Annotated in this window: 100 protein-coding genes, 3 tRNA genes and 1 pseudogene (2 of these 104 only partly in view); 65 read left to right on the top strand and 39 right to left on the bottom strand. The window is 73.9% G+C overall.

Going from position 1 to position 113,250, the window contains the following annotated elements; genetic code table 11:
* The 4 genes and pseudogenes from lepA to Sdia_RS09225 all read left to right on the top strand — a co-directional run.
* Positions 1-1,425, top strand: the 3' portion of a protein-coding gene (gene lepA, locus Sdia_RS09210) for a translation elongation factor 4 (protein WP_100452766.1). Its footprint begins 447 nt before the window's first position; the window shows 1,425 of its 1,872 coding nt (coding positions 448-1,872); its start codon lies off the left edge, out of view; it ends in the stop codon at positions 1,423-1,425.
* Between the two features lie 486 nt (positions 1,426-1,911).
* A complete protein-coding gene (locus Sdia_RS09215; protein ID WP_164494918.1) occupies positions 1,912-3,798 on the top strand; it encodes an AMP-dependent synthetase/ligase in 1,887 nt (628 codons plus the stop codon).
* A 113-nt stretch (positions 3,799-3,911) separates the two neighbouring features.
* Positions 3,912-5,144: a radical SAM family heme chaperone HemW gene (gene hemW, locus Sdia_RS09220; RefSeq protein ID WP_100452768.1), complete on the top strand. Its 1,233-nt coding sequence runs from the start codon at positions 3,912-3,914 to the stop codon at positions 5,142-5,144.
* A gap of 109 nt (positions 5,145-5,253) precedes the next feature.
* Positions 5,254-5,873: pseudogene (locus tag Sdia_RS09225) on the top strand (Uma2 family endonuclease).
* On the opposite strand, the gene Sdia_RS09230 reads toward Sdia_RS09225, so the two are convergent.
* Together Sdia_RS09230 and Sdia_RS09235 are read right to left on the bottom strand one after the other, a co-directional pair.
* Positions 5,848-6,681 (bottom strand): DUF3097 domain-containing protein, encoded by an 834-nt coding sequence (locus Sdia_RS09230; protein WP_100452769.1) that lies wholly within the window; start codon positions 6,679-6,681, stop codon positions 5,848-5,850. The pseudogene Sdia_RS09225 and the gene Sdia_RS09230 sit on opposite strands and share 26 nt — an antisense overlap.
* 9 nt (positions 6,682-6,690) lie before the next feature.
* Positions 6,691-7,431, bottom strand: coding sequence for an MBL fold metallo-hydrolase (locus Sdia_RS09235; protein ID WP_100452770.1), 741 nt, complete (start codon positions 7,429-7,431; stop codon positions 6,691-6,693).
* Between the two features lie 222 nt (positions 7,432-7,653).
* Between Sdia_RS09235 and hrcA the strand changes: the two genes are divergently transcribed.
* The 7 genes from hrcA (at position 7,654) to Sdia_RS09270 (ending at position 17,115) form a co-directional block, all read left to right on the top strand.
* The gene (gene hrcA / locus Sdia_RS09240) at positions 7,654-8,670 is read left to right on the top strand and encodes a heat-inducible transcriptional repressor HrcA (protein ID WP_100452771.1); all 1,017 of its coding nucleotides are present in this window, start codon (positions 7,654-7,656) and stop codon (positions 8,668-8,670) included.
* The gene (gene dnaJ, locus Sdia_RS09245; RefSeq protein ID WP_100452772.1) at positions 8,671-9,813 is read left to right on the top strand and encodes a molecular chaperone DnaJ; all 1,143 of its coding nucleotides are present in this window, start codon (positions 8,671-8,673) and stop codon (positions 9,811-9,813) included. It abuts the gene before it with no gap.
* A 154-nt stretch (positions 9,814-9,967) separates the two neighbouring features.
* On the top strand, positions 9,968-11,053 hold the full coding sequence (locus Sdia_RS09250; protein WP_100452773.1) for a nitronate monooxygenase: 1,086 nt from the start codon (positions 9,968-9,970) through the stop codon (positions 11,051-11,053).
* A complete protein-coding gene (locus Sdia_RS09255) occupies positions 11,050-11,781 on the top strand; it encodes a 16S rRNA (uracil(1498)-N(3))-methyltransferase (protein WP_189500401.1) in 732 nt (243 codons plus the stop codon). Before Sdia_RS09250 ends, Sdia_RS09255 begins: the two co-directional genes overlap by 4 nt.
* A 226-nt stretch (positions 11,782-12,007) precedes the next feature.
* Positions 12,008-15,283, top strand: coding sequence for a S41 family peptidase (locus Sdia_RS09260; protein ID WP_189500402.1), 3,276 nt, complete (start codon positions 12,008-12,010; stop codon positions 15,281-15,283).
* Positions 15,284-15,828: 545 nt separating this feature from the next.
* On the top strand, positions 15,829-16,200 hold the full coding sequence (locus tag Sdia_RS09265) for a histidine triad nucleotide-binding protein (protein ID WP_100452776.1): 372 nt from the start codon (positions 15,829-15,831) through the stop codon (positions 16,198-16,200).
* A 9-nt stretch (positions 16,201-16,209) separates the two neighbouring features.
* Positions 16,210-17,115: a ribonuclease Z gene (locus Sdia_RS09270; RefSeq protein ID WP_100452777.1), complete on the top strand. Its 906-nt coding sequence runs from the start codon at positions 16,210-16,212 to the stop codon at positions 17,113-17,115.
* Between the two features lie 19 nt (positions 17,116-17,134).
* On the opposite strand, the gene Sdia_RS09275 is transcribed toward Sdia_RS09270, so the two are convergent.
* Complete coding sequence (locus Sdia_RS09275) at positions 17,135-18,097, bottom strand: alpha/beta hydrolase family protein (protein WP_100452778.1); 963 nt, start codon at positions 18,095-18,097, stop codon at positions 17,135-17,137.
* A 171-nt stretch (positions 18,098-18,268) separates the two neighbouring features.
* On the opposite strand from Sdia_RS09275, the gene Sdia_RS09280 reads away from it, so the two are divergent.
* The 5 genes from Sdia_RS09280 (at position 18,269) to Sdia_RS09300 (ending at position 23,340) form a co-directional block, all read left to right on the top strand.
* Positions 18,269-18,865 carry a TetR/AcrR family transcriptional regulator gene (locus Sdia_RS09280; protein ID WP_115069952.1) on the top strand — a complete coding sequence of 199 codons (597 nt, stop codon included), beginning with the start codon at positions 18,269-18,271 and terminating at the stop codon, positions 18,863-18,865.
* A gap of 77 nt (positions 18,866-18,942) precedes the next feature.
* Positions 18,943-19,644 carry a GntR family transcriptional regulator gene (locus tag Sdia_RS09285; RefSeq protein ID WP_115069914.1) on the top strand — a complete coding sequence of 234 codons (702 nt, stop codon included), beginning with the start codon at positions 18,943-18,945 and terminating at the stop codon, positions 19,642-19,644.
* Positions 19,645-19,676: 32 nt separating this feature from the next.
* Positions 19,677-20,684: a 1-aminocyclopropane-1-carboxylate deaminase gene (locus Sdia_RS09290; protein WP_100452780.1), complete on the top strand. Its 1,008-nt coding sequence runs from the start codon at positions 19,677-19,679 to the stop codon at positions 20,682-20,684.
* A 214-nt stretch (positions 20,685-20,898) separates the two neighbouring features.
* Positions 20,899-21,891 carry an adenosine deaminase gene (locus Sdia_RS09295; protein WP_100452781.1) on the top strand — a complete coding sequence of 331 codons (993 nt, stop codon included), beginning with the start codon at positions 20,899-20,901 and terminating at the stop codon, positions 21,889-21,891.
* A 255-nt stretch (positions 21,892-22,146) separates the two neighbouring features.
* A complete protein-coding gene (locus Sdia_RS09300) occupies positions 22,147-23,340 on the top strand; it encodes a macrolide family glycosyltransferase (protein ID WP_100452782.1) in 1,194 nt (397 codons plus the stop codon).
* A 39-nt stretch (positions 23,341-23,379) separates the two neighbouring features.
* Here Sdia_RS09300 and Sdia_RS09305 read toward each other — a convergent pair whose 3' ends face one another.
* A complete protein-coding gene (locus Sdia_RS09305; protein WP_189500403.1) occupies positions 23,380-24,351 on the bottom strand; it encodes an NAD(P)-dependent alcohol dehydrogenase in 972 nt (323 codons plus the stop codon).
* 106 nt (positions 24,352-24,457) lie between these two features.
* On the opposite strand from Sdia_RS09305, the gene Sdia_RS09310 reads away from it, so the two are divergent.
* Entirely contained in the window at positions 24,458-25,120 is a 663-nt protein-coding gene (locus Sdia_RS09310) for a TetR/AcrR family transcriptional regulator (RefSeq protein WP_189500404.1), read from the top strand.
* 31 nt (positions 25,121-25,151) lie between these two features.
* On the opposite strand, the gene Sdia_RS09315 is transcribed toward Sdia_RS09310, so the two are convergent.
* Positions 25,152-26,471 (bottom strand): MFS transporter, encoded by a 1,320-nt coding sequence (locus Sdia_RS09315; RefSeq protein ID WP_100452785.1) that lies wholly within the window; start codon positions 26,469-26,471, stop codon positions 25,152-25,154.
* A gap of 536 nt (positions 26,472-27,007) precedes the next feature.
* The gene (locus Sdia_RS09320) at positions 27,008-28,342 is read right to left on the bottom strand and encodes a family 4 glycosyl hydrolase (protein ID WP_100452786.1); all 1,335 of its coding nucleotides are present in this window, start codon (positions 28,340-28,342) and stop codon (positions 27,008-27,010) included.
* Positions 28,343-28,418: 76 nt separating this feature from the next.
* Between Sdia_RS09320 and Sdia_RS09325 the strand changes: the two genes are divergently transcribed.
* Entirely contained in the window at positions 28,419-29,561 is a 1,143-nt protein-coding gene (locus Sdia_RS09325) for a carbohydrate kinase family protein (RefSeq protein WP_100452787.1), read from the top strand.
* A gap of 100 nt (positions 29,562-29,661) precedes the next feature.
* Positions 29,662-30,339, top strand: a complete 678-nt coding sequence (locus Sdia_RS09330; RefSeq protein ID WP_100452788.1) for a DUF2470 domain-containing protein — start codon at positions 29,662-29,664, stop codon at positions 30,337-30,339.
* Between the two features lie 263 nt (positions 30,340-30,602).
* On the opposite strand, the gene Sdia_RS09335 is transcribed toward Sdia_RS09330, so the two are convergent.
* Complete coding sequence (locus tag Sdia_RS09335) at positions 30,603-32,387, bottom strand: serine/threonine-protein kinase (protein ID WP_189500405.1); 1,785 nt, start codon at positions 32,385-32,387, stop codon at positions 30,603-30,605.
* A 361-nt stretch (positions 32,388-32,748) separates the two neighbouring features.
* Between Sdia_RS09335 and Sdia_RS09340 the strand changes: the two genes are divergently transcribed.
* The 6 genes from Sdia_RS09340 (at position 32,749) to era (ending at position 38,022) form a co-directional block, all read left to right on the top strand.
* A complete protein-coding gene (locus tag Sdia_RS09340) occupies positions 32,749-33,765 on the top strand; it encodes a PhoH family protein (protein WP_100452789.1) in 1,017 nt (338 codons plus the stop codon).
* A 55-nt stretch (positions 33,766-33,820) separates the two neighbouring features.
* Positions 33,821-34,318, top strand: coding sequence for an rRNA maturation RNase YbeY (gene ybeY, locus Sdia_RS09345; protein ID WP_100452790.1), 498 nt, complete (start codon positions 33,821-33,823; stop codon positions 34,316-34,318).
* Complete coding sequence (locus Sdia_RS09350; protein ID WP_100452791.1) at positions 34,315-35,640, top strand: hemolysin family protein; 1,326 nt, start codon at positions 34,315-34,317, stop codon at positions 35,638-35,640. The genes ybeY and Sdia_RS09350 overlap by 4 nt, the downstream gene beginning before the upstream one ends.
* A complete protein-coding gene (locus tag Sdia_RS09355) occupies positions 35,637-36,011 on the top strand; it encodes an MmcQ/YjbR family DNA-binding protein (protein WP_100452792.1) in 375 nt (124 codons plus the stop codon). Before Sdia_RS09350 ends, Sdia_RS09355 begins: the two co-directional genes overlap by 4 nt.
* A 44-nt stretch (positions 36,012-36,055) precedes the next feature.
* Complete coding sequence (locus Sdia_RS09360) at positions 36,056-36,409, top strand: cytidine deaminase-like protein (RefSeq protein WP_100453338.1); 354 nt, start codon at positions 36,056-36,058, stop codon at positions 36,407-36,409.
* A gap of 671 nt (positions 36,410-37,080) precedes the next feature.
* Positions 37,081-38,022 (top strand): GTPase Era, encoded by a 942-nt coding sequence (gene era / locus Sdia_RS09365; RefSeq protein ID WP_100452793.1) that lies wholly within the window; start codon positions 37,081-37,083, stop codon positions 38,020-38,022.
* Between the two features lie 51 nt (positions 38,023-38,073).
* Here era and Sdia_RS09370 read toward each other — a convergent pair whose 3' ends face one another.
* Positions 38,074-38,340, bottom strand: coding sequence for a protealysin inhibitor emfourin (locus Sdia_RS09370; RefSeq protein WP_100452794.1), 267 nt, complete (start codon positions 38,338-38,340; stop codon positions 38,074-38,076).
* A 56-nt stretch (positions 38,341-38,396) separates the two neighbouring features.
* Positions 38,397-39,536: a M4 family metallopeptidase gene (locus Sdia_RS09375; RefSeq protein ID WP_100452795.1), complete on the bottom strand. Its 1,140-nt coding sequence runs from the start codon at positions 39,534-39,536 to the stop codon at positions 38,397-38,399.
* 299 nt (positions 39,537-39,835) lie between these two features.
* Here Sdia_RS09375 and leuA point away from each other — a divergent pair, with 299 nt between their 5' ends.
* The 4 genes from leuA to Sdia_RS09395 all read left to right on the top strand — a co-directional run bounded on the left by leuA (position 39,836) and on the right by Sdia_RS09395 (position 44,352).
* The gene (gene leuA, locus Sdia_RS09380; protein ID WP_100452796.1) at positions 39,836-41,629 is read left to right on the top strand and encodes a 2-isopropylmalate synthase; all 1,794 of its coding nucleotides are present in this window, start codon (positions 39,836-39,838) and stop codon (positions 41,627-41,629) included.
* Positions 41,630-41,842: 213 nt separating this feature from the next.
* Entirely contained in the window at positions 41,843-42,544 is a 702-nt protein-coding gene (locus Sdia_RS09385) for a TerB family tellurite resistance protein (protein ID WP_100452797.1), read from the top strand.
* A gap of 142 nt (positions 42,545-42,686) precedes the next feature.
* On the top strand, positions 42,687-43,433 hold the full coding sequence (gene recO / locus Sdia_RS09390; RefSeq protein WP_003947960.1) for a DNA repair protein RecO: 747 nt from the start codon (positions 42,687-42,689) through the stop codon (positions 43,431-43,433).
* Positions 43,434-43,515: 82 nt separating this feature from the next.
* Entirely contained in the window at positions 43,516-44,352 is an 837-nt protein-coding gene (locus tag Sdia_RS09395; protein ID WP_100452798.1) for an isoprenyl transferase, read from the top strand.
* Positions 44,353-44,460: 108 nt separating this feature from the next.
* Here the strand turns inward: Sdia_RS09395 and Sdia_RS09400 are convergent, their stop codons facing one another.
* The 4 genes from Sdia_RS09400 to Sdia_RS09415 form a co-directional block, all read right to left on the bottom strand.
* On the bottom strand, positions 44,461-44,886 hold the full coding sequence (locus Sdia_RS09400; RefSeq protein WP_100452799.1) for a Fur family transcriptional regulator: 426 nt from the start codon (positions 44,884-44,886) through the stop codon (positions 44,461-44,463).
* A gap of 160 nt (positions 44,887-45,046) precedes the next feature.
* Positions 45,047-45,952, bottom strand: a complete 906-nt coding sequence (locus Sdia_RS09405) for a metal ABC transporter permease (protein ID WP_100452800.1) — start codon at positions 45,950-45,952, stop codon at positions 45,047-45,049.
* A complete protein-coding gene (locus Sdia_RS09410) occupies positions 45,952-46,758 on the bottom strand; it encodes a metal ABC transporter ATP-binding protein (RefSeq protein WP_100453339.1) in 807 nt (268 codons plus the stop codon). Before Sdia_RS09410 ends, Sdia_RS09405 begins: the two co-directional genes overlap by 1 nt.
* Before the next feature lie 44 nt (positions 46,759-46,802).
* Complete coding sequence (locus tag Sdia_RS09415; protein ID WP_100452801.1) at positions 46,803-47,819, bottom strand: metal ABC transporter substrate-binding protein; 1,017 nt, start codon at positions 47,817-47,819, stop codon at positions 46,803-46,805.
* 324 nt (positions 47,820-48,143) lie between these two features.
* On the opposite strand from Sdia_RS09415, the gene Sdia_RS09420 reads away from it, so the two are divergent.
* The 14 genes from Sdia_RS09420 (at position 48,144) to Sdia_RS09485 (ending at position 57,759) form a co-directional block, all read left to right on the top strand.
* A complete protein-coding gene (locus tag Sdia_RS09420) occupies positions 48,144-49,526 on the top strand; it encodes a glycine--tRNA ligase (RefSeq protein ID WP_100452802.1) in 1,383 nt (460 codons plus the stop codon).
* Between the two features lie 356 nt (positions 49,527-49,882).
* Complete coding sequence (locus tag Sdia_RS09425) at positions 49,883-50,131, top strand: DUF6243 family protein (RefSeq protein ID WP_100452803.1); 249 nt, start codon at positions 49,883-49,885, stop codon at positions 50,129-50,131.
* A 238-nt stretch (positions 50,132-50,369) separates the two neighbouring features.
* A complete protein-coding gene (gene dusB, locus Sdia_RS09430; RefSeq protein WP_203606049.1) occupies positions 50,370-51,554 on the top strand; it encodes a tRNA dihydrouridine synthase DusB in 1,185 nt (394 codons plus the stop codon).
* Between the two features lie 166 nt (positions 51,555-51,720).
* Complete coding sequence (locus Sdia_RS09435) at positions 51,721-52,047, top strand: gas vesicle protein GvpO (protein ID WP_100452804.1); 327 nt, start codon at positions 51,721-51,723, stop codon at positions 52,045-52,047.
* 15 nt (positions 52,048-52,062) lie between these two features.
* Complete coding sequence (gene gvpJ, locus Sdia_RS09440; protein WP_100452805.1) at positions 52,063-52,539, top strand: gas vesicle protein GvpJ; 477 nt, start codon at positions 52,063-52,065, stop codon at positions 52,537-52,539.
* A 3-nt stretch (positions 52,540-52,542) separates the two neighbouring features.
* On the top strand, positions 52,543-53,298 hold the full coding sequence (locus Sdia_RS09445) for a GvpL/GvpF family gas vesicle protein (RefSeq protein ID WP_124287144.1): 756 nt from the start codon (positions 52,543-52,545) through the stop codon (positions 53,296-53,298).
* A 1-nt stretch (position 53,299) separates the two neighbouring features.
* Positions 53,300-53,575, top strand: coding sequence for a gas vesicle protein GvpG (locus Sdia_RS09450; RefSeq protein ID WP_100452807.1), 276 nt, complete (start codon positions 53,300-53,302; stop codon positions 53,573-53,575).
* Positions 53,575-54,345: a hypothetical protein gene (locus tag Sdia_RS09455; protein ID WP_100452808.1), complete on the top strand. Its 771-nt coding sequence runs from the start codon at positions 53,575-53,577 to the stop codon at positions 54,343-54,345. Before Sdia_RS09450 ends, Sdia_RS09455 begins: the two co-directional genes overlap by 1 nt.
* Positions 54,346-54,351: 6 nt before the next feature.
* Positions 54,352-55,383: an SRPBCC family protein gene (locus Sdia_RS09460; protein ID WP_124287143.1), complete on the top strand. Its 1,032-nt coding sequence runs from the start codon at positions 54,352-54,354 to the stop codon at positions 55,381-55,383.
* 17 nt (positions 55,384-55,400) lie between these two features.
* The gene (locus tag Sdia_RS09465) at positions 55,401-55,808 is read left to right on the top strand and encodes a gas vesicle protein (protein ID WP_229831538.1); all 408 of its coding nucleotides are present in this window, start codon (positions 55,401-55,403) and stop codon (positions 55,806-55,808) included.
* Positions 55,805-56,626: a GvpL/GvpF family gas vesicle protein gene (locus tag Sdia_RS09470; RefSeq protein ID WP_124287142.1), complete on the top strand. Its 822-nt coding sequence runs from the start codon at positions 55,805-55,807 to the stop codon at positions 56,624-56,626. The genes Sdia_RS09465 and Sdia_RS09470 overlap by 4 nt, the downstream gene beginning before the upstream one ends.
* Positions 56,607-56,834: a gas vesicle protein gene (locus tag Sdia_RS09475; RefSeq protein WP_100452811.1), complete on the top strand. Its 228-nt coding sequence runs from the start codon at positions 56,607-56,609 to the stop codon at positions 56,832-56,834. The genes Sdia_RS09470 and Sdia_RS09475 overlap by 20 nt, the downstream gene beginning before the upstream one ends.
* A complete protein-coding gene (locus tag Sdia_RS09480; RefSeq protein ID WP_100452812.1) occupies positions 56,831-57,112 on the top strand; it encodes a gas vesicle protein K in 282 nt (93 codons plus the stop codon). The genes Sdia_RS09475 and Sdia_RS09480 overlap by 4 nt, the downstream gene beginning before the upstream one ends.
* A gap of 203 nt (positions 57,113-57,315) precedes the next feature.
* The gene (locus Sdia_RS09485) at positions 57,316-57,759 is read left to right on the top strand and encodes a PPOX class F420-dependent oxidoreductase (RefSeq protein ID WP_100452813.1); all 444 of its coding nucleotides are present in this window, start codon (positions 57,316-57,318) and stop codon (positions 57,757-57,759) included.
* A gap of 12 nt (positions 57,760-57,771) precedes the next feature.
* On the opposite strand, the gene Sdia_RS09490 is transcribed toward Sdia_RS09485, so the two are convergent.
* Positions 57,772-59,715: an amylo-alpha-1,6-glucosidase gene (locus Sdia_RS09490; RefSeq protein WP_185392966.1), complete on the bottom strand. Its 1,944-nt coding sequence runs from the start codon at positions 59,713-59,715 to the stop codon at positions 57,772-57,774.
* A gap of 36 nt (positions 59,716-59,751) precedes the next feature.
* Positions 59,752-61,311 (bottom strand): MGH1-like glycoside hydrolase domain-containing protein, encoded by a 1,560-nt coding sequence (locus Sdia_RS09495; protein ID WP_189399651.1) that lies wholly within the window; start codon positions 61,309-61,311, stop codon positions 59,752-59,754.
* A gap of 134 nt (positions 61,312-61,445) precedes the next feature.
* On the opposite strand from Sdia_RS09495, the gene Sdia_RS09500 reads away from it, so the two are divergent.
* From Sdia_RS09500 to Sdia_RS09510, 3 genes are all read left to right on the top strand, one after another.
* Positions 61,446-62,663, top strand: coding sequence for an ROK family transcriptional regulator (locus Sdia_RS09500; protein WP_124287140.1), 1,218 nt, complete (start codon positions 61,446-61,448; stop codon positions 62,661-62,663).
* A 579-nt stretch (positions 62,664-63,242) separates the two neighbouring features.
* Positions 63,243-65,999 carry a pyruvate, phosphate dikinase gene (gene ppdK, locus Sdia_RS09505; RefSeq protein WP_124287139.1) on the top strand — a complete coding sequence of 919 codons (2,757 nt, stop codon included), beginning with the start codon at positions 63,243-63,245 and terminating at the stop codon, positions 65,997-65,999.
* A gap of 282 nt (positions 66,000-66,281) precedes the next feature.
* Positions 66,282-67,067, top strand: a complete 786-nt coding sequence (locus Sdia_RS09510; RefSeq protein WP_100452818.1) for a sulfite exporter TauE/SafE family protein — start codon at positions 66,282-66,284, stop codon at positions 67,065-67,067.
* 158 nt (positions 67,068-67,225) lie between these two features.
* Here Sdia_RS09510 and Sdia_RS09515 read toward each other — a convergent pair whose 3' ends face one another.
* The gene (locus tag Sdia_RS09515) at positions 67,226-67,879 is read right to left on the bottom strand and encodes a hypothetical protein (protein ID WP_115069922.1); all 654 of its coding nucleotides are present in this window, start codon (positions 67,877-67,879) and stop codon (positions 67,226-67,228) included.
* 309 nt (positions 67,880-68,188) lie between these two features.
* Between Sdia_RS09515 and cutA the strand changes: the two genes are divergently transcribed.
* Positions 68,189-68,539 carry a divalent-cation tolerance protein CutA gene (cutA, locus tag Sdia_RS09520; protein WP_100452820.1) on the top strand — a complete coding sequence of 117 codons (351 nt, stop codon included), beginning with the start codon at positions 68,189-68,191 and terminating at the stop codon, positions 68,537-68,539.
* 193 nt (positions 68,540-68,732) lie between these two features.
* On the opposite strand, the gene Sdia_RS09525 is transcribed toward cutA, so the two are convergent.
* The 3 genes from Sdia_RS09525 to Sdia_RS09535 form a co-directional block, all read right to left on the bottom strand.
* On the bottom strand, positions 68,733-69,953 hold the full coding sequence (locus tag Sdia_RS09525; RefSeq protein WP_115069923.1) for an MFS transporter: 1,221 nt from the start codon (positions 69,951-69,953) through the stop codon (positions 68,733-68,735).
* 256 nt (positions 69,954-70,209) lie between these two features.
* On the bottom strand, positions 70,210-70,752 hold the full coding sequence (locus Sdia_RS09530) for a class I SAM-dependent DNA methyltransferase (RefSeq protein WP_115069924.1): 543 nt from the start codon (positions 70,750-70,752) through the stop codon (positions 70,210-70,212).
* 47 nt (positions 70,753-70,799) lie between these two features.
* Complete coding sequence (locus Sdia_RS09535; RefSeq protein WP_189399653.1) at positions 70,800-71,396, bottom strand: TetR/AcrR family transcriptional regulator; 597 nt, start codon at positions 71,394-71,396, stop codon at positions 70,800-70,802.
* Positions 71,397-71,457: 61 nt separating this feature from the next.
* Here Sdia_RS09535 and Sdia_RS09540 point away from each other — a divergent pair, with 61 nt between their 5' ends.
* Together Sdia_RS09540 and mgtE are read left to right on the top strand one after the other, a co-directional pair.
* A complete protein-coding gene (locus Sdia_RS09540) occupies positions 71,458-72,357 on the top strand; it encodes an NAD(P)H-binding protein (protein WP_189399655.1) in 900 nt (299 codons plus the stop codon).
* Positions 72,358-72,607: 250 nt separating this feature from the next.
* Positions 72,608-73,975: a magnesium transporter gene (gene mgtE / locus Sdia_RS09545; RefSeq protein ID WP_115069925.1), complete on the top strand. Its 1,368-nt coding sequence runs from the start codon at positions 72,608-72,610 to the stop codon at positions 73,973-73,975.
* A gap of 131 nt (positions 73,976-74,106) precedes the next feature.
* Here the strand turns inward: mgtE and Sdia_RS09550 are convergent.
* From Sdia_RS09550 to Sdia_RS09560, 3 genes are all read right to left on the bottom strand, one after another.
* A tRNA-Ile gene (locus Sdia_RS09550) sits at positions 74,107-74,180 on the bottom strand.
* 210 nt (positions 74,181-74,390) lie between these two features.
* A tRNA-Asn gene (locus Sdia_RS09555) sits at positions 74,391-74,463 on the bottom strand.
* Positions 74,464-74,468: 5 nt separating this feature from the next.
* Positions 74,469-74,541: transfer RNA gene (locus Sdia_RS09560), tRNA-Asn, on the bottom strand.
* A gap of 175 nt (positions 74,542-74,716) precedes the next feature.
* On the opposite strand from Sdia_RS09560, the gene Sdia_RS09565 reads away from it, so the two are divergent.
* From Sdia_RS09565 to Sdia_RS09585, 5 genes are all read left to right on the top strand, one after another.
* Positions 74,717-75,016 carry a hypothetical protein gene (locus Sdia_RS09565; protein ID WP_100452826.1) on the top strand — a complete coding sequence of 100 codons (300 nt, stop codon included), beginning with the start codon at positions 74,717-74,719 and terminating at the stop codon, positions 75,014-75,016.
* A gap of 84 nt (positions 75,017-75,100) precedes the next feature.
* On the top strand, positions 75,101-76,555 hold the full coding sequence (locus Sdia_RS09570; RefSeq protein ID WP_100452827.1) for a xylulokinase: 1,455 nt from the start codon (positions 75,101-75,103) through the stop codon (positions 76,553-76,555).
* Positions 76,556-76,687: 132 nt separating this feature from the next.
* Positions 76,688-78,421: an ABC transporter ATP-binding protein gene (locus tag Sdia_RS09575; RefSeq protein ID WP_189500406.1), complete on the top strand. Its 1,734-nt coding sequence runs from the start codon at positions 76,688-76,690 to the stop codon at positions 78,419-78,421.
* On the top strand, positions 78,421-80,340 hold the full coding sequence (locus Sdia_RS09580; RefSeq protein ID WP_115069927.1) for an ABC transporter ATP-binding protein: 1,920 nt from the start codon (positions 78,421-78,423) through the stop codon (positions 80,338-80,340). The genes Sdia_RS09575 and Sdia_RS09580 overlap by 1 nt, the downstream gene beginning before the upstream one ends.
* Positions 80,341-80,457: 117 nt before the next feature.
* On the top strand, positions 80,458-80,685 hold the full coding sequence (locus tag Sdia_RS09585) for a glycine zipper domain-containing protein (protein ID WP_100453341.1): 228 nt from the start codon (positions 80,458-80,460) through the stop codon (positions 80,683-80,685).
* Positions 80,686-80,706: 21 nt separating this feature from the next.
* Here Sdia_RS09585 and Sdia_RS09590 read toward each other — a convergent pair whose 3' ends face one another.
* Positions 80,707-81,756, bottom strand: coding sequence for an RNA polymerase sigma factor (locus tag Sdia_RS09590; protein ID WP_115069928.1), 1,050 nt, complete (start codon positions 81,754-81,756; stop codon positions 80,707-80,709).
* Between the two features lie 308 nt (positions 81,757-82,064).
* Here Sdia_RS09590 and Sdia_RS09595 point away from each other — a divergent pair, with 308 nt between their 5' ends.
* Both Sdia_RS09595 and Sdia_RS09600 read left to right on the top strand, forming a co-directional pair.
* Positions 82,065-82,487: a hypothetical protein gene (locus tag Sdia_RS09595; RefSeq protein WP_115069929.1), complete on the top strand. Its 423-nt coding sequence runs from the start codon at positions 82,065-82,067 to the stop codon at positions 82,485-82,487.
* Positions 82,488-82,598: 111 nt separating this feature from the next.
* Positions 82,599-83,597: an arsenic resistance protein gene (locus Sdia_RS09600; RefSeq protein ID WP_115069930.1), complete on the top strand. Its 999-nt coding sequence runs from the start codon at positions 82,599-82,601 to the stop codon at positions 83,595-83,597.
* A 23-nt stretch (positions 83,598-83,620) separates the two neighbouring features.
* Here Sdia_RS09600 and dnaG read toward each other — a convergent pair whose 3' ends face one another.
* Positions 83,621-85,525, bottom strand: a complete 1,905-nt coding sequence (dnaG, locus tag Sdia_RS09605) for a DNA primase (protein WP_100452833.1) — start codon at positions 85,523-85,525, stop codon at positions 83,621-83,623.
* A 120-nt stretch (positions 85,526-85,645) separates the two neighbouring features.
* Positions 85,646-86,908 carry an NAD(P)/FAD-dependent oxidoreductase gene (locus tag Sdia_RS09610; protein WP_189500407.1) on the bottom strand — a complete coding sequence of 421 codons (1,263 nt, stop codon included), beginning with the start codon at positions 86,906-86,908 and terminating at the stop codon, positions 85,646-85,648.
* 711 nt (positions 86,909-87,619) lie between these two features.
* Between Sdia_RS09610 and Sdia_RS09615 the strand changes: the two genes are divergently transcribed.
* Both Sdia_RS09615 and Sdia_RS09620 read left to right on the top strand, forming a co-directional pair.
* A complete protein-coding gene (locus tag Sdia_RS09615) occupies positions 87,620-89,290 on the top strand; it encodes an ATP-binding protein (protein WP_229831540.1) in 1,671 nt (556 codons plus the stop codon).
* Positions 89,287-89,976 carry a response regulator gene (locus tag Sdia_RS09620; protein WP_100452835.1) on the top strand — a complete coding sequence of 230 codons (690 nt, stop codon included), beginning with the start codon at positions 89,287-89,289 and terminating at the stop codon, positions 89,974-89,976. The genes Sdia_RS09615 and Sdia_RS09620 overlap by 4 nt, the downstream gene beginning before the upstream one ends.
* Positions 89,977-90,019: 43 nt before the next feature.
* Here the strand turns inward: Sdia_RS09620 and Sdia_RS09625 are convergent, their stop codons facing one another.
* The 3 genes from Sdia_RS09625 to Sdia_RS09635 all read right to left on the bottom strand — a co-directional run bounded on the left by Sdia_RS09625 (position 90,020) and on the right by Sdia_RS09635 (position 94,361).
* On the bottom strand, positions 90,020-91,510 hold the full coding sequence (locus Sdia_RS09625) for a CitMHS family transporter (protein ID WP_189500408.1): 1,491 nt from the start codon (positions 91,508-91,510) through the stop codon (positions 90,020-90,022).
* A gap of 508 nt (positions 91,511-92,018) precedes the next feature.
* On the bottom strand, positions 92,019-92,888 hold the full coding sequence (locus Sdia_RS09630) for a hypothetical protein (RefSeq protein WP_100452837.1): 870 nt from the start codon (positions 92,886-92,888) through the stop codon (positions 92,019-92,021).
* 138 nt (positions 92,889-93,026) lie between these two features.
* A complete protein-coding gene (locus tag Sdia_RS09635) occupies positions 93,027-94,361 on the bottom strand; it encodes a deoxyguanosinetriphosphate triphosphohydrolase (protein WP_100452838.1) in 1,335 nt (444 codons plus the stop codon).
* A gap of 475 nt (positions 94,362-94,836) precedes the next feature.
* Between Sdia_RS09635 and Sdia_RS09640 the strand changes: the two genes are divergently transcribed.
* Positions 94,837-95,625 carry a SanA/YdcF family protein gene (locus Sdia_RS09640; protein ID WP_100453343.1) on the top strand — a complete coding sequence of 263 codons (789 nt, stop codon included), beginning with the start codon at positions 94,837-94,839 and terminating at the stop codon, positions 95,623-95,625.
* Between the two features lie 47 nt (positions 95,626-95,672).
* Here Sdia_RS09640 and nrfD read toward each other — a convergent pair whose 3' ends face one another.
* From nrfD to Sdia_RS09660, 4 genes are read right to left on the bottom strand one after another with little or no spacing between them, the layout of a single operon-like run.
* Positions 95,673-96,656: an NrfD/PsrC family molybdoenzyme membrane anchor subunit gene (nrfD, locus tag Sdia_RS09645; RefSeq protein ID WP_229831526.1), complete on the bottom strand. Its 984-nt coding sequence runs from the start codon at positions 96,654-96,656 to the stop codon at positions 95,673-95,675.
* An 8-nt stretch (positions 96,657-96,664) separates the two neighbouring features.
* Positions 96,665-97,624, bottom strand: coding sequence for a 4Fe-4S dicluster domain-containing protein (locus Sdia_RS09650; protein ID WP_371874240.1), 960 nt, complete (start codon positions 97,622-97,624; stop codon positions 96,665-96,667).
* Positions 97,621-100,911: a formate dehydrogenase gene (gene fdh / locus Sdia_RS09655; protein WP_100452839.1), complete on the bottom strand. Its 3,291-nt coding sequence runs from the start codon at positions 100,909-100,911 to the stop codon at positions 97,621-97,623. The genes Sdia_RS09650 and fdh overlap by 4 nt, the downstream gene beginning before the upstream one ends.
* Positions 100,912-100,970: 59 nt before the next feature.
* A complete protein-coding gene (locus Sdia_RS09660; RefSeq protein WP_100453346.1) occupies positions 100,971-101,651 on the bottom strand; it encodes an HAD family hydrolase in 681 nt (226 codons plus the stop codon).
* 265 nt (positions 101,652-101,916) lie between these two features.
* Here Sdia_RS09660 and Sdia_RS09665 point away from each other — a divergent pair, with 265 nt between their 5' ends.
* The 5 genes from Sdia_RS09665 (at position 101,917) to Sdia_RS09685 (ending at position 106,767) form a co-directional block, all read left to right on the top strand.
* Positions 101,917-102,885 (top strand): LLM class F420-dependent oxidoreductase, encoded by a 969-nt coding sequence (locus tag Sdia_RS09665; RefSeq protein WP_100452840.1) that lies wholly within the window; start codon positions 101,917-101,919, stop codon positions 102,883-102,885.
* Complete coding sequence (ligD, locus tag Sdia_RS09670; protein ID WP_100452841.1) at positions 102,882-103,829, top strand: non-homologous end-joining DNA ligase; 948 nt, start codon at positions 102,882-102,884, stop codon at positions 103,827-103,829. Before Sdia_RS09665 ends, ligD begins: the two co-directional genes overlap by 4 nt.
* A 127-nt stretch (positions 103,830-103,956) precedes the next feature.
* Complete coding sequence (locus Sdia_RS09675; protein WP_124287131.1) at positions 103,957-106,053, top strand: catalase; 2,097 nt, start codon at positions 103,957-103,959, stop codon at positions 106,051-106,053.
* 44 nt (positions 106,054-106,097) lie between these two features.
* Positions 106,098-106,478 carry a hypothetical protein gene (locus tag Sdia_RS09680; protein WP_100452843.1) on the top strand — a complete coding sequence of 127 codons (381 nt, stop codon included), beginning with the start codon at positions 106,098-106,100 and terminating at the stop codon, positions 106,476-106,478.
* 37 nt (positions 106,479-106,515) lie between these two features.
* Entirely contained in the window at positions 106,516-106,767 is a 252-nt protein-coding gene (locus tag Sdia_RS09685) for a DUF7218 family protein (RefSeq protein ID WP_100452844.1), read from the top strand.
* A gap of 64 nt (positions 106,768-106,831) precedes the next feature.
* On the opposite strand, the gene Sdia_RS09690 is transcribed toward Sdia_RS09685, so the two are convergent.
* The 5 genes from Sdia_RS09690 to Sdia_RS09710 all read right to left on the bottom strand — a co-directional run bounded on the left by Sdia_RS09690 (position 106,832) and on the right by Sdia_RS09710 (position 111,189).
* On the bottom strand, positions 106,832-107,881 hold the full coding sequence (locus Sdia_RS09690) for an NAD-dependent epimerase/dehydratase family protein (RefSeq protein ID WP_115069934.1): 1,050 nt from the start codon (positions 107,879-107,881) through the stop codon (positions 106,832-106,834).
* A 423-nt stretch (positions 107,882-108,304) separates the two neighbouring features.
* Positions 108,305-109,189: an SDR family oxidoreductase gene (locus Sdia_RS09695; RefSeq protein WP_100452846.1), complete on the bottom strand. Its 885-nt coding sequence runs from the start codon at positions 109,187-109,189 to the stop codon at positions 108,305-108,307.
* 62 nt (positions 109,190-109,251) lie between these two features.
* Positions 109,252-110,292 carry an iron-containing redox enzyme family protein gene (locus Sdia_RS09700; protein ID WP_189500409.1) on the bottom strand — a complete coding sequence of 347 codons (1,041 nt, stop codon included), beginning with the start codon at positions 110,290-110,292 and terminating at the stop codon, positions 109,252-109,254.
* Positions 110,289-110,501 carry a CDGSH iron-sulfur domain-containing protein gene (locus tag Sdia_RS09705; protein WP_100453347.1) on the bottom strand — a complete coding sequence of 71 codons (213 nt, stop codon included), beginning with the start codon at positions 110,499-110,501 and terminating at the stop codon, positions 110,289-110,291. Before Sdia_RS09705 ends, Sdia_RS09700 begins: the two co-directional genes overlap by 4 nt.
* Positions 110,502-110,514: 13 nt before the next feature.
* Complete coding sequence (locus Sdia_RS09710; RefSeq protein WP_100452848.1) at positions 110,515-111,189, bottom strand: HemK2/MTQ2 family protein methyltransferase; 675 nt, start codon at positions 111,187-111,189, stop codon at positions 110,515-110,517.
* Between the two features lie 350 nt (positions 111,190-111,539).
* Here Sdia_RS09710 and Sdia_RS09715 point away from each other — a divergent pair, with 350 nt between their 5' ends.
* Positions 111,540-111,923, top strand: coding sequence for a DUF6479 family protein (locus Sdia_RS09715; protein WP_100452849.1), 384 nt, complete (start codon positions 111,540-111,542; stop codon positions 111,921-111,923).
* An 87-nt stretch (positions 111,924-112,010) separates the two neighbouring features.
* Here Sdia_RS09715 and Sdia_RS09720 read toward each other — a convergent pair whose 3' ends face one another.
* Positions 112,011-112,799, bottom strand: a complete 789-nt coding sequence (locus Sdia_RS09720; protein ID WP_115069937.1) for a VOC family protein — start codon at positions 112,797-112,799, stop codon at positions 112,011-112,013.
* 206 nt (positions 112,800-113,005) lie between these two features.
* A protein-coding gene (locus Sdia_RS09725) for a rod shape-determining protein (RefSeq protein ID WP_100452851.1) crosses the window boundary here: on the bottom strand, positions 113,006-113,250 show its end. The gene runs 799 nt beyond the window's last position; the window shows 245 of its 1,044 coding nt (coding positions 800-1,044); its start codon lies off the right edge, out of view; its stop codon occupies positions 113,006-113,008.

A 113,250-nucleotide genomic window follows, 5' to 3' on the forward strand; every position in this document is an offset into this window, starting at 1 on the left:
AACAAGATCGACCTGCCGGCCGCCCAGCCGGAGAAGTTCTCCGAGGAACTGGCCAACCTCATCGGCTGCGACCCCTCCGACGTGCTCAGGGTCTCCGCCAAGACCGGCATGGGCGTCGAGGCGCTGCTGGACAAGGTGGTCGCCGAGGTCCCGGCCCCGGTCGGCGTCAAGGACGCCCCGGCCCGCGCGATGATCTTCGACTCGGTCTACGACTCGTACCGCGGCGTCGTCACCTACGTCCGGGTCGTCGACGGACAGCTCGGCAAGCGTGAGCGCATCCGGATGATGTCCACCGGCGCCACCCACGAGCTGCTGGAGATCGGCACCAACTCGCCGGAGATGCTGTCCGCCGACGGGCTGGGCGTGGGCGAGGTGGGTTACCTCATCACCGGCGTGAAGGACGTCCGCCAGTCCAAGGTCGGCGACACGATCACCTCGCTGGCCAAGGGCGCCGAGGAGCCGCTCGGCGGCTACAAGGACCCGAAGCCGATGGTCTTCTCGGGGCTGTACCCGCTGGACGGCTCGGACTACCCGCTGCTGCGCGACGCCCTCGACAAGCTCCAGCTCAACGACGCCGCCCTGGTCTACGAGCCGGAGACGTCCGCCGCGCTCGGCTTCGGCTTCCGCGTCGGCTTCCTCGGCCTGCTCCACCTCGACGTGATCCGCGAGCGGCTGGAACGCGAGTTCAACCTCGAACTCATCGCCACCGCGCCCAACGTGGTCTACCGGGTCGGCATGGAGGACGGCACCGAGCACCAGGTGACCAACCCCAGCGAGTTCCCCGAGGGCAAGATCGCCGAGGTGCACGAGCCGGTGGTGCGGGCCACGATCCTCGCGCCCAGCGAGTTCATCGGCGCGATCATGGAGCTCTGCCAGTCGCGGCGCGGCGTGCTGCTCGGCATGGACTACCTCTCCGAGGACCGGGTCGAGATCCGCTACACCCTGCCGCTGGCCGAGATCGTCTTCGACTTCTTCGACCAGCTGAAGTCCAAGACCCGCGGATACGCCTCGCTGGACTACGAGCCCACCGGCGAGCAGACCGCCCACCTGGTCAAGGTCGACATCCTGCTGCACGGTGACAAGGTCGACGCCTTCTCCGCGATCACCCACCGCGACCAGGCGTACGCCTACGGGGTGCGGCTGGTCGCGAAGCTCAAGGAGCTGATCCCGCGGCAGGCCTTCGAGGTGCCCGTACAGGCGGCGATCGGCTCCCGGGTGATCGCCCGCGAGACCATCCGCGCCATCCGCAAGGACGTCCTCGCCAAGTGCTACGGCGGTGACATCTCGCGGAAGCGGAAGCTGCTGGAGAAGCAGAAGGAGGGCAAGAAGCGGATGAAGATGGTCGGCTCGGTCGAGGTCCCCCAGGAGGCCTTCATCGCCGTGTTGTCCAGCGACGACAGCGGCGGCGGCAAGGGCAAGAAGTAACCCTCGCGGAGGGAGGCGGAGCGCGCTCGGGGCGCCCGTCCGGCGGCCTGCCGGGCGGGCGCTTCCGCGTGTCCGGCCACCGCCCCGGTCCGGGCGCCACGCCACGCGGCCGCGGACCTCCGGCAGCCCCGGTGGCCGGAAGTCGTCCTCCTGGCGGCCGGTCCCCGGGTCCGGAGCACGGTCCGTGGGCGTCGCTCACACGGATCGTGCGGGAGGCGCACGAGGCGGGACGGCGGGGTGCGGCCGTGTGGCGGGGCGGCGGAGCCGGGGCGCGTGTGACCGGGCGCACGGGCGGTCCCCGGTTCCCCGACGGTCGCCCGGGGGATAGTGGCAGGACCACCGTTTGGTGGAAAGTGACAGGTCGCAGCCTCTTACGTGACAGGCGGTGGCGCTCTACCCTGATCACTGCTCGATGGTTACTCGCAAGTTAAACAACAGCCGCACCACCAGACAGCAGCACGCACTGTCGCGGGCCCGGAGGATGTCGTGAGCGACGCACAGACCATGATCGAGAACCGGCCGCCCTCTGTGGCCACGCTTTTCCTTGAGCGCGTGGAGGCCACCCCCGACGCCGAGGCGTACCGCTACCCGGTGCCGCCCGCCCAGGAGGGCCCGGACGACTGGAAGTCGCTGAGCTGGCAGCAGGCCGCCACCAGGGTCTTCGCCATCGCGGCCGGCCTGATCGAGCTGGGCGTCGAGGCCGAGCAGCGCGTCGCCCTCGCCTCCTCGACCCGCGTCGAGTGGATCCTCGCCGACCTCGGCATCCTCTGCGCCGGAGCCGCGACGACCACCGTCTACCCCTCCACCAACGCCGACGAGGCCGCCTTCATCCTGGCCGACTCCGAGAGCCGGATCCTCATCGCGGAGGACGCCGAGCAGCTGGCCAAGGCCCGCGAGAAGCGCGCCGAGCTGCCCCACCTCGCCCACGTCGTGGTCCTCGACGCCGAGGGTGCCGAGGCGGCCGAGGGCGACCCCGAGGGGTGGGTGCTGAGCCTCGCCGACCTGGAGAAGCGCGGCGCGGCCAGGCTGGAGCGCGAGCCCGAGCTGATCAGGGAGCGGGTCGCGGCGATCACCGCCGACCAGCTCGCCACCGTCATCTACACCTCCGGCACCACCGGCCGCCCCAAGGGCGTCCGGCTGCCGCACGACAACTGGTCGTACATGGCGAAGGCCATCGCCGCCACCGGCCTGGTCGGCCCCGACGACGTGCAGTACCTGTGGCTGCCGCTGGCCCACGTCTTCGGCAAGGTGCTGACCTCCGGCCAGATCGAGGTCGGCCACGTCACCGCCGTCGACGGCCGCGTCGACAAGATCATCGAGAACCTGCCGGTCGTCCAGCCCACCTACATGGCGGCCGTTCCGCGCATCTTCGAGAAGGTCTACAACGGCGTCGCCGCCAAGGCGCGCGCCGGCGGCGGGGCCAAGTACAAGATCTTCCAGTGGGCCGCCGGGGTCTCCCGCGAGTGGGCGAAGACCACCCAGGACAACTTCCGCCGCACCGGCAAGGCCACCGCCCCCGCCGGGCTCAGCGCCAAGCACGCCGTCGCCGACAAGCTCGTCTACGCCAAGATCCGCGAGGCGTTCGGCGGCCGGCTGCGGGCCTGCATCTCCGGCTCCGCCGCACTCGCCCCCGACATCGGTTACTTCTTCGCCGGCGCCGGCGTGCACATCCTGGAGGGGTACGGCCTCACCGAGACCAGCGCCGCCTCCTTCGTCAACCCGGGAGAGGCGTACCGCACCGGCACCGTCGGCAAGCCGCTGCCCGGCACCGAGGTCCGGATCGCCGACGACGGCGAGATCCTGCTGCGCGGCCCCGGTGTCATGGAGGGCTACCACCGGCTCCCCGAGAAGACCGCCGAGGTGCTGGAGGACGACGGCTGGTTCCACACCGGCGACATCGGCGAGCTGTCCGCCGACGGCTACCTCAAGATCACCGACCGCAAGAAGGACCTGATCAAGACGTCCGGCGGCAAGTACATCGCCCCCGCCGAGGTCGAGGGACAGTTCAAGGCGATCTGCCCGTTCGTCTCCAACATCCTGGTCCACGGCGCCGACCGGAACTTCTGCACCGCTCTGATCGCCCTGGACGAGCCGACCCTGCTCGGCTGGGCCAAGGAGCAGAACCTCCCCGCCACCACCTACGCCGAGATCGTCGCCCGCCCCGAGACCCAGGCGCTCATCGAGGGGTACGTCAACCGCCTCAACGAGGGTCTCCAGCGGTGGCAGACGATCAAGAGGTTCAAGCTCCTGCCGCGCGACCTCGACATCGAGCACGGCGAGCTGACCCCCAGCCTCAAGCTGAAGCGCCCCGTCGTGGAGCGTGAGTTCGGGCACCTCATCGACGAGATGTACGCGGGCACCCGCGAAGCCTGACCCCGTGGGCGCGCCCGCCCCCCGCCCGTACGCACGCCCCGCCGGGCCCCGGCCGGAAGGTCCCCGCGACCGTCCGGCCGGGGCCCGGCCGCGCGTGCGGGACAATGGACCCCATGCCTTCCGCACTCCCCGACGGTGAGCCCGTGCCCGCAGACGGCACGCTGCCCGCCTCCGCCCTCGACGGTGCGGCCGACCGCCCGCTCGGCTTCTACCTGCACGTGCCGTACTGCGCCACCCGCTGCGGCTACTGCGACTTCAACACCTACACCGCGACCGAGCTGCGCTCCTCCGGCGGTGTCCTCGCCTCCCGCGACAACTACGCCGACACCCTCGCGGACGAGGTCCGCCTCGCCCGCAAGGTCCTCGGCGACGACCCGCGCGAGGTCCGCACCGTCTTCGTCGGCGGCGGCACCCCCACCCTGCTGGCCGCCCGCGACCTGGTCCGGATGCTGGAGGCGGTCCGCTCCGAGTTCGGGCTCGCCCCCGACGCGGAGATCACCACCGAGGCCAACCCGGAGTCCGTCGACCCCGCCTACCTCGCCGAGCTGCGCGAAGGCGGCTTCAACCGGATCTCCTTCGGTATGCAGAGCGCCCGCCGGCACGTCCTGAAGGTGCTCGACCGGCAGCACACCCCCGGCCGCCCGGAGGCCTGCGTCGCCGAGGCCCGCGCCGCCGGCTTCGACCACGTCAACCTCGACCTGATCTACGGCACCCCGGGCGAGAGCGACGACGACTGGCGCGCCTCGCTGGACGCGGCCATCGGCGCCGGTCCCGACCACGTCTCCGCGTACGCGCTGATCGTGGAGGAGGGCACCGGCCTCGCCCGCCGCATCCGGCGCGGCGAGGTGGCCCCCACCGACGACGACGAGCACGCCGACCGCTACCTGATCGCCGACTCGATGCTCGCCGGGGCCGGCTACGGCTGGTACGAGGTCTCCAACTGGGCCGCCACCGAGGCGGGCCGCTGCCTCCACAACGAGCTGTACTGGCGCGGTGCCGACTGGTGGGGCGCGGGCCCCGGTGCCCACAGCCACGTCGGCGGCGTCCGCTGGTGGAACGTGAAGCACCCCGGCGCCTACGCCGCCGCCCTCGCCGGCTCGCGCTCACCGGGCGCCGGACGCGAACTCCTCAGCGCCGAGGACCGCCGTGTGGAACGCGTCCTCCTGGAGCTCCGCCTCGCCGAGGGCTGCCCCCTGGACCTCCTGCACCCCACGGGCCTGGCGGCCGCCCGCCGCGCCCTGACCGACGGACTCCTCGCCGAGGCGCCCTTCGCCGAGGGCCGCGCCGTCCTGACCCTGCGCGGCCGCCTGCTGGCGGACGCGGTGGTGCGGGATCTGGTGGACTGAGGGCGTTGTCACTCGCGTGGGCGACCTCCGGCGAAACAGGTCCCGTGATGCCCGCGCTGTTCGTACCGCGCCGTCGTACCCGGCGATGGCGAAGCGGAGGGCCACGGAGATGACCGCTGTGGATGACCGGCCGATCACTGGCGTCGTGGATTCCTTCGAGGGCCTTGAGGTCCCCGAGGGACACAAGGCGGAACTCCTGCGGGGAGACATTGCGCTGATGGCCGGACCGGATCTGGTCCACAACCGGATCGTGACGGCGTTGCGGGATCAGATCCCGTACCGCCGCCGGGAGCGCCTGCGGACTCAGGACATCGGCCTGCTCAAGGAGAACAGCGAGCCCCAGCCGGGTCTCGTCGTCCTGAACGCGGCAAGGGACCGGACCATGGCCGCCTGCTCCCGGTCGAGCTGGTCACCCCGCTGGTCGAGGTCGTCTCCCACTCCAGCGTCGACCGGGACTACGGCGACAAGCGGTCGATCCACGCGGCCGGGGGCGTACCCGGTCACCTGATCGTCGACCCCATGGCCGCCCAGCGCGTGCTGCTCACCGAGCCGCACGGCGAGGGTGAGCAGGCCGACTACGGGGTCGAACAGACCTTCTCCTTCGGGCTGGACGTGCCCGTGCCACTGCTCGGTGTCGTGCTGGAGACGGCGGAGTTCCCGAGGCTGCCGCCGGTCGAGCGGCACCGGCGGCCTGAGGCGGGGCCTATCCGGCCTCGGCCGGGGCCGTGACGAAGTCGATCAGTTCCTCGACGCGGCCCAGCAGAGCGGGTTCCAGGTCCTTGTAGCTGCGGACGGCCGGGAGGACGCGGCGGTGCCAGGCAGCGCCGGTGTCGGTGGGCCAGCCGAGGGCGCGGCAGGTGCCGGTCTTCCAGTCCTGGCCGCGCGGCACGTCGGGCCAGGACCCGATGCCGACCGAGGCGGGTTTCACCGCCTGCCAGATGTCGATGTAGGGGTGGCCGACGACCAGCGCGTGCGGGCTGCCGACGGCGGCCGCGATGCGGGACTCCTTGGAGCCGGGGACCAGGTGGTCGACGAGGACGCCGAGGCGTGCGTCGGGGCCGGGCGCGAAGGCGTCCACGAGCGCGGGCAGGTCGTCCACCCCCTCCAGGTACTCCACGACGACGCCCTCGACGCGCAGGTCGTCACCCCAGACCCGCTCGACCAGTTCCGCGTCGTGGCGGCCCTCCACGTAGATGCGTCCGGCCCGTGCCACCCGGGCCCGGGCGCCCGGCACCGCGACCGAGCCCGAGGCCGTCCGGGACGGCACGGCCGGGGCCTGTCCCGCCTTCGGGCGGACCAGGGTGACCGGACGGCCCTCCAGCAGGAAACCGCGCTCCACCATGGGGAAGACCCGGTGCTTGCCGAAGCGGTCCTCCAGGGTGACCACCGGTCCCTCGGCCGACTTCTCGCAGCGGATCACCGCGCCGCAGAAGCCGCTGGCGGGCTCCTCGACGACGAGGTCGGGCAGCGCCTCGACCTCGGGGGCGGGGCTCCGCTTCTTCCACGGCGGGGTCAGGTCCGGCTGGTAGCTGCGCATGGGCAGACGTTATGACAGGGCGAACCGACGGGCCAGCTCATCGCGTTGGTCCCGCACGAACGCGGCGTCGACCACCGCCCCGTGCCCCGGCACGTAGACGGCGTCGGGCCCGCCGAGCGCCAGCAGCCGCTCCAGCGCCTCGGGCCAGCGGGCGGGCACCGCGTCCGGGCCGGCCTGCGGCTCGCCGGACTCCTCGACCAGGTCGCCGCAGAACACCACGTCGGGCGTGCCGGGCACCAGTACCGCCAGGTCGTGCGCGGTGTGGCCGGGTCCCAGGTCGGCGAGGAGCACCCGGCGCCCGCCGCCCAGTTCCACCACGGCCTCGCCGGAGACCGCGTGCCGGGGCACCACCAGGGTGTCCACCGCCTCGCCCGCCTCGCGGGGGTCCAGGCCGTGGTGCACCGCGTCGGCCTCCAGGGCGTCGGTGCGGGCGAGGGCGGCGTCGAGGCCGACGGCGCCGTACACCTGCGCGCCCGCGAAGACGGCGGCGCCGAGGACATGGTCGAAGTGGGCGTGGGTCAGTGCCAGATGCGTCACACGCCCGGGACCGCCGCGCTCGCCGAGGGCGCGCTCGACGGCGCCGCGCAGCAGGGCGCCCTCGCGCAGGGACGCCCCGGCGTCGACCAGCAGGGCGCCGGCGGGACCCACGACCAGGCCGGCCGTCGCGTCCCAGCGGGGCAGCCGCAGCCGTCCGACGCCGGGGGCGAGCCGTTCCCAGTCGGGCTCCGGCCGGTGCTCGTACGCGTTCATCGCCTCATCACCCGTCCACCCTCTCAGGCGCCCGCACGGCATACCCGGCGGTACCGGGTGACTTCGCCGCGTCCTCCCCGACCTGCTGTGCCCCGGCCTTGCCGCAGGTGTACCGGTCAGCCGTACACTGGTGCGCGACGTGGTTGGCACTCGCGCGAGGTGAGTGCCAGCAGAGGCCCGCGGGGGACGCGGGGGGTGCGGCAGGCGACTGGGAGGTGCGCGATGCTCAGCGAACGAAGGCTGGAGGTCCTGCGCGCGATCGTCCAGGACTACGTGGGCACCGAGGAGCCGGTCGGCTCGAAGGCGCTGACCGAGCGCCACCAGCTCGGTGTCTCCCCGGCCACGGTCCGCAACGACATGGCCGCGCTGGAGGACGAAGGGTACATCGCCCAGCCGCACACCAGCGCGGGGCGGATCCCGACCGACAAGGGGTACCGCCTCTTCGTCGACCGGCTCGCCGACGTGAAGCCGATGACGGCGCCCGAGCGGCGTGCCATTCATCACTTTCTCGACCAGGCCGTCGACCTCGACGACGTGGTGGCCCGCACGGTGCGGCTGCTCGCGCAGCTCACCCGGCAGGTCGCCGTCGTGCAGTACCCCTCGCTGACCCGGTCCACGGTCCGGCACGTGGAGCTGCTGGCGCTGGCCCCGGCCCGGCTGATGCTGGTGCTGATCACCGACACCGGGCGGGTCGAGCAGCGCATGATCGACTGCCCGGCGCCGTTCGGCGAGGCGTCCGTGGCCGACCTGCGGGCCCGGCTGAACAGCCAGATCGCGGGGCGCCGGTTCACCGACGTGCCGCAGCTGGTGCAGGACCTGCCGGAGTCCTTCGAGAGCGAGGACCGGCCCACCGTCTCGACGGTGCTGTCCACGCTCCTGGAGTCCCTGGTCGAAAGGACCGAGGAACGGCTGATGATCGGCGGCACCGCCAATCTCACCCGCTTCGGGCACGACTTCCCTCTCACCATCCGCCCCGTCCTGGAGGCGCTGGAGGAGCAGGTCGTCCTGCTCAAACTCCTCGGTGAGGCGAAGGATTCGGCCATGACCGTACGGATCGGTCATGAGAACGCCCATGAGGGCCTCAGCTCCACGTCGGTCGTCTCGGTCGGTTACGGTTCGGGACGCGAGGCAGTCGCCAAACTCGGCGTGGTCGGACCGACCCGCATGGATTACCCCGGAACGATGGGAGCGGTACGCGCAGTGGCACGTTACGTCGGACAGATCCTGGCGGAGTCGTAAGTGGCCACGGACTACTACGCCGTACTCGGCGTGCGCCGCGACGCTTCCCAGGACGAGATCAAGAAGGCGTTCCGCAGACTCGCCCGCGAGCTGCACCCGGACGTCAATCCGGACCCGAAGACGCAGGAGCGCTTCAAGGAGATCAACGCCGCCTACGAGGTCCTCTCCGACCCGCAGAAGAAGCAGGTCTACGACCTCGGCGGCGACCCCCTGTCGCAGAACGGCGGCGGTGGCGGAGCGGGCGGCTTCGGCCAGGGCGGCTTCGGCAACTTCTCCGACATCATGGACGCCTTCTTCGGCACGGCGTCCCAGCGCGGCCCCCGCTCGCGCACCCGGCGCGGTCAGGACGCCATGATCCGGCTCGACATCGAGCTGGACGAGGCGGCCTTCGGCACCACCAAGGACATCCAGGTCGACACGGCCGTCGTCTGCAACAGCTGCAACGGCGAGGGCGCCGCCCCCGGCACCTCCGCGCAGACCTGCGACATGTGCCGCGGCCGCGGCGAGGTCTCCCAGGTCACCCGGTCCTTCCTCGGCCAGGTCATGACCTCCCGCCCCTGCCCCCAGTGCCAGGGCTTCGGCACCGTGGTGCCCACGCCCTGCCCGGAGTGCGCCGGGGACGGCCGGGTCCGCTCGCGCCGCACCCTGACGGTGAAGATCCCGGCCGGTGTCGACAACGGCACCCGCATCCAGCTCTCCGGTGAGGGCGAGGTCGGCCCCGGCGGCGGCCCCGCCGGCGACCTGTACGTGGAGATCCACGAACTGCCGCACCCGGTCTTCCAGCGGCGTGGCGACGACCTGCACTGCACGGTCACCATCCCGATGACGGCCGCGGCCCTCGGCACCAAGGTGCCGCTGGAGACGCTGGACGGCATGGAGGAGATCGACATCCGGCCCGGCACCCAGTCCGGCCAGTCGGTGCCCCTGCACGGCCGGGGCGTCACGCACCTGCGCGGCGGCGGCCGGGGTGACCTGATCGTGCACGTCGAGGTGACGACACCGGGCAAGCTCGACGCCGAGCAGGAGCGCCTGCTGCGCGAACTGGCCGCGCTGCGCGGCGAGGAGCGGCCCACCGGCCAGTTCCAGCCCGGTCAGCAGGGCCTGTTCTCCCGCCTGAAGGACGCCTTCAACGGCCGCTCCTGAGCCGCTTCGGCCCGTACGCACCGGGGCCCGGCACCGCCTGACGGCGGGGCCGGGCCCCGGTGCGTGTCCGGGTTCGGCGCCACCGGCCGGGAGCCAGGCGGAAGGGAGGAAGTCGAGATTCGGCGGGATGCGGGGGACATGGCACGATGCGGTCATGTCCCGTGCGCTGACCGACCTCTGCGATGTCCCGATCGTGCAGGCCCCGATGGCCGGCGGTGGCTCCTGCCCCGCCCTCGCGGCGGCCGTCAGCGACGCCGGGGGCCTCGGGTTCCTCGCCGCCGGCTACAAGACCGCCGACGGCATGTACCAGGAGATCACCCAGCTCCGCGCGCTCACCTCGCGTCCCTTCGGCGTCAACCTCTTCCTCCCGCAGCCCGAGACGGCCGACCCCGCCACCATCGAGGTCTACCGCCACCAACTCGCCGGTGAGGCCGCCTGGTACGAGACACCGCTCGGCGACACCGACTGCGGCCAGGACGACAACTGGGACGCCAAGCTCGCCATCCTCCTGGACGACCCCGTACCGCTGGTCTCCTTCACCTTCGGCTGTCCCGCCGCCGAGGTGATCGACTCCTTCCGCCGGGTCGGCACCCGCACCGCCGTCACCGTCACCACCCCCGAGGAGGCCCGCGCCGCCGAGAAGGCCGGCGCCGACGCGCTGTGCGTGCAGGGTGTCGAGGCCGGCGGCCACCAGGGCACCCACCGCGACGACCCCGAACGCGACGGCGCGGGCATCGGCCTGCTCACCCTCCTCACCCTGGTCCGCGAGGTGGTGCACCTGCCGATGATCGCGGCCGGCGGGATCATGCGCGGTGAGCAGGTGGCGGCCGCCGTCGCCGCCGGGGCGCAGGCGGCCCAGCTCGGCACCGCCTTCCTGGTCTGCCCCGAGTCCGGCGCCCCGCTCCTGCACAAGCAGGCCCTCACCAACCCCCTGTACACCCGCACCGAGCTGACCCGGGCCTTCTCCGGACGCCCGGCCCGCGGCCTGGTCAACCGCTTCCTGCGCGAACACGGCCCCTACGCCCCGGCGGCCTACCCGCAGATCCACCACGTCACCGCCCCGCTGCGCAAGGCGGCCGCCCGCACCGGCGACGCGCAGGGCATGGCGCTCTGGGCCGGGCAGGGCCACCGGCTCGCCCGCGAGATGCCGGCCGCCCAGCTGGTGGAGGTCCTCGCCGCCGAGACGGCCGCCGCCGTGCTCGCCCTCGGCGGCCCGTCGTCCCCTGGAGGAACCCGATGACCGCACCCGTCTTCCTCGTCGACGAGGTCGCCCCCGGCACCGTCGTCCTCGACGGGCCCGAGGGCCGGCACGCCGTCTCCGTACGCCGGCTGAACCCGGGCGAGCCCGTCGTCCTCACCGACGGGGCGGGGAACGGGGCCTTCGGCACCGTCACCTCGGTGGAGGGCAAGGACACCCTGTACGTCGCGGTGGACGAGGTACGCGAGGAGCCCGCTCCCCGGCCGCGGATCACCGTCGTGCAGGCGCTGCCCAAGGGCGACCGGGGCGAACTCGCCGTCGAGACGATGACCGAGACCGGCGTCGACGCGATCGTGCCGTGGGCGGCCTCGCGGTGCGTCACCCGGTGGAAGGGCGAGCGGGGGCTCAAGTCGCTCGGCAAGTGGCGGGCCACCGCGCGAGAGGCCGGCAAGCAGTCCCGGCGGTTGCGGTTCCCCGAGGTCGCGGAGGTGCACAGCACGCGGCAGGTGGCCGCTCTGCTCGCCGGGGCCGGCCTCGCCGCCGTCCTCCACGAGGAGGGGAGCGCGCCGCTGGCGCGGGCCGAGCTGCCCGCCGAGGGGCCGATCGTCCTCGTCGTCGGGCCCGAGGGCGGGGTCTCTCCGGAGGAACTGGCCGCCTTCGGGGAGGCGGGCGCCGGAGCCTACCGGCTGGGGCCCAGTGTGCTGCGGACCTCGACCGCGGGGACCGCGGGGGCGGCGCTGTTGCTGGGGCGGTCGGGGCGCTGGGGCTGAGCCCCCGGACGGGTCTTCGGGGGCCCGGCCGGCTCGGGCCCCCCCGCGGGCGGCCGGGCGCCGGGGAGGGCCCCCGCGGGCCGCGTGGCCGGGGCCGAGGGAGGGGCAGGGCGGCTCTGGGAGAGGCGCGGCCGGTGTGGTGGGTGGGGCGGGGGCGGGGGATGAGATCCGGGCAAGTGATCCAAGGGCCTCCCCCAGGGGCGGCTCGGCTGCATAGGCTGATCGGGTGACACAGCCTGCGTACCTCCGGTTTCCGCATGTCCACGGCGAGTCGGTCGCCTTCGTCGCAGAGGACGACGTCTGGGTGGCGCCGCTCGACGGCGGGCGCGCCTGGCGGGTGAGCGCCGACAACATGCCGGTCGACCACCCCCGCTTCTCGCCCGACGGCACCACGGTCGCCTGGACCTCCACCCGCGACGGCGCCCCCGAGGTGCACGTCGCACCCACCGACGGCGGCCTCTCCCGGCGCCTGACCCACTGGGGCAGCAACCGCACCTCCGTGCGCGGCTGGACCCCCGAGGGCGACGTGCTCGCCCTCACCACCCACGGCCAGGCGTCCCTGCGACGCAGTTGGGCGCGGGCCGTGCCGCTCGACGGCGGCCCCGCCCCCGCCCTGCCCTTCGGCCCCGTCGGCGACGTCGCGTACGGGCCCGAAGGCCAGGTGCTGCTGCTGTCGGTGCCGATGGGCCGCGAGGCCGCCTGGTGGAAGCGGTACCGGGGCGGCACGGCGGGGAAGCTCTGGACCGGCACCGAGGGCGGCGAGTTCACCCGTCTCCACGCCGACCTCGACGGCAACATCGAGTACCCGCTGTGGGTCGGCGACCGCATCGCCTTCCTCAGCGACCACGAGGGGGTCGGCGCGCTGTACTCCTCGCTGCCCGACGGCGGCGATCTGCGCCGCCACACCCCGCTCACCGACCCGGACACCGGCCTGCCCGCCTTCTACGCCCGGCACGCCGCCACCGACGGCACCCGCGTCGTCTACAGCTCGGCCGGACGCCTCTGGCTGCTCGACGGTCTCCAGGCCGAGGACGGGCAGGGGGCGTCCGTTCCGGCACCGCGCCCGCTCGACGTCCGGCTGGGCGGTCAGCGCGCCGACCTCCAGCCGCGTCCCGTCGAGCCCGGCCGCGACCTCGGCGGCGCCTCGCCCGACCACACCGGCCGGGGCAGCGCCGTCACCGTGCGCGGCGCCGTGCACTGGGTCACCCACCGCTCGGGCCCCGCCCGTCTGCTCGCCGGCGAACCCGGCGTCCGGCACCGTCTTCCGCGCACCTTCCGGGTCGACGGCGAGGAGTACGTCGCCTGGGTCACCGATGCCGAGGGCGACGACGCCCTGGAGTTCGCCCCCGCCACCGGCACCGCCCCCGGCTCGACCCCGCGCCGGGTCGCCGCCGGGCAGCTCGGCCGGGTCCTCCAGCTACGGATGGCGCCCGACGGCAGCCGGGCCGCCGTCGCCTCGCACGACGGGCGGGTGCTGCTCGTCGACCGGGAGACCGGCGAGGTCCGCGAGGTCGACCGCAGCGAGGACGGCGACGCCACCGGCCTCGTCTTCTCCCCCGACTCCGCCTGGCTCGCCTGGTCGCACCCCGGCCCGGAACCGCTGCGCCAGCTGAAACTGGCCAACACCACCGACCTCACCGTCTCCGAGGCGACCCCGCTGCGGTTCAACGACCACAGCCCCGCCTTCACCCTCGACGGCAAGCACCTCGCCTTCCTCTCCGAGCGCTCCTTCGACCCGGTCTACGACGACCACGTCTTCGACCTGGCCTTCCTCGACAGCGGCCGGCCGCACCTGATCACCCTCGCCGCCACCACCCCCTCGCCGTTCGGCCCGCAGCGGCACGGGCGGGCCTTCGAGGCGCCGGACAAGGAGGAGACGCCCGACAGCGAGGGCGCCCCCGCCACCCGGATCGACCTGGACGGCCTGGCCGACCGGATCGTGCCGTTCCCCGTCGACGCCGGCCGCTACTCGGGGCTGCGCGCGGCCAAGGACGGCGTGCTGTGGCTCAGCCACCCGCTGCGCGGCGTCCTCGGCGCGGCCCAGGCCGGTTCGGACACCCCGCGCCCGCGCTCGGTACTGGAGCGGTACGACTTCGTCCAGCGCCGTGTGGAGGAACTCGCCTCCCCGGCCGACGGGTTCACCGTCACCGGGGACGGCAAGCGGGTCCTGCTCCGGGTCGACGGGGAGCTGCGGCTGGTCCCCAGCGACCGCCGCGCCCCGCACGAGGACGACGGCGAGCACCGCGTCACCGTCGACCTGTCCCGCGTCCGGCAGACCGTCGACCCGGCCGCCGAGTGGCGCCAGATGTTCGACGAGGCGGGCCGTCTGACCCGGGACCACTTCTGGCGCGCCGACCTCGGCGGCCTCGACTGGGACGGCGTACTCGACCGCTACCGCCCGGTGCTGGAGCGTGTCGCCACCCACAGCGACCTGGTGGACCTGCTCTGGGAGGTGCAGGGCGAACTCGGCACCTCGCACGCCTACGTCACCCCGCACGGCAACTGGGTCGGCTCCCGGCTGCGGCAGGGTCTGCTCGGCGCCGACCTGGTCCGCGACGAGGAGGGCGTCTGGCGGGTCGAGCGGGTGCTGCCCTCGGAGACCTCCGACCCGCGCGCCCACTCGCCGCTCGCCGCGCCCGGCGTCGCGATCCGGCCGGGTGACGCGATCCTCGCCGTCGACGGGCAGCCGGTCGACACCGTGACCGGCCCCGGCCCGCTGCTGGTCGGCACCGCGGACAAGCCCGTGGAACTGACCGTCTCCCCGTCCGGCGGCGGCGATCCGCGGCACACCGTGGTCGTCCCGGTCGCCGACGAGGAGCCGCTGCGCTACCACGACTGGGTCGCCGGCCGCCGCGCCCACGTCCACGCCCTCTCCGGCGGGCGCCTCGGCTACCTGCACGTCCCCGACATGCAGGCGCCGGGCTGGGCGCAGATCCACCGCGACCTGCGGGTCGAGGCGGCCCGGGAGGGACTGGTCGTCGACGTGCGGGAGAACCGGGGCGGCCACACCTCGCAGCTCGTCGTGGAGAAGCTGGCCCGCAAGATCGTCGGCTGGGACGTGCCGCGCGGTATGCGGCCCTCCAGCTACCCGCTGGACGCGCCGCGCGGCCCCGTGGTCGCCGTGGCCGACCAGTTCTCCGGCTCGGACGGCGACATCGTCAACGCCGCCATCAAGGCGCGCGGCATCGGCCCGGTCGTCGGCGTCCGCACCTGGGGCGGCGTCATCGGCATCGACAGCCGCTACAGCCTGGTCGACGGCACCAGCGTCACCCAGCCCAAGTACGCCTTCTGGCTGGAGGGCCAGGGCTGGGACGTGGAGAACCACGGCGTCGACCCCGACATCGAGGTGGTACACGCCCCGCACGACCACGCGGCCGGCCGCGACCCCCAGCTCGACGAGGCGGTGCGGGTGGCCCTGGCCGCCCTGGAGGAGACCCCGGCGCTGACCCCGCCGGAACTCCCGGAGCCGAAGCGCCCGGCGGGGGGCCAGTACCGGGACTGACCCTCGCCCCGGCCGCCGGTGGCACCTCGTCACCGGCGGCCGGGGGAGCCGCCGCCGGTACCCGCCCCTTCCGCGGGCGCACGACCACCGCCGCGCTGCGCCGGGGCCTCGCCCCTTTCCGTGAAGCTGTTCCCGCCCGAGGGATGTGCTGGTCCCTTCCGCCGTGCACCAGGCGGCGCGGGGCCGCTGGGGCGGCGGGCGCCCGATGCCCGAGCGCGGCGAGGAGTGGACTCTGCTCGCGAGCCGGAGCCCCCGGCCTCAGCCGGTCGGGGCCGGGACCAGCGTCCACCGGGCGATCCCGCACGCGGATCCCGCGGCCGGGCGCCTCGGCGGACCTTCGCCGACGTGCGGGGGAACCCTGAGCCGCACCAGGCGCCTCCGGCCGCCTCGCGGCACCGGCAGGGCCTGCCCGCCGTCCCCTTCGCAGGGGCCGGCGCGTGCGCGCGGGGCGGCCGCCGTGGTGTTCCGGGCCCGTCCGGCCGCCCGAGACCGTCACCAGGGAGGGGAGTTACGATGCCGGTCACCGATCAAGAGGGAGCGCCCCAGTGACGGACCAGCCCAGCCCGCCTCACCAGCCCGACTGCCTGTTCTGCAAGATCGCCACGGGCGACGTCCCGGCGACCGTCGTACGGGAGACGGACACCACGGTCGCCTTCCGCGACATCAACCCCCAGGCGCCCACGCACATCCTGGTCATCCCCCGCGCCCACTACCCGGACGCCGCCGCGCTCAGCGCGGCCGACCCCGCCATCGCCGCCGACGTGCTGCGCGAGGCCGGGGAGACCGCGGCCCAGGAGGGCATCGCGGAGACCGGCTACCGGATCGTCTTCAACACCGGGTCCGGCGCCGGGCAGACCGTCTTCCACGCCCACGCCCACGTGCTCGGAGGCCGCGGCCTCCAGTGGCCGCCCGGCTGAGCGGCCCCCGTGTCCGTGCGTGAGCTGGTGGTGCTGGGCACCGCCAGCCAGGTCCCGACCCGCCACCGCAACCACAACGGCTACCTGCTGCGGTGGGACAGCGAGGGCATCCTGTTCGACCCCGGCGAGGGCACCCAGCGCCAGATGGTGCGCGCCGGGGTCTCCGCGCACGACCTGAACCGGATCTGCGTCACCCACTTCCACGGCGACCACAGCCTCGGCCTGGCCGGGGTGATCCAGCGGATCAACCTCGACCGGGTCCCGCATCCGGTCACCGCGCACTACCCGGCGAGCGGTCAGCGCTTCTTCGAGCGGCTGCGCTACTCCACCGCCTACTACGAGAGCGTCGGCGTCACCGAGGCGCCGGTCGCCGCCGACGGGCCGCTCGCCGCCGGGTCCTCGTACACGCTGGAGGCGTACAAGCTGTCGCACCCGGTGGAGGCGTACGGCTACCGGCTGGTGGAGCCGGACGGGGTGCGGATGGTGCCCGAGCGGCTCGCCGCGCACGGGATCAGCGGGCCCGACGTGGGCCTGCTCCAGCGGCGGGGTGAGCTGCGGGGGGTGACGCTGGCCGAGGTCGGCGAGGTGCGACGCGGGCAGCGGTTCGGCTTCGTGATGGACACCCGGCTCTGCGAGGGGGTGCACGCGCTGGCCGACGGCTGCGACCTGCTGGTCATCGAGTCGACCTTCCTCGACGAGGACGAACACCTGGCCACCGAGCACGGGCACCTCACCGCCGGCCAGGCCGCCCGTGCCGCCGCCGACGCTGGGGTGCGCCATCTCGTGCTGACGCACTTCTCCCAGCGGTACACCGACCCGGGCCTCTTCGAGCGGCAGGCCCGTGCCGCCGGGTTCGAGGGGGAGCTGACCATCGCCCGCGACCTGGACCGGGTTCCGGTGCCGAAGCGGCTCTGAGGCGTGGGCCCGAAGGCGCCTACTTGGAGGCGATCCGCCCGACCGGACGGGCGTCGGCGGCCAGTTGGCCGCTCGCGGTCCGCCAGGCGGGGTCGCCGGGGTCGAGCGCGCTGCGCAGGTAGGCCCAGGTGAGCCGGGCGACCGCGGCGACCCGGGCCGGGTCCTCGTCGGTGGTCTCGGCCACGTCGTACCCGGAGACGCCGCCGAGCCCGTGTTCCGCGGCGGACAAGGTGAGCAGGGACTTGGGGCCGGGGGCGAGGGTGTACGGGTCGGTGTGCCAGTCCGGTCCCCGGACGGTCAGGAAGGCGGAGTCGTCCCTGTCCCCGGCGACGACGAGGGCCGGCGTGGTCATCCGGGAGAAGTCGGTGGTGAGGAAGAACGGGTAGTGCTCCACCGTGAAGGCGGTGAGGGCGTCGCCGCCGCGACCGGGCGCCGCGAGCATCACCCCCGCCTTGATCCGGGGATCGGCCAGATCGACCTCGGCTCCGTCGTCCGGGTCGGTGAGCCGGGCGCCGAGCAGCAGGCCGGCGGTGTGGCCGCCCATCGAGTGCCCGGCCACGGCCACCTTGTCGCGGTCCAGCCGCCCGGCGAGCCGGGGCACGGCGGCCTCGACCTCGTCGAGCCGGTCGAGGACGCGCCTCATGTCCTCGGCCCGTGAGCGCCAGTGCGGGACGCCCCCGGCCTCGTTGCCGCGGTCGGGGCCCAGGGTCCGGGAGTCCAGATGGGTGGGCTGGATCACCGCGAACCCGTGGGCCGCCCAGAAGTCGGCGAGGGGCGCGTAGCCGTGCAGGGAGGAGAGGTGGTGGGAGAAGCCGAGCCCGTGCGAGAGCAGGACGACCGGCAGTCCGCTCCCGGTCACCGGGACGGAGACGCGCAGCTGGAGGTCGACGGCCCGGTCAGGGGCCGCAAGCACGACGGGGCTGACGGAGAGGACGGGGCGGGGCGAGCCGGGGAGGCCGGCCGACGTGGTGGGTTCGGACATGGGAGAGGAGTCCCTTCGAGGGCCCCACTGCCGGAGTCGTGCGGCAGGACAGGGGCGAGACGGGGGTGGGGCAGCGCGGGATGTCGGCTACGCTGAAAGCGGAGCGCCGTTCGGTTTCGAATATACGGAGCAGTGTTCCGTTTCGTCAACGGCGACTGGAAGGGGAGTGCCTTGCCCGGCGCGAGCGAGTCCAAGGGGGCGTCGGCCCGCAGTACGCGGGCCGACGCGGTGCGCAATCGGCAGGTGCTGCTCGACGCCGCCGCCGAGGTGTTCGTCGCCTCCGGCGTCGACGCGCCGATCCGGGAGATCGCGGCGAAGGCGGGCGTCGGGATGGGCACCGTCTACCGCCACTTCCCGACCCGGGCGGACCTCGTCGTCGCGGTCTACCGCCACCAGGTCGAAGCGTGTGCCGAGGCCGGCCCGGCCCTGCTGGCCGCCGCCGGCTCCCCGTTCACCGCGCTTCACCGATGGGTCGGCCTCTTCGTCGACTTCCTGGTCACCAAGCACGGCCTCGCCCACGCGATGCGGTCGGACAGCGGCGGCTTCGAAGCGCTCCACGCCTACTTCCTCGACCGCCTGGTGCCCGTCTGCGAGGAACTCCTCGACCGGGCCGCCGACGCGGGGCAGATCGAGCCCGGCACGCAGGCGTACGAACTCATGCGCGGTATCGGCAACCTCTGTGCCGGGCAGGGCGACGACCCCCGTTACGACCCGCGCCGCCTGGTCGGCCTGCTCCTCCAGGGGCTGCGGCAGCCCAAGTCGGCCTGAGCCCCGCACTCCTGGCGCGGCCGGACCTCTCGCGCGCCTCTTGACGGGAGGGTGCTCGGCGGCGTGCAATATATTGCATGCCAGTTCCCGAGAGTCGCGGACTCGTCAGCAGATCCCTCCTGCGGGAGGAGGCGTACCGGGCCATCCGGGACGCCATCGTCGACGGCACCCTCGCCCCCGGCGAGCGGTTGCAGGACGCGGCTCTCGTCGCCTGGCTCGGCGTCAGCCGCACCCCCGTCCGTGAGGCGCTGGCCCGGCTGGAGCAGGCCGGCCTGGTGCGGACCACGCCGGGGCGCCACACCCTGGTCAGCCCCCTGGACGTCCGCGCCGCCCGGGACGCCCAGTCGGTCACCGCGGCCCTGCACGAACTGGTCGTCCGCCAGGCCGTTCCCCACCTCTCCACCGCCGAACTCGACGCCATGCGCGAGGCCAACGACCGCTTCGCCCGCGCTCTGCGTGCACACGACGTGCCCGCCGCCATCGCCGCCGACGACGCCTTCCACGGGGTGGCCGTCACCGCCGCGGCCAACACCGCCGCGCGCACCGTCCTGGAGCAGTTCACCCCGGTGCTGCGCCGGGTGGAGCGGCTCCGGTTCTCCTCGCTGAGCGGCCGCGCCTCCGTCGCCCAGCACGCCCGCATCGTCGAACGGTGCGCGGCGGGCGACGCGGAGGGAGCGGCCGCCGCCACCCGGGAGAACTGGCAGACCCTCGTCCCGCTCCTCGACCGGCTCCACGACGAGAGCACGGCCGGCCACGAGGACGCGCCCGGTACGCCCTGACCCGACTCACCCCGCCCACCCCGGAGGTACCCGTGTCCCTGGACGACTTCGACCGCCACCCGCTGCTCTTCGGGCCCAGCCCGATCCATCCGCTCGACCGGCTCACCGCCCACCTCGGCGGCGCCCGTGTCTGGGCCAAGCGCGAGGACGTCAACAGCCCGCTGGCCTTCGGCGGCAACAAGACCCGCAAGCTGGAGTACCTGATACCGGACGCGCTGAGGCAGGGCGCCGACACCCTCGTCACCATCGGCGGCATCCAGTCCAACCACACCCGCCAGGTCGCCGCCGTCGCCGCCCGGCTCGGCCTCAAGGCGGTGCTCGTCCAGGAGAGCTGGGTCGACTGGCCCGACCCGGTCAACGACAAGGTCGGCAACATCCTGCTCTCCCGCCTGATGGGCGCCGACGTCCGCCTGGTGGACGCAGGTTTCGGCATCGGCTTCAAGGAGAGCTGGAACCAGGCCCTGGAGGACGTCCGCCGGGCCGGCGGCACCCCGTACGCCATCCCCGCCGGGGCCTCCGACCACCCCCTCGGCGGGCTCGGCTTCGCCCGCTGGGCCGAGGAGGTGCGCGAGCAGGAGCGGCACCTGGGCGTCTTCTTCGACACCGTGGTGGTCTGCGGCGTCACCGGCTCCACGCACGCCGGGATGATCGCCGGGTTCGCCGGGCAGGACAGGCCGCGTCGCGTACTGGGCGTCGACGCCTCCGCCAAGCCCGCCGAGACCCGCGCCCAGATCGAGAAGATCGCCCGGGACACCGCCGCCCGCGTCGGCCTCGGCCGCGAACTGCGCGACGAGGAGATCACCCTCCTGGAAGGCTGGGCGGGGGAGCGGTACGGCATCCCCGACCGTTCCACCCTGGACGCCATCCGGCTCACCGGCAGCCTGGAGGGCGTCATCCTCGACCCGGTCTACGAGGGCAAGTCGATGGCGGCCCTCATCGACCTGGTCCGCGACGGGGAGATCCCCCGCGACTCCAACGTCCTCTACGCCCACCTCGGCGGCCAGCCCGCGCTCAACGCCTACAGCGGCGCCTTCGCCTGACCGCCCGGCAGGACCCGGCCGCCGCCCCTCCTCTCCCAGGGCGGCGGCCGCTCACCCGTCCGGGGAGAGGAACCGGCCCAGGACATACGGACACCGAAACGGTCCAAGGCCCCCTTTCGCCCCCGGTGACCGGCGGGACCGTACGCTTCCCTCCATGGCGCGGCCCGTGGTCCGGGCCCGCCCGTACCACCCGCACCAGCCGAGAGAGCCCGCCATGCCCCTGCCCAAGGCCGAACTCCATCTCCACATCGAAGGCACCCTCGAACCGGAACTCGCCTTCGAACTGGCCGCGCGCAACGGCGTGACGCTGCCCTACGCCTCCACCGAGGAGCTGCGCCGGGCCTACCTCTTCACCGACCTCCAGTCCTTCCTCGACCTCTACTACGGCCTGATGGCGGTGCTCCGCACCGAGCAGGACTTCGCGGACCTCGCCGACGCCTACCTCGCCCGCGCCGCCCAGCAGGGCGTGCGGCACGCGGAGATCTTCTTCGACCCGCAGGCGCACATGGCCCGGGGCGTCTCGATGGAGACGGTGGTCGGCGGCCTCAGCCGGGCACTCGCCACCAGCGAGGAGCGGTTCGGCGTCTCCACGCTGCTCATCATGTGCTTCCTGCGTGACCAGAGCGCCGAGTCGGCCATGGAGACGCTGAAGGCCGCCGAGCCGTACCTGAACCGCATCACCGGTGTGGGTCTGGACTCCGCCGAGGTCGGCCACCCGCCGGCCAAGTTCCGCGAGGTGTACGAGGAGGCGGGACGGCTCGGCCTGCGCCGGGTCGCGCACGCGGGGGAGGAGGGACCGCCCGCGTACATCACCGAGGCGCTGGACGTGCTGAAGGTCGAGCGGATCGACCACGGGCTGACCGCCATGCAGGACCCGGCCGTCGTCGAACGGCTGGTGCGCGAGCAGATCCCGCTGACGCTCTGCCCGCTCTCCAACGTCCGGCTGCGTGCCGTCGACATCCTGGAGGAGCACCCGCTGCCGCAGATGATGGCCGCCGGGCTGCTCTGCACCGTCAACTCCGACGACCCCTCCTACTTCGGCGGCTACGTCGGCGACACCTTCCACGCCGTGCAGGAGGCACTCGGCCTCGACCACGAGGCGCTGCGCACCCTGGCCCGCAACTCCTTCCAGGCGTCCTTCCTGGAGGACGACGAGGAGCGCCGCGCCCGCTACCTCGCCGAGGTGGAGGCCTACACCTTCGACTGAGGGGCCGGTGCGAAAGGCGGTTGCCGCTGCCCGGGCGTCCGGGCTAGGTTGCCGCCATGAGTTCCTTCCTCCAGATCTACGGCTGACTGCACCCCCGGTCCGGGGCGCGGCGCGAGCCCCCCGGACCCACGCCGCGACCGCGCCCGCCCCCGACCGGGGCCGGCGCGCGGTCCGGCGGTCCCGTCATCCGTGATCACCGCCGCCGCGAACCGCCCCCTCGGGGAGGCCCGGCGGCCCGCGCAGGAAGAGTCCCCCATGCAGCGCACCACGCGTCCGCGTGCCCACATCGCCATGGTCGGCATGCCGATGGTCAGCCACATCCTCCCCAGCCTGGAGATCATCCGGGAACTGGTCGACCGCGGCCACCGGGTCACCTACGCCGCCGACCCGGCCGTCGCCGACCTGATCGCCCCGACCGGCGCCGAACTGGTTCCCGTCCCCTCCACCCTCCCGTTCGCCGACAACGTCTGGCCCGAGGACGGCGTGGCGGCGATGCGCCTCTTCGTCGCCGACGCCGCGCAGGCCCTGCCTCGCCTGGCCGCCTTCTACGGCGCCGACCCGGCCGACCTCTACCTCTACGACATCGGCGGCTACGCGGCCCGCGCCCTCGCCGAGTCGCAGGACCGCCCGCACGTCCAGCTCTCCCCGACGTACGTGGCGTGGCAGGGGTACGAGGAGACCGTCGGCGCCGCCGTCCGCGCCCTGCCCGGTTACGAGGTCTACGCCCGCGAGGGCGACGCCTGGCTCGCCACGACCGGGGCGACCACGCGCGACTTCGAACAGTTCGCGGGCCTGCCCGCCCGCGCGGTGGCGACCATCCCGCGCGCCATGCAGCCCTTCGCCGACCAGGTGGACCCGGCCGTCGTCTCCTTCGTCGGGCCCTGCTTCGGCGACCGCTCCGGCCAGGGCACCTGGCAGCGCCCGGCCGGGGCCGAGAAGGTCGTCCTGGTCTCGCTCGGCTCCTCCTACACCCAGCAGCCCGACTTCTACCGGGCGTGCGTGGCGGCCTTCGGCGGGGACGTTCTGCCGGGCTGGCACACCGTGCTCCAGATCGGCAAGCACACCGACCCGGCGGTGCTCGGCCCGCTCCCCGACGACGTCGAGGTGCACCCCTGGGTGCCACAGCTCTCCGTCCTCTCCCAGGCCGACGCCTTCGTCACCCACGCGGGGATGGGCGGCTCGAGTGAGGGGCTGTACTTCGGACTGCCGATGATCGCCGTCCCGCAGGCGGCCGAGCAGTTCGCCAACGCCGACCAACTGGCCGCCCTCGGAGTGGCCCGGCGGATCGACACGGCCGACGCCACCGCCGAGGCGCTGCGCTCGGCCCTGACCGACCTCACCGGTGACCCGCGGGTCGCCGCCCGCTCGGCGGAGTTGCGGGCGGAGCTGCTGGCCGAGGGCGGCACGGTTCGCGCCGCCGACCTGCTGGAGGCCGAACTGCCCGGCTGACGAGCCTGGGCCGGGCCGCCGCCCGGGCCCGCGCGGCGGTCAGGCCGTCTCGTCCGCCGCGACGCGGATCACGTGCTTGCCGCGCACCCCGCCCGCCTCCAGGGCGCGGTGCGCGGCGGCGATCTCGGCCAGGGGACGGACGGAGTCGACGACCGGGCGCAGGGCGCCACCGTCCACCAACCCGGCGAGTTCGGTGAGCAGGCAGTGGCGGGGGTCGCCGCTGAAGAACCGGACGTGGGCCCGGCCGTGGACGGTGGAGGCGAGCAGATGGCCGAGGCTCGCCGCCTTGCGGTCCAGATCGAAGCTGATCGCCACCATGCGCCCGCCGGGTGCCAGCCGCCGCCGCCAGGCCCGGTGCTCCGTCCCGGCGGTGTCCATGATCACGTCGAACGGACCGAGGTCCGCGGGCCCGCACTCGGTGTAGCTGTACGCCTCGTCGGCGCCCAGTTCCCGCACGAAGTCGAGCCGGCCCGGCCCCGCCAGCGCCGTGACCCGGGCGCCCAGTGCCTTGCCGAGCTGGACGGCGACACTGCCGGCGCCGCCCGCGGCGCCGCGTACCAGCAGCCGTTCGCCGGGGCGCGGTCCGGCGTGCGCCCTCAGCGCGGTGAGGCCCGTGGTGCCGCCCGCGGGCAGTGAGGCGGCCTCGGTCAGGCTCACCGTCCGCGGGGCCCGCGCGATCCGGCCGGGCCGGACGGCGAGGTACTCGGCGGCGCTGCCCAGGGTGCGGCCCAGGACGCCCCACACCCGGTCGCCGACGGCTGGGCCGCGCACGCCGGGGGTCACCTCGGCGACCTCGCCGGTGAAGTCGATGCCGGTGCGCTGCGGGAAGCGGCCGCCGGTGACCAGGCGGACCCGCCCCGCCCGCCCGGCCAGCTCGCCGCCGTTGACGCTGGTGGCGTGGACCTTGACCAGCACCTCGCCGGGCGCCGGCACCGGAACGGGGACGCGCCCCTCGTAGAGGACCTCGGGCGGTCCGTAGCGGTCGAGGAGGGCGGCGCGCATCGTGGGCATGGCGGGTCCTGTCGGGGGAGGGGTCGGGCGGGAGGCCAACGAGGGCCGTGCTCCACGCCAACCGGCTAACCGGAGGAACCCTTCCACTTGACTTAAAGTGAGAGACATGCCTGCTCAGCCCTCTCGGAACCGCCCCGGCGACGGCCTGCGCGCCGACGCCCGCCACAACCGCGCCCGTATCCTCCAGGCCGCCCGCACCGCCTACGCCGCCCACGGCATCGACGTCCCCGTCACCACCATCGCCCGGCACGCCGGGGTCGGCGTCGCCACCCTCTACCGCCGCTTCCCGACCCGGGACGCCCTGGTCTCCGAGGCGTTCGCCGAGCAGTTCCGGGCGTGTGCGGCCGTCCTCGACGAGGCGCTGGCCGACCCCGACCCGTGGCACGGCTTCCGCTCACTGGTGGAGCGGGTGTGCGCCATGCAGGCCCGCGACCGGGGCTTCACCGCCGCCTTCCTCGCCCGCTTCCCCGGTCTGCTCGACCACGAGGGCGAGCGTGAGCGCGCCGAGGCCAAGCTCGCCCAGCTGGTGCGGCGCGCCCAGCGGGCCGGCTCCCTGAGGGCCGACTTCGACCCCAGCGACGTCGTCCTGGTGCTGCTGGCCAACAACGGCCTGTCCAAGGGCGGCGAGCACAGCGCGCCCGCCGCCTCCCGCCGCCTCACCGCCTACCTCCTGGAGTCCTTCCGCGCCGTCCCGCCCGCTCCCGGCACCAGCCGTGCCCTGCCGCCCCCGGCCCCGCTGGAGCTGCGCCAACTCCACGACGGGCCGTGACCCCGGGCGGGAGCGGGCACCTCACGGGCGGTCAGCCGCCGTCCCCCGTGCTCCCGGCCGTGCCCGGACCCGTGCCGGGGCCGGCGGTGCTCAGGGCGCGCCGGGTCAGGTGGCGGCCGGTGACGGAGAGCGGGGCGACGGGCTGCTCGCAGGTGCCGAGCGGGGGCACCGGCACCGAGGCGGCCCGGGTGGCGGCGAGGCCCCCGCGGCGCACCCTGCCGAAAGGCAGCGGGCGTGCGGTGGTGTGCACGGCGACCAGCGTGAGCGGGACCGCGAGCAGCAGCAGCGTCGTACCGAGGACCAGACCCATCACCGGGAACCCGGCGTGCTCCGAGAGGAGCGATCCGGCGAGCGGGCCGAAGGCGACGCCCAGCGCGGAGGCCGATCCGACCATCACGGCCCACCGGCCGCGCGGATCGAGGAAGGCGCCCAGGCCGATCAGGTAGGAGAGGACGGCCGGGTAGAGGGTGTTCCACGCGATCTCCCCGCCGGCGAAGCCGGCGAGCCCGTCGGCGCGGGCGCTGGCCGCGATGCACCCGGCGATCAGCACGGTGCCGGCCCCGATCGGCGCGGCCCGGCCGAGCCGGGTGCCGAGTGCGCTCGCGCCGAGGATGCCGAGCAGTCCGGCGCCGAGGGCCGCCGCGAAGACCGCGCCGACCGCGGCCTCGCTCAGGCCGGCCTGGTCGGTGCCGATGCGGCCGCTCACGCCCCACAGCGCGTTCTGGCAGAGCGCCCACAGGACGATCGCCCCGACCAGCACGGCGCCCGAACGCCGGTGCGGCAAGGGCGAGCCGGTCGTGGCCGTCGCCGCGTCCCGGCTCCGCGGGAGGCGGCCGGTGGCGGGCCAGACCAGCAGGGCGACGACCGCCACGGCCCCCAGTGGCAGGCCGTGGCCGCCGCCCAGCGCGGGCATCGTGAGGTACAGCGCGCCCGCGGTGGCGGAGACGGTGAGCAGGCCGAGGGTGGAGGCCCGGTGCGGGTCGCGCCGGGCGGCGATCCCGCCCGAGGCCACCGCCATGGTGGTGCCCGATCCGAGTCCGCCGACGGCGGCCCCGGCCACCACCAGCGGCAGCGTGGTGGTCGCGGCGGCGGCGCCGTATCCGGCGGCCATCAGCAGGAGGCCCGCGCGGGAGATCCGCCGCGCGCCGAGCCGCTCCACGCGTGAGGCGAGCAGGAAGCCGGCCGACGCGGAGCAGAGCAGCAGGACGCTGCCGAGGACTCCGGCCTCCGGCGTGGTGAGGGGCAGGTGGTCGTCGAGCCGCCCGACAAGGGTCGGCAGCAGGTACGAGGCGAGGTAGCCGGCGGTGAACAGGGCGACGAGGGGCCAGGCGGCACGGGGGCGCGAGGGCACAGGCGTTCCTTGAAGAAGGCATGCCGGACAGGCACGCAGGAAGCGAGAGAAGAGGGAGTCGCTTCCGGTCCGAACCACGAGCGGGGGGAAGCGCGGGCCAATTTGTATCAAGCGCGCGGAGGCGTCGGACAGTCGACCCGCAGTGTTGCCGGTCACATAATGTTTGCATTCCGCTTACCCGGGTATCCCGGCTCGAACTCCCAGTTCAGGGGGGCGCGTTGAGGTTCCGCTTAGCATCCGGAGCGGGGAGGGCACACGAAACGGGCCGAGGCGCGTACACGCGCCCCGGCCCGTTGGCTGACGCTCCGCCAGGCGCGAGCGCCCCGGCGCGCGCCACTCCCGGCAGCTCACGCCCCCTCGGTCGCCGGACGTTCCCCGGAAGGGGTGTGCGTCGCGTGCCGTCCGGGCGTGCCTCGCGGGCCCGCCGCCCGGACTGCGCCACTTGGTCGAGCGCACCGCCCGCCGGCGGGTCCGGTCGCCGGGCCGCCCGTCGTCGGCTCGCCCCGCGCTCCCGGCCTACCGTCCGTACGTCCCTCTCACGCCCCCGCGCGGGCCAGGACCCGTTCGGCCACCGCCACCGAGTCGACCAGGGGGTGCAGTGCCACCGCCCGCAGGGCCGCCTCCCGGTCCTTGAAGAGCGCCGCCTCGATCGTGGCCCGCTCCACCGCCTTGAGCTGGAGCACCAGCCCCAGCTCCGCCTCGCCCAGCGGTGTCGGCGACGCCACCGGGCGCGCCCCCGAGCCGTCCACCTCGCACACCGTCTCCACCACCGCGTCCGGCGGCAGCGCCGCGAGTACCGGCGGGGCGTCCGGCCCGCCCGAGGAGTTCCGCACGTTCAGGATCAGCCGGGCCGGCCGGTCGCGGGCCAGCGCCCGCATCAGCGCCAGCGCCACCTGGTCGTAGCCGCCGCCGTCCAGGTCGCAGGTGTCCCGCTCCCAGCCCCCGGAGGCGGCCCGGCTCTCCGCCATGTAGGTCTCCTCGCGCTCCAGGCGGGTCCGCTCCCACAGCGCGAACGCCTGCTCGGGCCGCCGGTGCGCCTCGGCGAAGAAGGCGGACTGCTGCGCGTCGAGGAAGGCGCCGCGGGTCTCCCCGGCCGCCCGTACCGCCGCCAGCGTCTCGCGGCGGAAGTAGTAGTAGTGCAGGTACTCGTTGGGCAGCGCGCCCAGCGCCCGCAGCCAGGCGGGCCCGAAGAGGCGGCCCTCCTCGAAGGAGGCCAGCGCCGCCTCGTCGGCGAGCAGCCCGGGCAGCAGGTCGCGGCCGTCGGCCCCGGTGAGGGAGCGCAGCCAGCCGAGGTGGTTGAGGCCCACGTAGTCGTAGCCGACGGTGTCCGGGTCGGCGCCCGCGGCCCGGGCCGCGCGCCGCACCAGGCCCACCGGGGAGTCGCAGATCCCGATCACCCGGGACCCGAGGACCGAGGCCATCGCCTCGGTCACCGTACCGGCAGGGTTGGTGAAGTTGATGACCCAGGCGTCCGGGGCGAGTTCGGCGATCCGCTCGGCGATCCCGAGCGCCACGGGGACGGTACGCAGCCCGTACAGCACGCCGCCCGCGCCCACCGTCTCCTGGCCGAGCAGCCCCTCGGCGAGCGGAACGTGCTCGTCGGCGACGCGGCCCGCGGTGCCGCCGACGCGGATCGCGGAGAAGACGAAGTCGGCGCCGCGCACCGCCTCGTCGAGGCTGGCGGCGACCACCACGCGGGGCAGTCCGCCGCCGTCCGCCGGGCGCGGCAGTCCGTCCAGGACCGCGCGCATCACGCCCAGCCGCAGCGGGTCGGTGTCGTACAGCGTCAGGGTGCCGACCTCGCTGCCCGCCAGCGCCCGGTACACCAGCGGGACGCGGAAGCCGCCGCCCCCGAGAATCGTCAGCCTCATGGGCCGGAACGTACCGCATGGAAGGGGTACGCGGTCGGGCAGACTGTCCGGATCCGCACCACTCAGGGAGTCCGCCGTGAGTTTCGACGAAGGAGACCGCACGCCGCACCGCGCCGCCGGTGTGGACCCACTGGTGGGGCTGCGCCGCCCCGGCGACCCGCCGGTGGACGTCTACCTGACGGGCACGGTCTTCCTCGACATCATCTTCACCGGCCTCGACTCGGCGCCCGTGCGCGGCACCGAGTCCTGGGCGCGGGGCATGGGCTCCAGCCCCGGCGGCGTCGCCAACATGGCCACCGCCCTCGCCCGGCTCGGCCTGCGCACCTCGCTGGCTGCCGCCTTCGGCGACGACCACTACGGCGAGTACTGCTGGGACGCGCTGGAGAGCGGCGAGGGCATCGACCTGACCGGCTCCCGCCGGGTCGACGGCTGGCACTCCCCGGTCACGGTCTCGATGGCCTACGAGGACGAGCGCACGATGGTCTCGCACGGCCACGAGGCCCCCGTCGACCTCGCCCCGGTCCCCGCCCACCCACCGCGCGCCCGCGCCGCCGTCGCCGCCCTCGCGCCCGGCGTGCGAGCCCCCTGGATCGCCGAGGCGGCGCGCGCCGGTACGCGCGTCTTCGGCGACGTCGGCTGGGACGACACCGGCACCTGGGACCTGGACGCCCTGCCCGACCTGGAGCACTGCGAGGCCTTCCTGCCCAACGCCGCCGAGGCGATGCGCTACACCCGCACCGACTGCCCCCGGGCGGCGGCCCGCGCGTTGGCCGACCGGGTGCCGCTGGCCGTGGTCACGCTCGGCTCGCAGGGGGCGTACGCCGTCGACGGACGGACCGGGGAGACCGCCGACGTGCCCGCCATCGCCGTCGACGCCCTCGACCCGACCGGCGCCGGGGACGTCTTCGTCGCCGGGTTCGTCACCGGGACGCTGGCCGGCTGGCCGCTGGCCGACCGCCTCGCCTTCGCCGGGCTGACGGCGGCGCTGTCGGTGCAGGAGTTCGGCGGCTCGCTCTCGGCGCCGGGGTGGACGGAGGTGGCCGCCTGGTGGCGGCGGGTGCGCGCGTACACCCACACCTCGGCGCGTTCCGCCCATGGCCACGACCCGCAGGCGCTGCGCCGGTACGCCTTTCTGGAGGGCCTGGTCCCCGAGGTCTCGGCCACGGCCTGGCCGCTGCGCCGGGCGGTGCCGACCATCGGCTTCGGGAGGTCCGCCTGACGGCGTGTCGCCCGACCGGGTGAACCCGAGCGGGGGGTCGGGTTCCCCCCACCCCCCGATGTAGCTAAGGTAAGCCTTACCTTACTGAAGGGGTCACCTGATGTACGCGCACACCCGAGACGGGGAGCCGACCCCCGCCCAGCGAGTCCGCTCCGTGGTCGAGGCCGCGGATTCACTGACCGTCACCACGGACGGCCACAGCATCGGCCTGGTCGGCCTGCACACCGTGGACGCCGCCGGTGGACTCACCCTCCACGACCCGCCGGGCGAGCACCTCGGAGCCGAACTCGACGCCGCCCTCGACGGGACCCTGCCCGCCGTCGTGGAGTTCACCGACGTCGCCCCCGTCCACCTGCGCGACCGGGTGCGGGCGCGGCTCAGCCTGCACGGCTGGCTGGGCACCGCCGCCGACCGCGGCCTGCACCTGCACACCGAGTACGCCGTCCTCGCCGAGCACGGGCGCAGCCGGCGCATCGGGGTCGACGAACTGGTCCGGGCCCAGCCGGACCCGCTGGCCCGCGCCGAGGCCGAACTCCTCTCCCACCTCGACTGCGCCCACGACGCCATGGTGCGGGCGCTCGCCCGGCTGGCGCCGGCGGATGTCCGGGCGGCGGCGGTGCGGGTGCGGCCGGCGCGGCTCGACCAGTACGGGATCACCCTCCGGTTCGAGCACGCGGGGCGGAGCCATCAGGAGGTGCGGCTGGGGTTCGGCAGGGCCGTGCGGTACCCCGAGGAGGTGGGGGAGGAGATTCGGGGGCTGGTGGTCGGCAGGGTCTGACCTCATGGGCCGGGCGGGCTGTCTGCTGGGCGGGCGCGTCCCTTGACCGTCCCGGTCACGGAAGCGGCATCAAGCGCCGGCCGGGCTGTCGGTGGGGGTGCTGTGCGGCTTTCCGCGCCGGGTCGAGGTGGCCCAAAGCGCCGGCCGGGCAGGGTTTTCGCCGGGCTGGAACGTGCCGGGCGGGGATGTCGCCGGGCTGGGGTGCGCCGATGGGGCGTGGGTGTCTTGGCGGCCGGTCTCGGACGTCCCCGTTCCGGCCGCTCTCACAGGGCCGTCCAGCGTTGGGAGGGGGTGCCGGCGCAGTGGGTGGTGGTGACGCGGGAGCCGTTCACCGTGCCGAGGCAGCCGCCGGTGCCCACGCTGACGAGGGTGCCCCCTGAGCCAGTGCGCCAGCGGCGGCTCTCATCCTGGTTGCAGGAGAGGAGCAGGATGCCTCCGGCGCCGGAGGAGAGGCAGGAACGACCCGACTCGTGGACGATCTCGAAGGAGCCGTCGGAGAGAGGGCGGAAGGCCCAGACCGTGCCGGAGCCGTTGCAGCCGGCGGTGGTGGGAGGGCTGTTGAACGGGGCGGCGAGGCATTTGCTGTTCTCGCCGTTGCGGTAGCGGTGGGCGCCGGAGGGCGGCTCGGCACCCTCGTCGGAGTCTTCGGTCGGGCCGGGACCACCCCCGCCGTCACCGCCGCCGGAGGAGCTGGAGCCGCCGGAGCCGTCGCCCTTGTCCCCGGTGCCCGGGGCGGGGGCGTCGGCTCCGTTCCCCGAGTCGTCCCCCTTGCCCGTGCCCTGGTCGGCGCCCTCGTCCTTCTCTCCCTTCTCCCCGCCCTCGTCCTTCTCCCCGTCCTTCTCCTCCTCTTGGCCCTTCGCCGACTTCGCGGGTGACGCCGAGGCGGACGGGCCGGCGCCCGGTGTGGCGGGGGACGAGGCACTGGAGGAAGGGGCGGCGCCGGCGGGGTCGTCGGCGCCGAAGGTGTGGGGGAGCAACTGGACGGCGAGGGTCGCTCCGCCCGCCACGACGACGGGGACGACGGCGAGGAACACGCGGTTGCGGCGCCGCCGCTCGCCGGGGGGCTTCGGGCGGGCCTTCTCGCCCAGGTCGAGTGTCTCCACGGAGACGGGCGGTGGGGGGTCCAGCTCCTGGACGTTCGCCGCGAAGGCCGCCTTCTCCGCCAGGTCGGCGCTGAAGGAGTCCGGCCACAGGGGCGCGGTGGACGGTCCGCGCCCCGTGGCGCGCCGGACCAGCTCGGCCGCGGTGGGGCGGGCCTCGGGGTCCTTGGCGAGGCAGGCGGTGACGAGGTCGGCGAGGGCGGTGTCCAGCTCCTGAACCGCCTCCAGCCCGGGTTCCTCGTGCACGATGCGGTACAGGACGGCGGGGCCGGACTCCTCGCCGAAGGGCGGCTTGCCGCCGGCCGCGTACGCGAGGACCGACCCCAGCGCGAACACGTCGACGGCGCCGGTCAGGTCGCGCCGCGTGACGGCCTGTTCCGGGGCCATGTAGGCAGGGGTGCCGACCACCATGCCGCTGCGGGTCAGCTGGCTCTGCTCGGTGGCCCGGGCCACGCCGAAGTCGATGACCGTCGCGCCCTCGACCGTCAGCATCACGTTGGACGGCTTCAGGTCCCGGTGGACCATGCCGAGGCCGTGCACCGGGACGAGCCCCTTGGCGGCCTCGCGCAGCAGCAGCCACACCGCCTCGGCGGGCAGCGGGCCCTGGTGCCTCCGGACGGCGTCGCTGAGGGTGAGCCCGGGCACGTAGGCGGTGGCGAGCCACGGGGGACGGGCGTCGCGGTCGCTGGCGATCAGCGGGGCGGTGGCCTCCCCGGGCAGCCGGGAGAGGTTGTCCAGCTCGTGCCCGAAGCGGCGGACGAAGTCCTGGTCCTCGCCCGCGACCGACGGCAGCACCTGTTTGACCGCGACGTACCGCCCCTCGTGGACGCCGAGGAAGACGCGCCCCATCCCGCCGGTGCCCAGCCGTCCGGCGAGGGGAATCCCGCCGATCCACGCCGGGTCGTCCGGTAGCAGCGGCTTGGCCCCGCTGCCGGTCAGGTCGAACACGCCCACTTCTTCTCCCCCGTGGCACAGCATCTCGATTCCACGCGAAGTCTGGTCAGCGGGCCGCAGGAGGGGAAGTGGCTTCTGGAAAATCGCTCCAGAAATTCACGCGAACGTGCCCGGCTCACCCATCACGGGACGCCACCTTGGCCGGGCCCTCGCAGATCCGCGCCGCCGGTCAGGGGAACGGCGTCAGCCTCCGTGGCCCGGCGGCCCGCGCCACCCCACCGGGACCTCCGGGCCCCCGCCGTGTCGAAAAGCTCTTCGGGTGGCGGTGGGCGGGGACGTAGGCTTGGGGGTGAGGCGGGCCGTCGGAGGGCGGCTTCCCTGAGCGAGGAGGACGAGCAGGCTGAAAAGCCGGCCCATGACGCAGACACCTACAGGACCGAGCCCCGCGCGAGGGCAGGCGCGAGCCCAGTTCACCGTTCCGGCGAGGCACCCGATGGTGACCGTGCTGGGCTCCGGAGACGCGCTGCTGCGCGTGATCGAGAAGGCCTTCCCGGCGGCAGACATCCATGTCCGGGGCAACGAGATCAGCGCGACCGGCGACCCGGTGGAGGTCGCCCTGGTCCAGCGGCTGTTCGACGAGATGATGCTGGTGCTCCGCACCGGTCAGCCGATGACGGAGGACGCAGTGGAACGCTCGATCGCCATGCTGAGGGCGAGCGAGGAGGGCACGGGCTCCGAGGAGACCCCGGCCGAGGTGCTGACCCAGAACATCCTCTCCTCGCGCGGCCGCACCATCCGCCCGAAGACGCTCAACCAGAAGCGGTACGTCGACGCCATCGACAAGCACACCGTGATCTTCGGCATCGGCCCCGCCGGTACCGGCAAGACCTACCTGGCGATGGCCAAGGCGGTGCAGGCGCTCCAGTCCAAGCAGGTCAACCGCATCATCCTGACCCGGCCGGCCGTCGAGGCGGGGGAGCGGCTGGGCTTCCTGCCCGGCACGCTCTACGAGAAGATCGACCCGTACCTGCGCCCGCTCTACGACGCGCTGCACGACATGCTCGACCCCGACTCCATCCCCCGTCTCATGGCGGCCGGGACCATCGAGGTCGCCCCCCTGGCGTACATGCGCGGCCGGACGCTGAACGACGCGTTCATCATTCTCGACGAGGCGCAGAACACCAACCCGGAACAGATGAAGATGTTCCTCACCCGGCTGGGCTTCGAGTCGAAGATCGTCATCACCGGTGACGTCACCCAGGTCGACCTGCCGACCGGCACCAGGAGCGGTCTGCGCCAGGTGCAGGACATTTTGGAGGGCGTGGACGACGTCCACTTCTCCCGCCTCACCTCGGAGGACGTGGTCCGGCACAAGCTGGTCGGCCGTATCGTCGAGGCGTACGAGAAGTACGACAGCCGGGACGGCCGCTGAGGCGGCCTCCTCCGTCCGCGCCTTCGGGCACGCTCAGCGGGAGTACAGCACCACCATGTCGATCGACGTCAACAACGAGTCAGGAACCGAGGTCGACGAGCGCGCGATCCTCGACATCGCCCGGTACGCGCTGGCGAGGATGCGCATCCACCCGCTCTCGGAACTCTCGGTGATCGTCGTCGACCCCGAGGCGATGGAGCAGCTGCACGTCCAGTGGATGGACCTGCCGGGGCCCACCGACGTGATGTCCTTCCCGATGGACGAACTGCGTCCGCCGGCCAAGGACGAGGAGGAGCCCCCGCAGGGCCTGCTCGGCGACATCGTGCTCTGCCCGGACGTCGCCCGGCAGCAGGGGCAGGACGCGCCGACCCAGCACTCCATGGACGAGGAACTGCAGCTCCTCACCGTCCACGGCGTGCTGCACCTGCTCGGCTACGACCACGAGGAGCCCGGTGAGAAGGCCGAGATGTTCGGTCTCCAGCAGGCCATCGTGGACGGCTGGCGTGAGGAGAACGGGCTGACCGGCCCCTCTCCGGCCCCGACCGTCTCATGATCGGCGGCCTGCTCACCGGCGCCGTCCTGCTGGTCGTCGTCGCCTGGCTGGCCGCCTGCGCCGAGGCCGGGCTCGCCCGCGTCTCCAGCTTCCGTGCGGAGGGCGCCGTCCGGGCCGGGCGGCGCGGCAGCGCCGGACTCGCCCAGGTCGCCGAGGACCCCACGCGCTACCTCAACGTCGCCCTGCTCGTCCGGGTCGCCTGCGAGATGGCCGCCGCCGCCCTCGTGACCTACGTCTGCGTCGAGCGGATCAGCGCCACCTGGCAGGCGCTGCTCGTCGCCATCGCGGTCATGGTCCTGGTCAGCTACGTGGCGGTCGGTGTCTCCCCCCGCACGATCGGCCGCCAGCACCCGCTCAACACGGCCACGGCCGCCGCGTACGTCCTGCTGCCGCTCGCCCGTGTCATGGGGCCGGTCCCCAAGCTGCTGATCCTGCTCGGCAACGCCCTCACCCCCGGCAAGGGCTTCCGGCAGGGCCCCTTCGCCAGTGAGGCGGAGCTGCGGGCGCTGGTCGACCTCGCCGAGAAGGAGCAGCTCATCGAGGACGAGGAGCGCCGCATGGTGCACTCCGTCTTCGAACTCGGCGACACCCTCGTCCGCGAGGTGATGGTGCCCCGGACCGACCTGGTCTCCATCGAGCGGTACAAGACGATCCGCCAGGCCCTCACCCTCGCCCTGCGCTCCGGCTTCTCACGGATACCGGTGACCGGGGAGAGCGAGGACGACGTCGTGGGCGTCGTCTACCTCAAGGACCTCGCCCGCAAGACCCACATCAGCCGCGACGCCGAGTCGGAGCTGGTCTCCGGCGCGATGCGGCCCGCCGTCTTCGTCCCCGACACCAAGAACGCCGGTGACCTGCTGCGCGAGATGCAGCAGCAGCGCAACCACGTCGCCGTGGTGATCGACGAGTACGGCGGCACCGCCGGGATCGTCACCATCGAGGACATCCTGGAGGAGATCGTCGGCGAGATCACCGACGAGTACGACCGGGAGCTGCCGCCCGTCGAGGAGCTGGGGGAGGGCCGCTGCCGGGTCACCGCCCGGCTCGACATCGGCGACCTCGGACAGCTCTACGGCCTGGAGTCCTTCGACGACGAGGACGTGGAGACGGTCGGCGGCCTGCTCGCCAAGGCGCTCGGCCGGGTGCCGATCGCCGGGGCGGGTGCCGTGGTGCCGCTGCCCGACGGGCGCGGCCTGCGGCTCACCGCCGAGGACTCGGCCGGCCGCCGGAACAAGGTCGCGACGGTCCTCGTGGAACCGCTCGACCAGCACGAGGCGGCGGAGGCCGTCGCCGCCGAGGAGGAACGGGAGGACACCTGGTGAGCGCGGCTGACGGGCGGCTCGACGCGGAGGGGCTGCGGGCCTTCTGTCTCTCCTTCGGCGCGGCCGTGGAGGAGTTCCCCTTCCATCCGGAGACCTCCGTCTTCAAGGTCGAGGGCAAGGTCTTCGCCCTCAGTGACCTCGGCGCCGATCCGCTGAAGATCTCCCTCAAGTGCGACCCGGACGAGGCGGTACGCCTGCGCGCGGCCCACCCGGAGATCGTCCCCGGCCGGCACCTGAACAAGCGCCACTGGAACACGGTCACCGTGCCGCCCCTCCCGGCCCGCCAGCTCCGCGAAATGATCGAGGACTCCTACGACCTGGTGGTGGCGGGGTTGCCCCGGGCGGTCCGCCTCCGCCTCGACCGGCCCTGACACCCCTCTCCTCCGGGACACGGGCACCTCTTATGCTCGGGGCCATGACCGAGAGCACCGAGCTGCCCCCCGAGGACCGCAAGATCGTGACCCTGGCCCGCTCGGCCCGGGCCCGTAACGGGGTGCCGGAGGGAGCCGCCGTCCGTGACGAGACCGGCCGCACCTATGTCGCCGGCACCGTCTCCCTCGACTCCCTCCAGCTCAGCGCCCTGCGCACCGCGGTCGCCATGGCCGTCGCCTCCGGCGCCCGCTCCCTGGAGGCCGCCGCCGTCGTCACCACCGCCGACACCCTCCCCGCTGAGGACCACACCGCCGTGACCGACCTCGGCGGCCCCGAGACCCCGATCCTGCGCGCCACCCCCGACGGCACAGTCCAGCAGACCCACACCACAGCCTGACCCGCACCACCGCACCACCGGGCGACCGCGCGACCCGTACCACCGCCTCCGCCACCGCTCCACCCCTCCCCGGCCCGCAGAACCTCAGCCCCCGACTCCGCTCGCGGCTCGGCCCCGCGACTCGCCGCCCGAATCGGCCCCTCGCCGCAGCCCTCTCCGCCCAGGGGACGTCTTCAGAGTCCCGCACGGTGCCCACGGCGCCCGGCACCCGCTCTCGTCCCACTGGGCGAAAGCCCGAGTACGTCCAGTACGAGAGCTTCCGCCAGGCGTGCCGAGAGCACGCACCGGAGACCGCGGACACCGCGGACACCGCGGACCGCGCAGGACTTCGAAGACGCCCCCTACGTAGGGCCACCGCCCCCAGTCCGCCCCCCTGGCCGGAACACCTCTCACCCGGGCCTGGCCACTCCCCGGTCCCGCCACGCCCCAGCCCATGCGGCGTTCGAGGCCGTCTTGTGCCGGTGGCGGCCCACCGGGCCTGAGCCGTCTTCGAGCCCGGCCGGCGCTCGGTGCTCCGGGGAGGGCGGCGGGCCCGCCGGGCCCGAGCCAATTTCCCGGCCCGGCCGGCGCTTGGAGCCACCCCCAGTGCCGGCAAGCACCGCGAGCCGAACTGAACGGCCCCCCGGGAGCCCGCGGTCCGGGGACCCCCACGCATCGGGGACAATGGGCGCATGAGCGCCCCCTCCTCCTCCGTCACCCCCGCGCACCGCGCGGGCTTCGCGTGCTTCGTCGGCCGTCCGAACGCGGGCAAGTCCACCCTGACGAACGCACTCGTCGGGCAGAAGGTCGCGATCACCTCCAACCGGCCGCAGACGACCCGCCACACCGTGCGCGGCATCGTCCACCGGCCTGATGCGCAGCTGATCCTGGTCGACACCCCCGGCCTCCACAAGCCGCGCACCCTCCTCGGCGAGCGGCTCAACGACGTGGTCCGCACCACCTGGGCCGAGGTCGACGTCATCGGCTTCTGCCTGCCCGCCGACCAGAAGCTCGGCCCCGGCGACCGCTTCATCGCCAAGGAGATCGCCGGGATCAAGAAGACCCCGAAGGTCGCCGTGGTCACCAAGACCGACCTGGTGGACGGAAAGCAGCTGGCCGAGCAGCTCATCGCCGTCGACCAGCTCGCCGCCGAGCTGGGCTTCGAGTGGGCGGAGATCATCCCGGTCTCCGCCGTCAAGGGCGACCAGGTCCAGCTGCTGACCGACCTCCTGGCCCCACTGATGCCGGAGGGCCCCGCGCTCTACCCCGAAGGCGACCTCACCGACGAACCCGAGCAGGTCATGGTCGCCGAACTGATCCGCGAGGCCGCCCTGGAGGGTGTCCGCGACGAGCTGCCGCACTCCATCGCCGTGGTGGTCGAGGAGATGCTGCCGCGCGAGGACCGCCCCGCCGACAGGCCGCTGCTCGACATCCACGCCAACGTCTTCATCGAGCGCCCCAGCCAGAAGGGGATCATCATCGGCCCCAAGGGCAAGCGGCTGAAGGAGGTCGGCGTGAAGTCCCGCAAGCACATCGAGGCACTGCTCGGCACCCCCGTCTTCCTCGACCTGCACGTCAAGGTCGCCAAGGACTGGCAGCGCGACCCCAAGCAGCTCCGCCGCCTGGGCTTCTGAGGCCGGGCGGGCAGGCCGGACGGCGGACCTGCCAGCCCGGGGGAGGGGTGCCTACGCTCCCTCCTTCAGCACCCGGGAGACCAGCTCCCGCTGCGCGGGGGTCAGGTGCGGGTCGGTGAAGTGGGCCGAGCGGCCGTCGACGGTCAGCTGGTAGGCGAAGCCGTCGGGTACGCCGGTGGCCGGGGCGGGGGTGGCGGTTTCCAGGGCGCGGGCTGCCAGCTCCTCCCATGCCTCGGCGTCGGGGAGCGAGGTGGTGTCCACCCCGGCCCGCCGCTCGATGCCGGAGAAGCCGCCGGTGCGTCGTACGTCGATGCGCATACCCAAGTCCCTACCCCCGAGGCCCGCCCGGCACCGGTGCGCCGGCGGCCCGGCGCTCAGGAGCCCGCCCCCACCCCGACCTCGGACCAGGCCTTGAGGACCGCCTCGCGCTCCTCGCCGCGGCCGAACCGCTCTTCGGCCGCCTTGGCGGTGAGGGCCGCGAAAGCGGCGAAGTCGGCCTGGGCACTCAGCTCGCCGCCGGTCAGCACGTCGTACCAGATCTGGCCCGCGCGCTCCCAGGCCGGGCCGCGCAGGGCGGTGGCGACCAGGTAGAAGGCGCGGTTGGGGATGCCGGAGTTGATGTGGACGCCGCCGTTGTCCTGGTCGGTCTCGACGTAGTCGGCCATGGAGCCCGGCTGGGGGTCCTTGCCGAGGACGTCGTCGTCGTAGGCCGTGCCGGGTTCCTTCATGGAGCGCAGGGCCTTGCCCTCCACGCGGGGCCCCAGTACGTCGGCGCCGATCAGCCAGTCGGCGTCCTCGGCGTTCTGCCCCAGCGTGTACTGCTTGAGGAGGGAGCCGAAGACGTCGGAGACCGATTCGTTGAGCGCGCCGGGCTGGTCGCGGTAGGCGAGGTTGGCGGTGTACTGCGTGACGCCGTGGGTCAGCTCGTGGCCGATGACGTCGACGGGGAGGGTGAAGTCGAGGAAGACCTCGCCGTCACCGTCGCCGAAGACCATCTGCTCGCCGTCCCAGAAGGCGTTGGCGTACTCCTTGCCGTAGTGGACCGTGGCGTTGAGCGGCAGGCCGCGGCCGTCGATGGAGTCGCGGCCGAAGCTCTTGAGGAAGAGTTCGAAGGTGGCGCCGAGCCCGGCGTAGGCGCGGTTGACCGTGGCGTCGCCGCCGGGGTCCGAACCCTCGGCACGGACCTTGGTGCCGGGCAGCTCTTCGCGGTTCTCCGCGTCGTAGATGGTGCGCTGCGGGGTCGCCTCCGCCCCCTCGGCGCCGCGGGTGGCGGCCGGGACCGCCGCACGGGTCGCGGCGACGGCGGAGAGGCGGCGGGTGCGCTCACGGGCGTCCCGCTCCAGGGTGCGGCGGGCGGGGACGGCGAGGACCGGGTCGTCCAGACCGCTGAGGTGGTCCAGCACGTGCGGCGGCACGATCGTGCAGAACACGGGGTGCGGGGCGGGGCGGATCAGGGGGGAGTCGGCGGCGGTGCGGGCGGTCGGTGTGCGCGTGGGGCGCTGATTGTCGGTCATGAGACTGGCTTGCTCTCTGTGACCGGACTGAAACACTCCGTGGAGGAGATTAGCGAAATAGAGGGACTCGTCACCTCTGGGGCGTTACCGCACTCCGGTCCCGCATACTGATACACGTCAGCGCAACAGGGGTGGCTCGGTTAGGCTGCGGAGCATCATGCGTTTCGGGCTGCTTCTCCTTAGCCGCCGCGGTGAGGGCCTGTAGTCGAGGTCGACCCCCTCCCCGCGGAGTTCGGTGTTGCGGTGAATCCGCCGCCCGTCGGCCGTCTCCAGTGGACCACTGAGGAGCCCCGCGCATCATGTCGAACCCCGTCGACACCCCCCGTACCGCCGCCGCCGACCAGCCGGTGAGCCGTCGGACCCCCCTGACCCGGGACAGCGTCACCCAGCGCCCCTCCGGAATGCCGACCGGCCGGTACCGCGGCTACGACGCCGTGGACCTGGCCGACCGGACCTGGCCCGAGAACCGCGTCACCAAGGCCCCCCGCTGGCTCTCCACCGACCTGCGCGACGGCAACCAGGCGCTGATCGATCCCATGTCGCCCGCCCGCAAGCGTGAGATGTTCGACCTGCTGGTGCGGATGGGCTACAAGGAGATCGAGGTCGGCTTCCCCTCCTCCGGTGAGACGGACCACGCCTTCGTCCGCTCCATCATCGAAGAGGGCGCCATCCCCGAGGACGTGACCATCTCCGTCCTGACCCAGGCCCGCGAGGACCTGATCGAGCGCACCGTGGAATCCCTGAAGGGCGCCCACCGCGCCACCGTCCACCTGTACAACGCCACCGCGCCCACCTTCCGCCGGGTCGTCTTCCGCGGCTCGCGCGAGGACGTCAAGCAGATCGCCGTCGACGGCACCCGGCTGGTCATGGAGTACGCCGAGAAGCTGCTGGACGCCCGGACCGCCTTCGGCTACCAGTACAGCCCGGAGATCTTCACCGACACCGAGCTGGACTTCGCGCTGGAGGTCTGCGAGGCGGTGATGGACGTCTGGCAGCCCGAGGAGGGCCGCGAGATCATCCTCAACCTGCCCGCCACCGTGGAGCGCTCCACCCCCTCCACCCACGCCGACCGCTTCGAGTGGATGTCGCGGAACCTGTCCCGCCGCGAGTTCGTCTGCCTCTCCACCCACCCGCACAACGACCGGGGCACCGCCGTCGCCGCCGCCGAACTGGCCGTGATGGCCGGCGCCGACCGCGTCGAGGGCTGCCTCTTCGGCCAGGGCGAGCGCACCGGCAACGTCGACCTGGTCACCCTGGGCATGAACCTCTTCTCCCAGGGCGTCGACCCGATGATCGACTTCTCGCAGATCGACGAGGTCCGCAGGACCGCCGAGTACTGCAACCAGATGGAGGTCCACCCGCGCCACCCCTACGTGGGAGACCTCGTCTACACCGCCTTCTCCGGCTCCCACCAGGACGCCATCAAGAAGGGCTTCGACGCCATGGAGGCCGACGCGGCGGCCCAGGGCAGGACCGTCGACGACATCGAGTGGGCCGTCCCCTACCTGCCCATCGACCCCAAGGACGTCGGCCGCTCCTACGAGGCCGTCATCCGGGTCAACTCGCAGTCCGGCAAGGGCGGCGTCGCCTACGTCCTGAAGAACGACCACCACCTCGACCTGCCGCGCCGTATGCAGATCGAGTTCTCGCGGCTGATCCAGGCCAAGACCGACGCCGACGGCGGCGAGGTCACCCCGGCCGCGATCTGGGCCGCCTTCCAGGACGAGTACCTGCCCAACCCCGACAACCCCTGGGGCCGCATCCAGATCCGTGCCGGACAGACCACCACCGACGTCGAGGGCGTCGACCGGCTGACCGCCGAGGCCGTCGTGGACGGCGAGGAGACCGTGCTCAGCGGCTCCGGCAACGGTCCGATCTCGGCCTTCTTCGACGCCCTGCACACCATCGGCATCGACGTACGGCTGCTCGACTACCAGGAGCACACCATGAGTGAGGGCGCCAACGCCGTCGCCGCCTCCTACATCGAGTGCGCCATCGACGACAAGGTGCTCTGGGGCATCGGTATCGACGCCAACACCACCCGTGCCTCCATGAAGGCCGTGGTCTCCGCGGTCAACCGCGCCGCCCGCTGACCCCCGGCCCGTGCCCACGCCCCGCCCGTCCCGTACGCGGCGGGGCGTCGGGTTACGGCCAGGTCACACGCGCGGGGCTGACGCCACCCGGGGGATGTGGCTAACATCACGTCCACACGGCAGCCCCGCACGGGCCGGCCGCCGCCCCCGGGACGAGGCGACGGCCGCGCGGGGCACGGCGCGACGACGCGCCAGATGCGACGGAGGTGCGACGTGCTGCCCAGGAGCCGATCAGGACGGGCCACCGAGGACCGGCGCCCGCGCGTCTGCGGGGTCCGCACCCACTGGACCACCGTCGGGGACGGCGAGTTCCACTGCCCCGACTGCGGGGGCGACCGCAACTACCAGCGGCGCACCGGCCGCCGCAGGCTCACCCTGCTCGGCCTGCCCGTGCTGCCGCGCGGCGAGGCCGGACCCGTCGTCGAGTGCGCCTCCTGCGAGGGCCACTTCCCGACCGACGTGCTCGCCCGCCCCACCACCACCCGCTTCTCGGCCCTGCTCCGCGACGCCGTGCACACCGTCGCGCTCGCCGTCCTCGCAGCCGGCGGCACCGGCTCGCGCACCGCGCTCGCCGCCGCCGTGGAGGCCGTCCGCGACGCCGGGTACGAGGACTGCACCGCCGAGCGGCTCACCGCCGTCGCCGAGGCCCTCGCCGCCGACACCGGACAGCGGTCCGGCGGCGGCGACGCCGAGGCGCTGCTCGCCGTGGAACTGCACGAGGCGCTCGACCCGCTCGCCCCGCACCTCGCCGGCCTCGGCCGCGCCTCGCTGCTGCTGCGCGCGGCCGGCATCGCCCTGGCCGACGGCCCCTACACCCCGGCCGAACGCGACGTCCTCACCGCCGTCGGCGCCGCCCTCACCCTTCCCCGCGAAGAGGTCACCGACCTCCTCACCGCCGCCCGCACGCCGTCCTGAGCGGTGCGCGGCGCCCAGGGCGCCGTGCGGGTCGTGGACAGCCTCCGGCGGAACCGGCCGGCGCCACCCCCTCCGCCGGCCGCACAGCCGCACCGGCACCCCGCGCGCCCGCGCCGCCCCTGTCGTACGGGACAATGGCGCCATGAGTCTGTTCCGCGACGACGGCATCGTGCTGCGCACCCAGAAGCTGGGCGAGGCGGACCGGATCATCACCTTCCTCACCCGCCGCTACGGCCGGGTCCGCGCCGTCGCCCGGGGGGTGCGGCGCACCAAGTCGAAGTTCGGCGCCCGCCTGGAGCCGTTCTCCCACGTCGACGTGCAGTACTTCGCCCGGGGCAGCGAGCTGATCGGCCGCGGCCTGCCGCTCTGCACCCAGACCGAGACCATCGCCGCGTACGGCTCCGGCATCGTCACCGACTACGACCGTTACACCGCGGGCACCGCCATGCTGGAGACCGCCGAGCGGTTCACCGACCACGAGGGACAGCCGGCCGTCCAGCAGTACCTGCTGCTCGTCGGCGGGCTGCGCACCCTCGCCCGTGGCGAGCACGCCCCCCGGCTGGTCCTCGACGCCTTCCTGCTCCGCTCGCTCGCCGTCAACGGCTACGCGCCGAGCCTCGGTGACTGCGCGCGCTGCGGAATGCCCGGCCCGAACCGCTTCTTCTCGGTCGCCGCCGGTGGCAGTGTCTGCGGGGAGTGCCGCGTCCCCGGCAGCGTCGTACCCTCTGCGGAGGCCGTCGGCCTGCTCAGCGCGCTGCTCAGCGGCGACTGGGTGTCGGCGGACGCCTGCGAGGGGCGGCACGTGCGGGAGGGCAGCTCCCTCGTCTCCGCCTACCTGCACTGGCACCTGGAACGCGGACTGCGCTCACTGCGGTACGTGGACAAGTAGCGGGCACGGCCCGGGCGGGGCAGGCGGCACACCCGCCACCGGGAGCCCTTGAGATTCAGAGAAACTGGGAGACGAACACCTCATGGCACGACGCGGAATCCTCGGCCGCAACCGGCGCGACCACCAGCCCCCCGAGCCGCACCCCTCGGGCGCCCGCCCGCCGAAGATCCCCGGCGAGCTGGTCCCCGGCCACGTGGCCGTCGTCATGGACGGCAACGGCCGCTGGGCCAAGGAGCGCGGCCTGCCCCGCACCGAGGGCCACAAGGTCGGCGAGGGCGTCGTGATGGACGTCCTCAAGGGCTGCCTGGAGATGGGCGTCAAGAACCTCTCCCTGTACGCCTTCTCCACCGAGAACTGGAAGCGCTCCCCGGACGAGGTGCGCTTCCTGATGAACTTCAACCGCGACGTCATCGCCCGCCGCCGCGACGAGATGGACGCCCTCGGTATCCGCATCCGCTGGGTCGGCCGGATGCCCAAGCTGTGGAAGTCGGTCGTCCAGGAGCTCCAGATCGCGCAGGAGCAGACCAAGGACAACGACGCCATGACGCTGTACTTCTGCGTCAACTACGGCGGGCGCGCCGAGATCGCCGACGCCGCCCAGCGCATCGCCGAGGAGGTCGCGGCCGGCCGCCTCGACCCGTCCAAGGTCGGCGAGAAGACGCTCCGGAAGTACCTGTACTACCCCGACATGCCCGACGTGGACCTCTTCGTGCGGCCCAGCGGCGAGCAGCGCACCTCGAACTACCTGATCTGGCAGAGCGCCTACGCCGAGATGGTCTTCCAGGACGTGTTGTGGCCCGACTTCGACCGCCGTGACCTGTGGCGTGCCTGCCTGGAGTACGCCCAGCGCGACCGCCGCTTCGGCGGCGCCGTCGAGACCGCCACCGCCGAGCCCGCCCTGCCGCCCCAGCAGGGCTGAGGACACACGGGAGGGACGGGGAGGCCCCCGGGGCGCGTACGGGATCCGTACGCGCCCCGGGGGCCTCGGCGGCGTTCTCCGGCCGGTGGCCGGAGGCCGCCCCCTCTCCTACTTCTCGGACTTGGCGGCGCTCGCGCACTCGGCGCAGGTGCCGAAGATCTCCACCGTGTGGTCGACGTCCACGAAGTCGTGCGAGGCCGCGACCGAGTCCGCCCACTTCTCCACGGCGGGCCCCTCGACCTCGACCGCCTTTCCGCACACCCGGCAGACCAGGTGGTGATGGTGGTCGCCGGTCGAGCAGCGGCGGTAGACCGCCTCGCCGTCGTGGGTGCGCAGAACGTCCACCTCCCCGGCTTCCGCCAGCGACTGGAGCGTCCGGTAGACCGTGGTCAGCCCGACCGAGTCGCCTTGGTGCTTGAGGATGTCATGCAGGTCCTGGGCGCTGCGGAACTCGTCCACCTGGGCGAGGGCTGCGGCCACCGCCGCACGCTGCCGGGTGGACCGGCCCTTCACGGGGGGTCCTGCGGTCGTCACTTCACGGTCCTTCCCAATTGTTCGAGCTCCGCTCGCCGCCGGGGCGCCACCGTCGCTGCCGAGACGCCCGGCGTGCTCCACCGGCTCGCGGCCGCGAGCGACGGGGGTCTCGACAACGACGCGCCCCTTCGGCTCCCGAAGCTCTTGGCCTGGACTGGGCCTAGTGGCGGGTCGTCGGGGAAGCCGTGGTGCCGGATTCCCCCTCGTCCACAGTGCAGGATGCCACGTCCTCGGGGGAAGCCGCTGTTCCGCGTGCGCGGCGGCGGGCGAGCGGAGTGGCGGCCACGCTCAGGAGCAGGAAGACGACGATGGCCAGCAGGACGATGGCAGCGCCCGAGGGGGCGTCCACGTAGTACGTGGTGACGGTGCCCGCGAGGGAGACCACGACGCCGATGACCATGGCCCCCGCCAGCGTGGCGCCGAACCCCTTGGTCAGCCGCTGGGCGGCGGCGACCGGGATCACCATCATGGCGCTGACCAGCAGCAGGCCGACGATGCGCATGGCGACGGTGACGGTGACGGCGGCGGTCACCGCGATCACCAGGTTGAGCAGGCGGACCGGCAGGCCGGTGACGCGGGCGAACTCCTCGTCCTGGCAGACCGCGAAGAGCTGGCGGCGCAGGCCCAGGGTGACCGCGAGGACCAGCACGGCGAGGACGACCACCGCCGTCAGGTCCTCCGGCGAGACGGTGGTGATGGAGCCGAAGAGGTAGGTGTTGAGGTTGGCGGTGGAGCCGCCCGGCGCCAGGTTGATGATCATGACGCCGCCGGCCATGCCGCCGTAGAACAGCAGGGCCAGCGCCACGTCACCGCTGGTACGGCCCCGGGAGCGGATCAGCTCCATGCCGACCGAGCCGAGCACGGCGACGGCGGTGGCCATCCAGACCGGACTGGTGTTGAGCAGGAAACCGAGCGCCACGCCGGTCATCGCCACGTGCCCGATGCCGTCGCCCATGATCGCCTGGCGGCGCTGGACCAGGTAGGTGCCGATGGCCGGGGCGGTCAGCCCGACCAGCACCGCGGCGACCAGGGCGCGCTGCATGAAGGCGTAGTCGAAGAGGTCCATCAGTCGAACAGTCCCGTCCGGATCGGATCGGCGTTCTCGGGCGCCGCGTGCGGGTGTACGTGGTCGTGGCCGGGCAGCGCGTGCTGGCCGACGGCCTTCGGCGGCGGACCGTCGTGGGCCACGCAGCCGTCGCGCAGGACGACGGCGCGGTCGATGAGCGGCTCCAGCGGGCCCAGCTCGTGCAGGACGAGCAGGACCGTGGCACCGTCGGCGACCTGCGCGCGCAGGGTCTCGGCCAGCACCTCCTGGCTGGCCAGGTCCACCCCGGCCATCGGCTCGTCCATGATCAGCAGCTCGGGGCCGCCGGCCAGCGCGCGGGCGATCAGCACCCGCTGGTGCTGGCCGCCGGAGAGCGCGTTGACGGAGTCCTTGGCGCGGTCGGCCAGCCCCACCGCCTCCAGCGCCCGGCCGACCGCCTCCCGGTCGGCCTTGCGCAGCGGGCCCAGCCGGGTCCGCGAGAGCCGGCCGGAGGAGACGACCTCCCGCACGGTGGCGGGCACGCCCCCGGCGGCCGTGGTGCGCTGCGGGACGTAGCCGAGGCGGGACCAGGCGCGGAAGCGGCGCAGCGGGGTACCGAAGAGGCGGACCTCGCCACGGCTCAGCGGGACCTGGCCGATGGCGGCGCGGACGGCGGTCGACTTGCCCGAGCCGTTGGCGCCGAGCAGGGCGACGACCTCGCCGCGGCCGACGGCCAGGTCGATACCGCGCAGCACCGGGCGGGCACCGAGGGCGGCGACCGCGTCGGTCAGGGAGACGACCGGGTCGGCGGCCTGGGGGCGGGGTGTCGGGGAGGCTCCTGCGTTCACCGGGTCCACCGTGCTTCCTCGGGGCCCGCGGGGGGCGGGGACGGTCACTTGGCGCCGAGCGCCTTCTTCAGGGCGGCCAGGTTGGCCTCCATGACCTCGAGGTAGTCGTCGCCCTGCGACTTCTCGGTGAGGCCCTCCAGCGGGTCCAGCACGCCGGTGCGCAGCCCGGTGTCCTCGGCGAGGACCTTGGCCGTGCGGTCGCTGGCCAGGGTCTCGAAGAAGACGGTGGTCACGTGTTCCTCGGCGGCGACCTTCTGGAGTTCCTTCATCCGGGCCGGGCTGGGCTCGGACTCGGGGTCGACACCGGCAATGCTCTCCTGATCCAGCCCGTACCGCTCGGCGAGGTAGCCGAAGGCGGCGTGGGTGGTGATGAAGGTCCTGGAGTCGGTGTTCTTCAGGCCCTCGCGGAAGTCCTTGTCGAGGCCCTTCAGCTTGCCGGTGAGCGCCTCGGTGTTCTTCCGGTAGTCGGCGGCGTGGTCGGGGTCGGCCTTCTGGAGTGCCGCGCCGACGCCGTCGGCGATCTCGGCGTACTTGACCGGGTCGAGCCAGACGTGCGGGTCGAGGCCGGAGTCGCCGTGGTCGTGGCCGTCGCCCTCCTCCTCGGCGTGGTCGTGGCCCTCCTCGCCGTGGTCGTGTCCGTCGCCCTCGGCGTGGTCGTGGCCGCCGGAGGAGCCGTGCGCCTCCAGCGTGGTCAGCTCGGCCGCGTCCACGGTGTTCTCGACGCCGGCCTGGTCGACGGCCTTGTCGACGGCGGGCTGGAGGTCGCGCAGGTAGAGCAGGACGTCGGCCTCGCTCATCGCGCCGGTCTGGCGGGGGGTGATGTCCAGGTCGTGGGGTTCCACACCGGGGCCGGTCAGAGTGGTGACGTCGACGTGGTCACCGCCGATCTGCTCGGCGAGGAACTCCAGCGGGTAGAACGAGGTGGTCACGGCGAGCTTGCCGTCCGCGCCCCCGCCGGCGTCGGAGCTGCCGCACGCCGCCAGCACGCCCAGCGAGAGAGCGGCGGCGGAGGCGGTGAGAGCTGTGCGGACTGATCGATTCCGGCCACGACGTATGTTCATGACACTCATTTTCAACAAAGGTGGAAACGATTGTCAAAAAATCCTTTCACCGCCACTCGGGATGCGCCACCCGGGGGAGGCCGCCAAGGCGGTCCCGCGACCTCCGGAGGTGGGCCCGGGTGCGTCCGTCCCGGCCCGGAGTCCCACTAGTCCGGTTAGTTCCCCGGACCGCCGCCCGCATTGCCCCGATCCGGCCATCCGCGCTCCGGCGGATTTGATCCCGGGGGTGAGGGCGCCGGTAATCTGGGGTATTCGCCGTCCGTCGCGGCCGCACGTGAGCCTCGGCGGACTCACCAACCGCTTCGTCGTAATGAAGAGAGCACCGTGGCCGCCGACAAGATCGACAGCATCGTCAGCCTGAGCAAGCGCCGTGGCTTCGTCTACCCGAGCAGTGAGATCTACGGCGGCCAGCGTGCCGCCTGGGACTACGGGCCGCTGGGCGTGGAGCTCAAGGAGAACATCAAGCGGCAGTGGTGGCGCTACATGGTCACCTCCCGTGACGAGGTCGTCGGTCTCGACTCCTCGGTGATCCTCGCCTCCGAGGTGTGGGTCGCCTCCGGTCACGTCGCCACCTTCAGCGACCCGCTGACGGAGTGCACCTCCTGCCACAAGCGCTTCCGCGCGGACCACCTGGAGGAGGCGTACGAGGCGAAGCACGGCCGCCTCCCCGAGAACGGCCTGGCCGACGTCAACTGCCCGCACTGCGGCAACAAGGGCCAGTTCACCGAGCCCAAGGAGTTCTCGGGCCTGCTCTCCACCCACCTCGGCCCCACGCAGGACTCCGGCTCCATCGCCTACCTGCGCCCCGAGACCGCCCAGGGCATCTTCACCAACTTCGCCCAGGTGCAGCAGACCTCGCGGCGCAAGCCCCCGTTCGGCATCGCCCAGGTGGGCAAGTCCTTCCGCAACGAGATCACGCCCGGCAACTTCATCTTCCGCACCCGCGAGTTCGAGCAGATGGAGATGGAGTTCTTCGTCAAGCCGGGCGAGGACGAGCAGTGGCAGGAGTACTGGATGGAGCAGCGCTGGAACTGGTACACCGGCCTCGGCATGCGCGAGGAGAACATGCGGTGGTTCGAGCACCCGAAGGAGAAGCTCTCCCACTACTCCAAGCGCACCGCCGACATCGAGTACCGCTTCCAGTTCGGCGGCTCCGAGTGGGGTGAGCTGGAGGGCGTCGCCAACCGCACGGACTACGACCTCTCCGCGCACGCCAAGGCGTCCGGCCAGGACCTGTCCTTCTTCGACCAGGAGGCCGGCGAGCGCTGGACCCCCTACGTCATCGAGCCCGCCGCGGGTCTCGGCCGCGCCATGCTGGCCTTCATGCTCGACGCGTACCTCGAGGACGAGGCGCCCAACGCCAAGGGCAAGCTGGAGAAGCGCACCGTCATGCGGTTCGACCCGCGCCTGGCCCCGGTCAAGGCCGCCGTGCTGCCGCTCTCGCGCAACCCCGAGCTGTCCCCGAAGGCCAAGGGCCTGGCGGCGGCGCTGCGTCAGCACTGGAACATCGAGTTCGACGACGCCGGCGCCATCGGCCGCCGCTACCGCCGGCAGGACGAGATCGGCACGCCGTTCTGCGTCACCGTCGACTTCGACACCCTGGACGACAACGCGGTGACCGTCCGCGAGCGCGACACCATGCAGCAGGAGCGGGTCTCCCTCGACCAGATCGAGGGCTACCTGGCCGCCCGCCTCGTCGGCTGCTGACCCACCCGGACGCGTCGCCCTCCCGGCGGCCCGGCCGGCCCGGACGCCCCCGTTCCCCTCGCGGACCGGGGGCGTCCGGCTGTCCGGTGCCGCTCGGGAAAAAATGGCTCGCGCCGGCCGCCGGCCCCCCGGTAGCCTCTCCGCATGTTCTCGATGACGCCGATCTACGAGTGAGAGCGGGCGGGCCGCGCAGCCCGTCCCCACATCGTTCCCTTCCCCTTCACCGCGCCGCGTCCGTCACGCGCCCGGGCCGCTTCCGGCCCGCCCGTGCCACGGCGTGGAGGGTTCGCGTACGCGTGTCGCCTGCCGTCATGACGCATCGCGGTGTCATCCAGAGCCCAGAAACGGAGATCCCCGTGGCCAAGAGTCGCAACAACCTGCTCGGTGTCGGCGGCCAGCGCAACAAGCTGCCCCGCAACGGACGCCCGGCCGACGCCCCCGGCGGCCCCGCCGACAACCGCCCGGCCGCGCTCGACAAGAAGCAGGAACTCCTCCGCAAGATGCGTGAACGCACCGCGGCGGCGGCCGACGGCACCGCGGCCGACGCCACCGCACCCGAGGGCGACCGGGACGGGGCCGCCCAGGAGGCGGGCGGCAACGCCTGACCCGCCGGTACAGAGATCCGCGGGCCCGCGCCCTTCCCTCTCGGGGGAGGGGGCGGGCCCGCTTCTCACGTCCCGCACCGGACGAGCCGTCCTCGGGAGCCGAAGGGGCGCGTCGTCGCCGGGACACCCGCCCCACGCGCGAGCCTTTCGCGGGCCGCCCGCCACGAGGGCCCCGACGACGACGTGGGGCGCCCCGGCGGCGAGCCGGGCTCCGAGAAGGGGGTGCGACAATGGGGAGATGCCCGCGTCATCTCCCGCCCCCACCGGCACCTCCCCGCAGACCGCGGCGCCCGTCGCCGCCTCTCTCGCCATCGGCCCGCACATCGTGTCGCCGCCCGTGGTGCTGGCGCCGATGGCGGGGATCACCAACGCTCCGTTCCGCACCCTGTGCCGGGAGTTCTCGGGGGGCAAGGGGCTGTTCGTCAGCGAGATGATCACCACGCGGGCACTGGTGGAGCGCAACGAGAAGACGATGCAGCTCATCCAGTTCGGGGAGACGGAACGGCCCCGGTCGATCCAGCTCTACGGCGTGGACCCGGCCACGGTCGGCAAGGCCGTCCGCATGATCGTGGACGAGGACCTCGCCGACCACATCGACCTGAACTTCGGCTGCCCGGTGCCGAAGGTCACCCGCAAGGGCGGCGGCTCGGCGCTGCCGTACAAGCGGAACCTGCTGCGGGCCATCCTGCGCGAGGCGGTGTCGGGGGCCGGGGAGCTGCCGGTGACGATCAAGATGCGCAAGGGCATCGACGACGACCACACCACCTACCTCGACGCCGGCCGGATCGCCGTCGAGGAGGGGGTGACGGCGGTCGCCCTGCACGGCCGTACCGCAGCCCAGCACTACAGCGGCACCGCCGACTGGGAGGCCATCGCCCGGCTCAGGGAGCACGTCACCGAGATCCCGGTACTGGGCAACGGCGACATCTGGTCGGCCGCGGACGCCGTCCGCATGATGGCCGAGACGGGGTGTGACGGGGTCGTCGTCGGCCGGGGCTGCCTCGGCCGGCCCTGGCTCTTCGGGGACCTGGTCGCCGCCTTCGAGGGGACGGGCGCGCCCGCCGCGCCGGCCCTGCGGGAGGTCGCCGACGTCATGGTGCGCCACGCCCAGTTGCTGGGGGAGTGGATCGGGGACGAGGCGCGCGGGGTGATCGACTTCCGCAAGCACGTCGCCTGGTACCTCAAGGGCTTCTCGGTCGGATCGGACCTGCGGCGCAGCCTCGCCGTCACCTCCTCCCTCGCCGAGCTGCGTGCACAGCTCGACACCCTCCACCTCGACCAGCCCTGGCCGGCCGGCGCCGACGGACCGCGCGGACGGACCTCCGGCCGCGACCGCGTCGTCCTGCCCGACGGCTGGCTGAACGACCCGTGGGACCGTGCCGGTGTGGACCCCGAGGCCGAACTGGACACCTCCGGCGGCTGATTCCCGGCCGCCGGGTCTCCGGCACCGTACGACGGACCCCGCGTGACCCCTCCGGTGGCGCGGGGTCCTCGCTCGTCATGGGCGAGTGCCTCGGCGCCGGCCGGGTCGGCCCCCATTCGGCGCATCACCGAAGGCGGCGTGTCGGCACGCTGCCGAGACTGGGTCCATGGCAGAGCAACACACCAAGCCCGCCAGGAGATCCACCGCCTCCAAAGGCTCCCGCAAGGAGTCGGTACGCGGTGCCCGGGCTGCGGCGGAACACGCCTGCGAGAGCCTCACCGACCTGATCGGCCACTGCACCGAGGGGGTGTCGGCCGTCCGCAGGGCCGAGGAGCACTCCGGCTGGCGCGTCGACGTCGACGTGCTCGAGGTGCCCCGCATCCCCGACACCACCAGCCTGCTGGCGACCTACGAGGTCGAACTGGACGGTGACGGCGAGCTCCTGGAGTACCGCCGCGTACGCCGCTACCGGCGGGGCGCCGCCGACACCTGAGAAAGCTGGTCAGCCATGACGACCCCTGCGATATACCGCGACGACCTGGTCTGCGCCCCGCGCGCCGGCACGCTCTACGACACCCTGGAACTCATCCTCGACCGCGGCATGGTCATCGACGTGTTCATCCGTGTCTCCCTCGTCGGTATCGAGATCCTGAAGATCGACGCGCGCATCTGCGTCGCCAGCGTCGACACCTACCTCCGCTTCGCCGAGGCGTGCAACCGCATCGACCTGGAGAACGACTCCCGCAGCCGGACCGTGCCCGAGCTGTTCGGAGGCGGCGTGGCCGGGGCGGTCGGCAAGGCCGGGGCCCGGCGGGCCGCCAGTTCGGTCGGAGACAAGGTCAAGGGCGTGCTCGGCATGGACGACGACGTCGAGGAGGCGGAGGACGAGGCGGAGAAGGAGGAGCAGGCCGAGCGGGTCAGGCCCCGCAAGAAGCGCCCCTCGTCCTCCTCCGACCGGCCCCGACGCCGCCCGGCCAGGAGCTGACCCATGAGTCTGTACGTCTACGGAGTGGTCGGCCCCGGCCACCCGGTCCCGGCCGAACGCATCGGCGTGGGCGGTGCCCCCGTCCGGCTGGTCGCCGCCGAACCGGACGGTCCGGCCGCGGTGACCGGGGACGCCCCGGAGGGGCTGCGCGCCCGGCGCCGCGACCTCACCGCCCATCAGGAGCTGCTGACGGCGCTCGCCGCCGACGGGCCGGTGCTGCCGATGCGGTTCGGGGTGGTGCTGCCCGACGCCGCGACGCTGACCGGCCGGCTCACCACGCGTCGCGGCGCCTACGAGCAGGCGCTGGAGAGGGTCGCGGGCCACGTCGAGATGAACGTCAAGGCGATGCCCGCACAGGGCGAGGCGGCTCTCACCCAACTCCTCGCGGAGGACCAGGGATTGCGGGCCCTACGGGCGCGTGGCCTGCGCCGCCCCGGTTACGAGGCGAGTGTGCGGCTGGGCCAGGCGGTGGCGGACGCGCTGGAGCGGCGGGCCCGGCTCGCCGCCGAACGGGTCCGCCGGACGCTGGCCCCGCTCGCCGCCGAGTGGTGCGACGGGCCCGAGGTCGAGGGATGCGTACTCAACGTGTCGCTGCTGCTGCCCCGGGACACCGAAGCGGCCTTCCGCGCCGCGGCGGACCGACTCGCCGCCGAACTGGCCGGCCGGGCCGAGCTGCTGCTCACCGGCCCGCTGCCCTGCTACAGCTTCGTCCCCGCCGAGGCGGCCGGCTCTCCGGCGCCCCGCAGGGCGGCGGTCTGAGATGGGACTGCTCACCGGACTGCTCACCCTGCCGCTCGCCCCCGCCCGCGGGGTCGCCTGGATCGCCGACCGGCTGGAGGAGACCGCCGAGCGCGAGACCGGCGACCCGGCCGTGCTGCGTGCCCGGCTGGCCGCCCTCAACCGCGCACTGGACGAGGGAGAGATCGACCAGGAGCGCTTCGAGGACGAGGAGGAGCGCCTCCTGGACCTGCTGGAAGGCCGCCCGCCGGGCAAGGCCCCCGCCCACCCCGCACCCCGACCCCCGGGAAGTCACTGATGAACGACACGAACAAGGTGGCCCTCGCCACCGCGATCGCCGCCGGGTACGCCCTCGGCCGGACCCGCAAGGCGAAGCTGGCCCTGACGGTCGGCACCTATCTGGCCGGACGCCGGTTCAAGCTCAGCCCTCAGGAACTGGTGAGTGAGGGAGTCAGCAAGCTCCGCGAGACCCCGCAGTTCAGCGCCCTCAGCGACCAGGTCCGCGGCGATCTGCTGACGGCGGGCCGCAGCGCCCTCACCGCCGCGGCCGACCGGCAGTTCGACTCGCTGGCCGACTCCCTCCGTGAGCGCACCTCCCTGCTCAGCTCGCCCCGCCCCGAGGAGGACGAGGAGTCCGAGGGGGAGGACCAGTACGCCGAGGAGGACGACGACTTCGAGGACGAGGACGAGGCCCGGGACGAGGACGACGAGGGCTATGACGAGGAGGACGACGAGGACGAGGAGCCCGAGCCGGCCCCCCGCCCCCGTGACCGTGCCAAGAAGTCGCCCTCCGCCAAGAAGTCGGCGCCCTCCAAGAAGTCCGCCCCGGCCAAGAAGTCCTCCGCCCGCGAGGCGGAGGGGAGGCCGCCCGCCAAGAAGGCGGCCAAGAAGGCGGCTCCGGGCAAGAAGGCAGCGGGCAAGAAGGCTCCGGGCAAGAAGGCGGCGGGCGAGCGGCCGGCGCAGAAGACGGTCAAGAAGGCTCCGGCCGGCAAGTCCCTCCCCCAGAAGCCGGCGGGGAAGACAGAACGGACGCGTCGCTCCGCGCCGCGCCCCGGGCGAGAGGGGTGACGGCGGATGGCCGCGCAGAAGAAGGACGACGAGCAGGGTTCGGCGTTCGACCGCCTCAAGGAGGAGGCCAAGTCGCACCTGGGCGCCCGTGCCCAGAGCATCGCCGACAAGGCGGGCGACAAGGTCACCGAGCTGACCGGAAAACTCACCGAGTCCGTCGACGGGCCGGCCGGCAAGGCCGGAAAGCGTGTCATGGAGGGCGAGTCGCCGGTCAAGGCGATGGCCTCGGAGAAGGCCAAGGACGTGAAGGACAAGGCCGTCGGCAAGGTCAAGGACGCCTTCGGCGGCGGCACCGGCTCCACCGGCGACACCAAGGTCACCAACATCGTCGAGTCCATCGACATCCCGGTGCCCCTGCGCACGGTCTACGACCACTGGACGCAGTTCGAGGACTTCAGCTCGTTCATGAAGGGCGTCAAGTCGGTCACCCAGAACGAGGACGAGGAGAACGACTGGAAGGTCAAGGTCTTCCTCTCGGAGCGGAGCTGGACAGCCACCATCCAGGAGCAGGTCCCCGACGACCGGATCGTCTGGACCTCGGAGGGCTCCAAGGGCAGCACCGCGGGGGCCGTCACCTTCCACGAACTGGCGCCCCACCTGACGCGGGTCGTCGCCATCATCGAGTACTACCCGTCGGGCTTCTTCGAGAAGACCGGCAACCTGTGGCGCGCCCAGGGCCGTCGGCTGCGCCTCGACCTCAAGCACTTCGCCCGCCACGTCACCCTCGGCCCGGACCCGGAGATCGAGGGCTGGCGCGGTGAGATCCGTGAGGGAGAGGTGGTCCGCAGCCACGAGGACGCGATGAAGGACGAGGAGTCCGACGACGCCCAGGACCAGGGCGAGGACGACGACGGCTACGACGAGGAGGACGGGGACGAGGAGTACGAGGAGGACGGAGACGGCGAGGACGACGACGGGGACGACGACGGGGACGAGGAGGACTACGACTACGACGACGAGGACGAGGAGGAGGACGACGAGGACGACGAGGACGACGACTACGAGGACGAGGACGAGGACGAGGGGGAGCGGCGGTGAGCGGCGCCGCGGCCGGGGTGTGGGCCTGGGAGGAGGACGAGGTCCTGCCGCACAACGGCCCCTCCTCCGGCAACCTCGCCGACATCCTCGAACGCGTCCTCGACAAGGGCATCGTCATCGCCGGGGACATCAAGATCGACCTGCTCGACATCGAACTCCTCACCATCCGCCTCCGGTTGTTCGTCTCCTCGGTCGACACCGCCAGGAAGGCCGGGATCGACTGGTGGGAGACCGACCCGGCGCTCTCCTCCCGCGCCAAGCGCGACGCCCTCATGGAGGAGAACGCCTTCCTCCGCGGTCGCCTGCGGGAGCTGGAGCCGGGGGACGACGAGGAGGAGGACGGGGCGGAACGGACGACCGAGTCCCGCGGCCGGTCGCGCAGCGGCCGCAACGGCCCCCCGATCGAGAGGACGGCCCCCGCATGACTTTCGCGACGTACGTCTACGCCGTCCGCCGGACCGGCGGCCCGGAGATCCACAGCCCCGGCCACGACGGCGGCGGGCCCGTACGGCTGCTGCCGCTCGGCTCGCTGACCGCCGTCGTGCAGGACGTGCCCGCCGCCGACTTCACCGAGGAGGCGCTGCGCCGGCGGTTCACCGACCGCGCCGACCTGGAGCGGTGCGCCCGTACCCACCACCGGGTGGTCAGCGCCGCCGCCGCGGGCGCGGCCACCGTGCCGCTGCCGCTCGCCACCCTCTACGCCAACGACGTGCGCACCAGAGTCGTCCTGGAGGAGCACGCCGAGCGGCTCAGCGAGGCCCTGCACCGGGTCGCCGGGCACGTCGAGTGGGCGGTGAAGGTGCACCGCGACACCGCTCAGCCGCCCCCGGAGCCCGCAGCGGACGGCGGCGCCCCGGCGGCCCCCGAGCGTGACGAGCCCGCCACCGGCCGGGAGTACCTGGCGCGGGTCCGCGGGCGGCGGGCCACCCGTGAACGGCAGCAGGAGAGCGCCCTGGACGCCGTGGACCTGGTCGACCGCGTGGTCCGCACCGTCGCCGTCGCCGCCGTACGCAGGCCCCTGCACGGGGTCGAGCTGACCGGACGGGAACGGCCCCAGGTCATGAACGGGGCCTATCTCGTGCCCCGGGACGGCGACCGGCTGTTCGAGGCCGCCCTGGACACCCTGCGGCAGGACCCCCGGCTGGCCGGGTTCGCCGTCGAGGCGTCGGGGCCCTGGGTGCCCTACTCCTTCGCCTCGGTCGCCCTCACGGAAGGAGCGGGCCGTGACGGCGCCCCCGCGTGAGGTGGTCTCCTGGGAGCACGTGGAGGCGCCGGTCGGGGTGCCGCTGGTCGACCTGCTCGACCGCGTGCTGGCCACCGGGGTGGTGATCAGCGGGGACCTGGTGATCGCCATCGCCGACGTGCCGCTGATCCGGCTCTCCCTGCACGCCCTGCTCTCCTCCGTCAACGAACGCGTCCCCGCGCCCTGGGCCGACGGAGGGCCGCTGTGAACGACACCCGGCTCGACATCGACCCGCAGCAGGCCGGGCGGGACCTGGCCGCGCTGGTCCTGACCGTCGTCGAACTCCTCCGCCAGCTGATGGAGCGCCAGGCGCTGCGCAGGGTGGACCTCGGCGACCTCAGCGACGGCCAGGAGGAGGCCATCGGCACCACTCTGATGCTGCTCGACCAGCGGATGGACGAGCTGTGCGCCCAGCACGGTCTGCGCCGCGAGGACCTCAACCTCGACCTCGGCCCGCTCGGCACCCTGCTGCCGGACGGCCCGTGACCCGGCGCGGGCCGCGGCGCGACGGGAACGGGAGGCCACCGCCCGTATGGCAGTCGGCACATCAACGCCCTCCGACCGGCGGCGAGTTGCCGAGGAGGTGCCGGAATCTTTCCCGGCGTCCGGGGTGTTGTCCAGGCACCTGATCCCGCACCATCGACGGGTCAGCCGCCTGCCAGGCGCCACCGAACGACCGAAGGACGCACGTGGCCCAGAACGACGACGCCCGCAAGGCCCACCTCTCCCTTCTCGACGACCACAGCCGGGGGGTGCTGGTCACCCTGAAGAAGGACGGCCGCCCCCAGTCCTCCAACGTCGACTTCACCTACGACCCCGCGACGGGTGTCATCCGCTTCTCCACCACCGACGGCCGCGCCAAGGTCCGCAACCTGCGCCGCGACCCGCGCGTCAGCCTGCACGTCACCACCCGCGACGGCGGTGCCTACGCGGTCTACGAGGGCACCGCCACGCTCTCCGCCACCGCGGCCGCCAAGGACGACGAGGCCGTGGAGGAACTGGTCGACGTCTACCGCGCCGTCCAGGGCGAACACCCTGACTGGGACGAGTACCGCGAGGTCATGGTCGAGGACGGCCGCCTGGTGGTCCGCTTCGCCGTCGACCACAGCTACGGCTGGGTCCCGGGCGCCTGACCGGCCGGTACCTCAGCCCCCGCCGATCGCCGTCAGCAGGGCCAGGGGCGTCGCGGCCACCCGGGACTCCCGGGCGCTGGCGTAGGGGTGCGGCACCGGGGTGGGGGAGTCCACCCGGTCGTACCCGGCCAGTACGGACGGCAGGGTGCCCCCGGTCAGCGCGGCGGCCTCGGCGAAGGCCCTCGCCACCCGGCGGGCCTCGTCGTGCAGCCCGTAGCGGGCCAGCCCCAGCGCGGCCAGCGCGTTGTCGTGCGGCCAGACCGCGCCCCGGTGGTGGCCGAGCGGGTGGTAGGCCGGCTGGCCCGCGGCGAGCGTGCGGACACCCCAGCCGGAGAAGAAGTCCGGCTCCAGCAGGCGGCGCCCGGCCACTGCGCCGTACTCCTTGTCGAGCAGCCCGGACCAGAGCAGGTGACCGGCGTCCGAGGCGAGGGCGTCGAGCGGGCGGCCGTCCGCGTCGAGGCCGAGCGCGGGGAAGCCCTGCGGCTCCAGCCAGAAGTCCCGCTGGAAGCGGTCCCGCAGGCCGGTCGCGGCCCGGTCGCAGCGCTCGGCGTACGGCGGGTCCGCCCAGACGGTACGGGCCAGCCGGGCGGTGCGGCGCAAGGCGTCGTACGCGTACCCCTGCGCGCCCGCCGAGGCGACCACGCCCGCCGGGCGGGAGCCGTCGGCGTGGCAGAGGGCGTCGGGCGAGTCCTTCCAGTGGTGGTGCGCACGGCCGCCCTCGTCGGCCCGCGGCAGCAGGTAGCCGTCGGTGGCGAGCCCGCCGTGGTCCAGCATCCACCCGACCGCCGCCCGGGCGTGCGGCTCCAGCCGCCGGGCGAGCGCCTCGTCCCCGGTCCGCTCGGTGTACGCGCCGAGCAGCACCAGGAAGAGCGGGGTGGCGTCGACCGAGCCGTAGTACCGCCCGTACGGCACCTGGCCGAAGTGGGCCAGTTCGCCGTGGCGCACCTCGTGCACGATCCGGCCGGGCCGCGCCGCCGGGTCCGTCGCGGCGGCGTCGTCCGGGGCCTGGGCGGCGGCCAGCGCCAGCAGGGTGGCCGCGGCCGGGGCCGCACGGTAGGGCAGCACGAAGAGCGAGGTCAGCACGGCGTCGCGGCCGAAGAGCGCCGCGTACCAGGGGACGCCCGCGCCCGGCACCAGCAGTGCCTCGCCGTCCGGCCCCGCCGCCTCCACCTGGAGGAGGGCCAGGTCGGTCAGGCCCCGGCCGGCGGCGGCCGCGAGGGCGGGTTCCGAGGCGGGCAGCCGCACCCCGGCGCGGTACTCCTCGACGGTCCGCGCCCGCCGGGCCACCGCGTCGCCCACGGTGCCCGGGGGATTCCCGGGCTCGGGGGCGCCGCCGGGCAGGGCCTGGGCGCGGACCGTCAGCACCGCTTCCCCGGCGCCGTCGGGGGCGAGCGTCCACACCAGGCGGCGGGCGCCGGTCCCGGTCTCCTCCACCGCCTCGGGCGCGGGGTCGGCGGTGACCCGGGTCCGGGCCTGCCAGCCGCCCCGCCGGTAGGCGAACTCCACACCCTCGGGCAGCACGTCGCGGGTCCGCCGGAGCGCGGCCTTGACGTACGTGCGGTGATCGGCGCGGAGCTCGAAGAGGTCGGCGAAGTCCGCGTCGACGGTCAGCGCGATCCGCAGCGGGGCCGCCGCCGGGGTGTGCCGCACCACTCGCAGCCGGTCGACGAGGCACCCGTCGCTCAGCGCCTGCTCCCGGAAGACGGTGTACGCCGGCGGCTCGCCGAGGCCGGACCGGGGCGCCAGCACCCACCGCGGCGACCCCTCGTCCGACGCCGGGACCAGTACCTCCGGCGCCGCCCCGTCGAGCGCCAGTTGCCAGCGGCTGAGGTGCCGCGCGTCCCGTACGAACAGCCCCTGCGGGACGGCCCCCCGGCCGCCCACCGCCTCCCCCTCCTCCCCGAGCGCGGCGAACGCTCCCTGGTGCACCAGTAGATGATGGTCCCGTTCGGTCATGGACTGGCCCTCCCTCGGCCCCGTGCCGACAAGTCTTCAGACGCGGACCCCGGCCGCCCGCCGCTCCGCCCACCGGCCCGCGTGCCCCGCCGCCGTCCGCACCACGGCGGCCGGCTCGCGGACCGGTGCCTCGCTCAGCAGGTCCAGACAGAGCGCCGCCGTCCAGCTGAAGTCCCGGGTCCCGCAGCTCTCCTTGGTGTACGGGTCGACGTACTCGGCGAAGCCGGAGGCGGCCGCGGTCTCCACCAGCGCCGCCCGCAGCCCGGCCGCCAGCCCCTGCTCCCCGTACAGCCTCAGCCCCCGCTCCAGCAGCCAGTTGGTGTTGAACCAGGCCGGGCCCCGCCAGTAGCGGCGCGGGTCGAAGACGGTGCCGAGCAGGTCGTAGCTGGGGACCAGTTCCACCGGGCCGCCGAGGCCGAAGTGCGGGCCGCGCGCCGTGTGGACCAGGGCCTCGGCCACCTCGGGCGGCAGGTCCGGCAGCAGCAGCGGGAGCAGACCGCCGACCGCCCGCTCGGGGACGGGTGCCCCCTCGGTGCCGGTGCCGCCGCGCAGGTCGCGGCAGAGGAAGAGGCCCGCCTCCCGGTCCCAGAGCCGCTCCACCAGCACCGCCGTCAGCCGCTCGGCGCGGGCCGGCCGCTCGGGCTCCGGCTCGCCCAGCTCGGCGGAGATCTCGGCGAGGGCCCGTTCGGAGGCGATGAGCAGCGCGTTGAAGGCGGGGTCCTCCACCGCGAACTCCGGCCCGCCCGCGGTGCCCGGCGCCCGGTCCGTGTAGCCGCCGTCGCGGTAGCGGAGCGCCAGCCGCACGTACCGGCCGTAGTCCAGGTCGGTCGGGCGGTCGCTCACCGTGCCGTGGTCGAGGTCCGCCCGGCGGAAGGAGCGGGCCGGGGCGGGCGCGACCCGGGCGAGCGGGACGTCCCAGCACGGGCTGTTGTCCATGCCCTGCTCCCAGGGGTGGACCACGGAGGCGAGTCCGGCGCCGCCGAGGTCGCGGCACTCCAGCAGGTACCGGTGCCAGGCGGCGAGCCTCGGCCGCAGCCGGGCGAGGAAGCCGCGGGCCCGGGAGAGCCCCGGGTCGGCCTGGTGGACCAGGAGTGCGGCGAGTGCGTGCACCGGTGGCTGGACGATCCCGGAGGTCTCCACCGCCTCGGGCGCGCCCGCGCGGCGGCCGTCGGCGGACGAGCGCCAGAACTCCGGACCCGGGAAGTAGGCACCGGCCGGGACGTCGGGGTTGAAGACGATGTGCGGCACCCGGCCGTCGTCCCACTGGGCCGCCAGCAGCGTCTCCAGCTCGATCTGGGCGCGCAGCGGCGACAGGTGGCGCAGCCCGATGGCGATGAAGGCCGAGTCCCAGGACCACTGGTGGGGGTAGAGGCCGCGGGAGGGGACGGTGGAGGTGCCGGTCCAGTTGGCGTGCAGCACCCGGGCGGCGGCCGAGCGGAGTCCCGGCGCCGCCTCGGGGGCGAGGGACGGCGGGACGAGGGGGAAGGGGCCGGGCGGCGCGGCGGCTCTCGCCCCGGGCGTCGACGCCGTCGTGGACAGCTGCTCCGCTCCGGGCGCGGCGGTCTCGGCGGCCGGGTCGGCGGCGGTGCGGTGCACGCGGTCTCTCCCCTGGAGGGTCGTACGGACGCACCGCTGCCCGTCGTGCGGCCGTGGGTACCGTAAGGTTACGTCTATTTAACACGCAGAACTCACTGTGTAATGCGCGATTGTTGAGCGCAAGGGGGTAGGGCATGTCGAATCCGGCCGGAAAGACCGGCCCGCGGGCCGGTGCGGGGGACCTGCTCGCCCTCGTCCGGAGCGGCCGCGCGACCACCCGCGGCGCCCTCCAGCAGGCCACCGGGCTCTCCCGGGCGACCGTCGGCCACCGCCTCGACCGGCTCTTCCGCGCCGGGTGGCTGCGGGAGGGCCCGGGCGCCTCCGGCGGCTCGCCGCTCGGCGGACGCCCGTCCGTGCGGCTGGAGTTCGACGGCAGCCACGGTCTGGTCCTCGCCGCCGACCTGGAGACCCGGCACGCCCGTGCCGCCGTGCTCAGCCTCGGCGGCGAACTCCTCGCCGAGCACACCGGGCCCCTCGACATCACCGCCGGACCCGGGCCGGTCCTCGACATCCTCGGCCGCTGGTTCGCCGTCCTGCTCGACCAGGCCGACGCCACCGCCGACGCGGTCTGTGGGATGGGTCTCGCCGTGCCCGGCCCCGTGGACCACGCCACGGGGCGGGTGGTCCAGCCGCCGATCATGCCGGGGTGGGACGGAGCGCCCCTGCCCGGCCTCCTCGGCGACGCCTTCCGCCGCCACTGCGGCGCCCCGCCCCCGCCCGTCCTCATCGACAACGACGCCAACCTCATGGCCTACGGCGAACAGCGCCACGCCCACCGCGACTGCGCCGCCTTCGTCCTGGTCAAGGCCTCCACCGGGATCGGCGCCGGCATCGTCGTGGACGGCGGTGTCCTCCGCGGCGTCGACGGCGGCGCGGGCGACATCGGCCACATCCGGGTGCCCGCCGGGGAGGACGCGCGGTGCGCCTGCGGAGCGCACGGCTGCCTCGCCGCCCTCGCCGGCGGGCGGGCGCTCGCCGCACGGCTGGCCGCGGCGGGCGTACCCGCCGCCTCCGGCTCGGACGTCCGCGACCTCCTCGCCGCAGGGCACCCCGAGGCCTCCCGGCTGGCCCGTCAGGCGGGACGGCACGTCGGTGAGGTGCTCGCCACCGTCGTCAGCCTGCTCAACCCGGGCGTTCTCATGATCGCGGGGGACCTGGCCGGCACGGCGTTCCTCACCGGCGTCCGCGAACTCCTCTACGAGCGGGCACTGCCCCGCTCCACCGCCCACCTGGAGGTGGTGACCTCCCGGCTGGGGGAGCGGGCCGCCGTGTTCGGGGCCGGAGCCCTCGTGGTGGAACACGTCTTCGCCCCGGAGCGGGTGGAGGAGCGCCTCGCGGCCCTCGCCCTCTGAGCGGGGCCGTGCCGGCCGCCCCGCCGACGGGGCGGCCGGCACCCGGTGCTCCTCCGGCGGCGGGGCGCCGCCGCGGGGGCGCGCTCATCCGAGCCTCGCGCCAGGAATGGCGCAAATCCGTACTCCGGCACGCCCGTGGGGACGGCACCGCGTGCCGGGAGTGCCGTTATGCGGCGTCGGATGTTCGCCAGGCGCACGGAACTGGTCCACATCGTGGCCTCCATCCCGGGCCGAGGGCGTGATTCTCGCCACCCCTGATCGCCCCCATGCTCAGATGAGCACGAATGTGCGGCCTGCACTTGTCAAAGGGTGGCACTGGGTGCCAGTGCTCGATCATTTTTAAGCCGAACGCTGATGTGGCTGTGTGTGACCGTAGAGGCTTCTGGGCCCCACATCCCGCTCCCTCGTGTTCGACTCTTGAAAGCGGAACGCTCCTTCGCGTCCCTCTGCGGTCACTTTGGATCTGCTGGCAGACGGGTGGCGGCAGCCCCTGGGCGCGCAAGTGGACGTACCCAGGTGCCTTCGATCTGGGTATGTTCCTCGCCGTCAGGGCAGCCAGTCCGCGAGGAGTCGAATCCCGTGTCGGAACCGCAGAACACAGAACCCGCCGTAGCGAACGCCGGTGCCGAGCAGGCGCAGACGCAGAAGTTCGTCTACGACTTCACCGAGGGCAACCGCGACCTCAAGGATCTTCTCGGTGGCAAGGGGGCCAACCTCGCCGAGATGACCAACCTGGGTCTGCCCGTCCCCCCGGGCTTCACCATCACCACCGAGGCGTGCAAGACGTACCTCGACAGCGGTGACGAGCCCAAGGAGCTCCGCGACGAGGTGAGTGCGCACCTCGACGCCCTGGAGCGGACCATGGGCAAGAAGCTCGGCCAGGCCGACGACCCGCTGCTGGTCTCGGTGCGCTCGGGCGCCAAGTTCTCGATGCCGGGGATGATGGACACCGTCCTCAACATCGGCCTCTCCGACAAGTCCGTGAAGGGCCTCGCCGCGCAGTCCGGCGACGAGCGCTTCGCCTGGGACTCCTACCGCCGGCTCATCCAGATGTTCGGCAAGACCGTCCTCGACGTCGACGGCGAGCTTTTCGAGGACGCCCTGGAGGACGCGAAGAAGGCCAAGAAGGTCACGGTCGACACCGACCTGGAGGCGGCCGAGCTGAAGAAGCTCGTCACCAGGTTCAAGAAGATCGTCAAGACCGAGGCCGGGCGCGACTTCCCGCAGGACCCGCGCGAGCAGATGGACCTCGCCATAAAGGCCGTCTTCGACTCGTGGAACGGCGAGCGGGCCAAGCTCTACCGCCGCCAGGAGCGCATCCCGCACGACCTGGGCACCGCCGTCAACATCTGCTCCATGGTCTTCGGCAACCTCGGCCCCGACTCCGGCACCGGCGTCGCCTTCACCCGCGACCCCGCCAGTGGCCACCAGGGCGTCTACGGCGACTACCTCCAGAACGCCCAGGGCGAGGACGTCGTCGCCGGCATCCGCAACACCGTGCCGCTCGCCGAGCTGGAGTCGATCGACAAGAAGTCGTACGACCAGCTCATGGAGATCATGGAGACGCTGGAGACCCATTACAAGGATCTCTGCGACATCGAGTTCACCATCGAGCGCGGCCAGCTCTGGATGCTCCAGACCCGCGTGGGCAAGCGCACCGCCGGTGCCGCCTTCCGTATCGCCACCCAGCTCGTCGACCAGGGCCTCATCGACGAGGCCGAGGCGCTCCAGCGGGTCAACGGCGCGCAGCTCGCCCAGCTGATGTTCCCGCGCTTCGACGAGACCACCTCCGTGGACACCATCGGCCGGGGCATCGCCGCCTCGCCCGGCGCCGCCGTCGGCAAGGCCGTCTTCGACTCGTACACCGCCATCAAGTGGTCGCGCTCCGGTGAGAAGGTCATCCTGATCCGCCGTGAGACCAACCCGGACGACCTGGACGGCATGATCGCCGCCGAGGGCATCCTCACCTCGCGCGGCGGCAAGACCTCGCACGCCGCCGTCGTCGCCCGGGGCATGGGCAAGACCTGCGTCTGCGGCGCCGAGGACCTGGAGGTCGACACCAAGCAGCGCCGGATGACCGCGCCCGGCGGCCTGGTCGTCGAGGAGGGCGACCTCGTCTCCATCGACGGCTCCAGCGGCAAGGTGTACCTCGGTGAGGTGCCCGTCGTGCCGTCGCCGGTCGTGGAGTACTTCGAGGGCCGCATGCACGCCGGTGCCGACGACGCCGACGAACTGGTCGCCGCCGTCCACCGCGTCATGGCCTACGCCGACCGCGTCCGCCGCCTGCGGGTGCGCGCCAACGCCGACAGCGCCGAGGACGCGCTGCGCGCCCGCCGCTTCGGCGCCCAGGGCATCGGCCTGTGCCGCACCGAGCACATGTTCCTCGGCGAGCGCCGCGAGATGGTCGAGAAGCTCATCCTCGCCGACACCGACGCCGAACGGGAGACCGCGCTGGAGCAGCTCCTGCCGTTCCAGCGCAAGGACTTCGTGGAGCTGTTCGAGGCGATGGACGGCCTGCCCGTCACCGTCCGGCTCCTCGACCCGCCGCTCCACGAGTTCCTGCCCGACATCACCGAGCTGTCGGTCCGCGTCGCCCTCGCCGAGTCCCGCCAGGACGCCAACGAGAACGACCTGCGCCTGCTCCAGGCCGTGCACCGCCTGCACGAGCAGAACCCGATGCTCGGCCTGCGCGGCGTCCGCCTCGGCCTGGTCATCCCCGGCCTGTTCACCATGCAGGTCCGCGCCATCGCCGAGGCCGCCGCCGAGCGGAAGAAGGCCAACGGCGACCCGCGCGCCGAGATCATGATTCCGCTGGTCGGCACCGTCCAGGAGCTGGAACTGGTCCGCGACGACGCGGAGCAGGTCCTCGCCGACGTGCAACGGGAGACCGGCACCGACCTGAAGCTGGCGCTCGGCACCATGATCGAGCTGCCGCGTGCCGCGCTGACCGCCGGCCAGATCGCCGAGGCCGCCGAGTTCTTCTCCTTCGGCACCAACGACCTCACCCAGACCGTGTGGGGCTTCTCCCGGGACGACGTGGAGGCCAGCTTCTTCACCGCCTACCTGGAGAAGGGCATCTTCGGGGTCTCCCCGTTCGAGACGATCGACAAGGACGGCGTCGGCAAGCTCGTCCGTGACGCCGTCGAGGCCGGCCGGGCCACCCGCCCCGACCTGAAGCTCGGCGTCTGCGGTGAGCACGGCGGTGACCCGGAGTCGGTCCACTTCTTCCACGAGGTCGGACTCGACTACGTCTCCTGCTCGCCGTTCCGCATCCCGGTCGCCCGCCTGGAGGCCGGCCGCGCCGCGGCCGCCTCGAAGGGCAGCGACAGCCGCTGACCGGCCTCCGGAGCCGTCCGCGCCCCCGGCCCCTCACCGGCGTGCACCGTGGACGGCTCCGGTCCCACCCTGGACCGGTCCGGCGCCACCCGTGTGCGGGGGGCGCGCCGGCCCGGTCCGGCGACAGCGCCCCTGGGGCCCGCTTCACGAGCGCGGGCCCCAGGGGCACTGTGGTGTCCGGGGGCGGCCCAGGCGCCCGCCGCCACCCGGACCGGCGGCCGGGCCGTCTCGCACGCCGGGCGCCCGAGAGCCGCCGGCCGGCCCCCCGATAGGGTCATGCCCATGCCTGACATAGCCGTGACCAGCATCGTCCTGCTCTGTGTGGCCGCTCTGGCCGCCGGCTGGATCGACGCCGTGGTCGGCGGCGGTGGGCTGCTCCTGCTGCCCGCGCTGCTGCTGGGGCTGCCCGCCAACACCCCAGCCGCCTTCGCCCTCGGCACCAACAAGGCCGTCGCCATCGTCGGCACCACCGGCGCCGCCGTCACCTACGTCCGCCGCGCTCCCGTCGACGTGCGCACCGCCGTGCGGATCGGTCTGGCCGCGCTCGCCGGTTCCACGGGTGGTGCCTTCTTCGCCGCGGGGATGAGCACCGAGGTGCTCAAGCCGGTGATCATGGTGGTGCTGCTCGCCGTCGCCGCCTTCGTCATCCTCAAGCCCGCCTTCGGCACCACCGCGCCCCCGTCCGGCCCGGTCTCCCGCCGCCGCACCCTCGCCGCGATCGGCCTCGCCGGACTCGGCATCGGCTTCTACGACGGGCTGATCGGCCCCGGCACCGGCACCTTCCTCGTCCTGGCGCTGACCGCCGTCCTCCACCTGGACCTCGTCACCGCCTCCGCCACGGCCAAGATCGTCAACTGCTGCACCAACGCCGGGGCGCTCGCCATGTTCGCCTGGCAGGGGACCGTGCTGTGGCAGCTCGCCGCCCTGATGGCGGTCTTCAACCTCGTCGGCGGCACCCTCGGCGCCCGCACCGCCCTCAAGCGCGGCAGCGGCTTCGTCCGGATCGTCCTGCTGGTCGTCGTCCTCGCCCTGGTCGCCGACCTGGCGTACGAGCAGTGGCTCGCCTGACCCGGACGCCCGCCGGACGCCCCGTCACCCGATCCCGCGCGCCAGCAGCCACAGCCCCACGCAGAAGAAGAACCAGGTCCCGGCCGCGACGGCCAGACTGACCACCCGGCGCCGCGACAGCCCACCCGCCACCGGGCCCGGACGCCGGGCCGGCCCGGTCAGAGCCCGCCTCCGCGTGTGTGGCGGTGCAGCAGCCAGGTGCCGCCCGCCGCCGCCAGCCCCAGCGCCGCCACCCCGGCCGTGACCTGCGCCGGGTCGGTGCCGAGCGCCGAGCCGACGCCCGCCACGGACCCCTGTGTCACCTGCTCCGGGGCGGCGGCCGCCCGCTCGCCGCCAGGGCCGGAGCGGCCCTCGGCGCCGGGCGCGGCCGGCCGCTCACCCGGCAGCGGCTCCTGCCGGTCCTCGGTCTCGTCGGGGCCGAGCGAGGTGAGCGTCACCACCAGGTCCGCCGCCACCACCTCCCCCTGCGGGCAGCGCGCCACGATCTCGTACGTCCCCGGGACCGCCGAGCGCGGTACCCGGAAGGTGCCCCGCGCGTCCTCGTCCTCGGCGCCCGGCACCAGGCTGAACCGCCCCGCGCCGACCGCGCGCGCGTCGCCCGTGACCGTTCCGCCGCCCTGGCCGTCCTCCGGCCGGCACGCCCCGGTCACCAGGGTGACGGCGGAGCCGGGCGCCACCTGACGGGGCTCCACGGCCGCCCGCCCGCCGCTCCCCGCGTCGGCGTACGCGGCCGGGGCGGCGGACAGGGCGAGACCGGCACCGAGGGCGGCGGCCGCTCGGACCGTACCGGTCAGCAGACGGGCAGTACGCATGGTGCTCCTTAGCCAAAGACGACAGCGGCACACGGGTGCCGCCGGGGCGCGTCCCCGCTACCGAGGTAAAGCCGCCCCGCCGCCCGCCGCCTGTCGGACGCGTCGTCACAGCCGCCGGCACCACACCCGCCTGACCCCACGACGACTCCGTCGACGCAGGTCACAGCGGGTGTACCCGCGACCGCCCGCCCCGTACTGCGAACCGCTGGTGAACGGGTGACCCACACCTCCGACCGGCCCAAGCCCCCGTGGGCGCCCGGCGCTCCACGTACGGTGTGCCCGACACGCAGCCTCAGGAAGGGAACCGAGATGACCGCCCCGCAGGAGTCCGCGCCCCCGGCCGTCGTCGTCGTGACGACCGTCGACACCCCCGACCGGGCCGAGAGCCTGGCCGCCGCGGCCGTCGAGGCCCGCCTCGCCGCCTGCGTGCAGATCGTCGGCCCCGTGACCTCGGTCTACCGCTGGCAGGGCGCCGTCGAGGACGCCCGCGAATGGCAGCTCCACCTCAAGACCGCCGAGGAGCGCTACCCCGCTCTGGAGCAGTGGCTGCTGCGCCACCACGACTACGACACCCCGGAGATCCTCGCCACGCCGGTCACCGGTGGCAGCTCCGCCTATCTCCGCTGGATCGCCGAGGAGACGGCACCTGACGCCGGGTGAGACCTGCTCGGGCTCGTCCGTCAGGCGGTTCCGCCGCTCCGCCACGCCTTCGCGGGCCCGTCTGCCTCGACCGGCACGGCTGCCGTGCCGGAGCCCTGGCCTGCGGAAGGTGGCCGCCCGCGCGGTGATGCGCCTTACGGATGCCGTTCGCGTGCGGCGGGACCGGCGCGCGAGGCGGACGCGGAGGACGGGTTCAGTGCTGCGGGCGGCTCCGTCGCCCCTGGAGCACGCCTGCCAGCAGCAGGACCAGCACCCCCGCGAAGGGGACCACCAGCAGGCCGGCGCGGAGGCTGAACGCGTCCGCGACCAGGCCGACCAGTGGCGGGGAGAGCAGGAAGCCGAGGCGCATCAGCCAGGAGACCAGGGCGAGCCCCGTCCCGGGCTTGAGGCCGGGCAGTTCGTCGGCCTCGTGCATCGCCGCCGGGACGAGCGTGGCCACGCCGAATCCGGCCGCCGCGAAGCCGAGGACGGTCCCGGGCACGGTCGGGAAGGCCAGGGCCAGCCCCATGCCCGCCGCGGTGACGAGCCCTCCGGCACGGGCCACCGCGCGCTGGCCGAACCGGTCGACGAGCCGGTCGCCGAGGACGCGCCCGACGAACTGGGCCCCGACCAGAGCGATGAAGCCGGAGGCGGCCAGCGCCACCGAGGCGTGCAGCGGGCCGGAGAGGTAGAGAGCCGCCCAGGAGCTGCCGGCGTCCTCCACCAGCGTGCCCGCGGTGGCGATGAGGACCAGTGCGGCCAGTACCCACGCCGTACGGCGCCCCGGGAGGGCGCCCTTCCCGGGGCGCCCGGCGGGCGCGTCGGCCACCGGCTCGACGGCGGGTCCGGTGTCCGGCCCCGGCAGGCAGAACCGCAGGGCGGCCGAGGCGACGACGGTGAACACCGCTCCGGAGACGGCCAGATGCCGCCCCGGCGGCACGCCGAGCGCGATCGCCCCGGCGGCCATGGCCCCGCCGGTGACGGCGCCGATCGACCAGATGGCGTGGAAGGAGTTGATGACCGAGCGCCCGTACCGTCGTTGCACCCGCAGCCCGTGGGCGTTCTGCGCCACGTCGGTGATCGCGTCCATCGCTCCGGCGAGGAAGAGCGCGGCGGCGAACAGCGCCACCGTGCCGGAGAATCCGGCGGCGACGATCCCCGCCGCCGTCAGCAGGGTGCCGGCCACCGCCGCCCGCGCCGAGCCCAGCCGCCGGATGACCACCCCGGCCGCCAGTCCGGCCGCCACCGCCCCCGCCGGGAAGGCGGCCACGGCCAGGCCGTACCCGGCGTTCGTGATGCCGAGGGCCTCCTTGATCTGCGGATACCTCGGCAGCAGGTTGGCGAAGAGGGCGCCGTTGGTGAAGAAGAGCACGGCGACGGCCACCCGCGCCCGCCGGTCGGCCACGGTGGGCGGGGTGGCGACGACGACAGTCATGCGCGGGAGCCTACAGCGAGTGATGTACGAACGTACACTCCTCGGGGGGTGAACGGCCGGCGCGGCCGGCCGGCCGTCGGGGAGGCCGGACGACGCCGCCGCGGCGCGTGCCGGCGCCGGCCGCCCGCTGATCCGGTGCCGGGGTCCTCCCGCTCCGCGCCCGCCGTGCGGAGGCGACTTCGCATCGCCGGAGCTTGTCCGCCGGACGCGGCCCCCACCCGGGGCGCGGCACCGAAGAGTGCCGGCCCCGGCGCCTTCACGCCCGGCGGTGGACCGAGACCGCGTACGCGCCACCGGCGTACGGCTCCCGGGACCAGGTCGCGTACCGCGCCTGCGGTGTCAGTCCCGCGGCCGAGCAGTGGGCGTCGTACGCCTCCAGGGTGTAGCCCCGGTCCAGGGAGAACCCCGCCACGAGCCGGCCCCCCGGCCGCACGTGGGCGGCCACCCCGGCGACCAGGGCGGCCTCCGTCCCGGGCGGGGTGAACAGGGGGACGTTGCCCGCCATCAGGACCACGTCGAAGCTCCTGCCGAGGTCGAGGGCGGTCAGGTCGCTCCGGTGCCAGGTCAGCTCCGGCGCCAGGCGGCGGGCGGTGGCGAGCATCGAGGCGTCGAGGTCCACGCCCACCACGTCGATCCCGTGCCGGGCCAGCTCGACCGCCACCCGCCCCGTCCCGCACCCGGCGTCGAGCACACTGCCCGGCGTCAGGGACCGCACCAGGTCCGCCTCGCCGTGCACGTTCCCCCCCTCGGCCGCGATGCTGTCGAACCGGGCCTGATACGCGTCGCCGTTCCACTCCATGCCAGGACTCTGGCACACCCCCCGGCCGGGCCCGGCATCCCGTCCCCTCACCGCAGCCGGCCGAACGCCTCGTCGGCGTCGGCCACCGCCTCGGGGTGGACGTCGCGGGCGCTTCGGCCGTCGGCGATCCGCTGCCAGTTGGCACGGGCGAGCACCCGATGGACCGCGAGTGCCTGAGCGGCCCGCACCCGGGCCTGGACGTCTTCGCCGAGGGCGTCCGCCAGCGCCTGCTCGTCCTCCAGCTGGTACCGCACGAGCCGTCCCGCCAGGCTCGGCGTGGCGAACACCAGCCGGTGGAACGCCACCACGCCGGGCTGGTCGTTGAGGCCGGTGACCGGGTCCCGCCGGTCGAGCCCGTCCCGGAAGTGCCGGTGCAGCGCCGTCATCGGCCCGGTGCCGGCGGGACGGTCGCGTACGACGCGCGCGGCCTCGCCCTGGTGGTCCGCGAACCGGTGCAGGACCAGGTCCTCCTTGGTGGGGAAGTACCGGAAGAGGGTCGGCTTGGAGACCTCGGCCGCCGCCGCCACGTCGTTGACCGAGACGCGGTCGAACCCGTGCTCCAGGAAGAGGGAGGCGGCCGCCTCCCCGATCGCCTCGCGCGTCCGCTCCTTCTTGCGGGCCCGCAGTCCCGTCGGCTCGCTCATGCGGCCACCGTACATTCATTACCGGGTTGCTTTTATTACCGGGTAACGTTTGTATGGCCGCATGAACCGGACACCTCGGACAGACATCCCGCCCGTGCTCGTCACCGGGGCGACCGGACGGCTCGGCCGCCTGGTCGTCGGCCGGCTCCTCGACGCGGGCGTGCCGGTCCGCGCCCTCGTCCGCCGCCGGGAGGCGGCGGCCACACTGCCGCCCGAGGCCGAGGTCTTCACCGGCGACCTCACCGTGCCCGCCTCGATCGCCCCGGCACTGACGGGCGCCGCAGCGGTCCTCCTCGTCTGGACCGCACCGCCCGGGACCGCCGAGGCGGTGGTGGCACGGCTCGCCGGCCAGGTGCGGCGGGTCGTCCTCCTCTCCTCCCCGCACCGGACGCCGCACCCCTTCTTCCAGCAGCCCAATCCCGTGGCGGCGCTCCACGCCCGCCTCGAAGGCCTCCTCGCGGCGGCCGTACCGGAGACGGCGATCATCCGCCCGGGGATGCTCGCGTCGAACGCGCTGCTCTGGTGGGCGCCCGCGATCCGCTCCGGCGAAACCGTGCGGTGGCCCTACGGTGCCGCTCGGAGCGCGCCGGTCGACGACCGCGACGTGGCAGCCGTCGCGGCGCGCGTCCTCGGCCAGGAAGGCCACGCCGGAGGCGACCACGTCCTCACCGGCCCCGAGCCGCTGACCCAGGCCGCACAGGTGGCCGCCCTCGGGGAGGTGCTGGGCCGCCCGATCGCGTACGAGGAGATGCCCCCGGACGAGTTCCGCGAGCTCTCGCGGGGCACGGCGCCCGCCCCGGTCGCCGACATGCTCCTCGCCGCCTGGCGCGCGAGCCTCGGGCACCCCGCGCACGTCACCACGGCCGTGGCCGACCTCCTCGGCACCCCGCCGCGGACGTTCCGGCAGTGGGCCGCCGACCACGCCGCCGCGTTCGGTCCGGAACCGCCACCGGGCGGCTGAGGAGGGGAGGCGGGACGCGGCCCGGCCCGGGTGACCGGCGCGCGATAGCCTGAGAGAAGCGTCCGCTCCGCGGCGCAGTGCACCGGTGACGGGTCCGAGAAGGGGGTGGTCCTGCGATGAGCAGCGAGCCTCCTAGTCCGGACGCCGCGTAGCGCTGCCGGTCCTCTCCCGGTACGAGTGGGACATCGGTGGTGCTCGCGTGCGTCCTGTGCCGATTCCCCGATCCCACCGTTGTGCCTAAGGACCTGCCATGTCGCAGCCGAACCGTCCCCACGAGCCGAGCGCGGAGCCGGCCGAGTCGTTGCGGGCCGCCGTGAAGGACCAGCGGCTGGACGCCGCCCAGGAGTGGCTGGAACGGCACCCACCGCACGTGGTCGCCGACGAGCTCGCCCGGATGGACGCGGTCGACGCCGGGGTGGCGTTCCGCCTGCTGGGCAAGGACCGGGCACTGGAGGTGTTCGAGGAGCTGGAGCCGGTCGACCAGCAGCCGATCCTGGAGGGGCTGCGGGACCGCTCCTTCCAGGAACTCATCGAGGCCATGGAGCCGGACGACCGGGCCCGGATGCTGTGGGAGGCGCCGGCCAAGGTCGTCAGACGGGTCCTGGCCGGGCTGAGCCCCAACGAGCGCAGGATGACCGCCGCGCTGCTCGGGTACCCCGAGGGCTCCGTCGGCCGCCACATGACCCCCGAGGTCGTCGCGCTGCCGCAGGCCCTGACGGTCGAACAGGCGCTGCGCACCGTACGGGCGAAGGGCGCGGACGCGGAGACGGTGTACACCTTGCCCGTGGTGGACTCCGGGCGGCGGCTGACCGGCATCGTGGAACTGCGCGAGCTGGTGCTGAACGCGCCGGACGCGATGGTCTCCGACCTGGTCGTGACCGAGCCGGCCGCCGCGTACGCCACCGACTCCGCCGAGTCCGCGGCCCGTCTGATGCGGGAGACCAACGACCTGAGCCTGCCCGTCGTCGACAGCGAGGAGCGGCTCGTCGGGCTGTTCACCATCGACGACGCCGTGGAGGTCATCGAGGCCGCCGACACCGAGGACGTCGCCCGCCAGGCCGGTGCCGCCCCGTGGGCCGGCCACTACATGGCCGCCTCCGTGTGGCAGCTCGCCCGCTACCGCGCGCTGTGGCTGGCCCTGCTGCTGGTCGCGGCGACCCTCACGGTCGGGGTCACCCAGGCCTTCGAGGCCACGCTGGAACAGGTGGCCCAGCTCGCCCTGTTCATCCCCATGCTCATCGGCGCCGGAGGCAACGCCGGCGCCCAGGCCGCCACCGCCTGCGTCCGCGCTCTCGCGGTCGGCGAGGTGCGCGGCTCGGACCTCATGAAGGTGATCTGGCGCGAATGCCGGGTGGGCCTGGTCCTGGGCTCGATGCTGGCCCTGCTCGGCCTGGTGGTGGGCACCCTCTTCGTCAGTGCGAGCATCGCCCTGGTGGTCGGCATCACCCTGGTCGTCATCTGCGGCTGGGCGGCGACCATCGGCGGCACCATGCCCCTGCTGGCCAAACGCCTCCACATCGACCCGGCGGTCGTCTCCGCCCCCATGGTCACGACCCTGGTGGACGCCACGGGGCTCATCATCTACTTCCTGACGGCCAAGGCGGTGCTGGGCGTCTGACGCTCCAGAACCCCGCGGCAGCGCCCTCCGGCCGAGAGGCCGCACGGACGAGAAGGGCCGCCGCACACCCCGCGGCGGCCCTTCTCGTCGCCACGGAACAACCTGAGCGCGTCCGGCCGCGTGGCGGTGGGTGGGGCGGAAGGGACTCGAACCCTTGACCGACGGATTATGAGTCCGCTGCTCTAACCGGCTGAGCTACCGCCCCTTAGCGGCGTGTCGCGTACATGTGTACGTGCCGTCTGCCGCAGCATAGCCGCTCATACGATCTGCTGCCCCGGCTGGTCGGCCTCGCCTGATCTTGAGGACTCCGCCGGGGCGTGTGTGGTTCCCTCGGCGGGGCAGAAGCTCCGCACATGGACCCCGACGAGACGGTGAGCGCACGAAAAAGGACCCCCGAGGGGGCCCTCATCGTTTGCTCTCCCGACTGGACTCGAACCAGTAACCTGCCGGTTAACAGCCGGCTGCTCTGCCAATTGAGCTACAGGAGATCGAGCTCCCCCGACTGGACTCGAACCAGTAACCTGCCGGTTAACAGCCGGCTGCTCTGCCAATTGAGCTACAGGGGAATGCTGCGTCGCGTCGAACGGGGCTCCCGCGCGGAGTGCTCCACGGGGCGCTCGCTCGCCGCGACACATACATTAGCGCAAGCAGGGGGGTGCTTCGCCAATCGGTACCCGGCGAAGGGCCGCACCCCTGTCACGGCGCACGGCAGAACCGACCACTACGGAAGGGTGGCAGTTGATGCGCTACCGGCTCACCTTCGTCGCCGGAGCGGCCCTGGGCTACGTGCTCGGCAGCCGCGCGGGACGCGAGCGGTACGAACAGTTGAGGAAGTGCGCGGAGCGCGTGGCGCGGAACCCGGCGGTCCGCAACGCCGCCGAGAGCGCGGCCCAGCAGGGGCGCGGGTTCGCCGACAAGGCGTACCACTCGGTGAGCGAGCGGGTCGGTGACCGCGTCCCGGCGCCGGTGGCCGACCGGGTGCGGTCGCTGCGTGAGCGCGGCCAGGGCTCTCGGGACGACTGGGGGACCGGCCCCGTCTGAGACCCGCGTCACATCGGCGTCGTCGCGCCGTCCGGGAGCGCCCCGTCCCCGCGGGGCGCTCCCGGCGTGCGGCAGAATCGTCGTATGGGGATAGTCGCCGGGCTGGACAGTTCGTCCGCATTCACGCGCATGGTCGTCTGCGACACCGATACAGGTGCCGTACTGCGGCAGGGGTACGCGCCGCATCCGAAGGAGGGTGAGGGGGCGGCCCCGGACGTCGATCCGCAGAGCTGGCTGCTCTCACTCGGCGAGGCCGCGGCCGGCGGGCTGCTGGAGGGCGTCGAGGCGATCGGGGTCTCCGCCCAGCAGAACGGCCTGGTGCCGCTGGACGCGCAGGGCTCGGCCGCGCGCCCCGCGATGGTCGGCGGTGACCGGCGGGCGCAGGTCGCCGCGGCCGACCTGACGGCGGAACTCGGCGGTCGCGAGGCGTGGGTGCGGTCGGTCGGCTGCGTCCCGCAGCCCGCCCAGCCGGTGGCCAAGCTCCGCTGGCTGGCGAAGAACGAACCGGAGAACGCCGCCCGCGTCGCGGGGCTGCTCCAGGCCCACGACTGGCTGGTCTGGCAACTGCTGGGCAGGCCCGCACGCCGTACCACCGACCGGGGCGGGGCCTCGGGCACCGGGTACTGGTCGGCGGCGGCGGGGGAGTACCGGCCGGAACTGGTGGAACTGGCGCTCGGCCACCGGGCGGTGCTGCCGGAGGTGATCGGCCCGGCCGAGGCGGCGGGGACCACTCCGGAGGGGCTGCTGATCTCGGCGGGGACCGGCGAGACGATGGCGGCCGCGTTCGGACTCGGTGTCGGTCACGGCGACGCGGTGGTGTCACTGGGCGCCTCCGGCTCGGTGATGGCCGTCCACCACGAGGCCGCCTGGGACCCGGACGGCCTGATCACCTCCTACGCCGACGCCACCGGTATGCACCTCCCGGTGGTCCACACGCTGAACGCGGTACGGGCCCTGCGGGGCACCGCCGACCTCCTCGGCGTCGACCTGCCGGAGCTGTCGCGGCTGGCCCTGGAGTCGACGCCCGGCTCGCACGGCCTGGTCCTGCTGCCGTACCTGGAGGGAGAGCGCACGCCCCGGCTGCCGCACACCGCGGGAACGCTGAGCGGGCTGCGCCGCGAGTCGATGAAGCGCGAGCACCTGGCACGGGCCGCCTTCGAGGGGATGCTCTGCTCGCTCGCCGACGCCCTCGACGTGCTGCGCGGGCGGGGCGTGGCGATCCGCCGGGTCTTCCTGCTGGGAGCGGCCGCCGAGCTGCCGGCGGTGCGGGCCGCCGCCCCGATGATTTTCGCCGCCCCGGTGATCGTCCCCGAGGCCGCGGACTACGCCGCGCTCGGCGCGGCCCGCCAGGCGGCCTGGGCCCTCGGCGTCGAGCGGGGCACCCTGGACCGCTCCGCCCCGCCGATGTGGGGCGGAGCGCCCGGCCAGCACCTCGAACCGGGGGAGGAGATCGCCGTCGGCCAGGCCGTGCGCCAGCAGTACACGGCGGTCCGGGACCAGACGCACCCGGAGGCGTTCGGCGGCGTACCGCTCGCCTGACCTGGAAAGGGGCTTCCCGAGCGGTGGGCGCCCGGGGAGCCTTGACCCGGGCTTGGACAAAACCGGTGGGATCCGGCGGCCGGGTGACGCAGGATGGGGGCGCATCCCGTACGGCCGATCCGGAAGAGACCTGTGCTCATACGACTCCTGCGGACCTACCTGCGTCCGTACCAGAAGCCCATCGCGTCGGTGGTGGTGCTGCAACTCCTCCAGACGTGCGCGGCCCTGTACCTGCCCTCGCTCAACGCGGACATCATCGACCGGGGAGTCGTACGCGGCGACACGGGGACGATCCTCGGGCTCGGCGCCGTCATGCTCGCGGTGACCCTGGTGCAGATGGCGGGCAACATCGGTGCGGTCTACTTCGGTGCCCGTACCGCCGCCGCCCTCGGCCGGGACCTGCGCGCGGCCGTCTTCGACCGGGTGCAGTCCTTCTCGGCACGGGAACTGAACGGTTTCGGGGCGCCGTCGCTGATCACCAGGACGACCAACGACGTCCAGCAGGTCCAGATGCTGGCCCTGATGACCTTCACGCTGATGGTGACGGCGCCCATCATGTGCGTCGGCGGCGTGATCATGGCCCTGGGCCAGGACGTGCCGCTCTCCGGAGTGCTGCTGGCCGTGCTGCCCGTGATGGGCCTGTCCGTGGGTCTGGTGGTGTGGCGGCTGCGGCCCCTCTTCCGCTCCATGCAGAAGCGGCTGGACACCGTCAACCGCGTGCTGCGCGAGCAGATCACCGGCAACCGCGTCATCCGTGCCTTCGTCCGCGACCGGTACGAGACCGAGCGGTTCGGACGGGCCAACACCGGGCTGACCGACGTCTCCCTGGGCACCGGCCGGCTGCTGGCGCTGATGTTCCCGCTGGTGATGCTGGTGGTGAACCTGTCCTCGCTGGCCGTGGTGTGGTTCGGCGCCCACCGGATCGACAGCGGTGCCATGGAGATCGGCTCGCTCACCGCCTTCCTCGCCTACCTGATGCAGATCGTCATGTCCGTGATGATGGCCACCTTCATGTTCATGATGGTGCCCCGCGCCGAGGTGTGCGCCGAGCGCATCCAGGAGGTGCTGGGGACCAGCAGCAGCGTCGTCCCGCCCACCGAGCCGGTCCGTGACCTGCCGGGCCGCGGCACCCTGGAGATGCGGGCCGCCGGATTCCGCTACCCGGGCGCCGAGGAGTGGGTGCTGCGCGACGTGGAACTGTTCGCCGGGCCCGGCGAGACCACCGCGGTCATCGGCTCCACGGGCTCCGGCAAGACCACCCTGCTGGGCCTCGCCGCCCGGCTGATCGACCCCGTCGAGGGCGAGGTGCTGGTCGACGGCGTCGACATCCGCCGCATCGACCCGGCCCTGCTGGCCCGCACCGTCGGTCTCGTCCCGCAGAAGCCGTACCTCTTCTCCGGCACCGTGGCGAGCAACCTGCGCTACGGCAACCCGGCCGCGAGCGACGAGGAGTTGTGGCACGCGCTGGAGGTGGCGCAGGCCAAGGAGTTCGTGGAGCGGCTGGAGGGCGGGCTGGAGGCGCCCGTCTCGCAGGGCGGCACCAACGTCTCCGGCGGCCAGCGGCAGCGGCTCGCCATCGCCCGGACCCTGGTGCAGCGCCCGGAGATCTACCTCTTCGACGACTCGTTCTCCGCGCTGGACTACGCGACCGACGCGGCGCTGCGCGGCGCGCTGCGCACCGAGACCGCCGAGGCGGCGGTGGTGATCGTCGCCCAGCGGGTGTCGACCATCCGCGACGCCGACCGCATCGTCGTCCTCGACGAGGGCCGGGTGGTGGCGGTCGGCCGGCACCGCGAGCTGATGGAACGGGACGAGACCTACCGGGAGATCGTGCTCTCCCAGCTGACGGAAGCGGAGGCCGCGTGATGGCAGGCCCGATGGGCGCCGGCGGCGCGCCAGGACAGCGGTCGATGGACTTCAAGGGCTCGGGCAAGCGGCTGCTGGCCCAGTTCCGGCCCGAGAAGCCCACCATGTGGGCGATGTTCGGCACCGGCCTGCTCAGCGTCGCTCTCTCCGTGACCGGCCCGAAGATCCTCGGCTGGGCCACCGACCTGGTCTTCGCGGGCATCGTCGGCCGCGACATGCCGGCCGGGGCCACCCGTGAGCAAGTCCTCGCGGGGATGCGGGAGGGCGGCGACGAGGGGGTGGCCGACATGCTCTCCGGAATGGACTTCACCCCCGGCGAAGGCATCGACTTCGGTGCCGTCGGCCAGGTGCTGCTGGCCGCGCTCGGCGTCTTCCTCCTGGCCGCCGCCCTGATGACGGTCTCCGCCAGGCTGTCGAACCGGGCGATCAACCGCACCGTCTTCCGGATGCGCCGCGACGTGCAGGCGAAGCTGGCACGCCTGCCGCTCTCCTACTTCGACCAGCGCCAGCGCGGTGAGGTGCTGAGCCGCGCCACCAACGACATCGACAACATCGGCCAGACGCTCCAGCAGACGATGGGCCAGGTGGTCAACTCGCTGCTGACCGTCATCGGCGTGCTGGTGATGATGTTCTGGATCTCCCCGCTGCTCGCCCTGGTGGCGCTGGTGACGGTACCGCTGTCGTTCGTGGTCGCGACCCGGGTCGGGAAGCGCTCCCAGCCCCACTTCGTCAGCCAGTGGTCCTCGACGGGCTCGCTCAACGCCCACATCGAGGAGATGTACACCGGGCACAGCCTGGTCAAGGTCTTCGGCCGCCAGGAGGAGTCGGCGAAGCAGTTCGCCGAGGAGAACGAGGCGCTGTACCAGGCCGGGTTCAAGGCCCAGTTCACCAGCGGCATCATGCAGCCGCTGATGATGTTCGTCTCCAACTTCAACTACGTCCTGGTCGCCGTCGTCGGCGGTCTCCGGGTCGCCTCGGGCGCGCTGTCCATCGGCGACGTGCAGGCGTTCATCCAGTACTCCCGGCAGTTCTCGATGCCGCTGACCCAGGTCGCCTCGATGGCCAACCTGGTGCAGTCCGGCGTCGCCTCCGCCGAGCGGGTCTTCGAGCTCCTCGACGCCGAGGAGCAGGGACCCGACCCGGTCCCCGGCGCCCGCCTGGAGAAGCCGCTCGGCCGCGTCGTCCTGGAGAAGGTCTCCTTCCGCTACGAGCAGGACCGGCCGCTGATCGAGGACCTCTCCCTGACCGTCGAGCCGGGTCGCACCGTCGCCGTCGTCGGCCCGACCGGAGCCGGCAAGACCACCCTGGTCAACCTGCTGATGCGGTTCTACGAGGTCACCGGCGGCAGGATCACCCTGGACGGGGTCGACGTGGCGGCCATGGCCCGCGAGGAACTGCGTTCCCGGATCGGCATGGTCCTCCAGGACACCTGGCTGTTCGGCGGCACCATCGCGGAGAACATCGCCTACGGCGCCTCCCGCGAGGCGACCCGTGCGGAGATCGAGGAGGCGGCCCGCGCCGCCCACGCCGACCGGTTCATCCGGACCCTGCCCGACGGCTACGACACCGTCCTCGACGACGAGGGCAGCGGGGTCAGCGCCGGTGAGAAGCAACTCATCACCATCGCGCGGGCCTTCCTCTCCGACCCGGTGATCCTCGTCCTGGACGAGGCCACCAGCTCGGTGGACACCCGCACCGAGGTGCTGATCCAGCAGGCCATGGCCCGGCTGGCGCATGGCCGCACCTCCTTCGTGATCGCCCACCGCCTCTCCACGATCCGGGACGCCGACACGATCCTCGTGATGGAGAACGGGGCCATCGTCGAGCAGGGCTCGCACGCCGAACTGCTCGCCGCCGAGGGGGCGTACGCCCGCCTGTACGCGGCCCAGTTCGCCGAGGCGGCCGTCGAGGTCGACTGAGCGCGGAGCGGACACGGGTCAGGCCGCCCCCGAGGGCCGCCGGGAGTGATGCCCCGGCGGCCCTCTGGCATGCTGGGCACACGGATCGTCGCAGGACATGACAACCTGAACGGGTGGGTGGGGGAGTTGGCACAGCAGCCGCGGGAGCCGGGGCCGCCGGAGCGCCCGGGCGGGGAGGACCCCGCGTCGGCCTCGGCCATCGCCCTGTACCTGCCGATCGGGCTCGCCGTCGGCCTGGCCGTGGGCCTGCTGGCCGACCGGCTGGCGGTCGGGCTCGCGGTCGGCCTGGCGGTGGGCGTGGCCCTCGGCGCGGGCGTCGACGCGAAGCGGCGCGGCCGGCAGTGAGCCGGGTGCCGCCCCGGGCGGTCAGTCCAGATAGCCGCGCAACTGCCCGGCCGCGGTGTGCTCACGGAGCCTGCGCAGCGTCTTCGACTCGATCTGGCGGACCCGTTCACGGGTGACGCCGAAGAGGCGGCCGATCTCCTCCAGGGTGCGCGGCCGCCCGTCGTCGAACCCGTACCGCAGCCGCACCACCTGGCGCTCGCGGTCGCTGAGGGTGGCGAGGACCGCTTCGAGGTGCTGGCGGAGCAGCAGCAGGGCGGCGCTCTCCGCCGGGGAGGCCGCGTCGGCGTCCTCGATGAGGTCGCCGAGGAAGACGTCGTCCTCGCCGCCGACCGGGGCGTGCAGGGAGACCGGCTCGCGGGCCAGCCGCAGCACCTCCTCGACCTTCTCGGCGCTCAGGCCGAGCCGCTCCCCGACCTCCTCGGCGGCCGGTTCGCGGCCCGCCTCCTGGAGCAGGGTGCGCTGGGTGCGCACCACGCGGTTGATCAGCTCCACGACGTGCACCGGGACCCGGATGGTGCGGGCCTGGTCGGCGAGGGCGCGCGTCATCGCCTGGCGTATCCACCAGGTCGCGTACGTGGAGAACTTGAAGCCGCGCGTGTAGTCGAACTTCTCGACCGCGCGGATCAGCCCGAGGTTGCCCTCCTGCACCAGGTCGAGCATGGTCAGGCCGCGACCCGTGTACCGCCGGGCGACGGAGACGACGAGCCGCAGGTTGGCCTCGATGAGCCGCCCCTTGGCCCGCTCCCCGAGCACCACGAGCCGCCGCAGGTCGCGGGCGAGCCCCTGGTCCGCGTGGCCCCCGGCCAGCTTCGCCGCCGCGAACACCCCTGCCTCGATCCGCCGCGCCAGCTCCACCTCGTCGGCCGCCGACAGCAGCGGGATGCGCCCGATCTCCCGCAGGTACTGCCGGAAGAGGTCGGGGACGGTCACCCCGGCCGGCTCGGACGCGGCCGGCCCCCGGGCCGTACCCTGCGGCCGGCCGCCGACGGCACCGGCCGGCGCCGGCCGGTGCCCGCGCGGAGCGGGAACACGCGGGACGAGGGGAGCGGGGCGAGGTGGCCTGGTCTGCACGGGGTGACCTCCCAGGTGATCGCTGGGCGTATCGGGGGACGGTGCGTGCGGTGTACGGGGCGCGGCAGCCCCGCGGTACGGAAGAACGCGCCCGGGACCGAGGACGCGCCGCCCCAGTGTGAGGCACACCACGCCTCCACCACGAGAGGGCGTCAGGACCTTTTCCGGCCTTGGGCAGGCGAGCGCCGGTACGGCCGGGGGCGCCCGCGCGGTTTCCCGCCGGGCGCGACCCCGCCCGGGCAGGGCCGGGCGGTCCGCGCCGGGCATACGCCTGACCGTCGCGTCGGGTGACGGTCTACGGTCGGAGGATGAGTGCCACGCGGATCCCCCGGCGCGCCGGACGCGGCGGCGTCCCGGAACCCCTGCGGTTCTGCGGGACGCCGGGGGTGCCGCCCGCCGGGCGGGCCGCGGCCGGCTGCCGCCGGTACGGGGAGGACGCGGAGGACCGGCCGGCGCTCACCGGCGTGGACGGCCGCCCGGGCCCGCCGCCGGAGGGGGGCGCCGGAGTGCTCGGGGCGCGGCGGCGGGCGCGGGCCCGCCAGATGGCGGGGGCCGGCCCGCGCGAGCGGGTCGTCGCCCGTACCGAGCGGGCCGAGCGGCGCGCGGCGGAGCCGGCCGGGTGCACCCTCTTCCCGCGCCGCGCCGTGGAGCACCCGGACGCACCGCCCCACCGCGAGAACCGCTGCGGCCCGCGCCGCGCCTTCCCCGGCCGCGTCCGGCCGCCGGCCTGATTACTGCCCTTCCGCCTGCCCCGGCCCGTCCCCCGTGGTCCGGGCCCCGCCCCGTCCGTCCCCGAGCAAGGAGCACCCACGGTGTCGCAGTCATCCGGTCCGGCCGGAGCCATGGAACGCCACCAGGTCGCCGTCTACGTCGGCGCCCTGGTGGCCGGCGGACTCGTCGGCCGGGCCGCCCCGGGGGCCGGGCCGGGCCTGGAACACGCTCTCGACCCGGTGCTCGCCCTGCTGCTCTACGTCACCTTCTTGCAGGTGCCCGCGGCCGACCTGCTCCGCTCGCTGCGCGCGGGCCGGTTCCTGACCGCGACGCTGGTGGCCAACTTCGTGGTGGTGCCGCTGGTCGTCGCGGTCATGTTCCCCTTCCTCCCCGCCGACCAGGCCGTCCGCCTCGGCGTGCTGCTGGTGCTGTTGGCGCCGTGCGTCGACTACGTCATCGTCTTCAGCGGTCTCGCCGGCGGCAGCAGCCGGCGCCTGCTGGCCGCGACGCCGTTGCTCCTGCTGGCCCAGATGATCCTGCTGCCCCTCTTCCTCCACCTGTTCATGGGGTCGGGCCTGGCCGACGTGGTGGAGGCCGGACCGTTCATCGAGGCGTTCCTGGTCCTGATCGTCATTCCGCTCGCCCTGGCCTGGCTCACCCAGGCGTGGGCCGCTCGCCGCGCGGCCGGGCGGAAGGCCGCCGACGCGATGGGGACCACCATGGTCCCGCTGATGGCCGCCACCCTGCTGACCGTCGTCGCCTCCCAGGTTCCCCAGCTCGGCGACAGCCTCGCGGACGTGGGGCGCGTGGTGCCCTTCTACCTCCTGTTCCTGCTCGTGATGGCCTTCGCCGGACTCGCCCTCGCCCGCCTCTTCCGGCTCGGCGCTCACGACGGGCGGGCCCTGGTGTTCACCGGTGCGACGCGCAACTCCCTCGTCGTCCTCCCGCTGGCGCTGGCGCTGCCCGACGCCCTGGCCGTCGCCGCGGTCGTCGTGGTCACCCAGACCCTGGTCGAGGTGATCGGCATGGTCGTGTACGTCCGGACGATCCCGCTGCTGCTCCCGGCTGCCGGGGCCGGCGCACCGGCGGACGGACGGCGGGACGGGCCGGCTCGTCCGCCCCGGCGGTGAGCGCGACCGCGGGGAAGGCGGCGCTACAGCGCTTCGGCGCCGTTGTTCCGCAGGCTCCGGTCGTACTGCTGGAGGACCCACAACTCGTTCTGGACGGAGGAGAGCTGCTGCTGGTCGCCCTGGGCGGCCACGCGGGTGAAGGTGCCCTGGAGGTCGCGGATGCGGCGTTCGACGGCGCGCAGGCGGACCTTGACCAGTTGCTCCCCGGCGTAGACCTCGTCGACGGTGCGGCGGCGGATCGCCTCGACGGCCAGTTCGGTGACCATCGCGCGGACCGTGTCGTCGGGGGCGGCGTCGCGGACCCGGGTGAGGTAGTCCATGCCGAGGTCGGCGCCGAGTTCCGCGCCGCCCGCCTCCTCGATGGCCTCGCGGACGGCGGCGTAGGGGGCGGCGGTGAACTCGTCGGAGCCGTAGGCGTCGAAGGCCGGGGAGACGAGTTCGGGGCGCTGGAGGGCGAGCTTCAGCAGTTCGCGTTCGGTGGTGAAGGCGGGGCTGCGGAGGTTGAGGGCGGGGCCGCTGAAACGGGGCGCGCTGGTCTCGACGGCGGGGCCGGGTCCGTCCGTGCGGCGGGGGGCGGGGCCGGGCTCGCCACCGCGCTCGCGGGCCCAGCGGGCGAGCTGGGCGACGCGGCGCACGACGAACTGGGTGTCGAGGATGCCGAGCATCCCGGCGAGCTGGACGGCCACCTCGTGCTGGGAGGAGGCGGACTTGATGCGGGCGACGACCGGCCCGGCCTCGTCGAGGGCGGCCGCGCGGCCCGCCGGGGTCTCCAGGTCGTACCGGGAGACGATCTGGCGCAGGGCGAACTCGAAGAGCGGGGTGCGGGGCTCGACCAGGTCGGCGACGGCGTCGTCGCCCTTGGCCAGCCGGAGGTCGCAGGGGTCCATGCCGTCGGGGGCGATGGCGATGTAGGTCTCGGCGGCGAACTTCTGGTCGTCCTCGAAGGCGCGCAGGGCGGCCTTCTGCCCGGCGGCGTCGCCGTCGAAGGTGAAGATCACCCGGGCGCTGCCGTTGTCCATCAGCAGTCTGCGCAGGATCTTGATGTGGTCCTGGCCGAAGGCGGTGCCACAGGTGGCGACGGCGGTGGTGATCCCCGCGAGGTGGCAGGCCATGACGTCGGTGTATCCCTCGACGACCACGGCCCGGCTCGCCTTGGCGATGTCCTTCTTGGCGAGGTCGATGCCGTAGAGGACCTGCGACTTGCGGTAGACCGGGGTCTCGGGCGTGTTGAGGTACTTGGGCCCGTTGTCGTCCTCGCGCAGGCGGCGGGCGCCGAAGCCGACGACCTCGCCGCCGATGTCGCGGATGGGCCACATCAGGCGGCCCCGGAAGCGGTCGACGGGTCCGCGGCGGCCGTCCTGGGCGAGGCCGGAGGTGAGCAGTTCCTTGTCGGTGAAGCCCTGGCCGCGCAGGTAGCGGGTGAGGTGGTCCCAGCCGGCCGGGCTGTAGCCGATACCGAAGTGGCCGGCGGCGGCCTGGTCGAAGCCGCGCTCGGCGAGGAAGCGGCGGCCGATCTCCGCCTCGGGGCCTTCGAGCTGCCCGGCGTAGAACTCGGCGGCGGCCTTGTGCGCCTCGATCAGCCGGATGCGTTCGCCCCGCTGGTGGGAGGGGTTGTAGCCGCCCTCCTCGTACCGCAGGGTGATGCCGGCCTTGGCGGCGAGGCGTTCGACGGCCTCGGAGAACGTGAGGTGATCGACCTTCCTGACGAAGGTGATCGTGTCGCCGCCCTCCTGGCAGCCGAAGCAGTGGAAGAGGCCCTTGGCCGGGCTGACCTGGAACGACGGGGACTTCTCGTCGTGGAACGGGCAGAGGCCCTTGAGGTTTCCGCCGCCCGCGTTGCGCAGCGACAGGTACTCGGACACCACGGCGTCGATCGGGACCGCGTCCCGGACCGCCTTCACGTCCTCGTCATTGATCCTGCCAGCCACGTGGGAAGTCTACGGCCGCCGCGGAGCTGGTCCGGCGGCCGGTCTCCTCCACGGCTCCCCCGGCACCGGGGATCACCGGGCCGGGGGAGCGGAAGGAGAGGGCGGCGGACCCGTGCGGGGTCAGGCCAGGAGGCTCTCCAGCGCTGCGGACGGGTCGGCGAGCGCGTCGGCGTCGACCTGCCGGGCGCTGCGGACGAGCCGCTGGATCTGATCGGTGACGTCCCACACATTGACGTTCATCCCGGCCAGCACCCGGCCCTCGGCCAGCCAGAAGGCGATGAACTGGCGGCGGCCGACATCGCCCCGGATGACCACCTGGTCGTAGGCGCCGGGCGGGGCGTATCCGGAGTACTCCAGCCCGACGTCGTACTGGTCGGAGAAGAAGTAGGGGACGCGGTCGTAGCGGACCATGCGGCCGAGCATGGCGCGGGCGGCGGCGGGCCCGCCGTTGAGGGCGTTGGCCCAGTGCTCGACGCGCAGCCGGGTGTCGAAGAGCGGGTGGTGGGCGGCGGCCACGTCACCGGCCGCGTAGATGTCCGGGTCGGAGGTGCGCAGCGAGGCGTCGACCGCGATGCCGCCGCCGTGCTCGCGGTCGACCAGGGCGAGTCCGGCCGCCTCGGCGAGCGCGGTGCGCGGTGCGGCGCCGACGGCGGCGAGCACGTCGTGCGCCGGGTGCTCCTCACCGTCGTCGGTGTGCGCGGCGAGGACCACTCCGTCCTGGCCGCTGATGCCGGTGAGGCGGGCGCCGAAGTGGAAGCGGACCCCGTGGTCGCCGTGGAGCGCGGCGAAGACCTGGCCCAGCTCCGGGCCGAGCACGCTGTGCAGCGGTGTCGGCTCCGCCTCCACCACGGTGACCTCGGCGCCGTAACCGCGGGCGGCGGCCGCCACCTCCAGGCCGATCCAGCCGCCCCCGGCGATCACCAGGTGGCCGTTGTCCCGGCCCAGCGCCGTCAGGACCTGGCGGAGCCGGTCGGCGTGGGCGAGGCGGCGCAGGTGGTGGACGCCGACCAGGTCGGTGCCGGGGACGTCGAGGCGGCGCGGTTCGGCACCGGTGGCCAGCAGCAGCTTGTCGTACTTGAGCACCGTGCCGTCGCCGAGCCGGACGGTGTGCGCCTCGCGGTCCAGGGCGACGGCGGGCTGGCCGAGGTGCAGCTCGATGTGGTGGCGGGCGTACCAGGAGGGTTCGTGGACGAAGACGCTGTCCCGCTCGTCCTTGCCGGTCAGGTAGCCCTTGGAGAGCGCGGGCCGCTCGTAGGGCCGGTCGCGTTCGTCGCAGACGAGGATCACCCGGCCTCTGAAGCCTTCCTCGCGGAGGGTTTCGGCGGCCTTGGCCCCGGCCAGTCCTCCTCCGACGATGACGAATGTCTGATCCGCGTCGACCACGTCGAGCCTCCCTGTTCTTCCTGCCCTGCGGCGCAGGTGCGGCGCTGCCCGCCTCAGCGAGCGTCCCGTACGGAGCGTAATGCGGGAAGAGGGGGTGGCCCGATCGGGCCAACGAGTCGTCACACCGCGTGGTCGGCCCGGGGCTTGGCGCCCTGGGCCGGGCGGACACCGGAGGGGGCCGGCCGGCCCCTTGCGCGGCTGCCGCGCTGACCCGCGGCGGGGTTGCGCCGCCGGGTCACAATGGTGCGGAGCCCGTGCGTCCGCGCTGGTGGAGGCGTAAGGGCAGGGTGTACCGGCGGTGGCCGAGGGTGACGGCGAGCCCTCGCGGCCGCACCGGCGTACCGGGGCCGGGGCGGGGACCCCGGCCGGCGCGGCCCGGCCGGGACGGGCGGTGGCCGGACGGGTGGGGGTACGACACAGCACGGCCGGGACCGAGACGAGGAGGACACCATGGCGGGACGACGGGGCGGCCGCGACGCCTGCCCGGGGGAGCCGGACGCGGGCGGGCGGCCGCGCTCCTCCGGCCCGGCACCCGGTGCCGGCGTGTCGGCGGGCTCCGGTGTCACGCCCGCCGACGCGGTCCCGAGCCCGCGCAGGCCCGCCCTCGCGCCGGGCGGCCCGGTCCCGGAGCCGGTGGCCCCCGCCGCCGCCCCCGGACCGGCGCGCCCCCGGCGCGGACCCCGCCTGCGCCCGCTGCGGGCCCCGCGCCGGATGGCCTCGCAGGTGCTGCTGGTCCAGTTGGTCATCGCCGTCGGCGTGACCGCCCTGGCCACCGCGCTCTTCCTCGCCCCGCTCAGCGACCAGCTCGACGACCAGGCCACCCACCGCGCGCTGGCCGTCGCGCAGGCCATGGCGAGCGACGAGGACCTCGCCGGCGACCTGCTGCGCTCCGAGCCCGTGCGGGACAACCCGGTGCAGAAGTCGGCGGAGCGGGTCAGGCGGGCCACCGGCGCCGAGTACGTCGTGGTGATGGACACCCGCGGCATCCGCTACTCGCACACCGAGCCGGCGCTGATCGGCCGCCGCGTCTCCACCGACCCCTCGCAGGCGCTCGCCGGACACCACGTGCGGCAGATCGACGTCGGAACCCTCGGCCGCTCGGCGCGCGGCAAGACACCGCTGCGCGACGCCGACGGCGAGGTGATCGGCGCCGTCTCGGCCGGCATCCGCTACGAGAGCGTCCGGGACCGTCTGACCGGGGCCGTCCCGCAGGTCGCCGGGTACGCCACGGGCGCGCTCGGCGCCGGTGTCCTCGGCGCGCTCGCCTTCTCGCGCATGGTCTACCGGCGCACCCGAGGTCTCGCCTTCTCCGACATCGCCGCCCTGCTGGACGAGCGGGAGGCGATGCTGCACTCGATCCGCGAGGGCGTGCTGGCCCTGGACGGGCACGGCAGGGTCCGGCTCGTCAACGACGAGGCGCAGCGGCTGCTGGGCCTCGGCCGGCCGTGGCCCGGCGAGAGCGGCGGGATCGGCCGGCCCGTCGCCGACCTGCTCGGGACCGGGCGGCTCACCGCCGTCCTGACCGGCGAGGTCTCCGGCACCGACCTGCTGGCGGTGCGCGGCGGCCGGGTCCTGGTGGTCAACCGCATGCCGACCGAGGACGGCGGTGCCGTCGCCACCCTGCGCGACCGCACCGAACTGGAGACCCTCGGCCGCGAGCTGGACGCCACCCGCGCCCTGCTGGACGCCCTGCGCGCCAAGGACCACGAGCACGCAAACCGCCTGCACACCCTGCTCGGCCTGCTGGAACTCGGGCTGTACGAGGAGGCCGTCGACTTCGTCACCGAGACGGTCGGCTCCCACCGGGCCACCGCCGAACAGATCGCCGAGTCGGTGGGCGACCCGCTGCTGGCCGCCCTGCTGGTCGGCAAGGCCACGGTGGCCGCCGAACGCGGGGCCGCGCTGCGGCTGGCCCCCGGCTCCCGGCTGCTCGAACCGCTGGTCGCCCCGCACGATCTGGTCACCGTCCTCGGCAACCTCGTCGACAACGCCCTGGAGGCGGTCGGCGCGCCGGAGCCGGGCGCGCCGACCGGCGGGGAGGACCGGCTGGTGGAGGTCGCGCTGCGGGCCCGGGGCCGTACCGCGGAGCTGCGGGTCCGCGACACCGGCGCGGGCGTGCCGCCCACCCAGCGGGAGCTGGTCTTCGCCGACGGCTTCTCCACCAAGGAGGCCGCGCCCGGCCGGGGCGGCCGGGGTCTCGGCCTCGCCCTGGTCCGGCGCCACGCCCAGCGGTACGGGGGTACCGTCTCGGTGGCCGGGGCCGAGGGCGGCGGCGCCGAGTTCACCGTGGTCCTGCCCGAGGCGCTCGCCGCGCCCGACGGGGCCGTACCGGACGGGCGCCGGGCGGCATCGCCGGACCCGCGTGAGGAGGAGGGCCGATGATCGAGGTGCTGGTCGTCGACGACGATCCGCGGGTGGCGCGGATCAACGCCGCCTACACCGACCGCGTGCCCGGCTTCCGGACGGCGGGCACCGCCCACACCACCGGCGAGGCGCTGGCCTGGCTCGACGGCCACCACGCCGACCTGGTCCTCCTCGACCACTACCTGCCCGACGAGAACGGCCTCGGCCTCGTCCGGCGGCTGCGCGCGGGCGACTCCCGCACCGACGTGATCATGGTGACGGCCGCCCGCGACGTGGCCACGGTGGAGAGCGCCATGCGGTACGGCGCCCTGCACTATCTGGTCAAACCGTTCAGCTACAGCGGCCTGCGCGCCAAGCTGGAGGGGTACGCGGTCCTGCGCCGCACCCTCTCCGACGGCCCCGAAGCCGGGCAGGAGCGGGTCGACCGGATCTTCGGGGTGCTGGGCAGCGCCGCGGCGGGCCCGATGGCCCTGCCCAAGGGGCACTCCGCGCAGACGGTGCGGCTGGTGCGGCAGGCGCTGAGGGAGGCGGGGCGGCTCTCGGCGGCCGGCACGGCCGACCGGACCGGCCTCAGCCGGCAGACCGCCCAGCGCTACCTGAAGCTGCTGGAGCGGTCCGGGCAGGTCGGCCTCAGCCTGCGCTACACCGGCTCGGGCCGGCCGGAGCACGTCTACACGTGGACGGGGACCGGCGAGGAGGCGTGACGACGGGGGCGCGCCCCCGTCGGGCGGTACGGGCGGCGAGGTCTCAGGCGATGCCGAGGAGCAGGGCCGCCGTGAGGATCACCAGGGAGACCAGCACCGCCCACTTGACCGTGGCGCGGGTGTGGTCGCCGAATTCCACCTTGGCCATGCCGACCAGGACGTAGACGGCCGGGACCAGCGGGCTGGACATGTGGAGCGGCTGGGCGATGAGCGAGGCGCGGGCGATCTCCAGCGGCGAGACGCCGTGCTGGGCGCCGGCCTCGGCGAGGATCGGCACGATGCCGAAGTAGAACCCGTCGTTGGACATGAAGTACGTGAACGGGATGCTCAGCAGGCCGGTGATGAGGGCCATGTGCGGGCCGAGGCCGTCCGGGACGGCGCCCACCAGCGTCCTCGCCATCTCGTCGACCATGCCGGTGCCGGTCAGCACACCGGTGAAGACGGCGGCGGCGAAGACCATGCCCGCGACGTTCAGGACGTTGTCGGCGTGGGCGGCGATCCGCTCCCGCTGCTGCTTCATGTGCGGGAAGTTGACGGTCAGCGCCAGGGCCGCGCCGAACATGAAGATGACCGGGATCGGCAGCGACTGGGCGACCAGGGTGACCAGGACGGCCAGCGTCAGCAGGGCGTTGAACCAGAAGAGCCTCGGGCGCAGCGTGGGGCGGTCCGGGGCGAGGGCGCCCCACTCGCCGGACTCGGCGGTGGCCCCGGCGGCGCCGCCGTCGGGGGCGAGGCCGCCGCCGGAGCCCGCCGGGTCCGGGGAGGCGGGGCCGCCGTGGGCGGCACGGCCGGCGGTCGTCCCGGCCGAGGCGCCGCGGCTGCCCGCGCCGACGCCGACCGGGGTGCGGTCGCGGGTGGTCCCGGACTCGGTCTCCTCGGCCGGCGCGGAGCCGGCGGCCGGCCCGGTCTCGGTGAGCAGCCCCAGGCGGCGGCGCTCCCGCAGGCCCAGAATCCAGGCGAGGGCGAAGACGCTGAGCAGGCCGATGGCGAGCGCGGGCACCATCGGGACGAAGATGTCGCCCGCGTCCAGCTTCAGCGCGGTGGCGGCACGGGCGGTGGGGCCGCCCCAGGGGACGGTGTTCATCACGCCGTTGGCGGTGGCGGTGACCATCGTCATCGTCAGCACGCTCATCTTCAGCCGCAGGTAGAGCGGGAGCATCGCGGAGACGGTGATCATGAACGTGGTCGAGCCGTCGCCGTCCAGCGAGACGACCGCGGCGAGCACCGCCGTGCCGAGCACGACGCGTGCCGGGTCGGCCTTGCAGAAGCGCAGGATGCCCCGGACGACCGGGTCGAACAGGCCGACGTCGATCATCACCCCGAAGAAGAGGATGGCGAACATCAGCATGGCGGCGGTGGGCGCCAGCTCGCCGATCCCGTCCAGCACGTACCCACCCAGCTGGGCCCCCTGTCCCGCGATCACGCAGAAGAGGGCGGGGATGAGGATGAGCGAGGTCAGCGGGGACATCTTCTTCGTCATGATCAGCGTCAGGAATGTCGCGATCATGACGAATCCGAGGACCGTCAGCAGCATGGAACTTCACCTTCGTCCGGCTCGTGACCACAGCTCCGTGGCCGGTCGAAAGTACGAGCGGCGCCCGGGCGGAAACAAGGAGTCCACCCGTGAGCAATACGCGCGAAACCCTCCCGTCGCCCGCAGGCCGGCCTGGCAGGTGTCCGGAACCTCCGCCAGGCGCCTGGTCTGCGGCGATCGGGAGGCGGCGGGAGGGGCGCGCCGGGCGGGTCCGGCGCGAAGGGGCGAGGTCACGCGTACGCGCGAGGTGCCGGTACGCGTCCCCGTACCGGCGCCGGTGGTGCGTGGGCGTCGTTCCGCCGCCTTCGCGGCGCGCGCCGGACTCGTGTCAGCGGTGGTCCGCCTTGAGCGAGGGTGAGGTGGGCGGCGGCAGACGCCGGCGCACGCCGCGTACCCGGGTGCTCCGTCGTCGGGGCGGCTCCGCGGCCTCGCCGTCCGTGGGGCCCGGCCCGGGCGCCGGCCAGTCTCCCGTGACCCGGGAGGCGGTCTCGACGTCCGGGGCGGCTCTTCAGGGTGGTTCCTCGCGCGAGGGCTTCCGGGGCGGGGTCCTGCGGGCCGCCTTCTTCGCCCGGGTCTCCTTCCGCGCGGTACGCCCGGCCGGCCCGGCGGCCTCGGACGCCTCGCCGGCGGCCTCGGAGGCCGTGTCCCCCGCCCCCGACACCGTGTCCCCGGCCTTCGAGGCGGCCCGGGAAGCGGCGCCCCCCGCGTCCTCGACCGCTCCGCCCGCGCTCTCCCCGACCCGCTCGGTCGCCTTCCCCGCGCCCTCGCCGACGCCCTCGACGGCCTTGCGCGCGCCCTTGCCGGTGTCCTCCACGGCCTGCCCCGCGCCCTCGCCCAGTGCGCCGACCGCCCTTCCGGCGCCGCTGCCCACGTTCTCCGCCGTCGCTCCCAGACCGGAGGTGATCTGCTCCAGGATCTGCGGATTCCGGTCGATGGTGGAGAGCACACGGCCGATGACCGCGGCGACGTTGTCGAGCCGCACCTTGAGCAGTGCCTGCGCGTCCACGCCCTTGATGTCCAGTTCCACGCCGGAGAGCGCGACATCGGCACCGACGTTGAGCTTGAGGAGGTCCAGGACCTCGGCCTGGAGGGAGACCTTGGCCCGCAGGCTCTCGACCTGGAGGTCGATCTCGTCCACGTGGAGCTGCGGCACGTCGAGGTGGACGTCCGGCTGGTCGGAGGTTCCCGCGGGCGGTGACGGGGCGGCGTCGGTCAGCTCGCCTTCGAGCGGCTCCTCGGTCTTCTCGCCGCCCTGCCCCTCGGAGGCGTCGTCGTACGCGTCGTCCTCGTCCCGCTCGTCCTCCTCGTAGCCGGAGTCCTCGTACTCCTCGGGCTCCTCGCGGGTCGCCTCGTCGTCCGCGTAAGCGTGCTCCGTCATGCGGGCCCTCCGTGACTGTGTGGGCAAACCGGCACTTTTCACCCTAGGGGAGGAGTGCGCGAGGTGCGCTCGGAGGAGGAGGCCGCCCCGGGAACCGGGGCTGCCGGTCCGGCGCCGGAGCCCGCTCGCCCCGCTGCCTCAGCAGCGGCTGCCCGGCTCCGTCAGGTCCGCGTGCAGGGAGCGCGCGGAGGCGTCGGTCAGGGAGGCGATCTGGTCGATCACGACGCGCTTGCGCGCCCGGTCGTCCGCCGCCGCCTCGAAGAGCGCCCGGAACTGGGGGTCGAGCCCGAACGGCGCGCGGGCCAGCAGCGCCTGGGCCAGCTCGGCGATGACGACCCGCTGCTCGGCGCGCAGCACCTCCTGCTCGGCCCGCTGCATCACGTACCGGTCGGCCAGCGCCTTCAGCACCGCGCACTCCAGCCGCGCCCCCCGTGGGACGACCAGCTCCGCCGCGTACCGCACGGGAGAGGCACCGCGACCGGCGCCGGTGGGCGGCCCGAGCACGTACGCGGCACGGGTGGCGGCCTCCGCGGCCAGGCAGAAACGGCCGATGAGCTGGCTGGTGGCGTCCTTCAGCCGGGCCTGGGCGGCGGCCGTGCCGTCGTACCCGTGCGGCCACCACTCCTGGTCCATGAGGCGGTCCAGCGCGGCCGTCAGCTCGGCCGGGTCGGTGCCCGCCGGGGCGTACCGCTCCAGGGCGAGCCGGGTGATGTCGTGGCGCTCGGGGTCGGCGTGCAGGAGGTTGGGATCGATGTGGCCGGCGTGCAGGCCGTCCTCCAGGTCGTGGACGGAGTACGCGACATCGTCCGACCAGTCCATGATCTGGGCCTCGAAGCAGGTCCGCCCGGCCGGCGCCTGGTCGCGCAGCCAGGTGAAGACGGGCAGGTCGTCCTCGTAGACCCCGAACTTGGGGGAGGCCGGGTCGGCCGGGTGGCCGCCGCGTGGCCAGGGGTACTTGGTGGCGGCGTCCAGGGAGGCGCGGGTGAGGTTGAGCCCGACGCTGGACTGCTCACCGGTGTGCGGGTCGGTGCGGAACCGCTTGGGCTCGATGCGGGTGAGCAGGCGCAGCGACTGGGCGTTGCCCTCGAAGCCGCCGCAGTCCCCGGCGATCTCGCTGAGCGCCTGCTCGCCGTTGTGCCCGAACGGCGGGTGGCCCAGGTCGTGCGAGAGGCAGGCGGTCTCGACCAGGTCGGGATCGCAGCCCAGGGCGGCGGAGAGGTCGCGCCCGACCTGGGCGCACTCCAGCGAGTGGGTGAGCCTGGTGCGGGGTGCGGCGTCCCACACGCGGCTGCGCGTACCGGGAGTCACCACCTGGGTCTTGCCCGCGAGCCGGCGCAGCGCGGAGGAGTGCAGCACGCGGGCCCGGTCCCGCTGATAGGCGGTCCGGCCCGGCCGCTTGTCCGGCTCCGGGTCCCACCGCTCCACGGCGGTGACCGCCGACTCGACCGGGCGGGGCTGCTCTGCTGCCGTCATGCCCCCGACGGTAGCCGCCGCGGGTGACGGAGGGCCGTACCCCTCCCGCCCCGGCCGGGTGGTGGGCCGTCCACGGGTGGCCGGAGCAGGAGGGAGGCGCTCCGCTCGGTCCAGTCGGCCGTCCACGGCGGCGGGCCGCGAGAACAGGCAGTGACGGAGGAGTGCCGCCCGAGGGGCGGGGTCCGAGAGGGCCGGGCCCGCGGTCCCCACCGTGCGGACGGCCCGGTGTCAGCTCCGGCCGCCCGGCCCGGAGGCCCCGGACGGCCGCCGGGTGAGAGGGCGTCAGCAGCGGGGCGGTGACGGGTTCGCCGCTGTTCCGGCGCGGCGGGAACCGGGACGGTTCGGGCGGCGTTGGAGAGGACAGAGAGGTTACGGAGCGTGAAGTGCGGGGCAGGAGTCGCCGGTGGAGACCGGCGGAGGCGCCCGGGGCGAGGGCCGGCCGGGGACGGAAGGACGCGGGAGCGTGGGGGAAGCGATGCGGGACGGCGAGCGGGACGGACGGTCCGGGGTGCGGTCCGTGGTCCGTGGCCGTGCGGGACGCGGTGTGCTGCGAGTCCGGCGGGCCGCCGCCCGGGTGGTGGCGGGACGGTCGCCGGTGTCCCCCGCCGCCGGTGGGAGGCGGCCGGGTGGGCGCCGGGCGGTGCGCACGGTGGTGGCCCTGTGCGTGCTGGCGCTGCTGCCCGCCGCCTGGATGCGGTTCTCCGCCGACGGCCACCTGCGCGGCACGGCGGACGTGGAGCGGACCGAGGTCGCGGTGGTCTTCGGCGCGGGCCTGTGGGGCGACGAGCCCTCGCCGTACCTCGCCCGCCGTCTGGACGCCGCGGTGGAGCTGTACCGCAGCGGCCGCACCGAAGTGGTCCTGGTGACCGGGGACAACAGCCGCGAGGAGTACGACGAGCCGGAGGCGATGCGCCGCTACCTGGTCGCCCGGGGCGTCCCCGACCGGCGGATCGTCAGCGACCACGCCGGCTTCGACACCTGGGACTCCTGCGTCCGCGCCCGGAAGATCTTCGGCGTGGACAAGGCCGTCCTGATCAGCCAGGGCTTCCACATACACCGGGCGGTGACGCTCTGCCGGTCCGCCGGGCTCCAGGCGTACGGCATCGGCGTCGACGACCGCCACGACGCGAGCTGGTACGCGGGCGGCGCCCGCGAGGTGCTGGCCTCGGGCAAGGCCGCGCTCGACGTACTGCTCCGGCCCGATCCCGTCTTCCTCGGCGACCGGGAGCAGGGGGTGACCCGGGCGCTGGAGTCGGCGCGGTGACAGGCGGGGGCGGCGCGCCGGGACGGAGCGCGTGCCCCCGTGTCCCGTCAGGGCTGCGCCGAGGAAGCCTCCGCCTCCCGGACGAGCCGTTCACGCTGCGGCCGGATGGTGTACAGCGGGTCCTCGGCCGAGACGACCCCGGAGTGGAAGACCGCGAAGCGGGTGCACGCGGAGGCGGTGAGCAGGGCGAGACCGGTCAGCGCCGCGACGGGCCGGCGCCGGACGGCCGGCGTGGCGGCCAGCACCGCTCCGGTGGCGTGGAGCGCCTCGGCCGCCCGGAAGAAGCGGGCCGCGCGGCCGGAGCGGTGGGTCTCGGCGGTCGGCCCCAGCCGTCGGCGCATCGCCCGCAGCGCCGCCAGCTCGCCGGCGGCGGCCAGGACGGTGGCCGACCGGGCCGGGCCGGTCTCCTGGGGCGGCCCCACCAGGAGGGCCGCGCCGGAGGCGGCGGCCGCCGCCGAGGCGGCGAAGACGTACGGCAGTTCGCGGTGCCCCTCGTGCCAGGCGGGGACGGCGGTGTCGGCCGCCAGTACGGCGGTGTAGGTGGCGACCAGGGGCCCGAGCGCCGCCGCCCCCCAGGTGGCGGCCGTCCCCACCCGGGGCAGCAGCCCCGTCGCGGCCGAGGCGGCGGAGACCCCGGCGGCCGGGCCGTAGGCGGAGAGCAGCCAGGAGCCCATGTTCATCGGCGAGGTGGGCTTGAAGACCCGCAGCATGTTGGCGAACCGTCCCGGGCGGCCCAGATCGTGGATGAGGGCGGCGGTGGAGAGGGAGATGGCCCCCAGCGAGGTGAGCTTCAGGCCGGTCGCGGTGCGGCAGCGGCCGGTGGCCTGGGCCCCGGCGGCGAAGACGGAGCCGGCCCCGGCGAGGCCGCCGAGGAAGAAGTACCCGGCGATGTCGGTGGCCCGCCAGGACGGCGGCTTGAGCACCGGCCGGTCGTAGTAGGTGGCGAACTCGGCGGGCTCGACCATCAGTTCCTCGCCGCGTCGGCGCTTGCCGTGCCTGCCGTCCCGGCGGCGGTCCTTCTCGCGGGTCATACGTGGGCTCACTTTCCGGCCTTCCAGGGTGTGCGGAGGGAGGAGAGGGCGAAGGAGGCGGCGGTGCCCGCGAGGAGGGCGAGACCGGCCACCGCGGCGTGCGCCCACATCCGGCCGAGGTCCTTGGTGGTCACCTGCGGGTCGGGCGGCAGCCCGTAGACCTCCGGGTCGTCGAGGAGGAGGAAGAAGGCGCCGGCGCCGCCCACCCCGTCCTCGGGGTCCTCGCCGTAGAGGCGGGCCTCGGGGACACCGGCCTCGTGCAGGTGGTCCACGCGTCGCGCGGCGCGTTCGCGGAGTTCGTCCAGCGGGCCGAACTGGATCGACTGCGTCGGGCACGCCTTGGCACACGCCGGTTCCTGCCCGGCGCCGAGCCGGTCGTAGCAGAGGGTGCACTTGAAGACGCGGCCGTCCTCGGGGCGCTGTTCGATGACGCCGTAGGGGCAGGCCGGCACGCAGTAGCCGCAGCCGTTGCAGATGTCCTCCTGGACGACGACGGTGCCGAACTCGGTACGGACGAGGGCGCCGGTGGGGCAGACGTCGAGGCAGGCGGCGTGGGTGCAGTGTTTGCAGACGTCGGAGGACATCAGCCACCGCACGCCCTCGCCGTCCGCGCTGCCGGAGGCCGGTGCCTGGGGTCCGCCCGCGTCGGCGAGCGGCAGCAGCGCGCGGCCCTCCGGGGCGGGCGGCGCGGCCGGTTCGACCCGGGTGGTCTGCTCGATGAAGGCGACGTGGCGCCAGGTGGAGGCGCCGAGCCCGCCGGTGTTGTCGTACGACATGCCGGTGAGCGACAGGGTGCCGTCCTCGGGGACGGCGTTCCACTCCTTGCAGGCCACCTCGCAGGCCTTGCAGCCGATGCAGACCGAGGTGTCGGTGAAGAAACCGACGCGTGGCGGCGCGTCCTGGTGGCCGGCGTCGGCGGCCGGGTCCGGTTCGGGGCCGCTGAGCAGGTCCCGGATGTCGTGGATCACGTCGCCTCCTGGACGTCCTCGGTGCCGGTGGCCGCGGTGATGCCCGCTCGGCGCCGGTACTCGGCGAGCAGGCGGGGCAGTTCGGGCCCGCGCGGCCGGCGGCCGGGACGGATGTCCGCGGTCAGGGCCTTGTCGGCCTGGATGTGCGCGTCGGCGTCCAGGACGATGGCCATCAGTTCGTTGGTGGCGTCGCCGGTCACCAGACCGTTCGGACCCCAGTGGAAGGGCATGCCGATCTGGTGGACCGTGCGCCCGTGCACCGTCAGCGGCTTCGCCCGCTCGGTGACCAGCACCCGGGCCTCCACCGCGCCGCGCGCGGTGACCACGGTGGCCCACCCGGTGTGTTCCAGCCCCGCCTCGGCCGCCAGTTGGGGGGAGACCTCGCAGAACAGCTCCGGCTGGAGCTCGGAGAGGTACGGCGACCAGCGGCTCATGCCGCCCGCCGTGAAGTGCTCGGTGAGCCGGTGGGTGGTGAGGATGTGCGGGTACACCTCGGCCCCCGGCTGGTCGCCCGAGGGGTGGTACCGGTTGCCCTCGCGCGGATAGAGCTGGCGTACGGGGGAGCGGGGCCGGTCGGGGTGGAGGGCGTTGGGGAAGGGCGAGTCCTGCGGCTCGTAGTGGGTGGGCATCGGCCCGTCGAGGAGCCCGGCCGGCGCGTACAGCCAGCCCTTCCCGTCGGCCTGCATGATGAACGGGTCGTCGCCGCGCAGGGCCGCCGTGCCGGTCGCGTCGTTGGGGGGGACGTGGTCCGGCGGCAGGTCCGGGATGAAGTCGGGCACGTCGTGCCCCGTCCACCTGCCCTCCTCCGGGTCCCACCAGACGTACTTCTTGGCCGCGCTCCACGGTGTGCCGTCGGGTGCGGCGGAGGCACGGTTGTACAGCACGCGCCGGTTGGCGGGCCAGGCCCAGGCCCACTCCCGGGCCGTCCACTCCTGCTCGGTGTGCGGCTTGCGACGGGCCGCCTGGTTGACGCCGTCGGCGCGGACACCGCAGTAGATCCAGCAGCCGCAGCTCGTCGAGCCGTCGTCGCGCAGCTCCGTGTACGCGCTCAGCGGGGCGCCGTCGGGGCCGTGCCCGTTGATCTCGGCGAGCACGGCGTCGGCGTCGGGTTCGTCCAGCGGGCCTGCCACGGGATAGTCCCAGGCCAGGTCGAGCAGGGCGCGGTCGCGGGGGTCGGTCGAGCCGGCCAGCTTCTCCTTGACGCGGCGGCCCAGGTGGTACGTGAACCAGAGGTCGCTGCGGGCGTCGCCGCCGGGTTCCACGGCGGCGTGGTGCCACTGCACCCAGCGGTTGGTGTTGGTGAACGACCCGGATTTCTCGGTGTGGGAGGCGGCCGGGAGGAAGAAGACCTCGGTGCCGATCTCCTCGGTGCGCAGTTCGCCGGTCTCGATCTCGGGACCGTCCTGCCACCAGGTGGCCGACTCGATGAGGGAGAAGTCGCGGACCACCAGCCAGTCGAGCTGGGCCATGCCCAGCCGCTGGAGGTGGGTGTTGGCCGAGCCGACCGCCGGGTTCTCACCCATCAGGAAGTAGCCCTTGCAGACGCCGTCGAGCTGGTTCATGACGGTGTCGTAGGTGCTGTGCGAGCCGGTGAGCCGGGGGATGTGTCCGAAGCAGAAGTCGTTGTCGGCGGTGGCGGCGTCGCCGTAGTACGCCTTCAGCAGGCTCACGAAGTAGGCCCGCATCTCGCTCCAGAAGCCCTTCTCGGTCCGGCTCGCCTCGATGAAGGTGTCGAGGTTCTCGTGGTGGTGGGCGTGGGGCATCGGCAGGTAGCCGGGGAGGAGGTTGTAGAGGGTGGGGATGTCGCTGGAGCCCTGGATGGAGGCGTGCCCGCGCAGCGCCTGGATCCCGCCGCCCGGGCGGCCGATGTTCCCGAGCAGCAGCTGGAGCACGCCGGCCGCCCGGATGTACTGGGACCCGACGGTGTGCTGGGTCCAGCCGACCGCGTAGGCGAAGGCGCTGGTGCGGTCCGGGCCGGAGTTGGCGGTCAGGGTGTCGCAGACCTCCCGGAAGGTGGCCTGCGGGATGCCGCAGACCTCCTCGACGAAGGCCGGCGTGTAGCGCGCGTAGTGGCGCTTGAGGAGCTGGTAGACGCAGCGGGGGTGCTGGAGCGTGGCGTCGCGGACGCTGCCGGGCGGCGCGGGCGCACCCCCCGCCCCCTGCATCTCGGCACCGCCGCCGGAGGGGTCGGGCCCGTGGTCGCCGCCGAGTTCCTCGTGGCCGACCCGCGCCTGGTAGCGCTGGTCGGCGTCGCCCGCGGGTGCCTGGACACCGGCTCCCTCGTACTGCCAGCTGTCGGCGTTGTAGCGCCGGGTCTTCGGGTCGTAGCCCGAGAAGATGCCGTCGAGGTCCTCGGTGTCCTGGAACTCCTCACGCACGATCGAGGCGGCGTTGGTGTAGGCGAGGACGTACTCCCGGAAGTCCTTCTCCTCGGTGAGGACGTGGTTGATGATGCCGCCGAGGAAGGCGATGTCGGTGCCGGCGCGGATCGGGACGTGCACGTCGGCGAGGGCGGTGGTGCGGGTGAAGCGCGGGTCGACGTGGATGATCCGGGCGCCGCGCGCCTTGGCCTCCATCACCCACTGGAAGCCGACCGGGTGGGCCTCGGCGAAGTTGGACCCCTCGATCATGATGCAGTCGGCGTGCTGGAGGTCCTGGAGGAAGGTGGTGGCCCCGCCGCGCCCGAAGGAGGTGCCGAGCCCGGCCACGGTCGAGCTGTGGCAGACCCGCGCCTGGTTCTCCACCTGGACGACGCCGAGCCCGGTCATCAGCTTCTTGATGAGGTAGTTCTCCTCGTTGTCCAGGGTGGCGCCGCCCAGGCTGGCGATGCCCATGGTGCGGTTGACCTGGTGGTCGCCGTCCTGCCACTGCCAGGTCTCCCGGCGGGTCGCGATCACCCGGTCCGCGATCATGTCCATCGCCGTGTCGAGGTCGAGCGGCTCCCAGCCGGTGCCGTACGGCCGCCGGTACAGCACCTGGTGGCGGCGGGCGTCACCGGTGGTGAGCTGGAGCGTCGCCGAGCCCTTGGGGCAGAGCCGGCCCCGGCTGACCGGCGAGTCGGGGTCGCCCTCGATCTGCACCACCCGCTCGTCCTTGACGTAGACCTGCTGGCCGCAGCCGACCGCGCAGTACGGGCAGACGGACTTGACCATCCGGTCGGCGGTCTCCGTGCGCGGGCGCAGGCTCCGGGTCTCCGCGGACATGGCCGCCGCCCCTCTGCCCAGCGGGTCCCCGCTCCTGAGCTGGCGCAGCACCGGCCAGTCGGTCAGCCGTCGGCGTGGGCTCATGTGCGACTTCTCCCTGTGGTCGGTGGCTCCCCGGGGCGGTACGGGTCCCGGGCTGGGCGTCAGCCCGCCAGCGGGCTCGTGTCGAGGTGGGCGAGGAGGTCGGCGGGGGTGTCGTAGACCGCGGCGGCGCCGGCCTCCTTGAGCTCGTCGGCGCCGACCCCGCCGGAGAGCAGCGCCGTGCAGGGGACGCCGACGCGGGCGGCCGAGATCACGTCCCAGACCGAGTCGCCGACGAAGTGGGCGCGGCCCGGCGGCACCCGGGCCTCCTCCAGAGCGGCCTCGACCAGGTCGGGGGCGGGTTTGCCGGAATCGACCTGATCGCTGTCGGTGGCGGCGAGGATGGCGTCGTCGGCGTCGATGGCGCGGCGCAGCGCGACCAGGTCGTCGCCCCGTGCCGAGGAGGCGAGGACGACCCGCCAGCCGCGCCGGGCCAGCGCGCGCAGCAGGTCGGCGGCGCCGGGGACCGGCCGCAGCCGGTCGTGCCAGGTGGCGAAGAGCGTGGCGTGGGCGTCGCTGATCGCGGAGACGTGCTCCTCGGAGTGGCCGGGACCGATCAGGCGTTCGATGAGGTTGCCACCGGACATGCCGATGAGCCGGTGGATGTCGCGGGTCGCCACCTTGTGTCCGGCCTGCCGGAACGCCTCCCACCAGGCGACGGTGTGGAAGTAGTTGGAATCGACCAGTGTGCCGTCGACGTCGATGATCGCGGCGCGGGCCTGCTCGGGGGGTGGTGTGGTCACGGCGGGCACCTCGCGGGGGAAGGCGGACACGGGCACGGACTGCCGTTCCGTCTGCCCGGCGACCGTGCGGGAAACCTGACGCGAGTGGAACGGAACGATTCGCTCCACCCTTGCGAGCGTAGGCCGGGCCGGGGGAGGACGGCATCCGGAGCGCCAGGGTCCTGGCCGGGGCGGCACCCGGTGGATGAGTGCCCGGTCCTCGGGCAGCCGGAGTCCGGGAGGGCTGTCGGGGTTTCATCCTCCGCCAAACGGCAAAGCACCTCATATGGTGCAAATCGGATACACGATGATGACCGAGCAGGCAGGCCCCCGGCAGCTCGTGCGGGACGTGGTGAAGGCCGAGGAGGCCGGCTTCGACTTCTCCGTCACCTCCGACCACTACGCCCCCTGGCTGGTGGAGCAGGGCCACGCGCCGTACGCCTGGAGCGTCCTCGGCGCCGCCGCACAGGCCACCTCCCGCATTCCGCTCATGTCGTACGTGACCTGCCCGACGACCCGGTACCACCCCGCGGTCGTCGCCCAGAAGGCCGCGACCCTCCAGCTTCTCTCCGAGGGCCGCTTCCGGCTCGGGCTCGGTTCCGGCGAGAAGCTCAACGAGCACGTCGTCGGCGGGGGCTGGCCCGGGATCGCCGAGCGGCAGGACAAGTTCGACGAGGCCGTCCGGATCATCCGCTCCCTCCTCGACGGCGACACCCTGACCCACCACGGCGAACACTTCGACGTGGACGCGGCCAAGCTCTGGGACCTGCCCGACGAGCCGCCGCCGATCGGGGTCGCCGTCTCCGGCGAGTCCTCCTGCGCGCTGGCGGGCGAGCTGGCCGACCTGCTCATCGCCACCGAGCCCAAGTCCGGGCTGATCGAGGCCTTCGAGCGGCACGGTGGAGCGGGAAAGCCCCGCGTCGGCCAGCTCCCGGTCTGCTGGGACCCCGACCGTGAGGCGGCGGTGCGCCGCGCCCACGCCCAGTTCCGCTGGTTCGGCGGTGGCTGGAAGGTCAACAGCGAGCTGCCCACCCCGGCCGCCTTCGCCGGAGCCACCCAGTTCGTCCGCGAGGAGGACGTCGCCGCCTCCATCCCCTGCGGCGACGACGTCGGGGAGTTCGTGGAGGCCCTCAGGGCGTACCAGGACGCCGGGTTCACCGAGATCGCCGTGGTCCAGGTGGGCGGCGACTCGCAGAGCGGCTTCCTCGACTGGGCCGGGTCCACCCTGCTCCCGGCGCTGCGCAGCAGGCTGTGAGCGGCGGCCAGGGGGCGGGGGAGGACGGCGAGCGGCTCCGCGTCGGGCGGCGCGCCCTCACCGTCCACCGGCCCGGCAAAGTGCTCTATCCCGGCGACGGCCTCACCAAGGGCGACGTCGTCGGGTACTACCGGGCCGTCGCCCCGCACATGGTGCCCCACCTGCGCGAGCGCCCGCTCATGCTGGAGCGCCACCCCGAAGGCGTCGGCGAGCAGCCGCACTTCATGCAGAAGAACGCCGGCGCCCACTACCCCGGGTGGGTGCGCCGCGCGCCGATGGCCAAGGAGGGCGGCGGCACCGTCGACCACCCGGTCTGCGACGACGCCGCCACCCTCGTCTACCTCGCCGACCAGGCCGCGCTCACCTTCCACCGCTGGCTCTCCACCGTCGGGCGCCCGCACCACCCGGACCTGCTCGTCCTCGATCTCGACCCGCCGGGCGACGACTTCGCGGCGGTCCGCGAGGCCGCCCTGCGCTTCCGCGACCTGCTCGCCGAGGTGGAGCTGGACCCGCTGCTGATGACCACCGGCTCGCGCGGACTGCACCTCGTCGTCCGCCTCGACGGCCGGGCCGGTCACGACACCGTCCGGGCCTTCGCCCAGGACGCCGCCGAGCTGCTGGCCTCCCGCCATCCCGACCGGCTCACCACCGCCGTCCGCAAGGGCCGGCGCGGCGACCGGCTCTTCCTCGACTCCGGCCGCAACGCCTACGCCCAGACCGCCGTGGCTCCCTGGTCCCTCCGCTCCCGCCCCGGCGCACCCGTCGCCGCGCCCCTGACCTGGGAGCAGCTCGACGACCCCGGCCTGGACGCCCGTACCTTCTCGCTCCGTGACCCGGACGGCGTACACGCGCACGCCGCCTCCCGGCCCTGGGCGAGGCCGCCGCGGCCGCGTGGGATCGCCGCGGCCGCGCGGCGGCTGGAGAAGCTGCGCCGCGGCGGCTGAGATCCGGGCGCGACCCCTCGCGCGGCCGGATTGGCCCGTGTTGCGGGGTTTTACGGCCCGGGGGACGGTTACGCGAGTGAGAGCCCACCGGCCTCCAGCCCCCACGTGACCGCAGGAGACACACGGCATGGCGGAGAACAAGGCCCCCGACCCCAAGCAGCGCCAGCGCGCCGAGGCGTACGCCCCCGACCCCGCCGGCGGCCCCATGACCACCGACCAGGGGGTGGTCGTCGAGCACACCGACGACGCCTTGCGCGCGGGTGAACGCGGGCCCACCCTCCTGGAGGACTTCCACTTCCGGGAGAAGATCACCCGCTTCGACCACGAGCGCATCCCGGAGCGGGTCGTCCACGCCCGGGGCGCCGGGGCGTACGGCTACTTCGAGCCGTACGCCTCCTGCGCGGAGTTCACCCGGGCCGCCTTCCTCCAGGACCCCGCCGTGCGCACCCCCGTCTTCGTCCGCTTCTCCACCGTGCAGGGGCCGCGCGGATCCGCCGACACCGTCCGCGACGTGCGCGGATTCGCGACGAAGTTCTACACCAGCGAGGGCAACTATGACCTGGTCGGCAACAACTTCCCGGTCTTCTTCATCCAGGACGGCATCAAGTTCCCCGACTTCGTCCACGCGGTGAAGATGGAGCCGCACAACGAGATCCCCACCGGGGCCTCCGCCCACGACACCCTCTGGGACTTCGTCTCGCTCCAGCCGGAGACGCTGCACACCGTCATGTGGCTGATGTCCGACCGGGCCATCCCGCGCAGCTACCGCATGATGCAGGGCTTCGGGGTGCACACCTTCCGGTTCGTCGACGCCGGGGGCAAGGGCACCTTCGTCAAGTTCCACTGGAAGCCGAAACTCGGCGTCCACTCCCTGGTCTGGGACGAGGCCCAGGAGGTGATGGGCCGCGACCCCGACTTCAACCGGCGCGACCTCTGGGAGACCATCGAGGCCGGCCAGTACCCCGAGTGGGAACTCGGTGTGCAGCTCGTGCCCGAACAGGACGAGCACCAGTTCGACTTCGACCTGCTCGACGCGACGAAGATCATCCCCGAGGAGCAGGTCCCCGTACGGCCCATCGGCCGCATGGTGCTCGACCGCAACCCGGACAACTTCTTCGCCGAGACCGAGCAGGTCGCCTTCTGCACCGCCAACGTCGTGCCCGGCATCGACTTCACCAACGACCCGCTGCTCCAGGCCCGCAACTTCTCCTACCTGGACACCCAGCTGATCCGGCTCGGGGGCCCCAACTTCGCCCACATCCCGGTCAACCGGCCCGTGGTGGACGTCCGCAACAACCAGCGCGACGGCTACCACCAGGAGGAGATCCACCGGGGCGCCAACTACTCGCCCAACTCCCTGGGCGGCGGCTGTCCCGCGCTCGGCACCGTGGACGAGGGCGCCTACCGCCATCTCGCCGAACGCGTCGACGGCGTCAAGATCCGCAGGCGGAGCCCCAGCTTCGAGGACCACTACACCCAGGCCGCGATGTTCTGGCACTCCATGGCCGACTGGGAGAAGCGACACATCGTCGACGCCTTCCGCTTCGAACTCGGCAAGGTCGACGCCGTGCCGGTCCGCGAGCGCACCGTCGAGCAGCTGGCCCACGTCGACCACGAGCTGGCCACCGCCGTCGCCGAGGGCATCGGCGTGGCCGCGCCCACCCGCACGTCCACGCCGGACCCGCGGCCCTCCCCGGCCCTCAGCCTGGTGAACAACCAGGGTGAGAACACCATCGCCACCCGGCAGATCGCCCTGCTCGCCACCGACGGCGTCGACGCCCACCAGGCGTCCGTCCTCCGCGACACGCTGCGCGAACGCGGCGCCGTCGCCGAGGTGCTGGCGCCGCACGACGGCACCGTCCGGGCCGCCGACGGCACCGCCCTGACCGTCGACCGGGCGCTGCCCACCGTCGCCGCCGTCCTGTACGACGCGGTGGTCCTCACCGGCGGCAGCGAGCCGGGTGACGGGGCAGACGGCGACGCGGCCCGCCGGTTCGTCCGCAACGCCTACCGCCACGGCAAGCCCGTCGCCGCCTACGGCCCCGCCACCACACTCCTGACCCGGCTGCTCCCCGACGAGGTGCGGCTGAGCACCCCCGACGGGGAGGTCACCGCCGACCGCGGCGTGGTCAGCGCGGGCACCGCCGACTCGCCCTTCACCGAGGAGTTCGTGAAGGCCGTCGCCGCCCACCGCTTCCGTGACCGCCCGGTGCCCCGGGACTGAACCGACCCCTCGTACCGCCGACCCCACCGAAAGGGAGGCCCCACGTGAGCCCCTCCGCCAACGGGACCCAGGTCCTCGTCGTCCTGACGGGCGCCGACGCCCACGACGCCCGCATCGTCTTCGACGCCCTGGGCACGGCCTTCGCGCCCGCCGGGCCCGAGGAGGGCCGCGCCGCCGCCGAGGACGACAAGGCGGGGGCCTCGCTGCTGCGCTCCGCCCTCTACGAGGCCGGCGAGCAGACCGGCCACCCCAAGGTGGCCGCGCCCCTGCGCACCGCCGTCAGCGTCACCCTCCAGGGCGACTACGGCGCGGTCGACCGGGTCAGCGAGACACTCGCCGACGCCTTCCGCCTGGAACGGCTGGGCGAGGCGCCGGGCGACCAGGAGAAGGAAGTCGAACTGCGGCTCCACCCGCACGAGAGCTGACCGCCCGACACAGCCCGACACAGAGAGGTGAGTACTGATGCCCAGGGCACAGATCAAGGACGAGAAGACCTACCAGGCGATGCGCCGGGAGGGCGAGAGCAAGGAGAAGGCCGCCCGGGTCGCCAACAGCCGCGCGGGCGGCGGCTCCCCGGGCCGCAAGGGAGGCAAGGCCGGCACGTACGAGGACCGTTCCAAGCAGGACCTCTACGAGCAGGCCAAGCGGGTCGGCATCGAGGGCCGGTCCCGGATGACCAAGGACCAGCTCATCGACGCCCTGCGCCACCACTGAGCCCCATCCGCCGCCGGGCCGCCTCCCTTTCCCTGGGAGGCGGCCCGGCGGCGTCGCGCCCGGCTCAGGCCGCGGCGGACCCGTGCCCGGCGAGCGGCGCCGTCGGCAGGCCGCCGTGCGAGCGCACCCCGCGCAGGAAGGCGTCCAGCGCCTCCGTCGCGCTGTGCCGCGGCTCCCAGCCCAGCTCGGTGCGGGCCCGCGCGCTGTCCATCAGCGGCAGCCGCAGCACCGCGTCGAACAGCCCCGGCGAGGCGCCCAGCGCCCGCAGCCGCCACCCGGCCGACAGCGCGGCCCGCGGCAGCGCCGGCGGCAGCTCCAGGGACCGGTTCTCCAGCATTCCGGCGAGGACCCGCCCGTCGATCACCGGGTCGGCGGCGAGGTTGAAGGGACCCCGCACCTCCTGGACGACGGCCCGCGCGTACGCGTCCGCCGCGTCGTCGGTGTGCAGCGCCTGGAACCGCAGCCCCCGCACGCCCGGCAGCACCGGCAGCAGGTCGGGGCGGAGCAGACGGCCGGGCAGCAGCCGGTGGCCGAAGATGCGCAACTGCTCCCCGGCGGCGCTCTCCTTGAACAGGAAGGCCGGCCGCATCCGCACCACCCGCACGTCCGGACGGTCCCGCTCGTAGGTGTCGAGCACCCGCTCCAGATACGCCTTCTCCCGCGTGTAGGCAGCGCCCGGCCAGCCGTGCGTCGGCCAGGACTCGTCGACCCGTGAGCCGTCGGCGGGGCCCGGCGCGTAGGCGCCGACCGAGGAGGCGTGGACCAGGGCGGGGACCCCGACCGTGGCGGCGGCCTCGAACACCCGCAGCGAACCCAGCACGTTGGCCTCCCAGGTGACCGCCGGGTCCCGGGTCGGCTGGAACCGCCAGGCCAGGTGGACGACGGCGTCCGCCCCCTCGAAGAGCCGCAGCAGCCGCTCCGGCGCGTCGGCGGCGGTCAGGTCGGCGGCGGCCCACTCGGCCCCGGGGTAGGAGAGGCGGGGGGTGCGCCGGGCGAGACCGAGCGCCGACACGACCCGGGGCTCCTCTGCGAGGCGGCGCATCACACTGGTGCCGACGTTGCCGGTGGCGCCGGTGACGACCACCCGCAGGGGTTTGGGGGTGCTGCTGGTCATGGGTACTCCTCCTGCCGTGCGGCGGGACCGGCCGGGTCGGGGGTGTCCCGGCCGGGGCTGTGCTGGTGGGGAGGACGGGGCCGGCGCCCTCGGGCGGGGCGCGCAGCAGGGGCTGGGCGGCGGCGGGTGTGCCGGCCGCCGGGGTGGCGGCCTCGCACGCTGGGCCGGGACCGGAACACCCTGGCACCGGGCCTCCCCCGCCGCCCGCCCGGCTCAGCGTGGACCCGGTGTTCGGCGGGGGGAGCCCGTCGTCCGGGGCGGCATGGGCGCAGGCCGGCGGTCTCGCGCGGGAAGCCGCCGAGCGGCAGCCGGGCCCGCCGGGGGCGGCGGGGCGGACCCGGGCCGGTCCTCGGCCGCCTCCCGAGGAGGGGGAGGCGGACCGCGCGGCACGCGACCCGCCTGCCCCGGAGGTGGCCCGGACCACTACAGCGGCTGCCCGCCCGTCACGTTCATGATCTCTCCGGTGATGTAACTGGCCTGGTCGGAGGCGAGGAAGACGTAGGCCGGGGCCAGTTCGGCGGGCTGGGCGGCGCGGCCCAGCGGCGACTGGGCGCCGAACTCCTCGGTACTGGGCATCGTCGAGGGGATCAGCGGCGTCCAGACCGGGCCCGGTGCCACCGCGTTGACCCGGATGCCGTCGTCGGCGAGCATCTGCGCGAGCCCGTGCGTGAAGGTGACGATGGCCCCCTTGCTCATGGCGTAGTCGAGCAGGTGCGGGGAGGGCTGGAAGCCCTGCACGGACGTGGTGTTGATGATGGAGGAGCCCGCACGCAGGTGCGGGCGGGCCTCGCGGCAGAGCCAGAACATCGCGTACAGGTTGGTCCGCATCACCCGGTCGAACTGCTCGGTGCTGATCGCCTCGATCCCGTCGGGCTGCGACATCTGGTAGGCCGCGTTGTTCACCAGCAGGTCCAGGCCGCCCAGTTCGGCGACGGTCCGGGCGACCAGTTCGCGGCAGACCTCCTCGTCGCGGATGTCGCAGGGCACCGCGACACCGGTGCGGCCGGCCTCGGTGATCAGGCGCAGGGTGGTGCGCGCCTCGTCGCGTTCCTCGGGCAGGTGGGCGAAGACGATGTCGGCCCCCTCGCGGGCGAAGGCCACCGCGACGGCTCGTCCGATCCCGGAGTCTCCGCCGGTCAGCAGCACCCTCCGGTCGCGCAGCAGCCCCCGGCCGCGGTAGCTCTCCTCGCCATGGTCCGGTTCGGGGTCCATGCGCGGGGTGCTCCCGGGGTGCCGCTGTGCCTGCTCGGGCTGGGGCGGGCGCGGGCGGGGGGCCGCGGGGTCCTGATCGCCTCGGGGGTCGGTCATCGTGGGCTCCCTTCGGTCGGGGGACAGATCGGTCGGTGGGACGGTTCGGTGGGGACCGGCGGTCAGGCGGGCTCGGCCACCGCGTCGGCGTGGTGGCCGGGGAGCAGGGCGCTGCGGCCGTGTGCCCAGGCGTCGAGCAGCACGGCGCCGAGCCGGTCCTCCACCAGGGAGGTGGCGGCCGCGCCGAAGGCGATGTCGGCGTCGAGCTCCGGCTCGTCGGCGAGCAGCCCGGCCACCACGTCGCGGCGCACCACCTGCTCGTGGACGGCGTCCGCCTCGACGTGCTCCTCGTAGAAGCGGACCGCCGCCGGCCCCGCTCCCGCCTTGCGCAGCGCGTCCGCCAGCCGCCGCGAGCCGGGTGGCGAGGTCACCTCGACGGCGGCGAAGTGGCCGACCAGCGCGCCGCGCAGGGCCCGGTGCAGGCCGAAGAGCGACATGAGGTTGACGGTGGTGAGGGCGGCGGCCGGGGCCGCGTCCAGGTAGTGGCCGTAGGCCGGCTCCAGGCCCAGGTCGGCCATCAGCTCGGCGTAGAGCCGGGCGTGCACGTCCTCGGCGCGCCCCGCCCCGAACTCGTCGTACTCCACCGCGACCAGCCCCGCCTTGGCCCGGCCGTGCAGCCGGGGGATCATCCAGGCGTGCGGGTCGGCCTCCTTGAGGTGGTAGAGGGAGCGCAGGGCCGCGTACTCGCGCAGCTCGGGCAGCCGGTGGGTGCGGCGCAGGTGGTGGCTGACGCTGCCCGGCTGATGACCGGCCGGCTCCACGAGCAGGGCGTCCAGGGCCGCCTCGGCGCTCTCCGGGCGCTCCGCGTCGGCGCGCAGGGCGGCCAGGAAGGGCTGCTCCAGGGTGGCGCGCAGGGCGAGCAGTTCGGGGTCCCACTCGCGGCTGTCGTCGGCGGGGGCGCCCGCGAAGCCCTGGTAGTGGAGTTCGTAGAGGACGTACAGGGCGAGCTGGAGATCGTCGCCGTACGGGTCGGCGGTGGCCTCGGCGCCGCCGGTGACAGGGGAGCCGCCGGAGCGCAGCGCCTCCACCACGCCCGCGGACACGGGGCCGCGTGGCTCGGGGAGCCGGGGCCGGGTGAGCCGGGAGTCGGCGGGCGTGGTCATCGGGGGTCCTCCTCGGTTCGGTCCGGTGCGTCGGGCTTCCTCGGTGCGTGTGCCCGGTGGCTGGTGTCGCACCACGGATAGCGGGCGCTCTTCCGGCACGTGCAGAGCGCGACGGTCGGGCGGTGCGAGAAGTGGGTGGTGCCGTCCTCGGTGACCACCTCGACGGGCCCGTCCACCAGGACCGGCCCGCCCTCGCGGTCCAGGCGCATCCGGGTGGGGCGGTCAGGCGTGGACGGCACGGATGATCACCAGTTCCTCCCACGGGCTGCCGTCGGCCAGCCCCTGCCGCACCAGCCACTCCCGGCGGCTGTTCAGGACCGGCCCGTACGGGATGCGGGCCCGGTCGCGGACCTCGGCCCGCATCCCGGCGCCGGCCAGCCGCCGCAGGGTCGTCTCGGTGCCGCAGAGCGCGGAGTGCACCAGCAGCAGCGTGCCGCCGGGCCGCAGCGCGGCCGGGGCATCGGCGCAGATCCGGTCCAGCAGGGCGCGGCCGTCGGGCCCGGCGTCCCAGGCGCGGGCCGGCCCCGAGGCGGGGAGCGTTTCCTGGGGCGCGGGCACGTACGGCGGGTTGCTGACCACCAGGTCGAAGGTGCGGCCGGTGACGGGCGTCGTCAGGTCGCCGCGGTGGACCCGCACCCGGCAGCCGGCCCGGGCGGCGTTGATCCGGGCGGTGAGCACGGCGGTCCAGGAGATGTCGACGGCGGTGACCCGGGCGCCGGTGCGGGCCGCGTGCAGGGCGACGGCGCCGCTGCCGGTCCCGAGGTCGAGCACCTCGGTGCCGGGGCCCGGTCGCTCGGCGGTGACGGCCCGCGTCAGCAGAGCGGTGTCGTGCTGCGGCGCGTAGACCCCGGCAGGGGCGAACACCGGGGCGAGCGGGGGAGCGGGAGCACTGGTCATGGGGGTGACTCCGTCCTGGTCGGGGCAGCGGTGGGCGCGGCCGGACCTCCTGACCACTTTCGGGCCGATCCGTCGGGTCCACCACTTGGCGTAGAGGAGCGGGTACCCCTGAAGGTCGCGTCCACCGGCCCGCGCCCGCTCCCCCTCGCGGACCGGCCCGCCCGGCGGGAACGCGGGAATGACTGGCTCCGCAGCGGTCATGCGGGGGGTGAGGGATCTTTCGCGGGGCGCCCGCAGAATTCGGGGCGTACCGTGGAGAACGAGACATGTCGGACGGCGGTGAGTGCTGGGCGGACAGCCCGGTCGCGGTCGCCGCACCGACCGACCGCCCAGCGGCAGGAGGCGCGCAGATGTACGCAATGACCGAGGCCCAGGTCGTACGAGCGGCCGAGTCGTCGGGAGCCGCCGGGTGGGTGCTCGGCATCGGGCTCGCCGTGCTGGCCGTGGCCGTGGTGGGCATGCTCATCTGGGTGGTCCGCAAGGGCATCAAGACGCGCGCGGAGGAGTCGGAACCACCGAGCCCCGAATCGCAGCCGCACAAGCCCGACCGGCCGACGCACGAGGAGGACTTCCGCGAGGACGACCAGGGCGAGTTCCCCACCGACGGCAGCCGCCTGCTGCCCAACGAACTGAAGGGGGTCAGCAGCCACCGGGCGGAACCTCCCGAGGGCGGCCGGCCCAAGCACACCCCGGGCCACAGCGGTGGTTTCGGCAGCGGCGGCGCCGGCGGCTGACCCGCACTCCTGCCGCACCGCGGCGCGACCGCCCGGAGGCCGGGCCCCACAAGAGGGGCCCGGCCTCCGGCGTGCGCCGCCCGCCGCTCAGGTCATGGCCGGCATCTCGCCCTCGGCGGTGCTGGTGTCGATGACGGAGAAGGCCGCGCCCTGCTGGTCCGAGACGGCGGCGAACCGTCCGAAGGGCGTGGTGACCGGCCCGTGCCGGACCTGCCCGCCCAGGCGGACCACCGTCCCGACCGCCGCGTCGCAGTCGGGCACGGAGAAGTAGACGTCGACATGGGAGGGGACCTCCGGCGGGAAGTCGTCGGTCATGGCCATCCGGCCCAGCACCGGGCGTCCCTCCGCGCTCCAGACCCGGAAGTCCGTCCCCGGGTCCTCCATCACCCCCACCTCGTAGCCGAACAGCGCGGGGAAGAACCCGTCGGTCGCGGCCGCGTCCCGGGTGAGGACCTCCGCCCAGGCGTACGCGCCCGGCGCCCCGGTCAGTCCGAAGCCCGGGTGGGTGCCCGGCTGCCAGAGGGAGAAGGCGGTGCCGGCCGGGTCGCGCAGCGAGGAGGTGACGCCGAAGCCGCCGACGTCCTCGGGGCCCATCGCCACCGTGCCGCCCAGCCCCGCCACCCGGCCGGTCACGGCGGCCGCGTCCGAGGTGGCGAGGTAGAGGTTCCACCGGGCCGCCGCGTCGGGGCCGGGCATGACCGGCATGACGGCGGCGACGGGCTTCCCGTCGACCATCGCCATCGTGTACCGGCCGTACTCCTCGCCGAGATCGTCGAAGGTCCAGCCGAGGACCTGGCCGTAGAAGTCACGTGCGGCCGCCAGGTCGGGGAACATCGCGTCGGCCCAGCAGGGCGCGCCTTCGGGGAACGGGCTCATGGGGGTGCCTCCACAGGGCGGGGGGAAGGGAGTGGGGCGGCCGGGGCGGCCGTCGGACGGGCCGGGGCGGGCGGGGCGCCCGCCCCGGCCCGGTGGGTGAGGGAGGTTCGGTGGGTGAGGGAGGCCGGCGGGTGAGGCTGAGGAGACGGCCGCGCGCCGACGCGCACGCGGTCGCCGGGGGCGCGCTCGTGCCCGGTGGCCCGGCCTCAGGCGGAGACGGAGAGCGAGTCGAGCACCACCGGCTCGACCTGACCGTCGAGCATCGCGCCGAGCCCGGTCACCGAGGCGATGTCGGGGCGCTCGGCCACCTGCACCGGCACCCCGGTCGCCTCCCGGATCATCTGGTCGAGCCCGGGCGTCAGGGCGCTGCCGCCGACCATCATGATCCCGCGCTCGGCCAGGTCCGCGACGAGATCGGGCGGGCAGTCGCGCAGCACCTTGCCGATGCCGT

This window comes from Streptomyces diastaticus subsp. diastaticus, from assembly GCF_011170125.1.
GTDB classification, from domain to species: domain Bacteria; phylum Actinomycetota; class Actinomycetes; order Streptomycetales; family Streptomycetaceae; genus Streptomyces; species Streptomyces diastaticus.

What these genes read in the sequence shown, in the direction of transcription:
- Sdia_RS09630 (WP_100452837.1), bottom strand. Translation starts at nt 92,888, where the DNA reads ATGACGGAGCACGCTTACGCGGACGACGAGGCGACCCGCGAGGAGCCC.
- Sdia_RS09535 (WP_189399653.1), bottom strand. Translation starts at nt 71,396, where the DNA reads ATGAGCGAGCCGACGGGACTGCGGGCCCGCAAGAAGGAGCGGACGCGC.
- mgtE (WP_115069925.1), top strand. Translation starts at nt 72,608, where the DNA reads ATGTCGCAGCCGAACCGTCCCCACGAGCCGAGCGCGGAGCCGGCCGAG.
- Sdia_RS09570 (WP_100452827.1), top strand. Translation starts at nt 75,101, where the DNA reads ATGGGGATAGTCGCCGGGCTGGACAGTTCGTCCGCATTCACGCGCATG.
- Sdia_RS09470 (WP_124287142.1), top strand. Translation starts at nt 55,805, where the DNA reads ATGACTTTCGCGACGTACGTCTACGCCGTCCGCCGGACCGGCGGCCCG.
- Sdia_RS09695 (WP_100452846.1), bottom strand. Translation starts at nt 109,189, where the DNA reads ATGACCGACCCCCGAGGCGATCAGGACCCCGCGGCCCCCCGCCCGCGC.
- ybeY (WP_100452790.1), top strand. Translation starts at nt 33,821, where the DNA reads ATGTCGATCGACGTCAACAACGAGTCAGGAACCGAGGTCGACGAGCGC.
- Sdia_RS09530 (WP_115069924.1), bottom strand. Translation starts at nt 70,752, where the DNA reads ATGGAGTGGAACGGCGACGCGTATCAGGCCCGGTTCGACAGCATCGCG.
- Sdia_RS09635 (WP_100452838.1), bottom strand. Translation starts at nt 94,361, where the DNA reads ATGACGGCAGCAGAGCAGCCCCGCCCGGTCGAGTCGGCGGTCACCGCC.
- Sdia_RS09405 (WP_100452800.1), bottom strand. Translation starts at nt 45,952, where the DNA reads ATGGACCTCTTCGACTACGCCTTCATGCAGCGCGCCCTGGTCGCCGCG.
- Sdia_RS09450 (WP_100452807.1), top strand. Translation starts at nt 53,300, where the DNA reads ATGGGACTGCTCACCGGACTGCTCACCCTGCCGCTCGCCCCCGCCCGC.
- Sdia_RS09305 (WP_189500403.1), bottom strand. Translation starts at nt 24,351, where the DNA reads ATGCCCACGATGCGCGCCGCCCTCCTCGACCGCTACGGACCGCCCGAG.
- leuA (WP_100452796.1), top strand. Translation starts at nt 39,836, where the DNA reads ATGTCGAACCCCGTCGACACCCCCCGTACCGCCGCCGCCGACCAGCCG.
- Sdia_RS09620 (WP_100452835.1), top strand. Translation starts at nt 89,287, where the DNA reads ATGATCGAGGTGCTGGTCGTCGACGACGATCCGCGGGTGGCGCGGATC.
- Sdia_RS09445 (WP_124287144.1), top strand. Translation starts at nt 52,543, where the DNA reads ATGAGTCTGTACGTCTACGGAGTGGTCGGCCCCGGCCACCCGGTCCCG.
- Sdia_RS09500 (WP_124287140.1), top strand. Translation starts at nt 61,446, where the DNA reads ATGTCGAATCCGGCCGGAAAGACCGGCCCGCGGGCCGGTGCGGGGGAC.
- Sdia_RS09705 (WP_100453347.1), bottom strand. Translation starts at nt 110,501, where the DNA reads ATGCGCCTGGACCGCGAGGGCGGGCCGGTCCTGGTGGACGGGCCCGTC.
- Sdia_RS09625 (WP_189500408.1), bottom strand. Translation starts at nt 91,510, where the DNA reads ATGCTGCTGACGGTCCTCGGATTCGTCATGATCGCGACATTCCTGACG.
- Sdia_RS09275 (WP_100452778.1), bottom strand. Translation starts at nt 18,097, where the DNA reads ATGTCCGAACCCACCACGTCGGCCGGCCTCCCCGGCTCGCCCCGCCCC.
- Sdia_RS09690 (WP_115069934.1), bottom strand. Translation starts at nt 107,881, where the DNA reads ATGACCAGCAGCACCCCCAAACCCCTGCGGGTGGTCGTCACCGGCGCC.
- Sdia_RS09600 (WP_115069930.1), top strand. Translation starts at nt 82,599, where the DNA reads ATGGAACGCCACCAGGTCGCCGTCTACGTCGGCGCCCTGGTGGCCGGC.
- Sdia_RS09375 (WP_100452795.1), bottom strand. Translation starts at nt 39,536, where the DNA reads ATGACCGACAATCAGCGCCCCACGCGCACACCGACCGCCCGCACCGCC.
- hemW (WP_100452768.1), top strand. Translation starts at nt 3,912, where the DNA reads ATGCCTTCCGCACTCCCCGACGGTGAGCCCGTGCCCGCAGACGGCACG.
- fdh (WP_100452839.1), bottom strand. Translation starts at nt 100,911, where the DNA reads ATGAGCCCACGCCGACGGCTGACCGACTGGCCGGTGCTGCGCCAGCTC.
- Sdia_RS09455 (WP_100452808.1), top strand. Translation starts at nt 53,575, where the DNA reads ATGAACGACACGAACAAGGTGGCCCTCGCCACCGCGATCGCCGCCGGG.
- Sdia_RS09295 (WP_100452781.1), top strand. Translation starts at nt 20,899, where the DNA reads ATGCCCCTGCCCAAGGCCGAACTCCATCTCCACATCGAAGGCACCCTC.
- Sdia_RS09250 (WP_100452773.1), top strand. Translation starts at nt 9,968, where the DNA reads ATGTCCCGTGCGCTGACCGACCTCTGCGATGTCCCGATCGTGCAGGCC.
- Sdia_RS09415 (WP_100452801.1), bottom strand. Translation starts at nt 47,819, where the DNA reads ATGAACATACGTCGTGGCCGGAATCGATCAGTCCGCACAGCTCTCACC.
- Sdia_RS09720 (WP_115069937.1), bottom strand. Translation starts at nt 112,799, where the DNA reads ATGAGCCCGTTCCCCGAAGGCGCGCCCTGCTGGGCCGACGCGATGTTC.
- Sdia_RS09665 (WP_100452840.1), top strand. Translation starts at nt 101,917, where the DNA reads ATGGTGCAAATCGGATACACGATGATGACCGAGCAGGCAGGCCCCCGG.
- era (WP_100452793.1), top strand. Translation starts at nt 37,081, where the DNA reads ATGAGCGCCCCCTCCTCCTCCGTCACCCCCGCGCACCGCGCGGGCTTC.
- Sdia_RS09235 (WP_100452770.1), bottom strand. Translation starts at nt 7,431, where the DNA reads ATGAACGCGTACGAGCACCGGCCGGAGCCCGACTGGGAACGGCTCGCC.
- Sdia_RS09370 (WP_100452794.1), bottom strand. Translation starts at nt 38,340, where the DNA reads ATGCGCATCGACGTACGACGCACCGGCGGCTTCTCCGGCATCGAGCGG.
- Sdia_RS09395 (WP_100452798.1), top strand. Translation starts at nt 43,516, where the DNA reads ATGGCACGACGCGGAATCCTCGGCCGCAACCGGCGCGACCACCAGCCC.
- Sdia_RS09285 (WP_115069914.1), top strand. Translation starts at nt 18,943, where the DNA reads ATGCCAGTTCCCGAGAGTCGCGGACTCGTCAGCAGATCCCTCCTGCGG.
- Sdia_RS09685 (WP_100452844.1), top strand. Translation starts at nt 106,516, where the DNA reads ATGCCCAGGGCACAGATCAAGGACGAGAAGACCTACCAGGCGATGCGC.
- Sdia_RS09675 (WP_124287131.1), top strand. Translation starts at nt 103,957, where the DNA reads ATGGCGGAGAACAAGGCCCCCGACCCCAAGCAGCGCCAGCGCGCCGAG.
- Sdia_RS09350 (WP_100452791.1), top strand. Translation starts at nt 34,315, where the DNA reads ATGATCGGCGGCCTGCTCACCGGCGCCGTCCTGCTGGTCGTCGTCGCC.
- Sdia_RS09255 (WP_189500401.1), top strand. Translation starts at nt 11,050, where the DNA reads ATGACCGCACCCGTCTTCCTCGTCGACGAGGTCGCCCCCGGCACCGTC.
- recO (WP_003947960.1), top strand. Translation starts at nt 42,687, where the DNA reads ATGAGTCTGTTCCGCGACGACGGCATCGTGCTGCGCACCCAGAAGCTG.
- Sdia_RS09525 (WP_115069923.1), bottom strand. Translation starts at nt 69,953, where the DNA reads ATGACTGTCGTCGTCGCCACCCCGCCCACCGTGGCCGACCGGCGGGCG.
- cutA (WP_100452820.1), top strand. Translation starts at nt 68,189, where the DNA reads ATGACCGCCCCGCAGGAGTCCGCGCCCCCGGCCGTCGTCGTCGTGACG.
- Sdia_RS09640 (WP_100453343.1), top strand. Translation starts at nt 94,837, where the DNA reads ATGCGGGACGGCGAGCGGGACGGACGGTCCGGGGTGCGGTCCGTGGTC.
- Sdia_RS09320 (WP_100452786.1), bottom strand. Translation starts at nt 28,342, where the DNA reads ATGAGGCTGACGATTCTCGGGGGCGGCGGCTTCCGCGTCCCGCTGGTG.
- Sdia_RS09310 (WP_189500404.1), top strand. Translation starts at nt 24,458, where the DNA reads ATGCCTGCTCAGCCCTCTCGGAACCGCCCCGGCGACGGCCTGCGCGCC.
- Sdia_RS09360 (WP_100453338.1), top strand. Translation starts at nt 36,056, where the DNA reads ATGACCGAGAGCACCGAGCTGCCCCCCGAGGACCGCAAGATCGTGACC.
- Sdia_RS09615 (WP_229831540.1), top strand. Translation starts at nt 87,620, where the DNA reads ATGGCCTCGCAGGTGCTGCTGGTCCAGTTGGTCATCGCCGTCGGCGTG.
- Sdia_RS09300 (WP_100452782.1), top strand. Translation starts at nt 22,147, where the DNA reads ATGCAGCGCACCACGCGTCCGCGTGCCCACATCGCCATGGTCGGCATG.
- hrcA (WP_100452771.1), top strand. Translation starts at nt 7,654, where the DNA reads ATGCTCAGCGAACGAAGGCTGGAGGTCCTGCGCGCGATCGTCCAGGAC.
- Sdia_RS09435 (WP_100452804.1), top strand. Translation starts at nt 51,721, where the DNA reads ATGGCAGAGCAACACACCAAGCCCGCCAGGAGATCCACCGCCTCCAAA.
- Sdia_RS09460 (WP_124287143.1), top strand. Translation starts at nt 54,352, where the DNA reads ATGGCCGCGCAGAAGAAGGACGACGAGCAGGGTTCGGCGTTCGACCGC.
- Sdia_RS09595 (WP_115069929.1), top strand. Translation starts at nt 82,065, where the DNA reads ATGAGTGCCACGCGGATCCCCCGGCGCGCCGGACGCGGCGGCGTCCCG.
- Sdia_RS09565 (WP_100452826.1), top strand. Translation starts at nt 74,717, where the DNA reads ATGCGCTACCGGCTCACCTTCGTCGCCGGAGCGGCCCTGGGCTACGTG.
- Sdia_RS09700 (WP_189500409.1), bottom strand. Translation starts at nt 110,292, where the DNA reads ATGACCACGCCCGCCGACTCCCGGCTCACCCGGCCCCGGCTCCCCGAG.
- Sdia_RS09330 (WP_100452788.1), top strand. Translation starts at nt 29,662, where the DNA reads ATGTACGCGCACACCCGAGACGGGGAGCCGACCCCCGCCCAGCGAGTC.
- nrfD (WP_229831526.1), bottom strand. Translation starts at nt 96,656, where the DNA reads ATGACCCGCGAGAAGGACCGCCGCCGGGACGGCAGGCACGGCAAGCGC.
- Sdia_RS09540 (WP_189399655.1), top strand. Translation starts at nt 71,458, where the DNA reads ATGAACCGGACACCTCGGACAGACATCCCGCCCGTGCTCGTCACCGGG.
- Sdia_RS09710 (WP_100452848.1), bottom strand. Translation starts at nt 111,189, where the DNA reads ATGACCAGTGCTCCCGCTCCCCCGCTCGCCCCGGTGTTCGCCCCTGCC.
- Sdia_RS09490 (WP_185392966.1), bottom strand. Translation starts at nt 59,715, where the DNA reads ATGACCGAACGGGACCATCATCTACTGGTGCACCAGGGAGCGTTCGCC.
- Sdia_RS09230 (WP_100452769.1), bottom strand. Translation starts at nt 6,681, where the DNA reads ATGCGCAGCTACCAGCCGGACCTGACCCCGCCGTGGAAGAAGCGGAGC.
- dusB (WP_203606049.1), top strand. Translation starts at nt 50,370, where the DNA reads ATGCCCGCGTCATCTCCCGCCCCCACCGGCACCTCCCCGCAGACCGCG.
- Sdia_RS09510 (WP_100452818.1), top strand. Translation starts at nt 66,282, where the DNA reads ATGCCTGACATAGCCGTGACCAGCATCGTCCTGCTCTGTGTGGCCGCT.
- Sdia_RS09715 (WP_100452849.1), top strand. Translation starts at nt 111,540, where the DNA reads ATGTACGCAATGACCGAGGCCCAGGTCGTACGAGCGGCCGAGTCGTCG.
- Sdia_RS09580 (WP_115069927.1), top strand. Translation starts at nt 78,421, where the DNA reads ATGGCAGGCCCGATGGGCGCCGGCGGCGCGCCAGGACAGCGGTCGATG.
- Sdia_RS09515 (WP_115069922.1), bottom strand. Translation starts at nt 67,879, where the DNA reads ATGCGTACTGCCCGTCTGCTGACCGGTACGGTCCGAGCGGCCGCCGCC.
- gvpJ (WP_100452805.1), top strand. Translation starts at nt 52,063, where the DNA reads ATGACGACCCCTGCGATATACCGCGACGACCTGGTCTGCGCCCCGCGC.
- Sdia_RS09340 (WP_100452789.1), top strand. Translation starts at nt 32,749, where the DNA reads ATGACGCAGACACCTACAGGACCGAGCCCCGCGCGAGGGCAGGCGCGA.